The 115,343-nt window shown below is 72.2% G+C and carries 95 protein-coding genes, 1 tRNA gene, 2 pseudogenes and 1 riboswitch (1 of these 99 only partly in view); of the genes and pseudogenes, 78 read left to right on the plus strand and 20 right to left on the minus strand.

The window, feature by feature from the left end; all coding sequences use genetic code 11:
- The first annotated feature begins 133 nt into the window (after nucleotides 1-133).
- The 11 genes from ACIB24_RS17620 (at nucleotide 134) to aroB (ending at nucleotide 11,804) form a co-directional block, all read left to right on the plus strand.
- Entirely contained in the window at nucleotides 134-1,441 is a 1,308-nt protein-coding gene (locus tag ACIB24_RS17620) for a hypothetical protein (RefSeq protein ID WP_398283049.1), read from the plus strand.
- A 2-nt stretch (nucleotides 1,442-1,443) separates the two neighbouring features.
- Nucleotides 1,444-2,076 carry a type II secretion system protein J gene (locus ACIB24_RS17625; RefSeq protein WP_398283051.1) on the plus strand — a complete coding sequence of 211 codons (633 nt, stop codon included), beginning with the start codon at nucleotides 1,444-1,446 and terminating at the stop codon, nucleotides 2,074-2,076.
- Nucleotides 2,077-2,147: 71 nt separating this feature from the next.
- Nucleotides 2,148-3,944 (plus strand): hypothetical protein, encoded by a 1,797-nt coding sequence (locus tag ACIB24_RS17630; RefSeq protein WP_398283053.1) that lies wholly within the window; start codon nucleotides 2,148-2,150, stop codon nucleotides 3,942-3,944.
- 22 nt (nucleotides 3,945-3,966) lie between these two features.
- Nucleotides 3,967-5,280, plus strand: a complete 1,314-nt coding sequence (locus tag ACIB24_RS17635; protein ID WP_398283055.1) for a carboxypeptidase regulatory-like domain-containing protein — start codon at nucleotides 3,967-3,969, stop codon at nucleotides 5,278-5,280.
- A gap of 49 nt (nucleotides 5,281-5,329) precedes the next feature.
- The gene (locus tag ACIB24_RS17640; protein WP_398283604.1) at nucleotides 5,330-6,094 is read left to right on the plus strand and encodes a prepilin peptidase; all 765 of its coding nucleotides are present in this window, start codon (nucleotides 5,330-5,332) and stop codon (nucleotides 6,092-6,094) included.
- A gap of 214 nt (nucleotides 6,095-6,308) precedes the next feature.
- Nucleotides 6,309-7,358 (plus strand): type IV pilus assembly protein PilM, encoded by a 1,050-nt coding sequence (gene pilM, locus ACIB24_RS17645; RefSeq protein WP_398283057.1) that lies wholly within the window; start codon nucleotides 6,309-6,311, stop codon nucleotides 7,356-7,358.
- A 2-nt stretch (nucleotides 7,359-7,360) separates the two neighbouring features.
- A complete protein-coding gene (locus ACIB24_RS17650; RefSeq protein WP_398283058.1) occupies nucleotides 7,361-8,215 on the plus strand; it encodes a PilN domain-containing protein in 855 nt (284 codons plus the stop codon).
- A 1-nt stretch (nucleotide 8,216) separates the two neighbouring features.
- A complete protein-coding gene (locus ACIB24_RS17655; RefSeq protein WP_398283060.1) occupies nucleotides 8,217-8,906 on the plus strand; it encodes a type 4a pilus biogenesis protein PilO in 690 nt (229 codons plus the stop codon).
- Nucleotides 8,907-8,951: 45 nt separating this feature from the next.
- Nucleotides 8,952-10,172: a chorismate synthase gene (aroC, locus tag ACIB24_RS17660; protein ID WP_398283062.1), complete on the plus strand. Its 1,221-nt coding sequence runs from the start codon at nucleotides 8,952-8,954 to the stop codon at nucleotides 10,170-10,172.
- 10 nt (nucleotides 10,173-10,182) lie between these two features.
- Nucleotides 10,183-10,710 carry a shikimate kinase gene (locus ACIB24_RS17665; RefSeq protein ID WP_398283064.1) on the plus strand — a complete coding sequence of 176 codons (528 nt, stop codon included), beginning with the start codon at nucleotides 10,183-10,185 and terminating at the stop codon, nucleotides 10,708-10,710.
- Entirely contained in the window at nucleotides 10,707-11,804 is a 1,098-nt protein-coding gene (gene aroB, locus ACIB24_RS17670) for a 3-dehydroquinate synthase (protein WP_398283066.1), read from the plus strand. Before ACIB24_RS17665 ends, aroB begins: the two co-directional genes overlap by 4 nt.
- Nucleotides 11,805-11,901: 97 nt before the next feature.
- Here aroB and ACIB24_RS17675 read toward each other — a convergent pair whose 3' ends face one another.
- The gene (locus ACIB24_RS17675; RefSeq protein WP_398283068.1) at nucleotides 11,902-12,870 is read right to left on the minus strand and encodes an alpha/beta fold hydrolase; all 969 of its coding nucleotides are present in this window, start codon (nucleotides 12,868-12,870) and stop codon (nucleotides 11,902-11,904) included.
- 240 nt (nucleotides 12,871-13,110) lie between these two features.
- Here ACIB24_RS17675 and efp point away from each other — a divergent pair, with 240 nt between their 5' ends.
- Together efp and nusB are read left to right on the plus strand one after the other, a co-directional pair.
- A complete protein-coding gene (gene efp, locus ACIB24_RS17680; RefSeq protein ID WP_398283070.1) occupies nucleotides 13,111-13,674 on the plus strand; it encodes an elongation factor P in 564 nt (187 codons plus the stop codon).
- The gene (gene nusB / locus ACIB24_RS17685) at nucleotides 13,675-14,091 is read left to right on the plus strand and encodes a transcription antitermination factor NusB (RefSeq protein ID WP_398283072.1); all 417 of its coding nucleotides are present in this window, start codon (nucleotides 13,675-13,677) and stop codon (nucleotides 14,089-14,091) included.
- 77 nt (nucleotides 14,092-14,168) lie between these two features.
- Here the strand turns inward: nusB and bldD are convergent, their stop codons facing one another.
- Nucleotides 14,169-14,666 carry a transcriptional regulator BldD gene (gene bldD / locus ACIB24_RS17690; protein ID WP_398283074.1) on the minus strand — a complete coding sequence of 166 codons (498 nt, stop codon included), beginning with the start codon at nucleotides 14,664-14,666 and terminating at the stop codon, nucleotides 14,169-14,171.
- A 201-nt stretch (nucleotides 14,667-14,867) separates the two neighbouring features.
- Here bldD and pyrR point away from each other — a divergent pair, with 201 nt between their 5' ends.
- From pyrR to ACIB24_RS17755, 13 genes are all read left to right on the plus strand, one after another.
- On the plus strand, nucleotides 14,868-15,458 hold the full coding sequence (gene pyrR, locus ACIB24_RS17695) for a bifunctional pyr operon transcriptional regulator/uracil phosphoribosyltransferase PyrR (RefSeq protein WP_398283076.1): 591 nt from the start codon (nucleotides 14,868-14,870) through the stop codon (nucleotides 15,456-15,458).
- Nucleotides 15,455-16,435, plus strand: a complete 981-nt coding sequence (locus tag ACIB24_RS17700; protein ID WP_398283078.1) for an aspartate carbamoyltransferase catalytic subunit — start codon at nucleotides 15,455-15,457, stop codon at nucleotides 16,433-16,435. The genes pyrR and ACIB24_RS17700 overlap by 4 nt, the downstream gene beginning before the upstream one ends.
- A complete protein-coding gene (locus ACIB24_RS17705) occupies nucleotides 16,432-17,745 on the plus strand; it encodes a dihydroorotase (protein WP_398283080.1) in 1,314 nt (437 codons plus the stop codon). Before ACIB24_RS17700 ends, ACIB24_RS17705 begins: the two co-directional genes overlap by 4 nt.
- Nucleotides 17,742-18,884: a glutamine-hydrolyzing carbamoyl-phosphate synthase small subunit gene (gene carA, locus ACIB24_RS17710; RefSeq protein WP_398283082.1), complete on the plus strand. Its 1,143-nt coding sequence runs from the start codon at nucleotides 17,742-17,744 to the stop codon at nucleotides 18,882-18,884. The genes ACIB24_RS17705 and carA overlap by 4 nt, the downstream gene beginning before the upstream one ends.
- Entirely contained in the window at nucleotides 18,881-22,216 is a 3,336-nt protein-coding gene (gene carB, locus ACIB24_RS17715) for a carbamoyl-phosphate synthase large subunit (RefSeq protein WP_449619058.1), read from the plus strand. Before carA ends, carB begins: the two co-directional genes overlap by 4 nt.
- Entirely contained in the window at nucleotides 22,213-23,052 is an 840-nt protein-coding gene (gene pyrF / locus ACIB24_RS17720) for an orotidine-5'-phosphate decarboxylase (RefSeq protein WP_398283084.1), read from the plus strand. Before carB ends, pyrF begins: the two co-directional genes overlap by 4 nt.
- Before the next feature lie 269 nt (nucleotides 23,053-23,321).
- On the plus strand, nucleotides 23,322-24,824 hold the full coding sequence (locus ACIB24_RS17725; protein ID WP_398283086.1) for an HNH endonuclease signature motif containing protein: 1,503 nt from the start codon (nucleotides 23,322-23,324) through the stop codon (nucleotides 24,822-24,824).
- A gap of 158 nt (nucleotides 24,825-24,982) precedes the next feature.
- Nucleotides 24,983-25,297, plus strand: coding sequence for an integration host factor, actinobacterial type (gene mihF, locus ACIB24_RS17730; protein ID WP_398283088.1), 315 nt, complete (start codon nucleotides 24,983-24,985; stop codon nucleotides 25,295-25,297).
- 56 nt (nucleotides 25,298-25,353) lie between these two features.
- Entirely contained in the window at nucleotides 25,354-25,977 is a 624-nt protein-coding gene (gene gmk / locus ACIB24_RS17735) for a guanylate kinase (protein ID WP_398283090.1), read from the plus strand.
- 37 nt (nucleotides 25,978-26,014) lie between these two features.
- Complete coding sequence (rpoZ, locus tag ACIB24_RS17740; protein ID WP_398283092.1) at nucleotides 26,015-26,275, plus strand: DNA-directed RNA polymerase subunit omega; 261 nt, start codon at nucleotides 26,015-26,017, stop codon at nucleotides 26,273-26,275.
- Nucleotides 26,276-26,307: 32 nt separating this feature from the next.
- A complete protein-coding gene (gene coaBC / locus ACIB24_RS17745) occupies nucleotides 26,308-27,573 on the plus strand; it encodes a bifunctional phosphopantothenoylcysteine decarboxylase/phosphopantothenate--cysteine ligase CoaBC (protein ID WP_398283608.1) in 1,266 nt (421 codons plus the stop codon).
- A 112-nt stretch (nucleotides 27,574-27,685) separates the two neighbouring features.
- Entirely contained in the window at nucleotides 27,686-28,885 is a 1,200-nt protein-coding gene (gene metK, locus ACIB24_RS17750; RefSeq protein WP_398283094.1) for a methionine adenosyltransferase, read from the plus strand.
- A gap of 91 nt (nucleotides 28,886-28,976) precedes the next feature.
- Nucleotides 28,977-31,001, plus strand: a complete 2,025-nt coding sequence (locus ACIB24_RS17755; RefSeq protein ID WP_398283096.1) for a primosomal protein N' family DNA-binding protein — start codon at nucleotides 28,977-28,979, stop codon at nucleotides 30,999-31,001.
- Here ACIB24_RS17755 and ACIB24_RS17760 read toward each other — a convergent pair.
- From ACIB24_RS17760 to ACIB24_RS17780, 5 genes are all read right to left on the minus strand, one after another.
- Nucleotides 30,967-34,635 (minus strand): hypothetical protein, encoded by a 3,669-nt coding sequence (locus ACIB24_RS17760; protein ID WP_398283098.1) that lies wholly within the window; start codon nucleotides 34,633-34,635, stop codon nucleotides 30,967-30,969. The genes ACIB24_RS17755 and ACIB24_RS17760 overlap by 35 nt on opposite strands.
- Before the next feature lie 50 nt (nucleotides 34,636-34,685).
- Nucleotides 34,686-35,585, minus strand: a complete 900-nt coding sequence (locus tag ACIB24_RS17765) for an ABC transporter permease (protein WP_398283099.1) — start codon at nucleotides 35,583-35,585, stop codon at nucleotides 34,686-34,688.
- Entirely contained in the window at nucleotides 35,585-36,421 is an 837-nt protein-coding gene (locus ACIB24_RS17770) for an ABC transporter permease (RefSeq protein ID WP_398283101.1), read from the minus strand. Before ACIB24_RS17770 ends, ACIB24_RS17765 begins: the two co-directional genes overlap by 1 nt.
- On the minus strand, nucleotides 36,421-37,158 hold the full coding sequence (locus tag ACIB24_RS17775; protein WP_398283610.1) for an ABC transporter ATP-binding protein: 738 nt from the start codon (nucleotides 37,156-37,158) through the stop codon (nucleotides 36,421-36,423). Before ACIB24_RS17775 ends, ACIB24_RS17770 begins: the two co-directional genes overlap by 1 nt.
- A 141-nt stretch (nucleotides 37,159-37,299) precedes the next feature.
- On the minus strand, nucleotides 37,300-38,397 hold the full coding sequence (locus tag ACIB24_RS17780) for an ABC transporter substrate-binding protein (RefSeq protein ID WP_398283103.1): 1,098 nt from the start codon (nucleotides 38,395-38,397) through the stop codon (nucleotides 37,300-37,302).
- Nucleotides 38,398-38,553: 156 nt separating this feature from the next.
- Here ACIB24_RS17780 and fmt point away from each other — a divergent pair, with 156 nt between their 5' ends.
- From fmt to ACIB24_RS17825, 9 genes are all read left to right on the plus strand, one after another.
- A complete protein-coding gene (gene fmt / locus ACIB24_RS17785) occupies nucleotides 38,554-39,489 on the plus strand; it encodes a methionyl-tRNA formyltransferase (RefSeq protein ID WP_398283105.1) in 936 nt (311 codons plus the stop codon).
- On the plus strand, nucleotides 39,486-40,940 hold the full coding sequence (locus ACIB24_RS17790; protein WP_398283107.1) for an RsmB/NOP family class I SAM-dependent RNA methyltransferase: 1,455 nt from the start codon (nucleotides 39,486-39,488) through the stop codon (nucleotides 40,938-40,940). Before fmt ends, ACIB24_RS17790 begins: the two co-directional genes overlap by 4 nt.
- A gap of 8 nt (nucleotides 40,941-40,948) precedes the next feature.
- The gene (rpe, locus tag ACIB24_RS17795) at nucleotides 40,949-41,614 is read left to right on the plus strand and encodes a ribulose-phosphate 3-epimerase (protein WP_398283109.1); all 666 of its coding nucleotides are present in this window, start codon (nucleotides 40,949-40,951) and stop codon (nucleotides 41,612-41,614) included.
- A 100-nt stretch (nucleotides 41,615-41,714) separates the two neighbouring features.
- A riboswitch (FMN riboswitch) is annotated at nucleotides 41,715-41,845 on the plus strand.
- A 102-nt stretch (nucleotides 41,846-41,947) separates the two neighbouring features.
- The gene (locus ACIB24_RS17800) at nucleotides 41,948-42,568 is read left to right on the plus strand and encodes a riboflavin synthase (RefSeq protein WP_398283111.1); all 621 of its coding nucleotides are present in this window, start codon (nucleotides 41,948-41,950) and stop codon (nucleotides 42,566-42,568) included.
- A 128-nt stretch (nucleotides 42,569-42,696) separates the two neighbouring features.
- The gene (gene ribB, locus ACIB24_RS17805; protein WP_398283612.1) at nucleotides 42,697-44,001 is read left to right on the plus strand and encodes a 3,4-dihydroxy-2-butanone-4-phosphate synthase; all 1,305 of its coding nucleotides are present in this window, start codon (nucleotides 42,697-42,699) and stop codon (nucleotides 43,999-44,001) included.
- Nucleotides 43,998-44,498, plus strand: a complete 501-nt coding sequence (gene ribH, locus ACIB24_RS17810; RefSeq protein WP_398283113.1) for a 6,7-dimethyl-8-ribityllumazine synthase — start codon at nucleotides 43,998-44,000, stop codon at nucleotides 44,496-44,498. The genes ribB and ribH overlap by 4 nt, the downstream gene beginning before the upstream one ends.
- Before the next feature lie 72 nt (nucleotides 44,499-44,570).
- On the plus strand, nucleotides 44,571-44,834 hold the full coding sequence (locus tag ACIB24_RS17815) for a phosphoribosyl-ATP diphosphatase (protein WP_398283115.1): 264 nt from the start codon (nucleotides 44,571-44,573) through the stop codon (nucleotides 44,832-44,834).
- 86 nt (nucleotides 44,835-44,920) lie between these two features.
- Nucleotides 44,921-45,769 (plus strand): ATP phosphoribosyltransferase, encoded by an 849-nt coding sequence (hisG, locus tag ACIB24_RS17820; protein WP_398283117.1) that lies wholly within the window; start codon nucleotides 44,921-44,923, stop codon nucleotides 45,767-45,769.
- Between the two features lie 10 nt (nucleotides 45,770-45,779).
- The gene (locus tag ACIB24_RS17825; protein ID WP_398283119.1) at nucleotides 45,780-46,223 is read left to right on the plus strand and encodes a PH domain-containing protein; all 444 of its coding nucleotides are present in this window, start codon (nucleotides 45,780-45,782) and stop codon (nucleotides 46,221-46,223) included.
- Nucleotides 46,224-46,269: 46 nt separating this feature from the next.
- On the opposite strand, the gene ACIB24_RS17830 is transcribed toward ACIB24_RS17825, so the two are convergent.
- The 3 genes from ACIB24_RS17830 to ACIB24_RS17840 are packed head-to-tail and all read right to left on the minus strand — an operon-like array spanning nucleotide 46,270 to nucleotide 48,210.
- Entirely contained in the window at nucleotides 46,270-47,049 is a 780-nt protein-coding gene (locus ACIB24_RS17830) for a DsbA family protein (RefSeq protein WP_398283121.1), read from the minus strand.
- Complete coding sequence (locus tag ACIB24_RS17835) at nucleotides 47,046-47,585, minus strand: MauE/DoxX family redox-associated membrane protein (protein ID WP_398283124.1); 540 nt, start codon at nucleotides 47,583-47,585, stop codon at nucleotides 47,046-47,048. Before ACIB24_RS17835 ends, ACIB24_RS17830 begins: the two co-directional genes overlap by 4 nt.
- A gap of 31 nt (nucleotides 47,586-47,616) precedes the next feature.
- Nucleotides 47,617-48,210 carry a uridine kinase gene (locus tag ACIB24_RS17840; protein ID WP_398283126.1) on the minus strand — a complete coding sequence of 198 codons (594 nt, stop codon included), beginning with the start codon at nucleotides 48,208-48,210 and terminating at the stop codon, nucleotides 47,617-47,619.
- Between the two features lie 25 nt (nucleotides 48,211-48,235).
- On the opposite strand from ACIB24_RS17840, the gene hisF reads away from it, so the two are divergent.
- Nucleotides 48,236-49,006, plus strand: a complete 771-nt coding sequence (gene hisF, locus ACIB24_RS17845; protein WP_398283128.1) for an imidazole glycerol phosphate synthase subunit HisF — start codon at nucleotides 48,236-48,238, stop codon at nucleotides 49,004-49,006.
- Nucleotides 49,007-49,023: 17 nt separating this feature from the next.
- Here the strand turns inward: hisF and ACIB24_RS17850 are convergent, their stop codons facing one another.
- Nucleotides 49,024-49,662, minus strand: a complete 639-nt coding sequence (locus tag ACIB24_RS17850; protein WP_398283130.1) for a TIGR03085 family metal-binding protein — start codon at nucleotides 49,660-49,662, stop codon at nucleotides 49,024-49,026.
- Between the two features lie 95 nt (nucleotides 49,663-49,757).
- On the opposite strand from ACIB24_RS17850, the gene ACIB24_RS17855 reads away from it, so the two are divergent.
- Together ACIB24_RS17855 and ACIB24_RS17860 are read left to right on the plus strand one after the other, a co-directional pair.
- On the plus strand, nucleotides 49,758-51,632 hold the full coding sequence (locus ACIB24_RS17855) for an ABC transporter ATP-binding protein (protein WP_449619061.1): 1,875 nt from the start codon (nucleotides 49,758-49,760) through the stop codon (nucleotides 51,630-51,632).
- Nucleotides 51,629-53,446 (plus strand): ABC transporter ATP-binding protein, encoded by a 1,818-nt coding sequence (locus ACIB24_RS17860; protein ID WP_398283135.1) that lies wholly within the window; start codon nucleotides 51,629-51,631, stop codon nucleotides 53,444-53,446. The genes ACIB24_RS17855 and ACIB24_RS17860 overlap by 4 nt, the downstream gene beginning before the upstream one ends.
- Nucleotides 53,447-53,468: 22 nt before the next feature.
- Here ACIB24_RS17860 and ACIB24_RS17865 read toward each other — a convergent pair whose 3' ends face one another.
- Nucleotides 53,469-54,908, minus strand: a complete 1,440-nt coding sequence (locus ACIB24_RS17865; RefSeq protein ID WP_398283137.1) for a hypothetical protein — start codon at nucleotides 54,906-54,908, stop codon at nucleotides 53,469-53,471.
- Nucleotides 54,909-55,034: 126 nt separating this feature from the next.
- Here ACIB24_RS17865 and hisI point away from each other — a divergent pair, with 126 nt between their 5' ends.
- From hisI to pyk, 17 genes are all read left to right on the plus strand, one after another.
- Nucleotides 55,035-55,430, plus strand: coding sequence for a phosphoribosyl-AMP cyclohydrolase (gene hisI, locus ACIB24_RS17870; protein ID WP_398283139.1), 396 nt, complete (start codon nucleotides 55,035-55,037; stop codon nucleotides 55,428-55,430).
- Nucleotides 55,427-56,971 carry an anthranilate synthase component I gene (locus ACIB24_RS17875; RefSeq protein ID WP_398283141.1) on the plus strand — a complete coding sequence of 515 codons (1,545 nt, stop codon included), beginning with the start codon at nucleotides 55,427-55,429 and terminating at the stop codon, nucleotides 56,969-56,971. The genes hisI and ACIB24_RS17875 overlap by 4 nt, the downstream gene beginning before the upstream one ends.
- Nucleotides 56,968-57,507: a Trp biosynthesis-associated membrane protein gene (locus tag ACIB24_RS17880; protein ID WP_398283143.1), complete on the plus strand. Its 540-nt coding sequence runs from the start codon at nucleotides 56,968-56,970 to the stop codon at nucleotides 57,505-57,507. Before ACIB24_RS17875 ends, ACIB24_RS17880 begins: the two co-directional genes overlap by 4 nt.
- 58 nt (nucleotides 57,508-57,565) lie before the next feature.
- On the plus strand, nucleotides 57,566-57,823 hold the full coding sequence (locus ACIB24_RS17885; RefSeq protein WP_398283145.1) for an HGxxPAAW family protein: 258 nt from the start codon (nucleotides 57,566-57,568) through the stop codon (nucleotides 57,821-57,823).
- 12 nt (nucleotides 57,824-57,835) lie between these two features.
- Nucleotides 57,836-58,405: a CD225/dispanin family protein gene (locus tag ACIB24_RS17890; protein WP_398283147.1), complete on the plus strand. Its 570-nt coding sequence runs from the start codon at nucleotides 57,836-57,838 to the stop codon at nucleotides 58,403-58,405.
- The gene (locus tag ACIB24_RS17895; RefSeq protein WP_398283149.1) at nucleotides 58,374-58,817 is read left to right on the plus strand and encodes a DUF2752 domain-containing protein; all 444 of its coding nucleotides are present in this window, start codon (nucleotides 58,374-58,376) and stop codon (nucleotides 58,815-58,817) included. Before ACIB24_RS17890 ends, ACIB24_RS17895 begins: the two co-directional genes overlap by 32 nt.
- A 97-nt stretch (nucleotides 58,818-58,914) precedes the next feature.
- Entirely contained in the window at nucleotides 58,915-59,745 is an 831-nt protein-coding gene (gene trpC, locus ACIB24_RS17900; RefSeq protein ID WP_398283151.1) for an indole-3-glycerol phosphate synthase TrpC, read from the plus strand.
- Nucleotides 59,742-61,043, plus strand: a complete 1,302-nt coding sequence (trpB, locus tag ACIB24_RS17905; RefSeq protein ID WP_398283153.1) for a tryptophan synthase subunit beta — start codon at nucleotides 59,742-59,744, stop codon at nucleotides 61,041-61,043. The genes trpC and trpB overlap by 4 nt, the downstream gene beginning before the upstream one ends.
- A gap of 54 nt (nucleotides 61,044-61,097) precedes the next feature.
- Complete coding sequence (locus ACIB24_RS17910; RefSeq protein ID WP_398283155.1) at nucleotides 61,098-62,141, plus strand: iron-siderophore ABC transporter substrate-binding protein; 1,044 nt, start codon at nucleotides 61,098-61,100, stop codon at nucleotides 62,139-62,141.
- Nucleotides 62,142-62,148: 7 nt separating this feature from the next.
- Nucleotides 62,149-63,219 carry a FecCD family ABC transporter permease gene (locus ACIB24_RS17915; protein WP_398283157.1) on the plus strand — a complete coding sequence of 357 codons (1,071 nt, stop codon included), beginning with the start codon at nucleotides 62,149-62,151 and terminating at the stop codon, nucleotides 63,217-63,219.
- A 14-nt stretch (nucleotides 63,220-63,233) separates the two neighbouring features.
- The gene (locus tag ACIB24_RS17920) at nucleotides 63,234-64,268 is read left to right on the plus strand and encodes a FecCD family ABC transporter permease (protein WP_398283159.1); all 1,035 of its coding nucleotides are present in this window, start codon (nucleotides 63,234-63,236) and stop codon (nucleotides 64,266-64,268) included.
- The gene (locus tag ACIB24_RS17925) at nucleotides 64,265-65,077 is read left to right on the plus strand and encodes an ABC transporter ATP-binding protein (RefSeq protein ID WP_398283161.1); all 813 of its coding nucleotides are present in this window, start codon (nucleotides 64,265-64,267) and stop codon (nucleotides 65,075-65,077) included. Before ACIB24_RS17920 ends, ACIB24_RS17925 begins: the two co-directional genes overlap by 4 nt.
- 19 nt (nucleotides 65,078-65,096) lie before the next feature.
- On the plus strand, nucleotides 65,097-65,891 hold the full coding sequence (trpA, locus tag ACIB24_RS17930) for a tryptophan synthase subunit alpha (RefSeq protein ID WP_398283163.1): 795 nt from the start codon (nucleotides 65,097-65,099) through the stop codon (nucleotides 65,889-65,891).
- Nucleotides 65,888-66,886: a prolipoprotein diacylglyceryl transferase gene (lgt, locus tag ACIB24_RS17935; RefSeq protein WP_398283165.1), complete on the plus strand. Its 999-nt coding sequence runs from the start codon at nucleotides 65,888-65,890 to the stop codon at nucleotides 66,884-66,886. Before trpA ends, lgt begins: the two co-directional genes overlap by 4 nt.
- Nucleotides 66,887-67,098: 212 nt before the next feature.
- Entirely contained in the window at nucleotides 67,099-71,688 is a 4,590-nt protein-coding gene (gltB, locus tag ACIB24_RS17940; RefSeq protein ID WP_398283167.1) for a glutamate synthase large subunit, read from the plus strand.
- Complete coding sequence (locus ACIB24_RS17945; protein ID WP_398283169.1) at nucleotides 71,688-73,145, plus strand: glutamate synthase subunit beta; 1,458 nt, start codon at nucleotides 71,688-71,690, stop codon at nucleotides 73,143-73,145. The genes gltB and ACIB24_RS17945 overlap by 1 nt, the downstream gene beginning before the upstream one ends.
- A 144-nt stretch (nucleotides 73,146-73,289) precedes the next feature.
- A complete protein-coding gene (gene pyk / locus ACIB24_RS17950) occupies nucleotides 73,290-74,735 on the plus strand; it encodes a pyruvate kinase (RefSeq protein WP_398283171.1) in 1,446 nt (481 codons plus the stop codon).
- A gap of 14 nt (nucleotides 74,736-74,749) precedes the next feature.
- Here the strand turns inward: pyk and ACIB24_RS17955 are convergent.
- Nucleotides 74,750-74,836 (minus strand) — tRNA-Leu (locus tag ACIB24_RS17955).
- Between the two features lie 84 nt (nucleotides 74,837-74,920).
- Between ACIB24_RS17955 and ACIB24_RS17960 the strand changes: the two genes are divergently transcribed.
- The 7 genes from ACIB24_RS17960 (at nucleotide 74,921) to ACIB24_RS17990 (ending at nucleotide 82,112) form a co-directional block, all read left to right on the plus strand.
- Entirely contained in the window at nucleotides 74,921-75,607 is a 687-nt protein-coding gene (locus ACIB24_RS17960; RefSeq protein WP_398283173.1) for an ANTAR domain-containing response regulator, read from the plus strand.
- Between the two features lie 268 nt (nucleotides 75,608-75,875).
- Nucleotides 75,876-77,141 carry a branched-chain amino acid ABC transporter substrate-binding protein gene (locus ACIB24_RS17965; protein ID WP_398283175.1) on the plus strand — a complete coding sequence of 422 codons (1,266 nt, stop codon included), beginning with the start codon at nucleotides 75,876-75,878 and terminating at the stop codon, nucleotides 77,139-77,141.
- A 116-nt stretch (nucleotides 77,142-77,257) separates the two neighbouring features.
- The gene (locus tag ACIB24_RS17970; RefSeq protein WP_398283178.1) at nucleotides 77,258-78,310 is read left to right on the plus strand and encodes a branched-chain amino acid ABC transporter permease; all 1,053 of its coding nucleotides are present in this window, start codon (nucleotides 77,258-77,260) and stop codon (nucleotides 78,308-78,310) included.
- Nucleotide 78,311: 1 nt separating this feature from the next.
- The gene (locus ACIB24_RS17975) at nucleotides 78,312-79,589 is read left to right on the plus strand and encodes a branched-chain amino acid ABC transporter permease (protein ID WP_398283180.1); all 1,278 of its coding nucleotides are present in this window, start codon (nucleotides 78,312-78,314) and stop codon (nucleotides 79,587-79,589) included.
- On the plus strand, nucleotides 79,586-80,422 hold the full coding sequence (locus ACIB24_RS17980) for an ABC transporter ATP-binding protein (protein WP_398283182.1): 837 nt from the start codon (nucleotides 79,586-79,588) through the stop codon (nucleotides 80,420-80,422). The genes ACIB24_RS17975 and ACIB24_RS17980 overlap by 4 nt, the downstream gene beginning before the upstream one ends.
- Before the next feature lie 47 nt (nucleotides 80,423-80,469).
- Nucleotides 80,470-81,174 (plus strand): ABC transporter ATP-binding protein, encoded by a 705-nt coding sequence (locus ACIB24_RS17985; RefSeq protein ID WP_398283614.1) that lies wholly within the window; start codon nucleotides 80,470-80,472, stop codon nucleotides 81,172-81,174.
- 329 nt (nucleotides 81,175-81,503) lie between these two features.
- Nucleotides 81,504-82,112, plus strand: coding sequence for a GNAT family N-acetyltransferase (locus ACIB24_RS17990; RefSeq protein WP_398283184.1), 609 nt, complete (start codon nucleotides 81,504-81,506; stop codon nucleotides 82,110-82,112).
- 11 nt (nucleotides 82,113-82,123) lie between these two features.
- On the opposite strand, the gene ACIB24_RS17995 is transcribed toward ACIB24_RS17990, so the two are convergent.
- Complete coding sequence (locus ACIB24_RS17995) at nucleotides 82,124-82,537, minus strand: PaaI family thioesterase (protein WP_398283186.1); 414 nt, start codon at nucleotides 82,535-82,537, stop codon at nucleotides 82,124-82,126.
- Here ACIB24_RS17995 and polA point away from each other — a divergent pair.
- From polA to ACIB24_RS18010, 3 genes are all read left to right on the plus strand, one after another.
- Nucleotides 82,536-85,271 carry a DNA polymerase I gene (gene polA / locus ACIB24_RS18000; RefSeq protein ID WP_398283188.1) on the plus strand — a complete coding sequence of 912 codons (2,736 nt, stop codon included), beginning with the start codon at nucleotides 82,536-82,538 and terminating at the stop codon, nucleotides 85,269-85,271. The genes ACIB24_RS17995 and polA overlap by 2 nt on opposite strands.
- Nucleotides 85,250-87,124 carry a hypothetical protein gene (locus ACIB24_RS18005; protein WP_398283190.1) on the plus strand — a complete coding sequence of 625 codons (1,875 nt, stop codon included), beginning with the start codon at nucleotides 85,250-85,252 and terminating at the stop codon, nucleotides 87,122-87,124. The genes polA and ACIB24_RS18005 overlap by 22 nt, the downstream gene beginning before the upstream one ends.
- Nucleotides 87,125-87,224: 100 nt before the next feature.
- Nucleotides 87,225-87,419, plus strand: a complete 195-nt coding sequence (locus ACIB24_RS18010; protein ID WP_398283192.1) for a hypothetical protein — start codon at nucleotides 87,225-87,227, stop codon at nucleotides 87,417-87,419.
- Between the two features lie 94 nt (nucleotides 87,420-87,513).
- On the opposite strand, the gene ACIB24_RS18015 is transcribed toward ACIB24_RS18010, so the two are convergent.
- Nucleotides 87,514-88,830, minus strand: a complete 1,317-nt coding sequence (locus ACIB24_RS18015) for a glycosyltransferase family 4 protein (RefSeq protein ID WP_398283194.1) — start codon at nucleotides 88,828-88,830, stop codon at nucleotides 87,514-87,516.
- Nucleotides 88,831-88,983: 153 nt separating this feature from the next.
- Between ACIB24_RS18015 and ACIB24_RS18020 the strand changes: the two genes are divergently transcribed.
- Both ACIB24_RS18020 and ACIB24_RS18025 read left to right on the plus strand, forming a co-directional pair.
- Nucleotides 88,984-89,763 carry a class I SAM-dependent methyltransferase gene (locus tag ACIB24_RS18020; protein ID WP_398283196.1) on the plus strand — a complete coding sequence of 260 codons (780 nt, stop codon included), beginning with the start codon at nucleotides 88,984-88,986 and terminating at the stop codon, nucleotides 89,761-89,763.
- Nucleotides 89,764-89,781: 18 nt separating this feature from the next.
- On the plus strand, nucleotides 89,782-94,116 hold the full coding sequence (locus ACIB24_RS18025; RefSeq protein WP_398283198.1) for an alpha-(1->3)-arabinofuranosyltransferase domain-containing protein: 4,335 nt from the start codon (nucleotides 89,782-89,784) through the stop codon (nucleotides 94,114-94,116).
- 1,180 nt (nucleotides 94,117-95,296) lie between these two features.
- On the opposite strand, the pseudogene ACIB24_RS18030 reads toward ACIB24_RS18025, so the two are convergent.
- Nucleotides 95,297-95,839, minus strand: a pseudogene (locus ACIB24_RS18030) (acyltransferase family protein); the annotation flags it as partial.
- Nucleotides 95,836-97,992 (minus strand): hypothetical protein, encoded by a 2,157-nt coding sequence (locus tag ACIB24_RS18035; protein ID WP_398283200.1) that lies wholly within the window; start codon nucleotides 97,990-97,992, stop codon nucleotides 95,836-95,838. The gene ACIB24_RS18035 and the pseudogene ACIB24_RS18030, both read right to left, overlap by 4 nt.
- 195 nt (nucleotides 97,993-98,187) lie before the next feature.
- On the opposite strand from ACIB24_RS18035, the gene ACIB24_RS18040 reads away from it, so the two are divergent.
- On the plus strand, nucleotides 98,188-99,234 hold the full coding sequence (locus ACIB24_RS18040; RefSeq protein WP_398283202.1) for a DUF3068 domain-containing protein: 1,047 nt from the start codon (nucleotides 98,188-98,190) through the stop codon (nucleotides 99,232-99,234).
- Here the strand turns inward: ACIB24_RS18040 and ACIB24_RS18045 are convergent.
- Entirely contained in the window at nucleotides 99,231-100,073 is an 843-nt protein-coding gene (locus tag ACIB24_RS18045; protein WP_398283616.1) for a class I SAM-dependent methyltransferase, read from the minus strand. The genes ACIB24_RS18040 and ACIB24_RS18045 overlap by 4 nt on opposite strands.
- Nucleotides 100,074-100,319: 246 nt before the next feature.
- Between ACIB24_RS18045 and rpsA the strand changes: the two genes are divergently transcribed.
- Both rpsA and ACIB24_RS18055 read left to right on the plus strand, forming a co-directional pair.
- Nucleotides 100,320-101,783: a 30S ribosomal protein S1 gene (gene rpsA / locus ACIB24_RS18050; protein WP_398283204.1), complete on the plus strand. Its 1,464-nt coding sequence runs from the start codon at nucleotides 100,320-100,322 to the stop codon at nucleotides 101,781-101,783.
- 173 nt (nucleotides 101,784-101,956) lie between these two features.
- A complete protein-coding gene (locus tag ACIB24_RS18055) occupies nucleotides 101,957-103,531 on the plus strand; it encodes a sugar transferase (RefSeq protein ID WP_398283205.1) in 1,575 nt (524 codons plus the stop codon).
- Here ACIB24_RS18055 and ACIB24_RS18060 read toward each other — a convergent pair.
- On the minus strand, nucleotides 103,497-104,831 hold the full coding sequence (locus ACIB24_RS18060) for a class I adenylate-forming enzyme family protein (protein ID WP_398283207.1): 1,335 nt from the start codon (nucleotides 104,829-104,831) through the stop codon (nucleotides 103,497-103,499). The two genes, ACIB24_RS18055 and ACIB24_RS18060, sit on opposite strands and share 35 nt — an antisense overlap.
- Nucleotides 104,832-104,850: 19 nt before the next feature.
- Between ACIB24_RS18060 and coaE the strand changes: the two are divergent.
- From coaE to ACIB24_RS18095, 7 genes and pseudogenes are all read left to right on the plus strand, one after another.
- Nucleotides 104,851-105,438: pseudogene (gene coaE, locus ACIB24_RS18065) on the plus strand (dephospho-CoA kinase); the annotation flags it as partial.
- A gap of 50 nt (nucleotides 105,439-105,488) precedes the next feature.
- Nucleotides 105,489-105,989 (plus strand): hypothetical protein, encoded by a 501-nt coding sequence (locus tag ACIB24_RS18070; protein WP_398283209.1) that lies wholly within the window; start codon nucleotides 105,489-105,491, stop codon nucleotides 105,987-105,989.
- A gap of 46 nt (nucleotides 105,990-106,035) precedes the next feature.
- Nucleotides 106,036-108,135, plus strand: coding sequence for an excinuclease ABC subunit UvrB (gene uvrB / locus ACIB24_RS18075; RefSeq protein ID WP_398283211.1), 2,100 nt, complete (start codon nucleotides 106,036-106,038; stop codon nucleotides 108,133-108,135).
- A 136-nt stretch (nucleotides 108,136-108,271) separates the two neighbouring features.
- Nucleotides 108,272-109,642, plus strand: a complete 1,371-nt coding sequence (locus ACIB24_RS18080) for a glycosyltransferase (protein ID WP_398283618.1) — start codon at nucleotides 108,272-108,274, stop codon at nucleotides 109,640-109,642.
- A complete protein-coding gene (locus tag ACIB24_RS18085; protein ID WP_398283213.1) occupies nucleotides 109,639-111,027 on the plus strand; it encodes a glycosyltransferase in 1,389 nt (462 codons plus the stop codon). Before ACIB24_RS18080 ends, ACIB24_RS18085 begins: the two co-directional genes overlap by 4 nt.
- An 89-nt stretch (nucleotides 111,028-111,116) precedes the next feature.
- Nucleotides 111,117-111,770, plus strand: coding sequence for an arsenate reductase/protein-tyrosine-phosphatase family protein (locus tag ACIB24_RS18090; protein ID WP_398283215.1), 654 nt, complete (start codon nucleotides 111,117-111,119; stop codon nucleotides 111,768-111,770).
- A 116-nt stretch (nucleotides 111,771-111,886) separates the two neighbouring features.
- Nucleotides 111,887-113,221: a hypothetical protein gene (locus tag ACIB24_RS18095; RefSeq protein WP_398283217.1), complete on the plus strand. Its 1,335-nt coding sequence runs from the start codon at nucleotides 111,887-111,889 to the stop codon at nucleotides 113,219-113,221.
- Nucleotides 113,222-113,397: 176 nt separating this feature from the next.
- Here ACIB24_RS18095 and ACIB24_RS18100 read toward each other — a convergent pair whose 3' ends face one another.
- Complete coding sequence (locus tag ACIB24_RS18100; RefSeq protein WP_398283219.1) at nucleotides 113,398-114,072, minus strand: MBL fold metallo-hydrolase; 675 nt, start codon at nucleotides 114,070-114,072, stop codon at nucleotides 113,398-113,400.
- 124 nt (nucleotides 114,073-114,196) lie between these two features.
- On the opposite strand from ACIB24_RS18100, the gene uvrA reads away from it, so the two are divergent.
- On the plus strand, nucleotides 114,197-115,343 hold the beginning of the coding sequence (gene uvrA, locus ACIB24_RS18105) for an excinuclease ABC subunit UvrA (protein WP_398283221.1). It continues 1,865 nt past the right edge of the window; the window shows 1,147 of its 3,012 coding nt (coding positions 1-1,147); its start codon is at nucleotides 114,197-114,199; the stop codon falls past the right edge of the window.

A 115,343-nucleotide genomic window follows, 5' to 3' on the forward strand; every position in this document is an offset into this window, starting at 1 on the left:
CCCCGCCCCCCGCGGGGCTCGCCCCGGGGCCCCCCCCCGCTTTTTTATACCCCCCCCCCGATTTCTTGGGGGGGGGGGGCGGGCGGGGGGGCCCCCCCCCGGCCGCCACCGCCCCGTCGACAGAGGGACCGCCATGACACGACTGCGTACCTGGTTCAGCCGGGGGGACGAGAGTGGGTTCACCATTCTCGAAGTGGTCATGGCCATGACGATCTTCGCCGTCATGGTGCCGGCCACCATGTCCGTGGTCGCCAAGACCACGTCGGGCGTCACGGACAACCGCTCGCGTGTCGTCGCGGCCAGCCTCGTGGCCAGCCAGATCGAACAGGTCCGGACCCTGACGGCCGACAACATCTCCGCGTCGTCCACGACGCGGACGATCGGCAGCGTCACCTACACGGTCGCCCAGACCGTGACCACGGCCAGCGCCAACGGCAGCACTATCTCCTGCAGCACCACCGCGTCGCAGGTGCCCGTGCTCTACAAGCTGGTCACCGTCAAGGCGACCTGGCCGAACATGGGCAGTATCCAGCCCGTCCGGGCCGACACCCTGGTCCAGGCCACCACCGCCGGCAAGGGTGCGCTGTCGGTCAGCGTGACCAACTCCAGCGGTGGCGCCGTGGCCAGCCTCCCGGTGACCCTCAGCAACGGGCAGACCGGGACCACCGACGCCAACGGCTGCGTCATCTTCACGAACATCACCCCCGGCTCGTACACCGCGACGCTGAACAGCGCCGGGTACGTCGGGCAGAACGGCCTGCAGTCGGTGACCAGCCCGTCGGCCACCGTCACCGCGCAGACCATCACCAAGATCTCGATGACCTACGACATCGCGATGAGCCTCGCGATGAACTACGTGGCCGCCGACGGCAGCACCGCCCTGACCAGCGCCGAGCTGGCCGAGATCCCGAGCGAGTTCCGCTCCGGGCAGGTGACCAGCACGAACAAGACGGTGAGCGTGTCCCTGCCGGGCTCGGCCAGCAACCTGTACCCGGCCGTCTACACGGTCAAGAGCGGCACCGGCAACGCCTGCACCATGGCCACCAAGGACATGACCAGCGGCAGTCCCACGTCGCAGTCGGTCAACATCCCCACCCGGACCGTCGGCCTGACCAACCTGACCACGTTCTCCGCGATCGGCCAGATCAAGGCCTATTACCAGAGCGCCACCGTGGGCTCCGGGGTGACCTGCCCGACCAACACCTCGGTCGACATCGGGAGCGTCTTCTCGATCTTCGGTGACCACAGCGCGCAGCTGCCGCTGGGGGAGTGGAAGCTCCAGTTCCCCTGGAACCCGGTCGGTTTCATCCCGATCCCGGGTCTGACGGTGTTCTGCATCAACGTGAACCTGACCCTGAACTCGCTCGTCGACATCCTGGTCGACGTCGGCGTGATCATCTCCAGCGTCATCGGCGGCCTGCTGACCGGCGGGGGGTGCTGAGCATGTTCAGGGCGATCCGGCGCCGGCGCGCCGTCGACGACCGCGGGATGACGCTGGTCGAGCTCATGGTCGCGATGTCCATCACCTCGGTGCTGGCGATCGCGGTGACGGCCCTCTTCCTCGGGCTGATGCGCTCCACCAGCTTCCTCAACGGCACGATGGACAGCACCGCCGAGGCGCGGGTCGCGGCCGAGGCGATCAGCCGGGTCCTGCGGGTCGCGGCCCCCGACGGCGCGACCGCCGCGATCACCGTGGCCAAGTCGGACACGATCACGTTCACCGCCAGCCTCGACCGCAGCAACTACACGAGCACCACCCCGATCACGGCGCTGACCACGGTCACGTTCGCGTACAGCAACGGCTGCCTGAACCGGACCCAGACCGTCTCCGGGGTCACGCAGACCGCGTGCGTCATGCGCACCACCACGGCCCCGGTGTTCAGCTACTACACCAGCGGCAGCTCGACCACGCCGCTCACGGTGCCGGCGTACGGGCTGGACGACGCCACGCGGCGCAGCGTGAAGAGCATCGAGGTGACCCTCACGGGTTCCAAGACCAACAGCAGCGGCCGGTCGGCGATCGCCACGGTCAGCGACCGCGTGGTCCTCACCAACTGCCAGTTGGCGAGCTGCTGATGGACGGGCACAAGAACTCAGGGAGGTTCACGGTGGGGCGGCTGCGGGCTCGGCACGTTCCGGGTGAGGACATGGACGCCGGCTTCGCGATGATGCTCGTCCTCATCTCGATGTCGGTGCTGATGCTCTTCATGACGGTCAGCCTGGCGGCCGTGATCCAGAACAGCGTCCCGTCGCGGGCCGACCAGGACTCCAAGGCCGCCGTGGCCGCCGCCCAGGGCGGGATCGAGGAGTACCTGGGGCGGCTGCAGAACGACTCCGAGTACTGGCGGCGGAACAACGTCGACTCCACCAACTCCGCGTTCGACACGGCCGGCACGTACCTGCCGGGCAACACGAGCGGGGCCAAGTACTCGTACCGGGTGCTGAACAGCATCTCCGACATCGACGCCGGTAACCCGATCCAGCTGGAGGTCACGGGGATCAGCAGCCCCAGCGCCACCGGCAAGGTCGTGAAGCGGGTGCTACGCGCCCAGCTGCAGAAGACCGGTACGTCCGGCGCGTGGACCCCCCAGTACGCGTACTTCAGCGACTACGAGGTCGGCGACCCGAGCCAGTTCGCCTCCGCGAACAGCAAGTGCGGCAACTACTACTACGGCACGGTGGCCGGGACGGCGTCCAGCTCGGGCCGCAACAGCGTGGCGAGCAACGCCACCGCGTGCCCCGAGATCCCGTGGCTGACCGGTGACGCCGTGACCGGGCAGATCGTCAGCAACGACCCGCTGTACATCCCGGGCAACCCGACCTTCAGCGTGAAGCCGAAGTCGGCCTGGGCCGGGGCCTCCAGCAAGTGGTACTGGGGGTCCGGTACGCCGAGCCAGACGTCGCAGACCGGGACCGTGGTCAGCAACCTGCCCTCGGACAACACCTATCTGCTCAAGGACGTCAACCCGCGCCCGGACGGCGGCGACCCGGGCCCGGGCTGCCTCTACAAGGGCGCCACGAAGATCACGTTCAGCGGGACGTCGTTCACCGTCTACAGCCCGGGGACCACGACCACCACCACCGGCTGCTTCAACGCGACGAACGCGAGTGCGGCGCAGACGTTCACGAGCATTCCGCCGGTGATCTACGTGCAGTCGTCGACCAACACGTCGTGCGGGTCGTTGGGCTACCCGGCCAGCAACGAGTACGTCAGCCCCACCGGGTACTACACGGACGCCACGGGCGGCGTGCAGTACACCCCGAGCTACGCCTGCACCCGCGGCACGGCCTACGTCTCGGGCACGGTCAACGGCAACGTCACCGTCGGCACCGAGAACGACATCGTGGTCGGTGGCGACCTGACCACCGCCAACACCACGACCAACATGGTGGGCCTCAACGCCGGTCAGGACGTCTGGGTCTACCACCCGCTGAAGGCGAACACGACGACCAGCACCGTCGGCCCGACCACGCAGACCGGCGTCAGCTCCTGCACCACGGGCACGTCGACGACGGGCAACACCACCACGACGATCACCTGCAGCTCGCAGTACTGCACCTCGTGGTTCATCTTCTGCCTGGCCTACGGCTACGACAAGACGACCACGACGGTCACCACCTCCTCGTCCTACGCCAACCTCCTGACGACGCCGGTGACGACCATCCAGGCGTCGATCCTGACCGGCAGCGGCAGCTTCCTGGTGCAGAACTTCAACCGCGGCGCCGCGATCAGCACCACGACGACGAACCGGTTGGCCGTGACCGGATCCATCTCGCAGAAGTGGCGCGGCCCGATCTCCACGATCTCGAGCACCGGCGCGACCATCAGCACCGGCTACCTGGCGAACTACACCCTGGACAGCCGGCTGCCCAACCAGGTCCCGCCGTACTTCATCGACCCGGGACTGGCGACCTGGTCGCTGACCCGACTCACGGACGGATAGGGCGATGCGCGAAAGGCATGGAGTGCGAGCGTTTCTCAGGAAGAGAAGGCTGTCGGCGGGGCGTCCGGGCACGGGTGACGACGGCGGGTTCGGGATCATCGAGGTCGTCGTCGCGATGGTGCTGTTCGCGATCATGGTCCCGGCCACGGTCTCGGTGATGGCGAGCACCACGGGCGGGGTGACCGACAACCGCTCCCGCGTGGTCGCCGCGAGCCTGGCCTCGAGCCAGATCGAGATGGCCCGCAGCCAGGCGGCCTCGGTGGCCTCGGAGACCACCACCCGCGTGGTCGGCAAGGTGACCTACACGATCGCGCAGACCGTGACGACGTCCACGGCCTCCGCCACGCTGGTGACCTGCTCCTCGGCGACCCTGCCGGCCGTCTACAAGCTGGTCACCGTCAACGTCACCTGGCCCAGCATGGGCAGCGTCCGGCCGGTCCGCTCGGACACGGTGGTGCGCGGGACGGCGTCCGGCACCGGGGGCCTGGCGGTGACCATCATCGACTCGTCCGGCAACCCCGTCCCGAACCTGCCCGTCCAGCTCAGCAACGGCAACGTGCTGACGACGGACAGCAACGGCTGTGTCATCTTCACGAACCTGCCGCCGGGCACGTACACGGTCGTCCTCGACCAGGCCGGCTACGTCGGCGGCGACGGCAGCCAGCACACCACCAGCGACCCGGTGAACGTCACCAAGGACACCGTCTCGACGGTTTCGATGGGCTACGACCAGGGCGTGTCCCTGGCCATCAAGTACGTCGACAACTCGGGGCAGACGCTGTCCAAGGCGGACGACGACCAGCTCCCTCTCGAGCTCAAGACGGCCACGGTCTCGGGCACCAAGGGGTCGAAGACCGTCAGCATCCCGGGCAGCGTGACGGGCCTGTACCCGGCCACCTACACGGTGACGTCGGGCAAGTGCACCCTCGGGTCCAAGGACATGAGCAGCGGGGTGCCGACCTCGCAGACGCTGCAGATCCCGACGGCCGGGGTGCAGGTCGCGGGCATCACCACGATCAAGGGCATCGGTGCCGTCACGGCCGTCTACAAGGGGCCCGCCACGGGTTCCGGGGACTTCAGCTGCACGGTCGGCACGACGTTCAAGATCGGGTACATGTTCTCGCTGATCGGCGACAACAAGGCGTACCTGCCGCTGGGCAAGTGGGTCATCATGGTGCCCTGGAACGAGCTGGGCGTGATCCTGTCCATCCCGGGGCTGACCGACATGTGCGTCACGGCCAACCTGACGTCCGCCTCGACCGGGTACACGTTCATCGACGTCGATGCCCAGATCACCAAGATGTTGAGTGGTCTGTTCACCGGCGGCAGCTGCTGATGCCACTAGCCTGACCGACGTGACCCTGGTGCTCGTAGCCGCGTGCGGCGTGCTCGGCCTGCTCATCGGGTCGTTTCTCAACGTCGTGATAGTCCGGGTACCGCAAGGACTTTCGGTGGTCCGACCGGGCAGCACGTGCGTCTGTGGTGAACCCGTGGCGCCCCGGGACAACGTCCCCGTCCTGTCCTGGCTGCTGCTGCGCGGCCGGGCCCGGTGCTGCGGGGCGCCGATCGGCGTGCGCTACCCGGTGATCGAGGCGTTCACCGCGGTGTCGTTCGCGGCCGTCGCCGGGTGGGTGGCGGGCCCGGGTGACGTCACGCTCTGGGTGCTGCCGGCCCTGCTGTACCTGGTCGCGGTGTGCATCGCGCTGGCCGCGATCGACCTCGAGCACTACCGGCTGCCGGATGCGCTCACGCTGCCCTCCTACGGCGTCGGGCTGGTGCTGCTCGTCCTGCCCTCCGTCGCGGACGACCAGCTGTCCGCCCTGCTGCGCGCGCTGGCCTGCGGCGCCGGCTTCTGGCTCTGCTACTTCCTGCTCTGGTTCCTGTACCCGCAGGGGATGGGCTTCGGCGACGTGAAGTTCTCCGGTGTCCTCGGCCTCTACCTGGGCTGGTTCGGCGTGGGGCAGGCCTTCGTCGGCTGGATGGCGGGCTTCGTCCTCGGCGGGGTGCTGGGCATCACCCTGATGGCGCTCGGGCTGGCCACCCGCAAGAGCCAGATCCCGTTCGGCCCGTACATGATCGCCGGCGCCTGGGTCGGCCTCGTCGTGGGTGGGCCCGTCGCGGACTGGTACCTGCGCTCGATGGGTCTCTGATCGAGGCCTCCGCTCGGCCCGCAGCTCGGCCCGCAGCTCGGCCCTGAACCACCCTTAGCCCGTTCGAGGGAACTCGCCCGGCCAGCGGCCCCGGGGCCGGGGCGAATCGTAAAGCCACCTTCCACGCCGCCCGATCCTGCCTTTGGGTGACATCCGCCTGGCAACCGATCGGCGGCCGGGCCTCACCCACGGACGAACAGGGAGGCCGCACAAGATGGCACGACGCACGGCGATCGGCCTGGACATCGGGACATCGGTGGTCCGGGCCGCGGAGCTGTCGTTCAGCCGGTCAGGGACGACGCTGGAGCGGTTCGGCCAGGTCGTGCTGCCGGACGGCGCGGTGCGAGACGGCGAGGTCGTCGACCCCGACCGGGTCGCGGAGGCTCTGAAGCACCTCTGGGCGGCCACCGGGTTCGGCGGCAAGAAGGTGATGATCGGCGTCGCCAACCAGCGGGTCGTCGTCCGGCGCCTGGAGCTGCCCTGGATGGAGCGGGCCGAGCTGCGCGAGAGCCTGGCCTTCCAGGTGCAGGACGTGCTGCCCTTCGACGTCGAGCAGTCGGTCACCGACTTCTTCCCGATGGAGGAGTTCTTCGACCCCTCCGGGGCGCGGATGCTGCGCGGCCTGCTGGTCGCCGCCGACCGCGACTCCGTCCTGAACAGCGTCCGCTGCGTCGAGGCCGCCGGCCTGCACGTCGAGAGCGTCGACCTGTCGTCCTTCGCGGTGCTGCGCTCGATGGGCCGCCAGACCGACCTCACGGTGGGCACCGAAGCCCTGGTGGACGTCGGCGCCCGCGTGACCAACGTCGTCGTGCACAGCGCGGGCGTACCCCACTTCGTCCGCATCCTCCTGATGGGCGGCCAGGACGTGACCGACGCCGTCTCCGAGAGCCTGGGCGTTCCGCAGGACACCGCGGAGGCCATGAAGCAGGAGCTGGCCCGGCTGCAGAACGGCGCCGAGTCCGCGACCATCGAGGACTCGGTCGCCCAGAGTTCGCAGGACTTCGTCGACGAGGTCCGCGGCTCCCTCGACTACTACGCCGCCTCGAACGCCGGGCCGATGATCGAACGGATCGTCCTCTCCGGCGGCGGTTCCCAGCTGGCCGGTCTCGTCGACCGGTTGAGCGCGGCGCTCGGCCGCCCGGTGGTGCTCGGCGACCCGCTGAGCCCGCTGCACGTCGGCCGGACCGGGCTCGAGGAGAGCCAGCTGGAGTTCATCAAGCCGCTGGCCGCCGTGCCGGTCGGCCTGGCCCTGGGAGCGATCTGATGATGGACCAGCTGCAGGCCCCCGCCGACCTCGACACGGCCGCCCCCGGCGTCCCGGCGCCCGACGGCGCCCTCGAGGGTGTCGCGTCGTCGCCCCTGCCGATCTCGTCCATGGCCAGGGTCGACCTGCTGCCGCTGGAGATCGTCGCCACCCGCCGGTTCGGCCGGACGCGGCGGATGGTGATCGGCACGCTGGCCGGCATCCTCGTCCTCGCCGCGGCCGGGACCCTGTGGAGCCGGTCGGCCGTGTCGGACGCCCAGTCGGACCTCGACACCGCCAACGCCCAGAAGCAGGCCGCGATCTCGGCGCAGAACAAGTACGCCGACGTGCCGAAGCTGGAGGCCCAACTGTCGGCCGCCTACGACGCGCGCTCCGCGGCCCTCTCGCAGGACGTGCTCTGGTACCGCTACGTCAACGACATGCAGGGGTCGCTGCCCTCGGGCGTGACGCTCACCCTCGTGAACGCCACGCTCAGCCAGGGCACGGACTCCGCGGGCTCCTCCGGGTCCTCGGGGTCCGCGGACTCCGGGTCCGAGTCGTCGTCCTCGTCCTCCTCGTCGTCCTCGGGTTCGGACGGTTCGAGCGGCTCCTCGTCGACGACCACCACCAGCGCCGGCGTCCTGGGCACCTCGGGGATCGGGTCGCTGCAGGTCGGAGGCCTCGCGACGTCCTACTCGGCGGTCGCCGACTTCCTGAACGCGATGGCGACCGTGACCGGGGTCTCCGACGTCACGCTGGTCAGCGCGACAGCGGCCGGCACCGGCGACGCGGCCACGGCCGGGTCGGTGAGCTTCACGACCACCGCGGTGATCAACGCGGAGGCCCTCTCGCACCGCTTCGACAAGGAGGCCAGCTGAGATGCTGAAGACCCGTACCCAGCGGTGGTGGGCGGCCACGGCCGTCGCCGGCGTGCTGATCCTGGCCGCCACCTGGTTCCTGCTCGTCGACCCGAGCCGGACGAAGGCGTCGGACCTGCGGATGCAGGCGGAGGCCGCCCAGAACGACGTCCAGGTGCAGCAGACCAAGGTGGCGCAGCTGAAGTCCCAGTTCGCGGACCTGGCCAAGAAGAAGGCGCAGCTGAGCACCATCCGCAGCCAGATGCCGTCGTCGGCCCAGATGCCCCAGCTGGTCAAGGACGTCTCGGGCTACGCCTCCTCCTCGGGGGTGCAGCTGCTCGGCCTGACCCCGGGCACCCCGACGGTGTCCACGGCGACCGGCGGGACGGCGGCCTCCGCGTCGACCTCCCAGCCGGTGCTCGTCGAGATCCCGCTGTCGCTGCAGACCAACGGGGACTTCTTCGAGTCCTCGCTGTTCCTGAAGTCGCTTCAGACGACCATGACCCGGTCGTTCTTCGTCAGCGGCATCCAGCTGGCGGCCGGAGCGAGTTCCGGGTCCGGCACGCCGGACCCGACGGCGGCCGACACGGCGGACCCCACCGCGACGAACATCTCGATGACGCTGACGGGCAAGGTCTACGTGCTCCTGGACGGGACGACGACCCTGGCCGACGTCAAGAAGGAGACCAGCAAGCTCGCCCAGTCCTCCTGACGGCCACCTGCCGGACCGGGCGCCCGTGCGTGCAAGGATTGGGGCATGGTGCGTTGGCTGACGGCGGGTGAGTCGCACGGTCCGCTGCTGGTCGGAGTCCTGGAGGGCCTGCCGGCCGGGGTGTCCGTGACGTCGGACGACCTGCGGGCGGCGCTGGCCCGCCGCCGGCTGGGCTACGGCCGGGGCGCCCGGATGAAGTTCGAGCAGGACGAGGTCCGCGTGGTCGGCGGCGTCCGGCACGGGCGGACCATGGGCGGCCCGGTGGCCGTGGAGATCGGCAACACCGAGTGGCCCAAGTGGGAGACGGTGATGTCGGCCGACCCGGTCGACCCCTCGCTCCTGAAGGACACGGGCCGCAACGGCGCCCTGACCCGGCCCCGCCCGGGCCACGCCGACCTGGTCGGCATGCAGAAGTACGCCCTGACCGAGGCCCGTCCGGTGCTGGAGCGGGCCTCGGCGCGCGAGACCGCGGCCCGGGTCGCCCTCGGTGCGGTAGCGGCGAAGTACCTCGAGCAGGTGGCGGGCATCGAGCTGGTCAGCCACACCGTGCAGATCGGCCCGGTCGCGACGCCCGACGACGTCCCGCTGCCGCACCCGCACGACGTCCAGGCGCTGGACGCCGACCCGCTGCGCTGCTTCGACCCGGAGACGTCGGCGGCGATGGTGGCCGAGGTCGACCAGTGCCACAAGGACGGCGACACGCTCGGCGGAGTGGTCGAGGTCCTGGCCTACGGCGTCCCGCCCGGGCTGGGCAGTCACGTGCACTGGGACCGCCGGCTCGACTCGCGGCTGGCCGGGGCCCTGATGGGCATCCAGGCGATCAAGGGTGTCGAGGTCGGCGACGGTTTCCGCACCGCCGCCCGCCGGGGGTCTGTCGCACACGACGAGATCGAGTTCGGTGACGAGCCGGGGCAGGGGCGCGTGCTGCGGCGCCGCACGGGCCGGGCCGGCGGCACCGAGGGCGGGATGAGCACGGGCGACGTGCTGCGGGTGCGCGCGGCGATGAAGCCGATCGCGACGGTGCCGCAGGCGCTCGACACCGTGGACGTGGCCACCGGCGAGACGGCGGTCGCGAACCACCAGCGCTCCGACGTCTGCGCGGTGCCGGCCGCCGGGGTCGTGGCGGAGGCGATGGTTGCGCTGGTCCTGGCCGAGGCCGTGAGCGAGAAGTTCGGGGGTGACTCGGTGGCCGAGACCCGTCGCAACGTGGAGGGCTACCTGGCCGCGATCCCCGAGTCGATGCGTACCCGGATCGAGCAGCCGTGAGCGATCAGCCGTGAGCCCGTCCGTGGTGATCATCGGCCCCCCGGGAGCCGGGAAGTCCACCGTGGCGCGGGTTCTCGCGCAGCGACTCGGCCAGCAGGTGCGCGACACCGACGCCGACGTCGAGGCGGCGCAGGGGCGCACGATCAGCGAGATCTTCGTGGACGACGGCGAACCGGCCTTCCGCGAGCTCGAGCACGCGGCCGTCGTGCGAGCCCTCGAGGAGCACGACGGCGTGCTGGCGCTGGGTGGGGGAGCCGTCCTCGACCCGCGCACCCAGGAGGCGCTGCGCGGGCACACGGTCGTCTTCCTCGACGTCCGGATCACCGACGCCGCCGCCCGCATCGGCCTCAACCGCGACCGGCCGCTGCTGATCGGCAACCCCCGCGCGCAGTGGACGATCATGATGGACGCCCGTCGCCCGGTGTACACCGAGGTGGCCACCGTCCGGGTGGCCACCGACGGGCTCGGCGTCGAGGAGGTCGCGGACGCGGTGCAGGCGGCGCTGGCGGAGCTGACTGAGCAGGAGGCGACCTCATGAGCACGGGGACGACGGCGACCACGGTGCCGGTGGGGCGGGACGGCGAACCCGGCCGGTACGACGTCCTCATCGGTTCGGGGCTGCTCGGCCTGCTGCCGCAGGCCCTGGGTGGCGGCGTCCGCCGGGTCTTCCTGGTCCATCCGCGGGCCCTGCGCTCCACCGCCCACGATCTGCGGGACGCGTTGCAGGAGCACGGTTTCCGACCCCTGACCGCCGAGGTGCCGGACGCCGAGGGCGCCAAGACCGTCGAGGTCCTGGCCGGCTGCTGGGGTGAGCTGGGCCGGGCCGGGTTCACCCGCAGCGACGCGATCGTCGGGCTCGGTGGGGGAGCGGTCACCGACCTCGCCGGGTTCGTCGCGGCCACCTGGCTGCGCGGGGTGCCCGTCGTCCAGGTGCCGACGACCCTGCTCGGCATGGTCGACGCGGCCGTCGGCGGCAAGACCGGCATCAACACCGCCGAGGGCAAGAACCTGGTCGGCGCCTTCCACCCCCCGCGGGCCGTGCTGTGCGACCTGGCCGCGCTGCGCACCCTGCCGTCGGCCGACCTGCGGGCCGGGATGGCCGAGGTGGTCAAGGCCGGGTTCATCGCCGACGAGGCGATCCTCGACCTGTTCGAGGCCGACCCGGCCGCCGCGCTCGACGTCGACGGCCCGCAGCTGCGCGAGCTGGTCGAGCGCAGTGTCGCGGTGAAGGCCCGCGTCGTCACCGACGACCTCCGCGAGGCCGGGCTGCGGGAGATCCTCAACTTCGGCCACACCTTCGGCCACGCCGTCGAGCAGGTCGAGCACTTCGGCTGGCGGCACGGCGAGGCGGTCGCGGTGGGCATGGTCTACGCGGCCGAGCTGGGCCGGTTGGCCGGGCGCACGCCGCCCGAGCTGGTGGCCCGGGTCCGCTCCGTCGTCGGGCACCTCGGTCTGCCCAGCACCTACCGGGGCGACCGGTGGCCGGCGCTCCTGGCCGCGATGGGCCGGGACAAGAAGAACCGGGGCGACACGGTGCGGTTCGTCGTCCTGGACGGCGTCGGCCGGGTCAGCCGTCTCGAGGGCCCGACGCCCGAGCAACTGGAAGAGGCCTACACCCTGGTCACCCTTTAGGCGGTGATCATGCAGAAACCTCGCGCCCAGCATGCAGAAACCTCGCGCCCCAGCCTGGGGGCGCGAGGTTTCTGCATGATCACCGCGAGGTGAGTGCTCAGCCGCCCGAGTAGGGCGTCGAGGTCTTGCAGATCGCGAAGTTGCCCAGCGGGGCCAGCGCGACCAGGGCCCGCGAGGCCACGTTCTGGCTGTAGGACATGCCCAGGTGCTCGGCCAGCTCCAGCGGGCACTGCTTGTTGACGTCGATGTTGGTCACCGAGGTCGTCGAGCCGGGCTGCTTGGTCAGGAAGGCGTTCGTGTACGGGGTGACGACCTGGTCGCCCTCGGTCTCGATGGACCAGTACTTCACCGTGTCGCCCTTGCAGACGTTGTAGAGCGCCGTCGTGCCGGGGCAGGCGTCGATGGCCTTCTGGAAGTCCGAGCCGATGGTCTGGTCGATCGCGGCCGGCTGGACGTTCGAGAGCGGGTCGGTGATGCCGATCGCCTTGCCCAGCTTGGCCAGACCCGACAGCGTGGTGCCGTTGTTCGAGGCGGCCAGCCCGACGAACTTGTTCACCTTGCTCATGCCGCCCAGCTTCTTGATGTAGTAGCGGGGCATCATGCCGCCCTGGGAGTGGCCCACGACGTCGACCTTCGTGGCGCCCGTCGACGCCAGCACCTTGTTCACGTAGGTGCCGAACTCACCGGCGCTGTTGGCGATGGACTTCCAGCCCCACATGGTGTCGCCGGGGTTGCCGCCGTAGTTGAACGTGTAGACGCAGAAGCCCTCGTTCTTGAAGTACGGCGACAGCGCCTGGAAGTTGTCCGACTGCTGCTCCCAGGTGCCGTGCACCAGGATCAGCGGGAGCTTGTCGGGGCTGTTCTTCCAGTTGCAGGTCGACTTGTGGCCGTCCGAGACGTTCTCGGCGCCGGGCGGCGGGGTGGCCGATGTGGGCAGGTGGGACACGAACTGGCTGCCCCAGTCCCACACGATGAAGTAGTAGGCGTTCGCGGGTACGGCCGTCCCGATCAGGGCGGCCCCGGCGGCGATGAGCGCCCCGGTGGTCAGGGCCAGGCGTCGGCGCATGGCGGATCTCCTCGTTCGTCAGGGTGGGGTCAGGGGAGACCGACGAACGGGACGAACGACGCCGGTCAGGGATGAGAGTGAAACTCGGGAACTATTCACCGGCATCGGTCGAACGGCCGGTTCCGGATTGCCGCCCGATGTGTTTCGACGACCGGTGGTCCGAGCCGCCTCCCGGCTCTCGGTAGCATGAGCGCAGACTTCTACCGGCCCCAACGGACTCGACAAGAGAGACAACGCGACGTGGCGACGACGAACGACCTGAAGAACGGCATCGTGCTGAACATCGACGGCCAGCTGTGGTCCGTGGTGGAGTTCCAGCACGTCAAGCCCGGCAAGGGCGGCGCGTTCGTCCGGACCAAGCTGAAGAGCGTGCTCTCCGGCAAGGTCGTCGACCGCACGTTCAACGCCGGCACCAAGGTCGAGACCGCCAACGTCGACAAGCGGGACATGCAGTACCTGTACAAGGACGGCAGCGACTTCGTGTTCATGGACACCAAGACCTACGACCAGCTGCCCGTCCCCGAGGCCACTGTGGGTGACGCCGCCAGTTACCTCCTGGAGAACATGGAGGCCGTCGTCGCCACTCACGATGGGTCACCGTTGTACATCGAGCTGCCCGCCTCGGTGGTCCTCGAGATCACCTACACCGAGCCCGGTCTGCAGGGTGACCGGTCCACCGGCGGCACCAAGCCGGCCACGGTCGAGACCGGCGCCACGATCCAGGTCCCGCTGTTCGTCGAGACCGGCACCAAGGTCAAGGTCGACACCCGCAGCGGCGACTACCTGGGTCGGGTCAACGACTGAATGGGTGCCCGCAGCAAGGCCCGCAAGCGCGCCCTCGACGTCCTGTTCGAGGCCGACCAGCGCGGGCTGGAGCCCCTGGTCCTGGTGAAGGAACGCCTGGCCGAGCCCGTGGCCGAGCGCGTCCCGCTGCCCGAGTACGCCGTGACGCTGGTCGAAGGCGTGGTCGAGCGGCGGGAGCGGATCGATGAGCTGCTCTCGACCTACTCGCAGGGCTGGACCCTGGACCGCATGCCGGCGGTCGACCGGGCCGTGCTGCGGCTCGGGGCGTGGGAGATGCTCTTCAACGACGACGTGCCCGACGCGGTCGCCATCGACGAGGCCGTCGAGCTGGTGCGGACGCTGTCCACGGACGACTCGCCCGGGTTCGTCAACGGCCTGCTGGCCCGCCTGCTCGAGGTGAAGGAACCCCGTTCGTGATCATGGAAGAAAGCGGCGCACCCGGGTGACGGGCACGCAACCGCCCCCGCTTTCTTCCATGATCACGAAGTGGAGAGTCAGTCCTCCGCGGCGACGGCCCGGCGGGCGTCCGCGTTGAGGACCCCCCAGGTGATCAGCTGCTCCGCCAGCACGGCCGGCGGGACGTCGTAGATCACCGCGAGGGTGCGCAGGTCGTCGGTGCGGATGGAGAGCACCTTGCCGTTGTAGTCCCCCCGCTGCCCCTGGATGGTGGCCGCGTAGCGGGCCAGTGGGCCGGCCTTCTCGGCCGGCACCGACTGCAGGCGCTCGAGGTCGAGCACCAGCTTCGGCGGCGGCTCGCTACTGCCCGTGGGGGCGGCGTCCGGCAGGAGCGCCTGGACGGGGACGCCGTAGAAGTCGGCGAGCTCGGCGAGACGCTGGACCGTGACCGCACGGTCGCCGCGCTCGTACGAGCCGACGACCACTGCCTTCCAGCGGCCCTCGGACTTTTCCTCCACGCCGTGGAGGGACAGACCCTGTTGGGTCCGGATGCCGCGGAGGCGGGATCCCAGAGCGCGGGCGTAATCAGATGCCATGACGACGATGGTCACGGAGAGTTACAGGCTTCGTCAAGCACAATGCCGAAAATAGTCCCCTGAAGTCGCCACTCGGCGTAGGCGCCGCACCCGGGAGGCTCACCCCCGGTCACCGGCTGGTAGTGTCGAACCGATCGTGAACGACCTACGGACCATCCTTTAACGACCCGTCCCGTGAGGCGGGAAAGGGAGGTGCGGCGGGTGCCCCCTGCCCAGCCCCAGCCTGTCGAGCTGGCGACCGTTCTCGAGGCCCCGGAGATCTCCCGGGCCCTCACCCGAATGGCCCACGAGATCATCGAGCGCAACAAGGGCGCCGACGGCCTCGTCCTCCTCGGCATCCCGACCCGCGGCGTGCACCTGGCCCGCCGGCTGGCCGCGCGGATCGCCGAGTTCGAGAACCTGGGCGAGGGCGCCGTCCCGGTCGGCTCCCTCGACGTCACCATGTACCGGGACGACCTGCACCGGAACCCGGTCCGGGCCCCGGCCGCCACCGAACTGCCGCCCGGCGGCATCGACGAGCGGACCGTCGTCCTGGTGGACGACGTCCTCTACTCGGGCCGGACCATCCGGGCCGCCCTCGACGCCCTCTCCGACCTGGGCCGGCCCAACGCCGTCCGGCTGGCCGTACTGGTCGACCGGGGGCACCGGGAGCTGCCGATCCGGGCCGACTACGTGGGCAAGAACCTCCCGACGTCGCAGTCGGAGCGGGTCCGGGTCCGGCTGCACGAGTCCGACGACTCCGAGGGCGTCTTCATCAGCAAGGGTCTCGACTCATCAGGAGGGCCACTGTGAGGCACCTGCTCTCGGCCGACGACCTGGACCGGGCCGCCGCGATCGAGGTGCTCGACGTCGCCGACCAGATGGCGGCCACCCAGCGCCGGGAGATCAAGAAGCTGCCGACCCTGCGCGGGCGGACCGTGGTCAACCTCTTCTTCGAGGACTCGACCCGCACCCGGATCTCCTTCGAGGCCGCGGCCAAGCGGCTGTCGGCCGACGTGATCAACTTCTCCGCCAAGGGCTCCAGCGTGTCCAAGGGGGAGAGCCTGAAGGACACGGCGCTCACCCTGGAGGCGATGGGCGCCGACGCGGTCGTCGTCCGGCACCCAGTCTCGGGCGCCCCGCACCGGCTGGCCCACGCCGGCTGGATCGGCGGGGCCGTGGTGAACGCCGGCGACGGCACCCACGAGCACCCCACCCAGGCCCTGCTCGACGCCTTCACCCTGCGCCGCCACCTGGTCCCTGACATCCACGGGATCGGGCAGGACCTGGCCGGCCGACGGGTGGCGATCGTCGGCGACGTCCTGCACTCCCGGGTGGCCCGCTCGAACGTCCGGCTGCTGCACACCCTGGGGGCGGACGTCGTCCTGGTCGCCCCGCCGACCCTGCTGCCGGTGGGTGTCGAGACGTGGCCGTGCGCGACGTCCTACGACCTGGACGCCGTGGTCCGCGGCGAGCACGGCGACCTGGACGCCGTCATGATGCTGCGGGTCCAGCGCGAACGGATGACCGCCGCCTACTTCCCGAGCGCGCGCGAGTACTCGCGCCGCTACGGCCTCGACGGGGCCCGGCTGGCCAAGCTGCCCGACCATGCGCTGGTGATGCACCCCGGGCCGATGAACCGTGGCCTGGAGATCTCGGCCGAGGCCGCCGACAGCACCCGCTCGACGGTCGTGGAACAGGTGGCCAACGGCGTCGCCGTCCGGATGGCCGTGCTCTACCTGTTGCTGGCCGGCAAGACCGAAACGACTGCTGGAGGGACCCTTTCGTGACCAGCTACCTGATCCGCGGCGCCGCGCCGCTGGGCGGGGACGCCCGGGACATCCTCGTCGTGGACGGCGTGGTCGCCGAGCTCGGCACGGGGTTGGACTCGGGCGACGCGCGGGTGGTGGACGCCGCCGGGCTGGTTGCGCTGCCCGGCCTCGTCGACCTGCACACGCACCTGCGCGAACCCGGGCGTGAGGACGCCGAGACGGTCGCCTCGGGGTCACGGTCGGCGGCCCGCGGCGGCTGGACCTGTGTGCACGCGATGGCCAACACCGATCCGGTGGCCGACACCGCGGGCGTCGTCGAGCAAGTCTGGCGACTGGGCCGCGCCGTCGGGCTGGTCGACGTCCGCCCGGTCGGCGCGGTCACCGTCGGGCTGGCCGGGGAGCGCCTGGCCGAGCTCGGCGCGATGGCCGACTCCCCGGCCGGGGTGCGGGTCTTCAGCGACGACGGGAAGTGCGTGCACGACGCCGTGCTGATGCGCCGGGCGCTCGAGTACGTCAAGGCCTTCGACGGCGTCGTCGCCCAGCACGCGCAGGAACCGCGGCTGACCGAGGGCGCGCAGATGCACGAGGGCGTCGTCTCGGCCGAGCTCGGGATGACCGGCTGGCCGGCCGTCGCCGAGGAGTCGATCATCGCGCGGGACGTGCTGCTGGCCGGGCACGTCGGCTCGCGCCTGCACGTCTGCCACGTGTCCACCGCCGGCTCGGTCGAGATCGTGCGGTGGGCCAAGTCGCGCGGGATCGCCGTGACCGCCGAGGTCACTCCCCACCACCTGCTGCTGACCGACGAGAACGCCCGCAGCTACGACCCGGTCTTCAAGGTCAACCCGCCCCTGCGCACCGCCGACGACGTGTCGGCGCTGCGCCAGGCGCTGGCGGACGGCACGATCGACATCGTCGCCACCGACCACGCGCCGCACCCGGTGGAGGACAAGGACTGCGAGTGGGGGGCCGCCGCGATGGGGATGACGGGGCTGGAGACCGCGCTGGCCGTCGTCCAGGAGGCGATGGTCGAGACCGGGCTGCTCGACTGGGCCGGCGTCGCCGAGCGGATGTCGGCCGCGCCCGCCAGGATCGGGCGGGTCGCCGGGCAGGGCCGCCCGATCGCCGTCGGCGAACCGGCCCACCTGACCCTGGTCGACCCGGCCGCCCGGTACGAGTGCGACCCGGCGGCGATGGCCACCCAGGGGCGCAACTCGCCGCTGCGCGGCCGCGAGCTGCACGGCGCGGTGGTGCACACGTTCTTCGCCGGCCGGGCGACGGTGCTCGACGGGCAGTTGCAGGACGGGGAGCTACAGGAGGTTCTCGTATGAGTTCGGCAGACATCCCCGCGGTCCTGGTCCTCGAGGACGGTTCGGTCTGGCGCGGCCAGGCCTACGGCGCCCTCGGGACGACGGTCGGCGAGGCCGTCTTCAACACCGGCATGACCGGTTACCAGGAGACGCTGACCGACCCGTCCTACTACGGCCAGGTCGTCGTGATGACGGCCCCGCACATCGGCAACACCGGGGTGAACGACGAGGACGGTGAGTCCCGCCGGATCTGGGTGTCCGGGTACGTCGTCCGCGACCCCGCCCGGCGCCCCTCCAACTGGCGCTCGCGGCGCGGGCTCGGCGAGGAGCTGGCCGCCCAGGAGGTCGTCGGCATCAGCCACGTCGACACCCGCTCGATCACCCGGCACCTGCGCGAGCGGGGGGCCATGCGGGTCGGGATCTTCTCCGGTGGGCAGGCGCTCGTCCGGCCGGTCGAGGAGCTGGTCGAGGAGGTTCGCCGGTCGCCGCAGATGGCCGGTGCCCAACTGGCCGAGGAGGTCAGCACCGGGGAGGCGTACGTCGTCCCGGCGCAGGGCGAGAAGCGGTTCACGGTCGCCTCGATCGACCTCGGGATCAAATCGATGACCCCCCACCGGATGGCCCAGCGGGGCATCGAGTCGCACGTGCTGCCCGCGACGGCCTCGATCGACGACGTCCTCGCGGTGAGCCCGGACGGCGTCTTCCTGTCGAACGGCCCGGGGGACCCGGCCACCGCCGACGCTCAGGTGGCGCTGGTGCGCGAGGTGCTCGCCCGCCGGGTGCCGCTGTTCGGCATCTGCTTCGGCAACCAGGTGCTGGGCCGCGCGCTCGGGTTCGGCACGTACAAGCTGGGTTACGGCCACCGGGGCATCAACCAGCCGGTGCTCGACCGGCGTACCGGCAAGGTCGAGGTGACGGCCCACAACCACGGGTTCGCCGTGGACGCGCCGCTGGAGGGCTCGGTCCAGGCCCCCGCCGGGGCCGAGTTCGGGCTCGTCGAGGTCAGCCACGTCTGCCTGAACGACCAGGTGGTCGAGGGGCTGAACTGTCTCGACCTGCCGGCCTTCTCGGTCCAGTACCACCCGGAGGCGGCGGCCGGACCGCACGACGCCGCCTACCTGTTCGACCGGTTCGTCGAGGTTATGGAGAACGGCAAGTGAAGCGGGACGACATCCAGTCGGTCATGGTGATCGGCTCCGGGCCGATCGTCATCGGGCAGGCCTGCGAGTTCGACTACTCCGGCACCCAGGCGTGCCGGGTGCTGCGCGCCGAGGGGCTGCGCGTCGTCCTGGTGAACTCGAACCCGGCCACGATCATGACCGACCCCGAGTTCGCCGACGCGACGTACGTCGAGCCGATCACCCCCGAGGTGGTCGAGGCGATCATCGCCAAGGAGCGCCCGGACGCGCTGCTGGCCACCCTGGGCGGGCAGACCGCGCTGAACACGGCGATGTCCCTGCACGCGGCCGGCGTGCTGGAGAAGTACGGCGTCGAGCTGATCGGCGCCAACGTCGCCGCCATCGAGGCGGGCGAGGACCGGCAGCTGTTCAAGGGCGTCGTCGAACGGGTGTCGCAGAAGTACGGGCTGGACGCGAGTGTGGCCCGCTCGGTGATCTGCCACTCCATGGACGACTGCCTGAAGGCGACCGAGGGGCTCGGCTACCCGGTCGTGATCCGGCCGTCCTTCACCATGGGCGGCCTGGGCTCGGGCATCGCCTACGACGAGGCCGACCTGCGCCGGATCGCCGGGGACGGGCTGCACTACTCGCCGACCACCGAGGTCCTCCTCGAGGAGTCGATCATCGGGTGGAAGGAGTACGAGCTCGAGCTGATGCGCGACCGCAACGACAACGTCGTGGTGGTCTGCTCGATCGAGAACCTCGACCCGATGGGCGTGCACACCGGCGACTCGATCACGGTGGCGCCCGCGCTGACCCTGACCGACCGCGAGTACCAGAACCTGCGCGACATCGGCATCGGCGTGATCCGCGAGGTCGGTGTCGACACCGGCGGCTGCAACATCCAGTTCGCGGTGAACCCGGCCGACGGGCGCGTCGTCGTGATCGAGATGAACCCGCGCGTGTCCCGCTCGTCCGCCCTGGCCTCCAAGGCGACCGGGTTCCCGATCGCCAAGATCGCGGCCCGGCTGGCGGTCGGCTACACCCTCGACGAGATCCCCAACGACATCACCGAGAAGACCCCGGCGTCGTTCGAGCCGACGCTCGACTACATCGTCGTGAAGGTGCCCCGGTTCGCCTTCGAGAAGTTCCCGGCGGCCGATCCGACGCTGACCACGACCATGAAGTCGGTCGGTGAGGCCATGGCGATCGGCCGGTGCTTCACCGAGGCGTTGCAGAAGGCTCTCCGCTCCCTGGAGAAGAAGGGCTCGACGTTCCACTGGGACGGCGCCGCACCCGCGGGTGCCGAGCTCGCCGTGCTGCTGGAGTCGGTGAAGCGGCCCACCGAGGACCGACTGCTCAACGTGCAGCAGGCCATTCGCGGCGGCGCGACGCCCGAGCAGCTGTTCGAGGCCACGAAGATCGACCCCTGGTTCCTCGACCAGCTGTTCCTCCTCGAGGAGGTGGCGACCGCCGTCCGGGAGGCCGATCAGCTCACCCCCGAACTGCTGCGCGAGGCCAAGCGGCACGGCTTCTCGGACGTCCAGCTGGCCGCCCTGCGCGGGCTCGGCTCGAGCCCGACGGGGGAGGACGTGATCCGTGGCGTGCGGCACGCGCTCGGGGTCCGGCCCGTGTTCAAGACCGTCGACACGTGCGCGGCCGAGTTCGCGGCCTCGACGCCCTACCACTACTCGTCGTACGACGAGGAGACCGAGGTCGTGCCGTCCGACGCCCGCAAGGTCGTGATCCTGGGGTCGGGTCCGAACCGGATCGGGCAGGGCGTCGAGTTCGACTACTCCTGTGTCCATGCGTCTTTCGCGCTACGTGACGCCGGGTACGAGACGATCATGGTCAACTGCAACCCCGAGACGGTGTCGACCGACTACGACACCTCCGACCGGCTGTACTTCGAACCGCTCACGCTCGAGGACGTGCTCGAGATCGTGCACGCCGAACAGGCCGCCGGTGAGCTGGTCGGCGTCATCGTTCAACTGGGCGGGCAGACGCCGCTGGGGCTCGCGGCGCGGCTGAAGGCCAACGGGGTGCCGATCGTCGGCACGTCGCCCGAGGCGATCCACCTGGCCGAGCACCGCGGTGCCTTCGGGGTCGTCCTGGCCGACGCTGGGCTGCCCGCGCCCAAGCACGGGACGGCGGTCAGCTTCGGTGAGGCGCGGCGGATCGCCGACGAGATCGGTTACCCCGTGCTGGCCCGGCCCTCGTACGTGCTCGGCGGGCGCGGCATGGAGATCGTCTACGACGAGGCGCAGCTGGCCGACTACCTGTCCCGCTCGACCGAGATCGGGCCCGATCGGCCGGTTCTCATCGACCGGTTCCTGGACGACGCGATCGAGATCGACGTCGACGCCCTGTTCGACGGCGAGGAGATGTACCTCGGCGGGATCATGGAGCACATCGAGGAGGCCGGTATCCACTCCGGCGACTCCTCGTGCGTGCTGCCGCCCGTGACGCTCGGCGCGGGGGAGCTGGAGCGGATCCGGACGTCGACCGAGGCGATCGCCCGCGGGGTCGGGGTGCGCGGGCTGCTGAACGTCCAGTTCGCTCTCGCCGCAGGCGTTCTCTACGTCCTGGAGGCCAACCCCCGGGCGTCGCGGACCGCACCGTTCGTGTCCAAGGCGACCGCCGTGCCGCTGGCCAAGGCGTGCGCCCGGATCATGCTCGGGGCCACCGTCGCGCAGCTGCGCGCCGAGGGGCTGCTGCCGGCCGACGGCGACGGCGGGCGGATGCCGCTCGAGGCGCCGGTGTCGGTCAAGGAGGCCGTGCTGCCCTTCAAGCGGTTCCGGACGCCGCAGGGTTCGGTGGTCGACTCGCTGCTCGGACCCGAGATGCGGTCCACCGGTGAGGTGATGGGCATCGACGCCGACTTCCCGCACGCCTTCGCCAAGTCGCAGGCCGCCGCCTACGGCGGGTTGCCCGACGCGGGGCGGGTCTTCGTCTCCGTGGCCGACGGGGACAAGCGCTCGATCGTGTTCCCGGTGCAGCGGCTGACCCAGCTCGGGTTCGAGATCCTGGCCACCGAGGGAACGGCAGAGGTATTGCGCCGCAACGGGATCGGGTCGACGGTGGTGCGCAAGCTCGGCGCCGGCCAGGGGCCGGACGGCGAACCGACAATCGTCGACCGGATCGCCGCCGGCGAGATCGACATGGTGGTCAACACGCCGTCCGGGCCCGCCGCCCGGGCCGACGGCTACGAGATCCGCGCGGCCACCACGGCGGTCGACCGGCCGATGATCACCACCGTGCAGCAGTTCGCCGCGGCGGTCCAGGCGATCGAGGCGGCCCGCAACGAGGAGGTCAAGGTGGCGTCGTTGCAGGAGCACGCGGCCACCCTGCGGGCCCTGCGGGGCGAGGCGTGAGCCTCACGTTCGGGGCGCGCCTGAGCGAGCTCACGGCGTCCCGGGGGCCGCTGTGCGTGGGCATCGACCCGCACCCGGGCCTGCTGGCCGCGTGGGGCCTGCCGGACGACGTGAGCGGGCTGGAGCGGTTCGCCCTGACCTGCGTCGAGGCCCTGGCCGGCTCGGTCGCGGTGGTGAAGCCGCAGGCGGCGTTCTTCGAGCGGTTCGGTTCTCGTGGGATCGCCGTGCTGGAAAGGGTTCTCGCGGATCTGAGATCCGGCGGTGCCCTGTCGGTCGTCGACGCCAAGCGCGGGGACATCGGCTCGACGATGGCCGCCTACGCCGACGCCTATGCGGGGGAGGGCTCGCCCCTGGCCGGGGACGCCGTGACCGCCTCCCCGTTCCTCGGGTTCGGGTCGCTGAGCCCCCTGCTCGACCTGGCCGCGAAGACCGGGCGCGGGGTGTTCGTGTTGGCCCTGACGTCCAATCCCGAGGGCGGGTCGGTGCAGCTCGCCCGCGGGGCGGACGGGCGCACGGTGGGCCAGGCGGTGGTGGACGACGTCGCGGCCCGCAACGCCGGTGCCGCGCCGCTCGGGTCGGTCGGCGTGGTGATCGGGGCCACCGTCACCGGCGAGGCCCGCTCCGTGGACCTGGGCGCGCTCAACGGCCCGATCCTGGCGCCCGGGATCGGCGCCCAGGGTGCGACCGCCGCCGACCTGCGCGAGGTGTTCGGCGCCGCCCTGCCGCACGTGCTGCCCAACAGCAGCCGTGAGGTCCTGGCCGCGGGCCCCGACGTCCGGGCCCTGCGCGATGCGGCCCTGCGCACGGTCGACTCGGTGCGCGCGGTCCTGGCCTGAGCCCGACGTCAGGTCGCCGATGGCCTGGTCGAGAATGCTCACCCCGAGGTCGATCTCGTCCTCGGTCGTGCGCCCGGCGCTGTAGGTGGCGCCGGCGGCGGCCGCCGTCATGCCGTGCCCCGAGCGGGCGAAGGAGCCCCGCCGACTCCCACAGCTGCGCGTCGTCCATGCGACGACGGGACGGACGCGGACGGTTCCGCGGAACCGCGACTGTCGGACCCCGGGGTTAGGTTCGAACAAATGTTCGCCGATCGCGCGGGGGCGTGGCCATGCACCAGTTGAGTCAGCAGGAGAACCGGCCGGGCCGGGTCGTCGTCACGGCGTCGCCGGAGCAGGTGCCCATCGCCGAGGTGGAGACGCAGCTGTGCACGTTGGCGGGGCAGATCGCGGCCGCCACGGCCCGGTTCCTCGAACTGCTGGCCGAGTTCGACCGGCGCCGGGGGTGGCAACTGCCGGGGGTCGTCTCGTGCGTCCACTGGCTGACGTGGCGTTGCGCGCTGGACGAGCGCACGGCTCGGGAGTACCTGCGGGTCGCCCGGGCCGTGCACGGCGACGGTGGGGAGCCGGTCCTGCCGAGCGTGCGGGAGAACTTCGCCGCTGGTCGACTCTCGTACTCGAAGGTCCGGGCCATCACCCGCGTGGCCACGCCATTGAGCGAGGGGGAGCTGGTCGACGCCGCCCTGCACTCGACGGCCGCCCAGGTCGAGCGGCTCGCCCGCGGCCTGCGGAAGGTCGCCGTCCTCGACCGTGACGTCGCCCAGGGAAGGGCCGGCGAGGCGGCGGTCATCGGGAACCCCGGCGTGCGCGTCCCGGCGCCGCGGGAGTCGGGCCCGTCGCTGCAGTGGCGGTGGAACGACGAGGGCGAGCTGGTGGTGTGGGGCCGCCTCGACGCGGCCGGCGGAGCGGCGTTCCTGGCCGCGACCGCGCGGGCCCAGGCCGAGCTGCTGCACGTCGCGGGCGACGGTTCCGCGGAACCGTCACCGCCCGCGGCGTCGGTCTCCGAGCTGACCGGAAGAGCCCCGGCCGACCTCGCCCCGGCCGTCGTCGCGATGGCCGAGACCGTGCTCGCCGCACCGGAGGCCCCGCGCTTCGCGCCGGCCGCGCAGGTCGTCGTCCTGGCCCCTCTGGACGAGCTCCGGACCGCACTCACCGACCGCGAGGTGCGTCAGGAACCGATGGTCGGCGGCGACCGACCGGCGTCGCCGTCCGCGCTGCCCCGGCCCACGCCTGACCCGGCCCGGTTCTGCGACGGGCCGCCCGTCGGACCTGCGCTCCTGCGGCAGCTGATCGACGACGGCGCGCTGCGGACGGCGGTGCTGGCCGGCGACGGCCGGACGCTGGATCTGGGCCGCTCCCGTCGGCGTCCGACGTCGCGACAACTGGCGGTGCTCTGGACCCGGGACGGCGGATGCCGGGCTCCGGGGTGCCGACGGGACCGCTTCCTGCACGCCCACCACGTGGTCCACTGGGGGCGCGGCGGGGGGACGACCGTGGACAACCTCGTCCTGCTCTGCGGCGAGCATCACAGGCTGCTGCACGAAGGTGCCTTCACGATCCTGGCGCAGGGACGGCAACGGTTCGCCTTCGCATGGCCGGACGGCACGGCCTGGGAACCGGCGCCACCCCTGAGCGGGGACCTGGCCGATGTTCCCCGGCAGTACGCGCACGTCGGCAGTGACGCGGTGACCGGTCGCTGGGACGGTGCCCCGCTCAGCGAGGCCGCGGTCGCGGATTTCCTGGCGCGCTGGTATGACGACCGGCAGATGTGGTGAAGCACGTGTCTACGAGCCGACTTCACGGGACCCCGCGTTGCTGGACCGTACGCAGAGTCGCTAGGTTCGCCATCGGGGAGTGCAGCTCATGGGATCTTCCATGCGGCTCGCCCCGCAACCACCGTTGAGAGCAGCACGAGTTGACCGAGGTGACCGAAGTGGCTCTGCCCCCCCTGACCCCCGAGCAGCGCGCCGCCGCCCTGCAGAAGGCGGCCGAAGCTCGGCGGGCCCGCGCCGAGATCAAGAACAAGCTCAAGTACTCCCAGGGTTCCCTCGGCGATGTCATCAAGGAGGGTCAGGACAACGAGGTGATCGGCAAGATGAAGGTCTCCGCGCTCCTGGAGGCCCTCCCGGGCGTCGGCAAGGTCCGGGCCCGGCAGATCATGGAGGAGATCGGCATCTCCGAGTCCCGCCGCGTGCGGGGCCTCGGGTCCAACCAGATCGCCGCCCTGGTCGACCGGTTCGCCCGCTGAGCCTGGTCCGACGAGACAACCGCTGAGCCGAGGCAATGGTCGGAGAGGGGGTTCCCGTGCCGTCGCAGGGCACCCCTCGTGAGCACGGTCGGGTCGCTGGCACCAGCAGCCGCCTGACCGTGCTCGCCGGTCCGACCGCCGTCGGCAAGGGCACCGTCGCCGCCGACATCCGCACCCGGTACCCCCAGGTCTGGCTCTCCGTCTCGGCCACCACCCGCAGTCCCCGGCCCGGTGAGGTCGAGGGCGTGCACTACCACTTCGTCGACGAGGCCGAGTTCGACCGCATGGTCGAGGCCGGTGAGCTCCTGGAGTGGGCTCAGGTCCACGGCCGGCACCGCTACGGCACGCCGCGCGGGCCCGTCGAACAGGCCCTGCGCGAGGGCCGCCCCGCCCTGCTGGAGATCGACCTCCAGGGGGCCCGGCAGGTCCGGCAGAACATGCCGGGCGCGTTCTTCGTGTTCCTCAAGCCGCCGAGCATCGAGGAACTGGTCCGCCGGCTCGTCGGCCGCGGCACCGAGGACAGCGAGGAGCGGGCCCGCCGGCTGCGCACCGCCGAGGTCGAAATGGCCGCCGAGTCCGAGTTCGACGTGTCCATCGTGAACGTCGATGTGCACCAGGCGACCGATGAGCTCGTATCATGGATGGGTGTGCCGTCACCGGCACCCGTCGGCGAGAGCTGACGAAACCGAAGAAACACCACAATCGTCTGGAGTTCTGTTGCCCGGAACCGTCGCCCAGCCCGAGGGGATCACCAACCCCCCGATCGACGACCTGCTCTCGACCGTCGACTCGAAGTACGCCCTGGTGATCTTCGCCTCGAAGCGCGCCCGGCAGATCAACGCCTACTACTCGCAGCTCGGTGAGGGCCTGCTCGAGTACGTCGGCCCGCTCGTGGAGACCCACGTGCAGGAGAAGCCGCTGTCCGTCGCCATGCGCGAGATCAACGAGGGCCTCCTCGTCGCCCAGCCGACCGAGTAGTACCCGGTAGCGGGCCTGCCGTGACGCAGCGGCTGAACGTCGTCCTCGGGGTCGGCGGGGGGATCGCCGCCTACAAGGCGGCCCTCCTGCTGCGCCTGTTCACCGAGGCCGGGCACGACGTGCACGTCGTGCCGACCGACTCCGCGCTGCGGTTCGTCGGGGCTCCGACGTGGGAGGCCCTCTCCGGTCACCCGGTGAGCACCACGGTGTGGGACGACGTCCCGCGGGTCCCGCACGTGCTGCTCGGCAAGCACGCCGACCTCGTGGTCGTCGCGCCGGCGACGGCCGACCTGCTGGCCCGGGCTGCCGCCGGGTTGGCGTCGGACCTGCTCGGCAACGTACTGCTCACGGCCACCTGTCCGGTGCTGCTGGCCCCGGCCATGCACACCGAGATGTGGCAGAACCTCGCCACCGTCGCCAACGTCGCCACCCTGCGGGCCCGGGGCCTGCACGTGCTCGACCCGGCGAGCGGGCGGCTGACGGGCACCGACACGGGCCCGGGCCGGCTGCCCGAACCCGAGGAGATCTACGCCGCTGCCCTGGATCTCGTCGCCCCGGTCGTAGCGAGCGAGCCGTCGACGGCCCAGGATCTGGCCGGACGACGGGTGCTGGTCACCGCGGGCGGCACCCGTGAGCCGTTGGACCCGGTGCGATACCTGGGGAACCGGTCGAGCGGGCGGCAGGGCGTCGCGCTCGCCGAGGCCGCCGCCGCACGCGGGGCGCGCGTCACGCTGGTCGCCGGGGCGGTCGAGGTCCCCCTGCCCGAGTCGGTGACCGTGGTCAGGGTGGAGTCCGCGCTGCAGATGCGGGACGCCGTCCTCGCCGCCGCCCCCGAGCACGACGTCGTCGTGATGGCCGCCGCCGTCGCCGACTTCCGGCCCGCCGCGGTCGCCGACCACAAGATCAAGAAGACCGAGGGCAGTGACGAGGCCCCCGTCGTCCGTCTGGTCCGCAACCCCGACATCCTCGTCGAGGTCGTCGAGAACCGCGGTGCGGGCCGCGCGCCCGCGGGTCAGGTCGTCGTCGGGTTCGCCGCCGAGACCGGCGACGCCGACTCCTCCGTGCTCGACCACGCCCGGGCCAAGCTGGCCCGTAAGGGCTGCGACCTGCTGGTCGTGAACGACGTGTCCGCGGGCAAGGTGTTCGGTCGCGACGACACGGAGGTCGTCCTGCTGCGTGCGGACCGTGCGGACCGTGCGGACTCGGTGGGGGTGGCCGTCCCGGCGGGTTCCAAGACCAAGGTCGCGGAGGCGATCTGGGACGAGGTCGTCGCCCTGATTCACGAATTGTCGACCTGATCGGTAGAGTTACCCGCAGTCAACGGATCGAACCGGGCAGCGCGCCGCCCGGAGCAATGGTTAGAGTGGCCGCGACCTGAGCCGATTCCCGAGCAGTACCCGTAGGAGCGCCGTGTCCGACCGTCTGTTCACCTCCGAGTCCGTCACCGAGGGCCACCCGGACAAGATCTGCGACCAGATCAGCGACTCCATCCTGGACGCCCTGCTCACCGCCGACCCGACGAGCCGGGTCGCGGTCGAGACGATGGTGACGACGGGTCTCGTGCACGTCGCCGGTGAGGTGACGACCGCGGGGTACGTCGACATCCCGCAGCTGGTCCGCAAGACCATCCTCGACATCGGCTACGACTCCTCGACCAAGGGCTTCGACGGCAACTCGTGCGGGGTCGAGATCTCGATCGGTGCGCAGTCGCCCGACATCGCGCAGGGTGTCGACACCGCCTACGAGGCGCGGGTCGAGGGCGACGAGGACCCGCTCGACGCGCAGGGTGCCGGTGACCAGGGCCTGATGTTCGGCTACGCGAACGACGACACCCCCGAGCTGCTGCCGCTGCCCATCTGGCTGGCCCACCGGCTGGCCGAGCGGCTGACCGAGGTCCGCAAGTCGGGCGAGGTGCCCTACCTGCGCCCGGACGGCAAGACCCAGGTGACCATCGCGTACGACGGTGACCGCGCGGTCCGGCTCGACACCGTCGTCGTGTCGTCGCAGCACGCCGCCGACATCTCGCTGGAGAACCTGCTCCAGCCCGACGTCGCAGACCACGTCATCAAGCCGGTCCTCGACCGGGTCGCCGACCTGATCGACGTCAGCGACTTCCGGCTGCTGGTGAACCCGACCGGCCGCTTCGAGATCGGCGGCCCGATGGGCGACGCCGGCCTGACCGGCCGCAAGATCATCGTCGACACCTACGGCGGGTTCGCCCGGCACGGTGGCGGCGCCTTCTCCGGTAAGGACCCGTCGAAGGTCGACCGCTCCGCCGCCTACGCGATGCGCTGGGTGGCCAAGAACGTCGTCGCGGCCGGTCTGGCCAAGCGGTGCGAGGTGCAGGTCGCGTACGCGATCGGCAAGGCGCACCCGGTCGGCCTGTACGTCGAGACGTTCGGCACCGAGACCGTCGCGCCGGAGAAGATCACCGCCGCGATCAAGGAGGTCTTCGACCTCCGCCCGGCCGCCATCATCCGCGACCTCGACCTGCTGCGCCCGATCTACAAGCAGACCGCCGCCTACGGCCATTTCGGCCGGGAGATCGCGGAGCTGACCTGGGAGCGCACCGACCGCGTCGACGCCCTGAAGTCGGCCGTCGGCGCCTGATCAGTTCTCTCACGAAGCCCCGCCGGGAGTTGTCCACAGCTCCTGAGTGGGGCTTCGTGCTGCGTCGGACCGGCCATCTAGCCTGGGCCGCATGACCGACGGGCAGCTGGAGCTGCTGCGCACCGCCACGCGCGGGCGCAAGCCGAAGCCGCCCGAGGGGCTGGCCGAGGAGCTGCCGGTCGCGCGGGTGCTGGTCGACGTCCCGCTGCCGCACCTGGACCGGCCGTTCGACTACGCGGTGCCCGCGTCGATGGCCGACGGCGCGCAGCCCGGGGCCCGGGTCCGGGTGCGGTTCGCCGGCCAGGAGGTGGACGGGTTCGTTCTCGAGCGGGCCGCGCAGAGCGAGCACGACGGCCGGCTGGCCCGGCTCGGCCGGCTGGTCTCGCCCGAGCGCGTGCTCACGCCCGCGGTGGCGGCGCTGGCCCGCGCGGTCGCCGACCGGTACGCGGGGACGCTGATCGACGTGACGCGGCTCGCGGTACCCCCGCGTCACGCACGGGTCGAGAAGGAGCCGGTGCCGGACGCCGACCCTCTGCCACCCCTCGCGCCGGGCGAGAGCACGCACTGGGGGCGGTACCCCGCGGGGCCCGCGTTGCTGCACCGGATCGCGGAGGGCGACCCGGTCCGTGCGGTGTGGACGGCGATGCCCGGGGCCGGGCACTGGACGGCGGCGGTCGCCGAGGCGATGGCCGCGGCCGTGGCGGCGGGCCGGGGTGCGCTGGCCGTGGTTCCGGATGCGCGCGACGTCGCGGCCCTGGATGCCGCACTGACCGCCCGGTGGGGGAGCGGCCGGCACGTCGCGCTCACCGCCGACCTCGGCCCGGCGGCCCGCTACCGGGCCTTCCTGAAACTGGCCCGAGGCCACGTACAGGCCGTGATCGGCACGCGCGCAACGGCTTTCGCGCCCGTGCGAGACCTGGGGCTGGTGCTGATCTGGGACGACGGCGACGACTCGCACGCCGAACCCCGCTCGCCCTACCCGCACGCCCGGGAGGTGCTGGCCCTGCGCTCCCAGCTCGAGGGGGCGGCGCTGATCTGCGGTTCCTGGTCGCGCACGGCCGAGGCGCAGGCCTGGGTCGACGCCGGCTGGGCCCGCCCGGTACAGGCCGACCGGAGCACGGTGCGCGCGGCCTGGCCGCACGTGACGGTGGCCGGGACGGAGCCGGGCGGGGCCGACGACCCGTCCGCGCGCGGCCGGCTACCCGCGGCCGTGTGGCGGGCGGTCCGGGCCGGTCTCGCGGAAGGGCCCGTCCTGGTGCAGGTCCCGCGGGCGGGGTACGTCCCGACGCTCGCCTGCCAGCAGTGCCGGACGCCGGCCCGCTGCGCCCACTGCCACGGCCCCCTCGGGGCGGGGCTCACCACCCGCGACGCCCCGGCCTGCCGCTGGTGCGGCCGCGACGCGACGGGCTGGGCCTGCCCCGCATGCGGCGGGCGCCGGGTCCGGGCGGTCACCGTCGGGGTGCACCGCACGGCGGAGGAGCTGGGGCGTGGCTTCCCCGGCGTCCCCGTCGTGGTGCCGGCCCCCGGCCAGCCCGCCCCCGACGTCCCGCAGCAGGCCCTGGTGGTGAGCACTCCCGGCCTGGAACCCGCGCCGCCGGGCGCCGGGTACGCGGCGGCCGCGCTGCTCGACGCCCACCAACTGCTGGAGCGGCTCGACCTGCGGGCCGCCGAGGACGCCCTGCGGCGCTGGCTGGCCGCCGCCGCCCTGGTCAGGCCGCGCGACCAGGGGGGCCGGGTGGTGATCGCGGCGGACCCGCAGTCGCCGCCCGTCCAGGCCCTCGTCCGGCTCGACCCGGCCTGGCATGCGGCCCGGGACCTGGCCGAACGCGCCGAGCTCGGCTTCCCGCCCGCGGCCGCGATGGTGTCGCTGACCGGGCCGGGCGCGGCGGTGCAGGGGTTCGCCGACCTGGCCCGCCTCCCCGAGGGCGCCGACCGGCTCGGCCCCATTCCGCTGGAGGACGCCCAGGGGCCCACGGGCGACGTCCGGCTGCTCCTGCGCGCCGCGCGGGCCGACCGCGCCGCGCTGGCCCGGGCCGTCGCGCAGGCGGCGTCGGTGCGCAGCGCCCGGCGCGAGGTGGCCGTCAGGGTGCAGGTCGACCCGGACCGGATCGGCTGACCCCGTCCGAGGCGGGGTCGGGGTTGGAGGCGGGGTCGGGTTTGGAGGCGGGGTCGGGTTCGGAGGCGGGGTCGGGTTCGGAGGCCGGCTCGGGCAGGGTGAGCGTCCGGTCCGTCGGGGCGGGCCGCGGCTCGGGGCGGGTGAGCAACTGGATGCTCACGTGGGCCTTGGCCGCCTGCCGCGCGCCGAGGTCGGCCAGGGTCGCCTGCGCGTAGGCCCGGGTCAGCACCCGCCGGGCCGAAGCCTCCACCCGCTCGAGGGCCTCGTCGGTGAACTGGTCGGCCTCGGCGTCGGGAAGGACCACCATGAAACGGCTTTCGGCGATCCGGCCGTCGGCCACCTCGGTGTGCAGGTAGACGATCTGCAACTCGGCGGCCTGGCGCGGGGTACCCGTGATGTCGCCGAAGCCGCGGGCCAGCTCGGCCGTCAGCTCCGAGAGCAGGCGGGGCCGGTCGCTGTAGCGGGTGTGCACCCGCAGCAGCACGCCGTCCGCGGCGAACTCGCCGAGCTGCGTTGTGGCCAGGTGCTCGTCGACCAGCAGTTGCCCGTCCACCGGCGTCGGCTCGCGGGCCACGGTGGGGGCCGCCGGGTCCGGGTGCCGGCCGAGCATGAAGACGAGCGCCGCGCCGTGCAGCCGGGCCGTGGTGAGGCCCGCGAGCAGGACGTCGGGGTGCTCGTTCTCGAACACCTGCAGCAGCTTCTCCTCGACGTCGGTGTGGACGTAGTCGTAGGCGGCCAGGCTGACCCAGCCCGGGTCGTCGTCCTCACGCTCCGGGAGCCCGTCGCCGACCGTGCGCGTCACGTCGAGGTCCACCGGGCGGATGGTGACGGTCGTCGCGGCGTGCTGGGTGCCGAGGAACCGCCGGGGCGGGGTCTGGGTCGACATGTCGACGAGCAGGTCGAAGCCGCGGTGCATCGCCGGGCCGACCCCGGTCGAGATGCCCGACAGCAGGTCACCGACGCGGACGATCTCGTCGGCGCGGACCCCGATCCGGATCCGCGCCCAGCGCCGGGTCGGGTCGCCGCCGCGGGGCGCGGGGGCGGGCATCTGCACGTCGAGCAGGAACATCTGGAGCTGCACGACGACGTCGAGGAGGGTGCGGACCGGGTGACCGGCCAGCGGCAGGAACACGTCGGCCGGGAACCCGAGGTGCACGTCGACCGTGCTGATCGGGGTCTCGTTGACGATCAGGCGGTCCACGTCGAGGTAGACCGGGCGGATGTCCTCGCCCAGCTGCTCGCGGGCCGGTTCCTCCCGGAAGACCATGAAGGTGAGCGAGCTGTTGGCCGTGCCGGCCCGCAGCACGGCCAGGATGTTGGCGGCCAGGTGCTCGGCCGGGTCGTCACCGCTGGGGTCGCCCTGGCCGGGGTCGATGGTGGCGGGGGCGCCGGGGGTGAGGCCGTCCGGGGCGGCGCCGGAGCCGTTGGTCGCGTCGACCCGGGCGGCCAGCGTCGAGCGGGCGGTCTCGACCCGGTTCCTGAACTCCTGTCGCCAGCGGGCCAGCCCACGCTCGACGACGGGGGCGGGGCTCAGCTGGTCGATGCCGGTGATCAGGTCGCCGATCCCGGCCCCGGTCTGGGGGATGACGTAGGCGTGCGCGGTGGCGCCGAGGACGAGCGCACCGGCCGTCGTGCTGCGCCACCAGGCGGAGTGCACGACGTCCGTGCGGCCGTAGTCGAGCAGCGCCCCGGTGCGCAGCGTGAGCGTGGGCTCGGTGTCGTGCCGCCAGGGCCGGCCGGTCAGGGCGGGCAGGAACATCACGACCAGCAGCACCGACTGGACGGCGAGCGCGACGAGCGACGTCCACGCCGGCACGTCCCGGAAGGCCAGCAGGATGCCCAGGACGACGGTCGGCAGGACGGACAGCACCACCATCCAGGAGCCCGACGAGACGATCAGCCCGCGCAGCGACGACTTGTCCGGGCTGGAGATGCGTGAGGCCTGGATGGCCGCGAACAGGGTGAGCACGCTGGCCAGGACCTGGGCGTCGCCGTGGTCGGAGTCGGTGCCCAGCCAGCGACCGGCCAGCACGAGCGTGCCGAGCAGGACGACGCTCAGGAACGCGGCCAGGCGGGCGGCCCGCAGCGGGGCCGAGGCGTCCGCCTTCAGGTAGAGGTGCACCCGGGCCCGGCGGGCGGTGGCCCGCACGGACCGGTTCTCCACCGCCGGGAGCCGGACGTGCGCGCGGTGCGGGCTGACGGTGCCGCTGCTGGCGGTGCGCCGGTACACCGGTCGGGACCCGGGGGTGATGCCGACCGCCTGCCGGTACTCCCGCGCGGCGGCGGCCGCCGCGGTCGCCACGTCGTGGTGGGGGCCGAACTCGAGCTTGCGCACCCGGTCGAGCGCCTGGCGGAAGGTGGCCAGGGCGGCGGGCATCCCGTCCGGGCCGATCTCGTGCATGACGGTGTCCTCGCCGGTGCGCACGCCGGAGGCGTAGTGGCGGTAGGTGTCCCGGGCCGCCTCCATCCGGTTCAGCGTGAGGTCGACCAGGCACCGGGCCACGGGTTCGGACAGCGGGTCCGGCGGCGACAGCTGTCGGCTCAGCTCCTCGAGGTCGGCCAGTGCTGGGGGTTGCAGGACCTCGATCTCGCCGGACACGGAGGAGCTGCTGCGGCCGGGGGCGAAGGAGAGTCCCGAGGGCAGGTCGACGATGACCGTGTTCTCGGCGTCCGTGGTGGGCAGCAGCAGGTCGATGTTCAGGCGGGCGCGCGGGCCGTACGGGCGGCGGCGGCGCTCGCGGGCCAACGGCCGCCCGACGACGTCCACCGAGAAGACCGCGGACGTCGTCTGCGGGTCCTCACCGACGACCACCAGCATGGACGGCGCCCGCAGGGCGTCCACGATCTGCGCCGCCCGCTGCAGCAGGACGACGTTGCGGTCGGGGGCGCCGTGCGAGCCGGCGTCCGACCCCGCCTCGATGCCGTGCACGAACTGCAGCAGCGCCGAGCGGGCCTGCTGGATCCGCGTCTCGCGGTAGCCGGCCTCCACCTCGTTGGCGACGAACCCGTCGGTCGCCAGCGGCGCCGGGTCGGGGTCGGGGTCGCGCAGCACGCGGAAGAGGGCGGCGCTGAACAGGAGTCGCTGCTCCCGGCGCAGGTGGGTGGGGAACAGCTGCGGGTCCCGGACCATGACCGGCGCCATGTTCATGATGATCTCGGCGAGGGCCGCCGCGGCCCACCGGCGCGCCTCGGACTGCGGCACCGACGGCAGGATCGTGCCGCCCGCGTCGCGGACGGCAGGCAGCGGGGCCAGGCGGTCGCGGTCGGCCGCGGGGTCGTCCTGCGCGTCGGCGGACGGCGGGGGCAGCAGCGCCAGCGGCAGCCAGAGCCGCTCGGTCCGGTTGTGGAACGCCTCGTGCGAGATCCGGCCCAGGTCGACGTGGATCCGCAGCCGGGTGTCGAAGGAGTCGGCGGCCTGGAGGGTCACGATCTCCCGGGTGGCGCGGATCCACTCGTCGTTGGCGCCGAGGTAGAGCAGCTCACGGCCGAGCCGGGAGTCCTCGTCGAACTGGATCTCCTGGGAGGCGAACTCGTCCATCCCGACCTGGGCCAGCGCGCGCCGGACCAGCCGCGCCATCCGGGTGGGCATCGTCGCCGGCGCCCGCGTACCGGGCGGCTCCCCGTGAGGCCACATCGCTCGAGCATAGGGGGACGAATGCCCTCCGTGACGCTCCTTGACGGGGCCTAGTGCGCTTCGGGGGCGGGGCCGTAGCGGGCGAGGACGAACGCCTCGAACAGGCCGACGATCGTGTACAGCACGATCGACGTGCCGGTCAGCACCGCGATGTTGGCCCACACGTCGGCGTACTTGAAGCTCGGGATGTCGGTGATGATCTGCCCGCCCGTGCCTTGCCCGGTGGCCAGCCACTCGGCGACCAGGGCGCCGATGAGGGCCCCGGGCACCGAGATCCGCGCGGCCGCGAAGATCGACGGCAGGGCGGTCGGGAAGGCCACCTTGCGCAGCGCCGTCCAGTTGCTGCCGCCGTACGCGACGACCAGGTCGCGCGTCTGCGGAGCCACCGAACGCAACCCGAACACGATGGTGACCAGGGCCGGGAAGAAGACGACGATGCCCGCGATCACGGCCACCCCCCACAGGCCGCGGCCGAAGATCAGCACGATGATCGGGGTCATCGCGACCAGCGGCACGGACCGCAGCAGCATGGCGATCGGCATGAACGCCTGCTCGACGCTGCGGTAGAGCACGAACAGGATCGCCACCACCACGGCCGCGGCCATCCCGCCGACGAACCCGTAGGCGGCGTCCTTCAGGGTGATGCCCAGTGCGGACAGCACCGACGAGCGGTTGTCGGCCGCGGCCTCGACCGTGAACAGGTACTCGTACACGGCTTTCGGGCTCTTGCCGAGCAGCGGGTTGATGTCGAACGCCTTGAGGAAGAGGGCCCAGGCCCCGACCGCCACGACGCCGGAGACGACGAGCGGCGAGAACGCCCGCCAGCTACCGATGGCCCATACCCGCAGGGCCGAACGGGTCGGCCCGCCGTCGGGCAGCGGCGGCTGGGCGATGGCGTCCTCCTCGTGGGCGAACGCTGCCATCGAGCCGGCCGTGGTGTTGTCGCTCATCAGGCGCCTCCCGCCGAACCGGACGACCAGGGGGTGACGAAGCGGGCGATGACCGCGAAGACCGCGTAGCCCAGGCCCGCCAGGCCGCCGGTCACGAAGGCCAGCGCCCAGGTGCGCTCGACCAGGAAGTGCTGCTGGGCGACGGTCAGGGCGACGCCGAGCCCGTTGTCGATGCCGCCCAGGTATTCGCCGATGATCGCGCCCAGCATCGCGGCCGGTGCCGCGATCTTCAGCGCGGACAGGATGGCGGGCAGCGCGGCGATCGCGCGGACCTTCACCAGCTGCTGCCAGCGGCCTCCGCCGTACGCCTCGATCAGGTTCAGGCTCGTCTTGTCGGCCGCCTTCAAGCCGAGCAGCGAGCCGATCAGCGTGGTGAAGAAGACGGAGATCGCGGCCAGGAAGATGGTCGGGGTCCGGCCGCCGAAGATGACCAGGATGATCGGCCCGATGGCGGTCAGCGGCATGCAGTAGCTGATCACGGCCAGCTGGGTGGCGACCGGTTCGAGGGGCGGCAGCAGCAGCACGAGCACGGCCACGGCGAGCGCGGCCACGTTGCCCCACAGGAAGCCCTTGCCGGCGCCCGCCAGCGTGATCGAGGCGTTGGACCAGTAGAAGTCCCACCCGTCCTCGGGGAACTGGGCGACCACCTCCCACGGGGTGGGGACGGCCTTCGTGGAGCGCAGCAGCGTGTCGGCCAGCAACCACCACAGGGCGATCAGCCCGACGGTGCCGAGCAGGCCGCCCAGCCACTGCGGACGTTCGCGGGGCTCCCGCGCCGCGGCCGCAGCGGCCGGGGCGTCGGGGGCCTGGGGGGCCTCGGGCGCCGAGACCGCCATCAGTGCCCACCCATGGCGGCGCCGCCCTTGCCGAACAGCAGGTCGGACAGCTGGTCGTGGTAGGCGTGGAACTCCGGAGTCCGCTGCATCTCCGGCACCCGGGGGCGGGGCAGGTCGATGTCGACGACCTCGACGATCCGGCCCGGGCGCGGGCTCATCACCGCGACGGTGTCGGACAGGAAGATCGCCTCGCTGATGCCGTGGGTGACCATCAGCGTGGTGGCGGGCTTCTCGGTCCAGATCCGCAGCAGCTCGAGGTTCAGGCGCTGCCGGGTCATGTCGTCGAGGGCCCCGAACGGCTCGTCGAGCAGCAGCACCGAGGGTTTGACGACGAGCGAGCGGGCGATCGAGACGCGCTGCCGCATCCCGCCGGACAGCTGGGCCGGCTTGGCCTTCTCGAAGCCCTTCAATCCGACGAGCTCGATCAGCTCCTCGATGAAGCCCGGATCCGGCTTGATGCCCGAGATCTCGAGCGGCAGGCGGATGTTCGACGTCACCGACCGCCAGGGCAGCAGGGCGCTGTCCTGGAAGGCGATCCCGAGCTCGTGGTGCCGGCGCAGTTCCAGCGGTGTCTCGCCGTTGACGAGAGCGACGCCACCGGTGGGCTTCTCGAGCCCGGCCAGGATGCGCAGGATGGTGGACTTGCCGCACCCCGAAGGACCGAGCAGGGACAGGAACGATCCCTGCCCGGTCTTCAGGTTGGCGTCGTGCAACGCGGTCACCGAGCGGCGACCCATCGTGAAGGTCTTGTTCAGACCCTGAAGGTCGATCCCCGTCCCGAGAATCCTTCCGTGGGCGTCGAGTTCAGGCGCTTCCGAGGTTTCGGAGGTCACGATGGCTCCCTGTCGGTGACGTTGCGGAACGTGCGGGCGGGAGGATCAGCCGATGAGCGTCTTGTCGGCCTCGTAGATCTCCTTGAGGAGGCTGAGGTCGAACAGCTTGTCGGCGGTGATGGTCTGACCCGAGCGGCCCAGTGCCTCGATGTTGGAGGCGACCAGCTCGTCGGTCATCGTGAAGAGACCGTTGGCCTTGGTGTCGTCGGTCTGGATCAGCTTGGCCTGTGCCTCGGCCTCCTTCTGCTGCTCCGCCAGGTCGAGCTTCTGGTCCTTGCCGTACTTGTTCACGGCCAGGTCGGCGGTCTTGGCCGGGTCGGCCAGCGCGTCCTTCCAGCCCTTGATCTCGGCGGTCAGGTACGCCTTGAGCTTCTCCCGGTTGTCGTCGATCTCCGACTGCAGCACGGTGAAGGTCTCGGCCACCAGGGGCAGGCCGTTGTCGGCGAAGCTGAGCGTCTCGTTCTTGAAGCCGCTCTCGGCCAGGGTGATGGGCTCGTTGGTCAGGTAGGCGGTGAAGCCGTCGACCTCGCCGGTCGTGAGCACCGTGGGGTCGAACTGCACCGGGACGATCTTCAGCTTCGACTTGTCGATGCCGTTGGCCTTCAGGAAGCCCTCGAAGATCGAGGTGTTGGCGGCCTGCACGCCGATCTTCTTGCCGATCATGTCCTGCGGCGTCTTGATCGGGCTCTTGGCCGGCGACACGATGCAGAACGGGTTCTTCTGGAAGGTCGCACCGATGATCTTCAGCGTGGCGCCCTCGGCGATCGCGGCGGCCGTGGTGGGCGGTGCGGAGAGACCGACCAGGGCCTTGCCGCTCTGCACGGCGCCCTCGGCCGACGTCGGGCCGGCGATCAGGTTGACGCTGGAGAAGCCCCCCGCCTTGTAGTAGCCGTTCTCGATCGCGAAGTACTCGCCGCCGAACTCGATGTTCTTGATCCAGGACAGCTGCACGGACAGGTCGCCGTAGTCGGCGGCACCGCCCGAGGCGCTCGGGCTGGAGTCGGAGTCGGACCCGCACGCGGCCAGCAGGGGCGCGCCGAGCGCGGCGACCGCGCCGGCCTGGAGGAGACGGCGGCGGCCCAGCTGCGCGCCCGCGGGGACGACGAGGCCGGACGGCGTGCGGGAGCTACGGAAGGCGGACATCTTGCTCCGATCGGTACGCGGAGAGGCTGGTCGCAGGCGCGATCGCCCCAGGGACGGCCGACGATAGGTAGGACCAGTTGCCTGCAGATTTCGGCGTGTTCCGAGGTGGTTACCTACTGGGCTCGAGACGGCAACGCCGCTCCGTAGGATGGGGCCATGCGCCTCGTCGTCGCCGGGACCCCCGAGGTCGCGCTCCCCTCGCTGGCCGCGCTGGCCGCCTCATCGCACGAGATCGCCGCCGTGGTGACGCGCCCGGACGCCGCGGCCGGGCGCGGCCGGAAGGCGCAGCGTTCGCCGGTGGGCCTGTGGGCCGACGAGGCGGGCATCCCGGTCCTGCAGCCCGCGCGGCCGTCCGAACCCGAGTTCCTCGCCGCGCTCGCCGACCTGGCCCCCGACTGCTGCCCGGTGATCGCCTACGGCGCGCTGGTCCCGCAGGTCGCGCTCGACGTCCCGAAGCACGGCTGGGTGAACCTGCACTTCTCGCTGCTGCCCGCCTGGCGCGGGGCGGCACCGGTCCAGCACGCCCTGATCGCGGGCGACGCGATGACCGGCGCCAGCACGTTCCGGCTCGAGACCGGCCTCGACACCGGGCCCGTCTTCGGCGTGATGACCGAGGTGGTGCGCCCGCGCGACACCGCCGGTGACCTGCTCGGCCGCCTCGCCGAGGGCGGCGCGCACCTGCTGGTCGCCACGCTCGACGGCATCGAGTCCGGCGAGATCGAGGCCCGCCCGCAGCCCGACGAGGGCGTCAGCCTGGCCCCCAAGATCACCGTCGCCGACGCGGAGGTCGACTGGTCGCAGTCCTCCGACGCGATCGACCGGCGGGTCCGGGGCTGCACCCCGAACCCCGGGGCCTGGACGACGTTGCGCGGCGAGCGCCTGGGCCTCGGCCCGGTGCTCCCGGTCCGGAAGGACGAGGGCGCGGATGACGTCCGCCCGGGACAGCTGCTGGTCACCAAGCGTTCGGTGCGGGTCGGCACCGCCTACGGGTTGGTCGAGCTCGGCGAGGTGAAGCCGGCCGGGAAGCGGCTGATGGCCGCCGCGGACTGGGCGCGTGGTGTGAGAATCGAAGCAGGAGAGACTTTTTCGTGACGCAGGCACGGCAGAAGCGACCCAACCCGCCCCGGGGTGGGGGACGGGCCGGGGCCGCGGCCCGGGTCACCGGGGCGCGGGAGGTGGCGTACGAGGTGATCACCGCCGTCCGGGAACGCGACGCCTACGCGAACCTGCTGCTGCCGACCGCGATCCGGCGGGCCCGCCTGTCGGCGCGCGACGCCGCCCTGGCCACCGAGCTGACCTACGGCACCCTCCGTGGGCAGGGCCGCTACGACGCCGTCATCGCCGCGTGCATAGACCGGCCGCTCGACGACGTCGACCCGGGCCTGCTCGACGCCCTGCGGATGGGCGCCCACCAGGTGCTGGCGACCCGGATCGGCGCTCATGCGGCGGTCTCGACGAGCGTCGACCTGGTCCGGCTGCACGCCGGCCAGGGGTCGGCCCGGTTCGCCAACGCCGTCCTGCGCCGGGTGGCCGAGAAGGACCTCGACACCTGGTTGGGCGAGGTCGCCCCCGACGCGGTGAGCGACCCCGACGGCCACCTGGCCGTCGTCCACTCGCACCCCGCCTGGGTCGTCCGGGCGCTGCGCGACGCGCTCGTGACCCACGGGCGCCCGGCCGCCGAGCTGCCCGACCTGCTGGCCGCCGACAACGACCGGCCGACGGTCAGCGCCGTCGCGCTGCCCGGGCTCAGCACCCCCGAGGAACTGCGCGCCGAGGGGGGCGCCGGCCCGGGGCGGTGGTCGCCCTACGCCGTGACCGTGCACGGTTCACCCGAGGGGTTGCCCGCCATCGGCGCCGGTCGGGCCCGGGTGCAGGACGAGGGCAGCCAGGTGGTCACGCTCGCGCTGACCGCGGCCGCCGTCGAGGGCGACGACACGGGAGCGTGGCTCGACCTGTGCGCAGGGCCCGGCGGCAAGGCCGCGCTCCTGGGCGCCGTGCTCGCGCAGGAGCAGCCGGACGGCGAACTCGTCGCCGTCGAGTCGCAGCCCCACCGGGCCGGGCTGGTCGAGCAGGCGCTCGCCGCCGTCCCGGTCACCCATGAGGTGCTCACCGCCGACGGACGCCAGATCCCCGACAGCGACAAGGACTGCTACGACCGGGTGCTCGTCGACGCGCCGTGCTCCGGCCTGGGGGCGCTGCGGCGCCGGCCGGAGGCACGGTGGCGGCGCAGCCCGGGTGACCTGCCCGGGCTCACCGGACTGCAACGGGACCTGCTGGACGCGGGGCTCGACGCGGTCCGGCCCGGGGGAGTGCTGGCCTACGTGACCTGCTCGCCGCACCCCGCGGAGACGGCGGTCGTGGTGGCGGACGTCCTCAGGAAGCGGGCGGACGTCGTCCAGCTCGATGCTCGTGAAGCAGTCGCTACGGCGACCGGACGGCCGGTCGCCGAGCTCGACCTCGGCGCCGGCCCCGCCGTCCAGCTGTGGCCGCACCGGCACGGCACGGACGCGATGTACCTGGCCCTCCTGCGGAAGGGTGGTTGATTTAGCGCGTGGGTATCCAGATCTCGCCGAGCATCCTGTCCGCCGACTTCGCCCGGCTCGACGCCGAGCTCGGCCGCATCGCGACGGCCGACTGGGCGCACGTCGACGTGATGGACAACCACTTCGTCCCGAACCTGACCCTCGGCCTGCCGGTGGTCGAGGCGCTGGCCAAGGTCTCGCCGGTGCCCATCGACTGCCACCTCATGATCGAGGACCCGGACCGATGGGCCCCGGCCTACGCGGAGGCCGGGGCGCAGAGCGTCACCTTCCACCTGGAGGCGGCGGCCGCACCCGTGCGGCTGGCCCGCGAGCTGCGCACCCGCGGCGCCCGGGCCGGGGTGGCGCTGAAACCGGCGACGCCGGTCTCAGCCGTCGCGGACGTGCTGACCGAGGTCGACATGCTGCTCGTGATGACCGTGGAGCCCGGATTCGGCGGCCAGGCCTTCCTCGACGTGTGCCTGCCCAAGATCCGGCAGGCCCGCGAGGCGGTCCGGTCCTCCGGCCTGGACGTGTGGGTGCAGGTGGACGGCGGGGTGTCGGCCACCACGATCGAGCGCTGCGCCGAGGCCGGGGCCGACGTGTTCGTGGCCGGGTCGGCTGTTTACGGCGCGCCGGACGCCGCCGCGGAGATCACCCGCCTGCGGGAACTGGCGAGCGCTGCTGCGCACGGGTGATCGCACGGGTCAGGCGCGCGATGAGGCGTGGGTCTCATTTCCCCACCCTTGGCGGGAATGGGCCCCGGTGTGACACTGTTACCGGCAAGTGAAACAAGCAATGCGTGCTCCGGGGTCGGTGTAATTCCGAACCGGCGGTTACAGTCCGCGACCCGATCGCAGCCAGCGACCGGTTGACCTGGTGGAATTCCAGGACCGACGGTGAAAGTCCGGATGGGAGGCAGCACGCGGCGGCTTGAGGAGAGGTCTCTCCCTCGGGTCGTCCCGCACCGGTGTGTCCGGTGCGTCCCGTTACCCCGGAGCCCGCTCACGGAGCGAGGCAGGAGGGGTCGGATGTTCACCGGCATCGTCGAGGAGCTGGGCCAGGTCGTGGCCCGCGACGGCGACAGCGAGTCCGCGCGAGTCACGGTTCGAGGGCCCCTGGTCACCTCGGACGCCTTCCTCGGCGCGTCGATCGCGGTGAACGGCTGTTGCCTGACGGTCGTCACGCTCGACGGCGACACCTTTACGGCCGACGTGATGGCCGAGACCCTGCGCCGCACCTCCCTGGCCGACACCGAGCCGGGCGCGACGGTGAACCTCGAGCGGCCGGTGCAGGCCGGCGGCCGCCTCGGCGGGCACGTCGTCCAGGGGCACGTGGACGGCGTGGCCACGGTCGTCGAGCGCGTCCCGGGCGAGAACTGGGAGCTGGTGCGGGTCTCCGTACCGGCCGACCTGGCCCGCTACGTCGTGGCCAAGGGTTCGATCACCCTCGACGGGGTGTCGCTGACCGTCGCCGAGCTGGTCGACGCCCCCGACGGCACCGCGCTCGTCACCGTCTCGCTGATCCCCGAGACCCTCACCCGCACCACCCTCGGCCGGCGCCGCGTCGGCGACATCCTCAACGTGGAGGTCGACGTGCTCGCGAAGTACGTGGAACGCATGCAGACGAAGGTTCTGGAGGCCGCGCTGTGATCGGGCAGGACGCCATCGCCGCCGGGCTGAGTTCCGTGCTCGGCAGCTCCCTCGGCTTCGACGACGACGAGACCGACGGGACCCCGGCGCTCGACGAGACGACCCGGGAGCAGGGCGGCGTCGTCCGCCTGGACACCGTGGAGGCCGCGATCGAGGCGATGCGCCGCGGCCTGCCGGTGCTGGTCGTGGACGACGCCGACCGGGAGAACGAGGGCGACGTCATCCTCGCCGCCGAGCACGCCACCCCCGAATGGGTCGGCTGGACCGTGCGGCACACGTCGGGGATGCTCTGCGCCCCCATGTACGACGACCGGGCCGACGCGCTCGACCTGCCGCACATGGTCGAGCGCAACGAGGACTCGATGCGCACCGCGTACACGGTCTCCGTCGACGCCCGCCACGGCGTGCACACCGGGATCTCCGCGCAGGACCGCTCGACCACGCTGAAGCTGCTCGCCGCCGCCGAGGCCGGCCCCGGCGACTTCACCCGCCCCGGGCACGTCTTCCCGCTGCGCGCCCGCGCCGGCGGCGTGCTCGAACGCCGCGGCCACACGGAGGCGGCCGTCGACCTGTGCGTGCTCGCCGGGCTGGCCCCCGTCGGGGTGCTGGCCGAGGTCGTGGACGACGACGGCCCCACCACCCGCCTGCCCGGCCTGCGTGAGCTCGCGGACGAGCACGGGCTGCCGCTGATCAGCATCGCCGACCTGGCCGCCTACCGGTTGGCGCACGAGGCGCCGGCCGGAGCCCGGCCCGCCCCCGTCGTCCCGGCCCCCGTCGTCCCGGCCCCCGCCGTCCCGGCCCCCGCCGTCCGGGAACCTCAGCCCGTCGGCCGGGTCGAGCGAGTGACCGAGAGCCGCCTGCCCACGCAGCACGGCGAGTTCCGCGCCATCGCCTACCGCGACACGGTGACCGGCCACGAGCACGTGGCGCTGGTGTCGGGCCACCCGGCCGCGCACGGAGCCCTGGTCCGCGTGCACTCGGAGTGCCTGACCGGCGACGCCTTCGGATCGCTGCGCTGCGACTGCGGCCCGCAGCTGGACGCGGCGCTGGACCAGATCGCGGTCGAGGGCGGGGCCGTCGTCTACCTGCGCGGCCACGAGGGCCGGGGGATCGGCCTGCTGGCCAAGCTGACCGCCTACGCCCTGCAGGACACCGGTCTCGACACCGTGGCCGCCAACACGGTGCAGGGCCTGCCCGTCGACGCCCGCGAGTACGGCGCGGCGGCGGCGATCCTGACCGACCTGGGGCTGGACGACGTCCGGCTGCTGACCAACAACCCGGCCAAGGTGTCCGGGCTGGCCGAGCACGGCGTCACCGCCACTCGCGTCGGCATCGAGGTGGGCCGCACGCCCGAGAACGCGGCCTACCTGGCCACCAAGCGTGACCTGATGGGTCACCAGCTCGCACCGAATCTGGAGGGGATGACGCGATGAGCGGCGCAGGAGCACCCGAGGTCCAGGTCGTCGACGGCACCGGCCTGCGGGTCGGGGTCGTCGCCGCGACGTGGCACGCCGAGGTCATGGGCGGGTTGAAGGACGGCGTGTCCCGGGCCCTGTCGGCCTGCGGTGTCACCGACGTGACCCTGCTCGAGGTACCGGGCAGCTTCGAGCTCCCGGTCGCCGCCGCCCGGATGGCGGCCGCCGGGTACGACGCCGTCGTGGCGCTGGGCGTCGTGGTGCGGGGCGGGACGCCGCACTTCGACTACGTGTGCGCGGGCGCCACCCAGGGGCTGGTCGAGGTGTCGGTGCGGACCGGCGTCCCGGTCGGGTTCGGCCTGCTGACCTGCGACACCGTCGAGCAGGCCCTCGACCGGGCGGGCCTGCCCGGCTCCAGCGAGGACAAGGGGTTCGAGGCGGCCGCCGCGGCCGTGGCGACCGCCGGGGCCCTGCATCACCTGCCGACGCACACGCCGGCGGCCCTGATCGGGTGAATCCGGTGCCATCGGGTGACCCTGAAGTCACCCGGTCATCGTCCCTCCTGCGAGGTCGATAACCTCTACCCCGTGAAGACCTTCGAGGCGCTGTTCGCCGAGCTCAGCGAGAAGGCGACCAGCCGTCCCGCGGGGTCGGGCACGGTCGCCGAGCTGGACGCCGGCGTGCACGCCATCGGCAAGAAGGTGGTCGAGGAGGCCGCCGAGGTCTGGATGGCCGCCGAGCACGAGTCCGACGAGCGCACGGCCGAGGAGATCTCGCAGCTGCTGTACCACCTGCAGGTGCTGATGATCGCCCGCGGGCTGCGGCTGGACGACGTCTACGCGCATCTGTAGGGCCGAGGTGACGCCGGCGCGTCACCCGGCCCCGCGCGTAGAGAACGGCAACGTCCCCAGCCACACGCCCTGAAGGGAAAACCAGAATGTTGCGCGTCGCCGTCCCGAACAAGGGATCGCTGAGCGAGTCCGCCGCCGCCATGCTCCGCGAGGCGGGCTACCGGCAGCGCTCCGACGGGGGCCGGGAGCTGATGCTCGCCGACCCCGCCAACGACATCGAGTTCTTCTTCCTGCGCCCCCGCGACATCGCCGTCTACATCGGCACGGGCACCCTCGACCTCGGGATCACCGGCCGCGACCTGCTGCTGGACTCCGAGGCCCCGGCCGACGAGGTCGTCTCGCTCGGTTTCGGCGGGTCCACCTTCCGGTTCGCCGCCCCGCCGTCGGCGGTCACCGAGTTCGGCCAGATCGCGGGCCGCCGGGTGGCCACCAGCTATCCGGGCCTGGTCCGGCAGTACCTGGCCGACCGCGGCGTGGACGCCGAGGTGGTGCGCCTCGACGGGGCCGTCGAGACCGCCGTCAACCTGGGCGTGGCCGACGTGATCGCCGACGTCGTCGAGACCGGGACGACGCTGCGCGCGGCCGGTCTCGCGGTGTTCGGCGAGCCGATCCTCGAGTCGGAGGCCGTGCTCGTGCGGCGCCGTGGAGCCGACCCCGACCCGGCGGTCGACGTCCTGGTCCGGCGGCTGCAGGGTGTGCTCGTGGCCCGGCAGTACGTGCTGATGGACTACGACGTGCGCGTCGAGACCGTCGAGCAGGCCTGCGCGATCACGCCCGGCCTGGAGTCGCCGACGGTGTCGCCGCTGCACGACAAGGGCTGGGTGGCCATCCGCGCGATGGTGCCGCGCTCCCGCACGAACCAGGTGATGGACGACCTGTACGACCTCGGCGCCCGGGGCATCCTGGTCACCAGCATCCACGCCTGCCGACTCTGAGGAGTCATCCGTGTCGCCCGACCTGACCGCGCTCCACGCCCCCTTCCACGGGCGGCGCTCGCAGCGGGTCGCCTACGGGGTGGCGGCGGCACAGGCCGTCGTCCTGCTGGCCGCGATGACCGGGCTGGGCGAGGGGCTGACGTGGTTGGACCGGGCCGGATTCGTCCTGGTGGCCGGTGCGGTCGCCTGGTTCCTGTCCCGGCTGGGCGGGGTGGCGGCCTGGCCGAGCCAGGAGGGGATCGTCGTCCGGAACATCTTCGTGACCACGCGGCTGACCTGGGAGCAGGTGGAGAAGGTCAACTTCGGCGGCGGCGACCCGTGGGTCACGCTCGACCTGGTCGGCACCGCCGGGGAGGACCGGCTCGCGGTGATGGCCATCCAGCGCGCGGACGGCGTGTGGGGCCGGGCCGAGGCCAACCGCCTGGCCACCCTGGTGGCCCTGCACCGACGTTGAACCCGATGGTCCGGGTCCCCGGCCGGTGCAGGGCACGTTCAGGGGGTCACTTCGCGGCGGCCGCCGCGGCGTCCACCGCCTGCTTCACGGTCGCCGCGTCGAAACCGTTCAGCTTGGTGCCGTTGACCAGCAGCGTCGGGGTGCCGCTGATCCCGGCCTTCGACGAGTCCTCGGTGGCCTTGGCGACCCACGCCTCGTAGGTCTTGTTCTTCAGGGCGGTCGCCACGGCGTCCTCGTCGGCGCCGGCCTCACCGGCCAGCTTGGCGAGCTCGGCGTCGGACAACCCCGCCGAACCCTCCTCGGGCTGGTTCTCGAACAGCAGCTCGTGGAACTTGGGGAACGCCGTCGGGCTCGAGTTCTCCACCGCCGCCGCCGCATTCAGCGCTCGCGTGGAGTACTTGGTGGTCGAGCTGCCGTCCAGGAAGGCGATCGGCCGGTACTCGACCTTCAGCGTCCCGTCCTTGACCCAGGCGTTGATCTGGGCGCGGTTGGTCCTCTCGAACTGGCCGCAGTACGGACACATGAAGTCCTCGTACGCGACCAGCGTGACCTTGGCGTCCGCGTTCCCGACCACGAACGAGTTGCCCGACCCGATGTTGGCCGGAGGCGCGGCCGACGCGGCGGTGGTGTCGCGCTGCGCGTTCTGCACGATCACGAAGACACCGATCAGGACGGCCAGAACGGCCAGGACGGCCACGGACACGTACAGGGTGCGTTGCTGAGCCCGCTTGCGGGCGGCCTCGGCGCGCAGCTTGGCGGCCTTCTGCTCGCGGGACAGCTGCACACGCTGCTTCTTGGTCAGGTTCTGACCGGTCGGGCTGCTCATCGGGTCGTCGTCTTCCTCGGGGTGGGTTCGTCGTCGGGTAGTTCGTCGTCGTCCAGTTCGTCGAGCGGGACGTTCAGGCCGAGGGCGCCGTCCAGGGACAGCCGCGTCATCGGGCGCCGGACCAGCCACGCGCAGGCCAGGACGATGACCGTGTTCAGCACCAGTTCCCGCACGTAGCCGGGCACGGGGTTCGCCGACGGCCCGCTGTTGCCGAAGCAGCCGCACTCGATCTGCAGGCCGCGGGCCCACGCGCTGGACACCCCGACGATGAACATCACGCTCATCAGGGCTGTGACCGGGGCGGCCACCCGGACCAGCAGACCGGCCAGCAGCAGGAAGGCCAGGGCCAGTTCGACCGCGGGCAACGCCGTCCCGAACGCGGGGACGAACGCTTCGGGCAGCAGCCGGTAGTTGCGCACCGATCGGATCGTGGCGTCCAGGTCGGTGATCTTGGTCCAGCCGGACACGGCGAACACGCCGCCGACCACCAATCGGGCCAGTGTCCCGACCCAAGGGCTGTCCGCCCAGCGCCTCATCGCGATCTCCCCTTCCTGCGCCCGCCGAACGCTAGGAACCGTGGCTGGGAAAATCCTCGGAACTCTCCGTAGAGACCATGAGGTCGGCACGCTCACGCGTGCGATCGGCGGCATGGAATTCAGCCTCCTGCTGCGCCCAGCGGTGCCAGTAGGGCCGGTAGACCTCTCCGTCGCGGACCATGGCCCTGCGGTACCGCTCTGCCGGCGGTGCCTCCACCCACACCAGGGCCGCCAGGTAGGGGCTGCAGACCCGGGCGCCGCTGCCGACGCCGTCCAGCAGCAGGACGTCGACCGCGGGCACCGCCACCCGTCCGGCGTAACGCTCGGCGGCCCAGTCGTAGCGCCGGTACCCGGCCGGTTCGCCCGCGGCCAGCGGCTCCAGCAGCCATCGGGTGATGAGCGGCGGGGTGGCCTCAAGACCGTTCCACCCGGGGTACACGTCGTCCAGGTGGACGACGGCGACCGACGTCCCGGGGGCGGCCGCCTCGAGAAGGGCCGGGACGGCGTCCACCAGCGAGCTCTTCCCGGCGCCGCTGGGGCCGTCCACGGCGACCACGCGGGTCCGCCCGGCGCTCGGGGCGACCGAGAGGGCCAGTTCCAGCACCGCAGCCGCGTGATCAGGCATCAGCACCGCACATTACGCTGGCGGGGTGTCGGTCGCGGTCCGTGTCATCCCCTGTCTGGACGTGGACGCCGGGCGCGTCGTCAAGGGCGTCAACTTCGAGGGCCTGCGCGACGCGGGCGACCCGGTCGAGCTGGCCCGCCGCTACGACGCGGAGGGCGCCGACGAGCTGACCTTCCTCGACGTGACGGCCTCCTCGGGCAACCGGGAGACCATGTACGACGTGGTGGCCCGCACCGCCGAGCAGGTGTTCATCCCCCTCACCGTGGGCGGGGGCGTGCGCACGCCTGCCGACGTCGACCGGCTGTTGCGCGCGGGCGCCGACAAGGTGGGGGTCAACACCGCGGCCATCGCCCGGCCGGAGCTGATCTCGGAGGTCGCGCACCGGTTCGGGGCCCAGGTGCTGGTGCTGTCCGTGGACGCGCGCCGCTGCCCGCCCGGGACGACGACCGCCTCCGGGTTCGAGGTCACCACCCACGGCGGGCGCACCGGAACCGGCATCGACGCCGTCGAGTGGGCGGCCCGCGGCGCCGAGCTGGGGGCCGGGGAGATCCTGCTCAACTCGATGGACGCCGACGGCACCAAGGCCGGGTTCGACCTGGAGATGCTCGCGGCCGTGCGGTCACGGGTCGCGGTGCCGCTGGTGGCCAGCGGCGGGGCCGGGGCCGTCGAGCACTTCCCGCCGGCCATCGAGACGGGCGCGGACGCCGTGCTGGCGGCCAGCGTGTTCCACTTCGGTGAGCTGACGGTCGGCCAGGTCAAGGACGCGATCCGGGCGACGGGCGCCCCCGTGCGTTAGCGGCGCCAGAAGCCCTCCTAAAGACCGAGTTTCATCGAATGCAGGCGTTCTTGACCGGCTTCCGGACCGTCGAGCTCGACGTCCGCGGCGCCGCGCCGGCCGTAGGTGAAGAGCAGCAGCTCGAGGGGCTCGCCGCGCATCACCACGCCGCCCTCACCCTTGCCGATCGTCCTCGACTTGCCCGCCGACGCCCACTCGAGCGTCACCGGGAAACCGGCCCGGCGCAGGAAGAACCGCCCGGCGCCGACCGCGGTCGCCCAGACCCGGCGATTCAGGTCGTCCGGCAGCTCCCGCGGTTCCCAGTCCCCGCTGCCGCGCCGCACGTCCTCGTGGTGGACGAGGAACTCGGCGAGGTTCAGGTTGGCGTCGATCTTGGGCAGGTTCGACCAGCCGAGCAGGGGCGGCCCCGAGCGGAACTTGGCCACGGTCTTCTCGAAGTCGTGGCCGCGCGCGTAGCGGTGGGTCTCGCGGTCCATCCAGCCGGACAGCGGCGGGATGACGTTGCCGGCCGCCACGTCGGGGCGCCACTCGCGGGTCACCAGGTGCGCGGCCATCACCGAGACGGTCCAGCCGGTGCAGAGCGTGGGACTGTCGGGCCCGGCTGACAGCATGGCGTCGGCGAGGTTGCTGCGCTCGAGGGCGGAATGCGTCGGCATCGGAGCACCTTGTCATACGCGGCGGTCGAACCGCCCCCAGGACGAAGGAGACACGGGTGCCCGAACCGACCCACGCCGGGACGCTCCGGCGCGGAATGCGCGTCGTCGCGAAGGGCGCCCTGCAGGAGAAACCGGTGTTCGTGGCCGCCGTGGTGGGCAGCGCGGCCTACGGCGTCGGGACGGCGGCCGGTGGCTGGCTGCTCGGTCACGTGGTCGAGACGGTGCTCACGCCGGCGTTCGCGGCCGGGCACATCGCCACCGGGGAGCTCCTGCGCGCGGCCGGGCTGATCGCCCTGGTCGCGGTGGTCACGGCGGCCGGCGTGGCCAGCCGGCGGGTGGCGGCCGGGGTGACGATGTTCCGGCTGCAGGCCCGCTACCGGCGGGCACTGACCCGCCAGTTCCTGCGGCTGCCGTTGCAGTGGCACCACCGCCACCCGGCCGGCCAGCTGCTGTCCATCTCCAACGCCGACGTCGAGGCCACCTGGCAGATCTTCGCGCCGCTGCCGATGGCCCTGGGCGTCGTGGTGATGCTGGTGGTCGCCGTCGTCGCGATGTTCGCGGCCGACCCGGTGCTGGCGCTGATCGGCCTGCTCGTCCTGCCGTTGATCGTGCTGGCCAACGCCTGGTACCAGCGGCACATGTCCCCGGCGGTGATGCACGCGCAGGCGCTGCGGGCCGAGGTGTCCGACGTCGCGCACGAGAGCTTCGAGGCCGCGACCGTCGTCAAGACGCTGGGCCGGGAGACGGCCGAGACCGAGCGGTTCGGCGCCGCCGCCCGGCAGCTGCGGGACGCGAACGTCCGGGTCGGCCGGCTGCGCTCGCAGTTCGACCCGCTGATGGAGGCGCTGCCCACGGTCGGCACCCTGCTGGTGCTCGCCGTCGGGGCCTGGCGGGTGTCCCGGGGGGCCGCGCAGATCGGTGACCTGGTGCAGGTGGCCTACCTGCTCCAGCTGGTGGCCTTCCCGCTGCGGGCCACCGGCTGGGTGCTCGGCGAGCTGCCGCGCACGGCGGTCGGCTGGGAGCGGATGTCGATCGTGCTGGACGCCGGGGCCCGCGACGCACGATCTGAGGGGCCTGAGGGGCCCGAGGGGCCCGACGGGGATGAGCCGATGACGTACGGCGACGTGGCGCCGGCCGGGGCGGGCGCCGTCGGGCTGCGGGCCGACGGCGTGCACTACGCCTACTCGGGACCGGACGGCGAACGGTTCCCGGTGCTGCACGACGTGACCTTCGAGGTGCCGGCGGGGCGCACGGTGGCGATCGTCGGGCCGACGGGCTCGGGCAAGTCCACGCTGAGCTCGCTGCTCGTGCGGCTGGTCGACCCGGCCGACGGGCGGATCCTGCTCGACGGCGTCGACCTGCGGGCCCTGCGCGCGGGCGGGGTGGCCGAGGCCGCCGCCTACGTGCCCCAGTCGACGTTCGTGTTCGCGGACACCATCCGGGACAACGTCCGGCTCGGCGACCCGGCGCTCGACGACGACCGCGTCTGGCAGGCCCTCGACGTCGCCCGGGCGGCCCGGTTCGTCCGCGCGCTGCCCGACGGACTGGACACCGTGGTGGGGGAGCGCGGGGCCACGCTGTCGGGCGGGCAACGCCAACGGCTCGTCCTGGCCCGGGCCCTGGTCCGCTCGCCGCGCCTGCTGGTGCTGGACGACGCCACCTCGGCCATCGACCCCCGGGTGGAGGCCGAGATCCTGGCCGGGTTGCGCCCCTCCGGCGACGGGCAGGGAGCCGAGGACGCCCCACCGGTGACGGTTCTCGTGGTCGCCTACCGGCGGGCCACGATCGCACTGGCCGACGAGGTGGTCTACGTCGAGGGCGGCCGCGTGCTGGACCGGGGGACGCACGACGAGCTACTCGAGCGCAGCGACGGTTACCGGAAGCTGGTCACGGCCTACGACTCCCAGGACGACGCGGACGACGCGGACGACTCGTCCGATCTCGAGGGTGAGCTGGAGGGAGCCCGATGAGCGCCACCGACACCACCGGCACCGGCACCGGCTCAGGGACCGGCCTGGGCTCCGGCGCCGAGCGCGGGCTGCTCGACGTCCTGCGCCAGGGGTTCCGGCTGTCCCCGGAGTTCGTCCAGGGCCTGGGCTGGACCGTGGGTCTCGCCCTGCTGGCCACCTGCGGCCGCGTCCTCGTGCCGATCACCGTGCAGCAGACGCTCGACCGCGGGGTGACGCCGGAGCAGACCCGCCCCGGCCTGGTCCTCGTCCTGGTCCTCGTCGCGCTGGCCGGCTTGGTGGTCACGGGCGTCGCCTCGTACTTCAGCAACGTCCGCCTCTTCCGGGCCACCGAGTCGGGCCTGGCCACCCTGCGCACGACGGCCTTCCGGCACGTGCACGACCTGTCGGTGCTCACTCAGAACACGGAGCGCCGGGGCGCGCTCGTCTCGCGGGTGACCAGCGACGTCGACACCATCTCGACGTTCGTCCAGTGGGGCGGTCTGCTGCTGGTGCTCTCCACCGGGCAGCTGCTCGTGGCGACCGTGCTGATGGCCGTCTACTCCTGGCAGCTGACGCTGCTCGTCTGGGCCGCGTTCCTGCCGCTGTTCCTCGTCATCCCCCGCCTGCAGAAGCGGGTGTCGCTCGCCTACGGCCTGGTCCGTCGCCGGGTCGGCGAGACGCTCGGGGCGGTGGCGGAGTCGGTGGTGGGCGCCGACACGATCAGGGCCTACGGCGTCCAGGACCGCACCCAGAGCCGCATCGACGAGGCGATCGACGCCCAGCGCTCGGCGGCCACGCGGGCCCAGTTCCTGGTGGCGTTCTCGACCACGGCGGGGGCCCTGACGTCCGGTCTGGTGGTGGCGGCCGTCGTCCTGGTCGGCACCCTCGTCGGCGTCGACGGCGACCTGACGCTGGGCCGGCTGGTCGCCGTCCTGTTCCTGCTCCAGCTGTTCACGACGCCCGTGCAGATGGGCACCGAGGTGCTCAACGAGCTGCAGAACGCGGCCGCCGGGTGGCGGCGGATCCTCGGCGTGATGGACACCCCGGCCGAGGTGACCGAACCCGAGACCGGAGCCGTCGAGCTGCCCCGCGGGCCCGTGACCGTGCGGTTCGAGGAGGTCGGCTACGCCTACCCCGGCGGCGCGCCGGTGCTGACCGACGTGACGCTCGACCTGCCGTCCGGGTCGCGCGTCGCCGTGGTCGGCGAGACCGGTTCCGGCAAGACCACGCTCGCGAAACTGTTGACCCGCCTGATGGATCCGACGCAGGGGCGGGTGCTGCTCGACGGGGTCGACCTGCGCCGGGTGGCGACCCGCAGCCTGCGCGAGCGGGTCGTGATGGTGCCGCAGGAGGGCTTCCTGTTCGACCTCGACCTGGCCGCCAACGTCGCGTGGGCGCGGGACGGGGCGGGCGAGGACGACGTCCGCCGGGTCCTCGCGCAGCTCGGCCTGCTCGGCTGGGCCGAGTCGCTCGCCCACGGGCTGCACACCGCGGTCGGCCCGCGCGGTGAGTCGCTGTCGGCGGGGGAGCGGCAACTGGTGGCGCTGGCCCGCGCCGCCCTGGCCGACCCCGACCTGCTCGTCCTGGACGAGGCGACCTCCGCCGTCGACCCCGCCACCGAGGTCGCGCTGCAGCGCGCGCTCGACGGGGTCACCCGAGGTCGGACGTCGGTCACGATCGCGCACCGGCTCAGCACCGCCGAGGCGGCCGACCTGGTCGTGGTGGTGGACGCCGGGCGGGTCGTGGACGCCGGGTCGCACCGCGAGCTGCTCGGGCGCAGCGAGATCTACCAGGGGCTGCACGCGTCCTGGACGGCGCACACCGCGGCGGTCTGAACCCTCAGGTGGCGTCCGGGTCTCAGCGGCCCCGGCGGCGGGCCGTGAACTTCGCCTTGAGGTAGCGCCGCCGCACGCCGCGGGCCACCCGGGCCCGGACCACGGTGAGCAGTTCACCGGTCGTCAGCCGGCCGATGGGGGTCGAGTCCCGGACGGCCCGGCCGTGGGTCCGGACCTCGGTGCGCGAGGCGTCGCCCTCGCCGTCGGCCGCGCCGGCCCCGAGCCCGTCGGTCTCGGACGGTTCGACCTGCTCGGTTTCGAACCACGACTCACCCCGGGTCGAACGGGCCACCGCACCCAGCAGGGCCTCGACGGCCACCGTGACCGGCACGGTCTCGACGTCCACGGCGGGCCGGGCGGGCGCCGGGGGCGCGGCGAGCAGCTCGAGGTCGCCGATCACCCGCGCCCCGCTGGCCCGGATCGCCTCGACGTACCGCCCGCCCAGCTCCGCGGCCCGGTCGAGCGCCCACTGCGGCGTGCGTAGGGCGGTCTCGGCGTCGGGCGGGGTGCCGTTGCGCACGGCCCGGGCGATCGCCCCGTAGCGGACCAGGTGGGCGTAGTCGTCCCACGGCATCGCCGAGCTGCGCAGCACGACGTTGATCTGCCGGAAGAGTTCGCTCTCGGCCGCGGTCATCGACCGGTTCTCGAGACCCTCGCGGGTCGCGCCGCCTTCCCGCAGCAGCCCGTCCGGGAGGGCCATGAGGTGCGCGAACGAGCGGTAGATCAGCTCCCGGTCCGTGGGGTCCAGCACCATCACGACCGTGCGGTCGGCGCCGACGGCGCCGGCCCAGCGGGACACGACCGCGCCGTGGTCGTGCCGGCGCCAGAACGAGGGCGTCACGTCCTTGCGCGGCGGGTCGTCGAGGACGGCGTGCAGCCACTCCTCGTACGGCAGCTGGTGCCCGCTCTTCAGGTACTGCTGCCAGGCCGACGGCAGGATCCTGGCCAGCGGCCGGAGGGTGACCACCACGTGCGGGTCGTACCCGGCCAGGTCCGCGACCACCTGCTTCACCTGCTTGGGCCGGGCCTCGCAGAAGTACTCGCTGGAGACGAACTGCCGCAGCGCCCCCGGCCGGGCGGGCCCGTTCTCGGCGAGCTGGTCGAGCAGTCCCTGCCAGTGGTGCGCCCCGTACGGCTTGCGTCCGGCGCCGCCGTAGCCGACCAGCGACCCGACGGCCGACAGGGCACCCCGGGCCTGCTGGAGCGGGGTGCCCGGCATCCTCATGCCGAGTTCGGCGAGCCGTCCGGGGCTCTGCTGGGCCAGGGTGCCGAAGGCGTTCTGGATGGCCGTGGTCCCGGTCTTGGGGACGCCGATGTGCAGCAGCAGGGCGCCCTCGGGAACAGGGGGAACAGGGGGAACAGGGGAGTCGCCCTGAGTGTCCCCGACGGCGTCGGCAGGAATACGCGGTTCCACCAGCAGTTCAAGCCCTTCGGTCTTCACCCCGCGTACGTTCTCGGTCACGGTGAATTACTACCGCACAATCGCCGCGTGTGCCTGGGTATGGATTGTGGGCCTACTGTGAGCGCCCCGCCAACCGGCGGTACGCCTACGGCGTGCGGCCCCGCCCGCAGTGCGAGAATCCTCGACGTGCCCAACGAGACGACGCCCGGTGCCGGTTCCCCGGCTGATTCCCCGCTGCCCGCCGACCTGGCCGCGGCGCTGAAGCGGACCGCCGACGGCCTGGTCTGCGCCGTCGTCCAGCAGTACGACACCCGCGAGGTGCTGATGGTCGGCTGGATGGACGACGAGGCCCTGCACCGGACGTTGACCGGTGGCCGGGCCACCTACTGGAGCCGCAGCCGGCAGGAGTACTGGCGCAAGGGCGACACCAGCGGTCACGTGCAGCACGTGAAGGCGGTCGCGCTCGACTGCGACGGCGACGCGCTCCTGCTGCAGGTGGACCAGGTCGGCGCCGCCTGCCACACCGGCGACCGGACCTGCTTCGACGCGCACCCCCTGCCCCTGACGGAGGGCGCCGCGTGAGCGAGCCGACGCCCGACCTGGCCCCCGGCGCCACCTGGCCCGGCGTCGACGACTTCCGGGTGCTGGCCAAGGATCGCCGGGTGGTCCCGGTCGTGCGCCGGTTCCTGGCCGACGCCGAGACGCCGGTCGGGGTGTACCGCAAGCTGGCCGGCGACCGGCCCGGCACGTTTCTGCTCGAGTCGGCCGAGCACGGCGGCGTGTGGTCCCGCTGGAGCATCGTGGGGGCCGCCAGCCGGGCCACCCTCACGGCCCGCGACGGGCAGGCGCACTGGATCGGCGACCCGCCCGTCGGCGTCCCGACCGGCGGCGACCCGCTGGCCGCGCTGCGCGACACGGTGGCCGCCCTGCGCACCCCGCACCTGCCGGGCCTGCCCCCGCTGACCGGCGGCATGGTCGGCTACCTGGGTTGGGACGCCGTGCGCCGGTGGGAACGACTGCCCGACCGGACCGAGGACGAGCTCCAGGTACCCGAGCTGGCGATGAGCCTGGCCACGGACCTGGCCGTGCTCGACCACGCCGACGGCTCGCTCCTCCTGATCGCCAACGCCGTCAACTACGACGACACCGACGAGCGCGTCGACGAGGCGTGGGCCGACGCCGTGGCCCGGCTCGACCGGATGACCGCGGCGCTGGCCGAACCCGCGCCCAGCTCGGTGGCCGTCCACGACCGGGCCGACGCGCCGCCGCGCCCGCGGCAGCGCACCGCGCAGGCCGACTACCTGGACGCCGTGCGCGCGGGCCAGGTGGCCATCGTCGACGGCGAGGTCTTCCAGGTGGTCCTGTCGCAACGCTTCGACCTCGACTGCACCGCCGAGGCGCTCGACGTGTACCGGGTGCTGCGAGCCTCGAACCCGAGCCCCTACATGTACCTGTACCGCACCGAGGACGGCACCGGCCGGCCGCTGGCCGTCGTCGGCTCCTCACCCGAGGCGCTGGTGAAGGTCACCGGCGGGCGGGCGATCACGCACCCCATCGCCGGCACCCGGCCGCGCGGGGCCACGGCCGCGGAGGACTCCGACCTCGGGGACGAGCTGCTGGCCGACGAGAAGGAACGGGCCGAGCACCTGATGCTGGTCGACCTGGCCCGCAACGACCTGGGCCGGGTGTGCCGGGCGGGCTCCGTGGAGGTCGTGGACTTCATGGAGATCGAGCGCTACAGCCACGTCATGCACCTGGTCTCCACGGTCGAGGGCGACCTCGCCCCGGGCCGCACCGCGTACGACGTCCTGCAGGCCACGTTCCCGGCGGGCACGCTGTCGGGGGCCCCCAAGCCCCGGGCGATGGAGCTGATCGAGGAGCTGGAACCGGTCCGGCGCGGGCTGTACGGCGGCGTGGTCGGCTACCTCGACTTCGCGGGCGACATGGACATGGCCATCGCGATCCGGACCGCGCTGCTGCGCGACGGCGTCGCCCACGTCCAGGCCGGGGCCGGGATCGTCGCGGACTCGGTCCCCGAACGCGAGGACGAGGAGTGCCGCAACAAGGCGGCCGCCGTCCTGCGGGCCGTGCAGGCCGCGAACACGCTGCGACCCGCCCGATGACCCGTTCGCGGGCCCTCACCGTCGCGCTCGGCCTGCTGGGCGGCCTCCTGGCCCTCGCGGCCGTGAACCGTACCTGGGTGACGGAACGGGTGGCCGGGCTGCCGGACGCCGCGGCCACGCAGGTCAGCGGCGACTCGGCCGCCCCCTCGGTGCCCGCGCTCGCGCTGGTCGCCCTCGCCGCGGTCGTCGTGCTCGGGACGGCGGGCCGCGCCGGCCGGTACATCGCCGCCGCCCTGCTGGTGGTCGCCGGCGTGGGCATCCCGGCGGCGGTCCTGCAGGCGCGAGGGGACGCCGCCGGACCGGTCTCCGCGTGGGCGTGGGTGACCGCCGCGGCGGGGGTCCCGCTCCTGGTGGCGGGGGTGGCGGCGTTCGCGCTGGCCGGGCGCTGGCCACGACCGACCCGGCGGTACGAGCGCACCGGCGGTCCCGCGGAACCGCCGTCCCGGGCCGACCGTTCGGCAGATCGTTCGGCAGACCGTTCCGCCCCGGAGAGCGATGCGTGGGCCAGCCTCTCGCGGGGCGAGGACCCGACGTGATCGCCGCCCTGGCAGAATGCCTGTGCTCGTGACGACCGTGACTCTGGGGAGAGACCCGATGGCCAAGACGACCGACCAGCCCGTGGTGGACCCGGCGCGGGTGCTGCCCCACGACCCGTACGGGCACGGTCACTCCATCGCCGCGTGGGCGGCCGTCACGATCGTCATGGTCGGCTTCGGCGTGGCGAGCATCGGCTTCGTGATCCCGAACGTGCCGCTGGCCATCGTCGGTGGCGTGATCGCGCTGGCCGGCGGGCCGATCGGCAAGATCCTGGGCGCCATGGGCCTGGGCTCGTCGCACGGCTCCACCCGCTGAGACCGGGCCCCCGTGAGCGACCAGCCGAACGACCCGAACGGTCAGCCCCCGTACGGTTCGCAGCCGCCCTACGGCTCGCAGCCGGAGCCGCAGCAGCCGCCGGCGTACGGCCAGCCCGACCCGAACCAGCCGACCTACGGGCAGCCGCCGGCGTACGGCCAGCCCGCGCAGCCCGAGTACGGGCAGCCCCAGTACGGGCAACCCCAGTACGGCCAGCCGGGCTACGGGCAGCCGGGCTACGGGCAGCCGGGGCAGTACGGCCAGCCCGGCTACCCCTACGGCGGGAACCCTTACGCCGCAGCGGGTCCGACGCCGCCGAACTACCTGGTCTGGTCGATCATCCTGACCGTCCTCGGCTTCCTGTGCTGCCTCCTGCCGGCCATCCCGGGGGTCGTCGGCATCGTCTACGGCGCCCAGGTCAGCTCGAAGTGGAACGTCGGTGACGTGGCCGGTGCGCAGGACGCGTCGTCCAAGGCCCGGCTCTGGACGATCATCGGCGCCGTGACCACCGCGGTGTTCTTCGTCGGGCTGTTCCTGCTGGGCCTGCTCGGTGCCTTCGCCGACAGCGGCTCGACCTTCTGAGCCGGCCCCACCGCTCACCCGCTACCTGCCGGTCGCGGGGCTCACGGCCGTCGTCGCCGGGGCGGTGGCCACGCTGGCCGTCGTCGACCCCCATCAGGCGGGCCACTACCCGACGTGCCCCTTCCTGGCGCTGACCGGCTGGTACTGCCCGGGCTGCGGGTCGCTACGGGCCGTGCACGACCTGACCCGCGGCGACCTGACCGGCGCGCTGGGGATGAACCCGCTGTTCGTCGTCCTGCTGCCCGTGCTCCTGGGTCTGTACCTCAACTGGTGGCGGCGCCTGGTGACCGGCCGCTACGGCCCGGGGCACCCGCCGTCCGTGCCCGGGTGGGTCCCGGTGGCCGTCCCCGTGCTCGTGCTGGCCTTCTGGGTGCTGCGCAACCTCCCCTTCGGGGCCGTACTGGCCCCCTGACCTGCTGTTTCGGCGGTCGGGGGCTTAGGGGCGTCAGGAGCACCCCTGACGGGTGGGTACGATCGTGGCGGCCATCCGGTAGCCGAGGGAGTGTCGTGTGACAGTGCTCGAGGACATCCTCGACGGGGTTCGTGAGGACCTCGCCGAGCGACAGAGCCGTACCTCCCTGGAGGCGCTGCAGGAGCAGGCGCAGGGCCGGCGCGAAGCCCTCGCCGCCGAGTCGGTGCTGCGCGACGGCGACACGGTCAAGATCATCGCCGAGGTGAAGCGGTCCAGCCCGAGCAAGGGCGCGTTGGCCGTCATCGCCGATCCGGCGGGCCTGGCCTCGGAGTACGAGTCGGGCGGGGCCAGCGTGATCAGCGTGCTGACCGAGCAGCGCCGCTTCGGGGGCAGCCTCGAGGACCTGGCCGCGGTCCGGCAGGCGGTGGACGTGCCGATCCTGCGCAAGGACTTCGTGGTCTCCAGCTACCAGGTCTGGGAGGCCCGGGCGCACGGTGCGGACGTCGTCCTGCTGATCGTGGCGGCCCTGGAGCAGGAGGCCCTGGTCTCCCTCACCGAACGGGTTCACTCCCTCGGGATGACCGCCCTCGTCGAGGTGCACGACGCCGAGGAACTGTCCCGAGCCGTCGACGCCGGGGCCCGCGTGATCGGCGTCAACACGCGCAACCTGCACACGCTCGAGGTCAGGCGCGAGGTGTTCGCCGAGCTGGCCCCGAAGATCCCGAGCGGGATCGTGCGGATCGCCGAGTCCGGCGTCCGCGGCCCGCACGACGTCTTCGACTACGCGCGGTCCGGGGCGCACGCCGTCCTGGTCGGTGAGAGCCTCGTGATCGGCAAGGACCCGCGCAGTGCGGTCGCCGACCTGGTCGCGGCCGGTTCGCACCCGGCGCTGCGGGCGGGGCAGCCGGCCCGGGAGCCGCGCGAATGACCGACACGACGCACGACACGACGCCCGACACGACGCCCGCCTCCCTGCGCGACGCCTACGGTCCCTACTTCGGCCGGTTCGGCGGCCGGTTCGTGCCGGAGGCCCTCGTCGCGGCCCTCGAGGAGCTGGAGCGCGAGTACCGGGCGGCCCAGGCCGACCCGGCCTTCCAGGCCGAGCTCGACGAACTGCACCGCACCTACACGGGGCGGCCGAGCATCCTCACCGAGGCGCCGCGGTTCGCGGAACACGCCGGCGGGGCGCGCATCCTGCTGAAGCGGGAAGACCTGAACCACACGGGTTCTCACAAGATCAACAACGTGCTGGGCCAGGCCCTGCTGACGAAGCGGATGGGCAAGCCGCGGATCATCGCCGAGACCGGCGCCGGCCAGCACGGCGTGGCCAGCGCGACCGCCGCGGCCCTGCTCGGCCTCGAGTGCGTCGTCTACATGGGCGAGGAGGACACCCGCCGGCAGGCGCTGAACGTGGCCCGGATGCGCCTGCTGGGTGCCGAGGTGGTCCCGGTGAGTTCGGGTTCGCGGACGCTCAAGGACGCGATGAACGAGGCGATGCGCGACTGGGTGACCAACGTCGACCGCACCCACTACCTGATCGGCACGGTCGCCGGGCCGCACCCGTTCCCGAGCATGGTCCGCGACTTCCACCGGGTGATCGGCGACGAGGCCCGGGCCCAGGTGCTGGACCTGGTCGGCCGACTGCCCGACCTGGTCTGCGCGTGCGTCGGCGGAGGCTCGAACGCGATCGGCATCTTCGACGCCTTCCTCGACGACGCCGGGGTGGAGCTACTGGGTCTCGAGGCCGGTGGGGACGGCGTGAGCACCGGTCGGCACGCGGCCTCCATCACCGGGGGTGACCCGGGCGTGCTGCACGGCAGCCGCACCTTCGTGCTGCAGGACGAGGACGGGCAGACCATCGAGAGCCACTCCATCTCGGCGGGCCTCGACTACCCGGGCGTCGGCCCCGAGCACTCGTGGCTGCACGAGATCGGCCGGGCCCGGTACGAGCCGGTGACCGACGCCGAGGCGATGGATGCGTTCCGGCTGCTGTGCCGCACCGAGGGCATCATCCCGGCGATCGAGAGTGCGCACGCGCTGGCCGGAGCCCTCCGGGAGGGCAAGCGCCTGGGCGAGGGCGGCGTGGTGCTGGTCAGCCTCTCGGGCCGCGGCGACAAGGACGTCGACACGGCGGCCCGCTGGTTCGGCCTGATCGACGGGGTGGACCTGGTGGTCTCCGAGGCTGAGCGGGTCGTGGCCGCCGACGAGGAGAAGTCCGGAAGTTGACGTATCGCTGAATGCTCCGGTTAGGTATGCCTCACCTAACCCCAAGGAGCATCCATGCGTTCTGCACGCCTGCTCGTCCTCTCCGCCACGCTGGCGGCCGTCGCGCTCCTGTCGACGGCCTGCGGCAGCGGTTCCGAGGGCGGCGACACCGGTACCGACGGCGCCTCGAGCGCCGCCTCCTTCCCCGTGACGATCAAGCACGTCTACGGCGAGACGACGATCGAGAAGAAGCCCGAGCGCGTCGCCACCGTCGCGTGGGCCAACCACGAGGTGCCGCTCGCGCTCGGCGTCGTCCCGGTCGGCATGGCCAAGGCCACGTGGGGCGACGACGACGGCAACGGCGTCCTGCCCTGGGTCCAGGAGAAACTGACGGCGCTGGGCGCCCGGACGCCGGTGCTCTTCGACGAGACCGACGGCATCGACTTCGAGGCCGTCGCGGACACCCGGCCCGACGTCATCCTCGCCACGTACTCCGGGATCACCCAGGAGGACTACGACAAGCTGAGCAAGATCGCGCCGACCGTCGCCTACCCCAAGGTCGCCTGGGGCACCACGTACCAGGAGATGATCCGGATCAGCAGCCAGGCGCTGGGCCTGCAGGCCGAGGGTGACGCGCTGGTGGCCGACCTCGAGAAGCAGGTCTCCGACTCGTTCGCCAAGTACCCGCAGCTGGCGGGCAAGAAGATGGCCTTCACCTACATCGACCCGAAGAAGATGAGCGAGATCGGCTACTACACCTCGCTCGACACCCGTCCCGGCTTCCTGGCCTCGACCGGCATGCAGCACGCGAAGGTCGTCGCCGACGGCTCGGCCGGTACGACGGAGTTCTACAAGACGATCAGCTCCGAGAAGGCCGACGAGTTCGACGACGTCGACGTGTTCATCACCTACGGCGACGCGCAGGGCAACGGCGTCAAGGCGATCCAGGCCGACCCGTTGATCGGGAAGATCCCGGCGGTCAGGAGCGGCGCAGTGGCGGTCTTCGCCGACTCCACGCCGCTGGCCGCCTCGGCCAACCCGTCGCCGCTGTCCATCCCCTGGGGCATCGACGACTACTTCGCCCTGATCGCGGCGGCCGCCGACAAGGGCAAGGCCTGATCTCCAGGTGAGCACGATCACCGCACTGCGGGGCGCTGTCCTGACCGGACGGCGCCCCGCCGTCGCGGCCCGCGCCGGCTGGGTGGCGCTGTTCGCCGTCCTGCTCGGCCTGGCCGTGCTGGCCTCGGTGGCCCTCGGCACGCGGGTGGTCGGCTGGGATGCCGTGCAGGACGGCGTCGCGCACGCTCTCGGGTGGCGCACGGGTGCCTCGGCGGCGGACGCGGTCGAGGCCGCGGCGGTCGAGAAGCGCGTACCGCGAACGCTTCTCGCGATGCTGGTCGGGGCCGCGCTCGGGCTGTCGGGGGCGGTGATGCAGGGCGTCACGCGCAACCCCCTGGCCGACCCCGGCCTGCTCGGCGTGACGACCGGTGCGTCGCTGGCCGTCGTCGCCTCGATCGCCTACCTGGGGGTGAGCTCGGCGGCCGTCCAGACCTGGATCGCGATCGGGGGCGCCGCCGGTTCGGCCGCCTTCGTCTACGCGGTCGGCTCGCTCGGCCGGGGCGGGGCCACCCCGCTCAAGCTGGCGCTGGCCGGTTCGGCCACCTCGGCCGCTTTCGTCTCCCTGATCAGCGTCGTCATGCTGCCCCGCCAGGACCTGGTGAACCAGTTCCGGTTCTGGCAGATCGGCGGCGTCGGCGGCGCCACCTTCGAGCGCATCGGGCCGATCCTCCCGTTCCTCGCCGTGGGGCTGCTGTTCAGCCTGTCCACCGCCCGGGGCCTGAACTCCCTGGCCCTGGGCGACGACCTGGCCGCCGGGCTGGGCGAGCGCACCGGACGCACCCGGTCCGTGGCCTTCGTCGGGTCGGTCGTGCTGTGCGGTGCGGCCACCGCGATGGCCGGTCCGATCGCCTTCGTCGGACTGCTCGTCCCGCACTCGGTCCGCCTGTTGATCGGTGTCGACCACCGGTGGCTGCTGCCCGCGTCGGCGCTCGTGGGCGCCGTCCTGCTGACCGTGGCCGACGTCGTCGGGCGGGTCATCGCCCGCCCGGAGGAGATCGACGTGGGCGTGGTGACCGCGTTCATCGGGGCGCCGCTGTTCATCTGGATCGTGCGGCGGCAGCGGGTGAGGTCGCTGTGACCGTCCTGGAGTCTGTGTCCGTCGACAGGGCCGCCGTGGCCCGGGCCCGCGCCCGGCGGGCGCTGCGCCGCCACGCCCGGGTGGCGCTGCTCGCCGTCCTCGTGCTGGTCCTGTTCGCGGTCAGCCTGATGGTCGGCCGGACGTTCTACGGCCCGGTGGACGTCGTCCGCGTGGTCCTCGGCGAGACCGTGCCGGGGGCGTCGTTCACCGTGGGGGAGCTGCGCCTGCCGCGCACGGTCCTGGGCCTGCTGGTGGGGGCGGCGCTCGGGCTGTCCGGCGTGACCTTCCAGACGATGCTGCGCAACGCGCTGGCCTCGCCCGACATCATCGGCATCTCGTCGGGGGCCAGCGCCGCCGCCGTGGTGGGCCTGGTCCTGCTGGACTGGAGCGCCTCGGTGACCTCGGTCGTGGCGATCGTCAGTGCGCTGGTCACCACGGTCCTGATCTACGGGCTGTCGTGGTCGCGGGGCGGGGCGGCCGACAGCCGGATGATCCTGATCGGGATCGGCTTCGCAGCCATGCTGCACAGCGTCATCTCGTACGTGATCCTGCAGGCCGCGGCCTGGGACGTGCAGCTCGTGATGCGGTGGCTGACCGGCAGCCTGAACTCGGCCGACTGGGCCCGGGTCGCGCCGCTCGCGGTGGCCTTCGTGCTGATCGCGCCCCTGCTGATCGCCCAGGCGGGTCGCCTGGCGCTGATGCAGCACGGCCAGGACTCGGCGACCGCGCTCGGCGTCCCGGTGGAGCGCACCCGGCTGCTGGCGGTGGTGGCCGCCGTCGCCCTGCTGGCCTTCGCCACCGCGGCCGCCGGGCCGGTCGCGTTCGTGGCCTTCCTGGCCGGCCCGATCGCGGCCCGGGTGGTCGGCGGCGGTGGATCGATGATGGTCCCGGCCATGCTGGTCGGTGCGCTGCTGGTGCTCGGCGGCGACCTGGTCGGACAGTACGCGCTCGCCAACCGGTACCCCGTCGGCGTGGTCACCGGCGCGTTCGGCGCCCCCTACCTGATCTACCTGCTGGTGCGCACCAACCGGGCCGGAGGCTCCCTGTGACGCAAGACCACACGCTCGACGTCGAGGGCGTGACCCTCGGCTACGGCGATCGGACCGTCGTGACGGACCTGGACCTGCGCGTCCCGCCGGGACGGATCACGGCCGTCGTCGGGGCCAACGCATGCGGGAAATCGACTATGCTGCGGGCGATGTCGCGCCTGCTGGCGCCGCAGTCCGGGCGGGTGCTGCTGGACGGCAAGGAGCTGCACCGGCTACCGACCAAGGACGTGGCCCGCACCCTGGGGCTGCTGCCGCAGACCCCGATCGCCCCCGAGGGCATCGTGGTCGCCGACCTGGTCTCCCGGGGCCGGCACCCGCACCAGCGGATGCTGACCCGGTGGAGCGCCCAGGACGACGCCGCGGTGGCCGCGGCGCTGAACGCGACCGACACCGCCGAGCTGGCCGACCGGGTCGTCGACGAGCTGTCCGGCGGGCAGCGCCAGCGGGTCTGGATCGCGATGGCCCTGGCCCAGGAGACCGACCTGCTCCTGCTGGACGAGCCCACCACCTACCTGGACGTCAGCCACCAGGTCGAGGTGCTGGACCTGCTCACCGACCTGAACGCCGAGCGCGGCACGACGGTCGTGATGGTGCTGCACGACCTGAACCTGGCCGCGCGCTACGCCGACCACCTCGTCGCCGTCCGCCGGGGCCGGCTGCACGTGGCCGGGCCGCCCGCCGAGGTGCTCACGGCCGAGGTGGTCGAGGAGGTGTTCGGGATGCGCAGCCACGTCATGCCCGACCCGGTCTCGGGCACGCCGATCGTGCTGCCCATCGGCCGCCATCATGCGGGTCAGCTCGCCGGTTGACGACCACTAGGATCGCCGGGTGAGCGTAGAAGAGACCCTCCGGAGGGCGCGGACCGAGGGGCGCGCGGCGCTGGTCGGGTACCTGCCCGTCGGGTACCCCGACCACGCCGGATCGCTGGAGGCCCTGCGCGCGATGGTCGAGGGCGGCGTCGACATCGTGGAGATCGGCGTCCCGTACTCCGATCCGCTGATGGACGGCCCGGTCATCCAGCACGCGGTCGAGGCGGCCCTGCGGGGCGGAGCCCGCCCCCGGCACGCGCTCGACGCCGCGACGGTGGTGGCCCAGGCCGGGGCCGCCGCCCTCGTGATGACCTACTGGAACCCCGTCGACCGGTACGGCGTCGAGCGGTGGGCGGCCGACCTGGCCGCCGCGGGCGGGTCGGGCCTGATCACCCCCGACCTGATCCCCGACGAGGCCGCCGAGTGGCTCGCGGCCAGCGACGAGCACGACCTGGACCGGGTGTTCCTGGTCGCTCCGAGCTCGACGCAGGAGCGCCTGGTCGCCACCACCCGGGCGTGCCGGGGTTTCGTCTACGCCGCCTCGACGATGGGCGTCACCGGGGTCCGGGCCAGCGTGGGCGGTGCCGCGGCCGAGCTGGTCGCGCGCACCCGGGCCGTCACCGACGTGCCGGTGTGCGTCGGTCTCGGGGTCTCGACGGCCGACCAGGCCGCCGAGGTGGCCGGCTTCGCCGACGGGGTGATCGTGGGCTCGGCGTTCGTGCGGGCCCTGGACTCGGGTGGGGTGGACGGCGTCCGCCGGCTCGCCGAGGATCTCGCCGCCGGCGTGCGGCGCGGGCAGGAGACCCGGGTATGACGACGGTGCTGGCGACGATTCCCAGCCCCTCCCAAGGGGTTTGGCACCTCGGGCCGTTCCCGGTCCGGGCTTACGCGTTCTGCATCCTGCTGGGGATCGCGGTCGCGGTGTGGCTGTCCCGCAAGCGCTGGGCGGCCCGCGGCGGCGACCCGACGCTGGTCCTCGACGTCGCGACCTACGCCGTCCCGCTGGGCGTGATCGGCGGCCGGATCTACCACGTGATCACCTCGCCCGAGGCGTACTTCGGCGCGGACGGCGACCCGGTCAAGGCGTTCTACATCTGGGAGGGCGGGCTCGGCATCTGGGGCGCCGTCGTCCTGGGCGGGGTCGGCGCGTGGATCGCGGTGCGCCGGGCCGGCATGAAGCTGCCGCCGTTCGCCGACGCCATCGCCCCGGGCATCGTCCTGGCCCAGGCCATCGGCCGGTTCGGCAACTGGTTCAACAACGAGCTGTACGGGAAGGCGACGGACCTGCCCTGGGGGTTGCAGATCCATGTCTGGGACCAGGCCGCCGGCCGGGCCGTCGTCGACGGCAGCGGGAACCCCGTGGTGCTGGGCACGTTCCACCCGACGTTCCTGTACGAGGCGCTGTGGGACGTCGGCGTGGCGGTCCTGCTGATCCTGATCGACCGGCGTTGGAAGCTGGGTCACGGCCGGGTCTTCGCGAGCTACTGCCTGCTGTACGTGCTGGGGCGCGGCTGGATCGAGGCCCTGCGGATCGACCCGGCCGAACACTTCCTGGGTCTGCGCCTGAACGTCTGGACGTCGATCGTGGTCGGCCTCGGGGCGGTCCTGTATCTGGTGATTTCCGCCCGGTTGCGCCCGGGACGGGAGACCGAGATCCGACGTACAGTGGAGGCTGACGGGGAGGCCGAAGGGGAACCTGATGCCACCGCCACCGGCGCGGACGTGCATACTCCCGCCAAGGAGCCTGCCGACCTGACGGAGGCGGTTCCGGCCGCCGACAAGGACGTCGGCACGAACAGCGCCGAATAACCGGTTGAAATCCACGTTTCGCCGAGGTTTCCTCCTGTCGTACCCACCAGTTACAGTGACGTTCTCCACCACGAGGGCCAGCGGCGTCCCACGTCGGACGCAGCACCGTTCCGTTCCGTAACCGCCGGTTCGCCTCGATGTGGCGCACGGTCGGGCGCGGCCAGTTTTCTTTGAGCCGGCTCCCTGAGCCCAGCGACCACGAGGTGTGCCCCATGGTCTCGTCGCAGTACCCGCCGCCGCTGAACCGGCGGTTCTCCGCCCTGCCCGAGGCGCAGGGGCTGTACGACCCGGCGCACGAGCACGACGCCTGCGGCGTCGCGTTCGTGGCCACCATGCGTGGTGAGCCCGGGCACGACATCGTCGACATGGCGCTGACCGCCCTGCGCAACCTCGACCACCGCGGCGCCGTCGGCGCCGAGGTCGACACCGGCGACGGCGCGGGCATCATCACCCAGGTCCCCGACGCCTTCCTGCGCGCCGTGATGGCCGAGGAGCACGACGTCCACCTGCCCCCGGCCGGCAGCTACGCCGTCGGCACCGCCTTCCTCCCGCAGGACGACGCTGAACGCGCCGTCGCCGAGCGGCGGATCGCCGAGATCGCCGACGAGGAGGGCCTGTCCGTCCTCGCCTGGCGCGACGTCCCGGTCACGAACGGCCTGGTCGGCAAGTCGGCCAGCGACTGCCAGCCGGTCTTCCGGCAGCTGTTCGTCGCCTCCCGCCCGGGCCGGGTCGTCGGCATGGCGCTGGAGCGGCGGGCCTTCTGCCTGCGCAAGCGGGCCGAGCGCGAGGTCAACGTCTACTTCCCGTCGCTGTCCTGTCGCACCCTCGTCTACAAGGGCATGCTCACCACGGGGCAGCTCGAGCCGTTCTTCCCCGACCTGTCCGACCGCCGGTTCGCCACCGAGCTGGCCATCGTGCACTCCCGGTTCTCCACCAACACGTTCCCGTCGTGGCCGTTGTCGCACCCGTTCCGGATGATGGCCCACAACGGGGAGATCAACACGGTCAAGGGCAACCGGAACTGGATGCGGGCCCGGGAGAGCATGCTCGCGACCGAGCTGATCCCCGGCGACCTCAGCCGGCTCTACCCGATCTGCACGCCCGACGCGAGCGACACGGCGACCTTCGACGAGGTGCTGGAGCTGCTGCACCTCGGCGGGCGTTCGCTGCCCCACGCCGTCCTGATGATGATCCCGGAGGCCTGGGAGAACCACGACGAGATGGACCCGGCCCGGCGGGCCTTCTACGAGTTCCACTCGATGTTCATGGAGCCCTGGGACGGCCCGGCCGCCGTCTGCTTCACCGACGGGACGCTGATCGGCGCGGTCCTCGACCGCAACGGCCTGCGCCCCGGCCGGTACTGGGTCACGGACGACGGGCTCGTCGTCCTGGCCTCGGAGGCCGGAGTCCTCGACCTCGACCCGGCCACCGTCGTCAAGAAGGGCCGGCTGCAGCCCGGCCGGATGTTCCTGGTCGACACCGACCACGGCCGCATCGTCGACGACGAGGAGATCAAGACCGCCCTCGCGGGCGAGTACCCCTACGACGAGTGGCTGCACGCGGGCCGTATCCACCTCGAGGACCTGCCCGAGCGCGAGCACATCGTGCACACGCACAAGTCGGTCACCCGGCGGCAGCAGACCTTCGGCTACACCGAGGAGGAGCTCAAGCTCCTCGTGGCGCCGATGGCCCGCACCGGGGCCGAGCCGCTGGGGTCGATGGGCACCGACACCCCGGTGGCGGTCCTGTCGAAGCGGCCGCGCCTGCTGTTCGACTACTTCACCCAGCTGTTCGCGCAGGTGACCAACCCGCCACTGGACGCCATCCGCGAGGAACTGGTCACCGCGATGGCCACCTCGATCGGCCCGGAGCGCAACGTGCTGTCGGCGTCGCCGGCGCACTGCCGCAAGCTGGTGCTGCCGTGGCCGGTGCTCGACAACGACGAGCTGGCCAAGATCGTGCACGTCAACGCCGACGGCGACCTGCCCGGGTACACCACGGGCACGATCAAGGGCCTGTACCGCGTGGACGGCGGGGGCGAGGCGCTCGTCGAGCGGCTCACCGAGATCTGCGCCGAGGTCTCGCAGATGATCGCCGAGGGGGCGCGGTTCGTCGTCCTGTCCGACCGCGACTCGGACGCCGCGCTGGCCCCGATCCCCTCGCTGCTGCTGACCAGCACCGTGCACCACCACCTGATCCGGGAGAAGACCCGCAGCCAGGTCGGCCTGATCGTCGAGGCCGGGGACGTGCGCGAGGTGCACCACACGGCGTTGCTGATCGGCTACGGCGCCGCCGCGGTGAACCCGTACCTGGCGATGGAGTCCGCGGAGGACCTGGTCCGGCGCGGGGTCATCGAGGGCGTCACGCCCGAGAAGGCGGTCGCCAACGTCATCAAGGCGCTCGGCAAGGGTGTGCTGAAGGTGATGTCCAAGATGGGCATCTCGACCGTCGCCTCCTACCGGGGGGCCCAGGTGTTCGAGGCGATCGGGCTCGGTCCGGAGCTGGTCGACACCTACTTCACCGGGACGACCTCCCAGCTGGGTGGCGTCGGGATCGACGTGATCGCCGCCGAGACCGCGATGCGGCACGCGCTGGCCTACCCGGCCGACGGCCTGCAGCCCGCGCACCGGCGGCTGCCGACCGGCGGCGAGTACCAGTGGCGGCGCGAGGGCGAGGAGCACCTCTTCGACCCGGAGACCGTCTTCCGGCTGCAGCACTCCACCCGCAACCGGCGCTACGACATCTTCAAGCAGTACACGAACCGCGTGGACCAGCAGTCCGAGCGGCTGATGACGCTGCGCGGCCTGTTCCGCTTCCGCACCGGTGAGCTGGCGCAGCGACCCCCGGTGCCGCTCGAGGAGGTCGAGCCGGTCTCGGAGATCGTGAAGCGGTTCTCGACCGGTGCGATGTCCTACGGGTCGATCTCGCTCGAGGCGCACCAGACGCTGGCCATCGCCATGAACCGGATCGGCGGCAAGTCGAACACCGGCGAGGGCGGGGAGGACGTCGAGCGCTTGCTCGACCCGGAACGCCGGTCGTCGATCAAGCAGGTCGCCTCGGGCCGGTTCGGCGTGACGTCGATGTACCTGACGCACTCCGACGACATCCAGATCAAGATGGCGCAGGGGGCCAAGCCGGGGGAGGGCGGCCAGCTGCCCGGCCCGAAGGTCTACCCGTGGGTCGCGCGGACCCGGCACTCGACGCCCGGCGTCGGCCTGATCTCGCCGCCGCCGCACCACGACATCTACTCCATCGAGGACCTGGCCCAGCTCATCCACGACCTGAAGAACTCCAACCCGTCGGCCCGCGTGCACGTGAAGCTCGTCGCCGAGGTCGGGGTGGGCACGGTCGCGGCCGGGGTGAGCAAGGCGCACGCGGACGTCGTCCTGATCTCCGGTCACGACGGCGGCACCGGCGCCAGCCCGCTCACCTCGCTCAAGCACGCGGGCGCGCCCTGGGAGCTCGGCCTCGCCGAGACCCAGCAGACGCTGCTGCTGAACGGGCTGCGCGACCGCATCGTCGTGCAGGCCGACGGGCAGATGAAGACCGGGCGGGACGTCGTCATCGCGGCCCTGCTGGGCGCCGAGGAGTTCGGTTTCGCGACCGCTCCGCTGGTGGTCAGCGGCTGCATCATGATGCGCGTCTGCCACCTCGACACGTGTCCGGTCGGCGTCGCCACCCAGAACCCCGAGCTGCGCTCGCGCTACAGCGGCAAGCCCGAGTTCGTGGAGACCTTCTTCGAGTACATCGCCGAGGAGGTCCGCGAGATCCTGGCCTCGCTCGGGTTCCGTACCCTCGAGGAGGCCATCGGCGAGGTCGGCTCGCTCGACACGACCCAGGCCGTCGAGCACTGGAAGGCGGCCGGCCTGGACATCGCGCCGATCCTGGCCGAGCCCAGCGCGCCGTACAGCCCGGCCCGCCGGCAGGTCACCGTGCAGGACCACGGCCTGGAGAAGGCCCTGGACCACACGCTGATCGAGATCGCGGCGGACGCCCTCGAGCGGGGCGAGCCGGTGCGCGGCGAGGTCGCGGTGCGCAACGTCAACCGGACCGTCGGCACCATGCTCGGTCACGAGCTGACCAAGCGGTGGGGCGAGAACGGCCTGCCCGAGGGCACGATCGACCTGACGCTGAACGGGTCGGCGGGCCAGTCCTTCGGGGCGTTCCTGCCGCGCGGCATCACGCTGCGGCTGCTGGGTGACGCCAACGACTACGTCGGGAAGGGCCTGTCGGGCGGGCGGGTCGTCGTGCGGCCGCAGCGGGTCGCGGGGTTCGCGGCCGAGCAGAACATCATCGCCGGCAACGTCATCGCCTACGGCGCGACGTCCGGGGAGATCTTCCTGCGCGGCCAGGTCGGCGAGCGGTTCTGCGTGCGGAACTCGGGCGCGACCGCGGTCGTCGAGGGCGTGGGCGACCACGGCTGCGAGTACATGACCGGCGGCACCGTCGTGATCCTCGGCCGGACCGGGCGCAACTTCGCGGCCGGGATGTCGGGCGGAACGGCGTACGTGCTCGACCTGCGCAAGGGGCGGGTCAACGCCGAACTGGCGGGTGACCTGCTGCCGTTGGACGACACGGACGCGGAGGTGCTGCGCGGGCTGCTGCAGAAGCACCGCGACGAGACGGAGTCGGCCGTGGCCGGGAAGCTGCTGGCCGACTGGCCCGCGGCCGCCGCCCGGTTCACGAAGGTGCTGCCCGGTGCGTACGCCCGCGTGGTCGCGGTGCGGGCGCAGGCCGAGGCGGAAGGGCTCGACCTGGACGGCGACGAGGTGTGGTCGCGAATCATGGAGGCTTCGAAGTAATGGCAGACCCCAGAGGCTTTCTGAAGACGCGTGAGCGCGAGCTCCCCCCGCGCCGTCCGGTGCCGATCCGGCTGATGGACTGGCGCGAGGTCTACGACCCGACCAGCGGTGAGACCCTGCAGCGCCAGGCCGGGCGGTGCATGGACTGCGGTATCCCGTTCTGTCACAACGGTTGCCCGCTCGGGAACCTGATCCCGGAGTGGAACGACCTGACCTGGCGCGGCGACTGGCGCGAGGCGATCGAGCGGCTGCACGCCACCAACAACTTCCCGGAGTTCACCGGGAAGCTGTGCCCGGCGCCGTGCGAGACGGCCTGCGTGCTGGGCATCAACCAGCCCGCCGTGACGATCAAGCAGGTCGAGGCCACGATCATCGAGCAGGCCTTCGAGAACGGCTGGGTCACGCCCCTGCCGCCCGAGCGCCTGACCGGCAAGACGGTCGCCGTGATCGGTTCGGGCCCGGCGGGACTCGCGACCGCGCAGCAGCTGACCCGGGCCGGCCACACGGTCGCGGTGTACGAGCGGGCCGACAAGATCGGCGGCCTGCTGCGCTACGGCATCCCCGAGTTCAAGATGGAGAAGAAGCACCTCGACCGGCGCCTGGCCCAGATGGAGGCCGAGGGCACCCGGATGCGTCCGGGGGTCGACGTCGGGGTCGACGTGACGGGCCAGCAGCTGCGCGACCGGTACGACGCCATCGTGCTGGCCGTGGGCGCCACCGCCCCGCGCGATCTGCCGATGCCCGGCCGCGAGCTGGGCGGCATCCTCCAGGCGATGGAGTTCCTGCCGCCGGCCAACCGGGTCGCCGTGGGGGAGACCGTCGAGGGCCAGGTCGTGGCCACCGACAAGGACGTCGTCATCATCGGCGGCGGCGACACCGGCGCCGACTGCCTGGGCACGTCGCTGCGGCACGGCGCCCGGTCCGTCACGCAGCTGGAGATCATGCCGCGCCCCACCGAGGAGCGGCCTTCGGGTCAGCCCTGGCCGACCTACCCGATGTTGTACCGGGTCTCGTCCGCGCACGAGGAGGGCGGCGAGCGGGTCTACGCGGTCAGCACGCAGGAGTTCCTCGGCGACGAGGACGGCAACGTCCGGGCCCTGCGGCTGGTCGAGGTCGAGTTCGCCGACGGCCGGTTCACGCCGGTCGAGGGCAGCGAGCGGGAGATCCCGGCCCAGCTGGTGCTGCTGGCCATGGGCTTCACCGGCCCGGAACAGGGTTCGCTCGTCGAGCAGCTCGGCGTCGAGCTGGACGGGCGCGGCAACGTGGTCCGCGACGACAGCTACATGTCGACGGTGCCGGGCGTGTTCGTGGCCGGGGACGCAGGGCGTGGCCAGTCGCTGATCGTCTGGGCGATCGCCGAGGGCCGGTCCGCGGCCGCCGGGGTCGACGCCTGGTTGTCGGGTTCGACGACCCTCCCGCGGCCCATCCCGCCGACCGCGAGGCCCGTCGTCGTCTAGCCGGTCGTGATCATGCAGAAACGTCCGCGCCGATCCGGCATGGCCCTTCGGGTCGCGTCGCAGGGCGTGGACGTTTCTGCATGATCACGACCCGTAAGTGGTCCGGACAGGTTGGTGTCATCGCGCAGGGTTAAAGTCGACTACATGCGTCGAGCCAAGATCGTCTGCACGATGGGGCCTTCCACGCAGGGCCGGCTGGTCGAGTTCGTCTCCGCGGGTATGGACGTCGCCCGGATGAACCTCAGCCACGGGTCCTACGCGGACCACGAGAAGATGTACGCCGAGATCCGCGAGGCCTCGGACTCGACGGGGCGCGCGGTCGGCGTGCTCGTCGACCTGCAGGGGCCGAAGATCCGGCTCGGCCGGTTCGCCGAGGGCCCGGTCGACCTGGCCACCGGGGCGACCTTCACGATCACCACGGACGACGTCCCGGGTGACGTGAACCGTTGCTCCACCACCTATTCGGGGCTCGCCCGGGACGCGTCGGTGGGCGACGTGATCCTGGTCGACGACGGCAAGGTCGGTCTGGTCGTCACCGAGGTCCGCGGGAACGACGTGGTCACCGAGGTGACCGTGGGTGGCACCGTCTCGAACAACAAGGGCCTGAACCTGCCGGGCGTCATGTTCAGCGTGCCCGCGCTGTCGGAGAAGGACGAGGCCGACCTGCGCTGGGCCCTGAAGCTGGGCGCCGACATGATCGCGCTGTCGTTCGTCCGGCAGGCCTCCGACATCGAGGACGTCCGGCGGATCATGGCCGAGGTCGGCCGCAAGCTCCCGATCATCGCCAAGATCGAGAAGCCGCAGGCCATCGACAATCTCGAGGAGATCACCCGGGCCGCCGACGCGATCATGGTGGCCCGCGGTGACCTGGGCGTGGAGCTGCCGCTGGAGGACGTCCCGATCGTCCAGAAGCAGGCGGTCTCGCTGGCCCGGCGCCTGGCCAAGCCGGTCATCGTGGCCACCCAGGTGCTGGAATCGATGATCTCGCTGCCCCGCCCGACCCGGGCCGAGGCGTCGGACTGCGCGAACGCCGTCCTGGACGGCGCCGACGCGATCATGCTGTCCGGGGAGACGAGCGTGGGCTCCTACGCCCTCGAGGCCGTCCAGACCATGGCCCGGATCATCACCAGCACCGAGGACCACGGCCTGGAGCGGATCCCGCCGCTGGGCACGGCCCCCTCCACGACCGGCGGCGCCATCACCCTGGCCGCGGCCACCACGGGGTCGCTGCTCAAGGTGAAGTACCTGGTCACCTTCACCCAGTCCGGCGACTCGGCCCGCCGGCTGTCGCGGCTGCGCTCGGAGATCCCGCTGCTGGCCTTCACCCCCGACCCGGCCGTGCGCTCGCAGCTGGCCCTCGTCTGGGGGGTGGAGACGTTCACGACCGAGATGGTCGAGCACACCGACGAGATGGTGATGCAGGTCGACCGGACGCTGCTCGACGTGGGCCGCTGCCAGGAGGGCGACCTCGTGGTCATCGCGGCCGGGTCACCGCCCGGGTTGCCGGGGTCGCTCAACGCGATGCGCGTGCACCGGATGGGTGACGCCGTCTCGGGCCGGGCGCCGGCCTACCGCCGGCAGAACTCCTGACCTCCTGCGAGGAATGGTGCCGGGTGGGGGACTTGAACCCCCATGCCCTTTCGAGCGGCGCATTTTGAGTGCGCTGTGTCTGCCGATTCCACCAACCCGGCGTGGATGCCGCGACCGGATGTGAGCCTAACGGCAATTGGCCCCGGTCCGCGCACCGCGGGACCTCGCCGACTACTCTGAGTGTCATGACCACTGGTGAGTCCCCTTCGGACCTGGCGGACGAGGGCGCCGTTCTCGAGCCCACCGCCGACGCCGTCCCCACGGCCGACGTGACGGCGGAACCGGCGGCCGCCCCGGCCGGCCGGACCGTGCTGGTGGCCGAGGACGAGGCCTTGATCCGGCTCGACATCGTCGAGATGCTCCGCGAGTCCGGCTACACGGTGCTGGCCGAGGCCACCAACGGCGAGGAGGCGGTGAAGCTCGCCGAGGAGCACCGCCCTGACATCGTCGTCATGGACATCAAGATGCCGGTCCTCGACGGCATCTCGGCGGCCGAACGGATCGTCGGCGCAAAGATCGCCCCGGTGGTGCTGCTGACCGCGTTCTCCCAGCGTGAGCTGGTCGAACGGGCCTCCGAGGCCGGCGCGATGGCCTACGTCGTGAAGCCGTTCACGTCGGCCGACCTGGTGCCGGCCCTCGAGATCGCCCTGTCCCGCAACGCCCAGCTGAAGGCCCTCGAGGACGAGGTTGCCGACCTCGCCGAGCGGTTCGAGACGCGCAAGCTGGTCGACCGGGCCAAGGGCCTGCTGCAGGCCAAGTACGGGCTGACCGAGCCCGAGGCCTTCCGGTGGATCCAGAAGACCTCGATGGACAAGCGACTGACGATGAAGGACGTCGCCTCCGCCGTGATCGCCTCCGCCAACGAGGCCTGAGGCACGCCGGGTTAAGAGTTCGACGGTGCCCGTCCCCTGGACCGGGGGGCGGGCACCGCTTTCGTAACGCAGCGGAAACGACAACGTTGCCCGGTCAGAGGGCATATCCCCGGCACCTGCGGCGACACCGGAAATCTTCTAGGAAATCGTTGTCAAGCCTTGACCTTTCACCGCTCCGAGCCTGTTCTGCGCGCAACGCTGCGGTGGTAGCTTCACCGGCCAATAGCGCCCGCACAGTCGGTGCGGCGCGTAGGCGAAGAGGTAGGACATGGTGAAGCCGGTACGTGCGCTCGCCGTCGTCGTGGTCGCGACGCTCGCGGTCGCGGCCTGCGGGGGCGGTTCGAGCAGTGAGGGTGGCGACGGCAGCAAGACGCTCGTCATCTCGACCGACCTGCCGATGCAGGGGTCCAACAAGGACGCGTCGCAGTCCACCGTCGACGCGATCAAGCTCTACCTCGAGCAGCAGGGCAACAAGGCTGGCGACTACACCATCCAGCTGAAGCAGTACGACGACTCCACGGCCGCCACCGGCGCCTGGGACCCGGCGACCTGCTCGAAGAACGGCACCGACCACGTGGCCAACACCAACGAGGTGGCGGTCATGGGCACGCTGAACTCGGGTTGCGCCAAGCTGATCGTGCCGACCCTGAACCAGGACCCGGACGGCCCGATGCTCATGGTGTCGCACGCCAACACCAACGTCGGTCTGACCCAGAAGTACGACCCGGGCGAGCCCGAGAAGTACTTCCCGTCGGGTGAGCGTTCCTTCGCCCGCGTGGTCACCACCGACGACACCCAGGGTCTGGCCGACGCCCAGTTCGCGGCCGAGACGCTGAAGACCAAGTCGGTCTACGTCCTCAACGACAACCAGACCTACGGTCAGGGCGTCGCCAAGACCTTCGCCACCGCGGCCCAGGCGGCGGGCATCAAGGTCATCGCCAACGAGGCGATCGACCCCAAGGCCGCCAACTACACCGCGCTGATGCAGAAGATCAAGTCCTCGGGTGCGGACCTGATCTTCATGGGTGGCGTGTACGACGCCGGTAACGGCGGTCAGGTCATCAAGGACAAGGTCTCCGTCCTCGGCAAGAACGACGGCAAGGTCAAGTTCATGGCCCCCGACGGCTGGACTGGCTACACCGACTTCCTGAAGCAGCCCGAGTCGGAGGGTGTCTACCTCTCCTTCGCCGGCCTCGCCAGCGACGTGCTGCTGAAGACCCCGGGCGCGGGCCAGAAGTTCCTGGAGGCCTACAAGGCGAAGTACGGCGCCGACCCGGTCGGCTCGTACCCGCTGTACGGCGTGGCGGCGGTCCAGGTCATCCTGGCCGCCATCGCCAAGTCGGACGGCACCCGCAAGGGTGTCCGGGACGCGGTGTTCGAGGGTGACGGGATCACGATCCCCGCCGCCGAGTCCGTCCTGGGCAAGGACATCAAGATCGACCCGGCCACCGGTGACACCAACAACAAGGACATCTCCATCGAGCTCGTCAAGAGTGGCAAGGAGACGTTCCTGAAGGCCCAGGCCGTCAGCTGACGACCTGCTGAACGACGGACGGCGGGGGCCGGGCTTCGATTCCGGCCCCCGCCGTCCTGCAACTCGCGGAAAGTCGTGGGCTCCAACAATTCTGCGGCAAGGAAGGCACCCAGCAGATGGCACAGGCAACGGTCGAGGAAGTCGAGGCCACACCGCCTCGGCGGGCGGGCGACATCGTCGTCCCCGTCATCGGGTTCGCACTCCTGGGGCTGGCCGCCCTGTGGCTGATCGTCGAGTTCGTCGGCCAGCCGTCGCAGTTCACCGAGTACACGCTGGCGGGGCTGAACAACGGGGCGCTCTACGCCCTGATCGCCCTGGGCTACACGCTCGTCTACGGCATCATCGAGCTGATCAACTTCTCCCACGGTGACCTGTTCATGCTGTCCACCGTGGTCAGCGGCATCGTCGCCGTCACCCTCCTCGGCGCCGCTTCGACCATCTCCGTGGGCTCGATCGTCGCGGTGTTCGTCGCGCTGGTGGTCGCCATGTTCGCGGCCGCGGCCGTCAACACCACCGCCGAACGGGTCGCCTACCGGCGGCTGCGCCGGGCCCCGAAGCTCGCCCCGCTGATCACGGCGGTCGGCCTGAGCTTCATCTACCAGTGGCTCGGACAGCAGTCCTGGATGAGTGGTTCGGCTCCCAAGAACTGGCCGAGCCTGCTGCGCAACCGTTCCTTCGAGGTCGGAAACGTGACGGTGCCCTGGGGCACCGTCATCGTCATCGCGGTCACCATCCCGCTGCTGCTCGGGCTGACCTACATCGTCCAGAGCACCCGCCAGGGCAAGGCCATGCGGGCCACCGCGCAGGACCAGGACGCCGCCCGCCTGATGGGCATCGACGTGGACCGCACGATCGCCTTCACCTTCGCTCTCGGTGGCGCCATGGCCGGGGCGGCCGGCCTGCTGTGGCTGGAGTCGGTGGCGACCACGCGCTACGACGCGGGTTTCAAGCTCGGCCTGATCGCCTTCACCGCGGCGGTTCTGGGCGGCATCGGCAACCTGAACGGCGCCGTGCTGGGCGGGTTCCTGATCGGCCTGATCGAAGCCTGGAACGACGGTCTCGGCCTGGGGCCGAACTGGTCGAACAGCGTCGTGTTCACGATCCTCATCGCGCTGATGGTGTTCCGGCCCGAAGGCATCCTCGGCAACGCGACGACGGAGAAGGTGTGACGTGACGACCACTACGGACACCACCAACGGCAACGGTCCCGGCAGCGGCAGCGGCAGCGGCAGCGGCAACGGGGCCTCGTCCGCCGGCCCGGTCGGCTGGCTGCGGGAGCGGGCCTGGCCGATCGGGTTCCTGATCGCCGCGCTGCTGATCTTCTCGCTGTATCAGTGGGTCGTGCCTAACTCCTCGCCGGAGTTCAAGGACTTCATCCGCGGCTGGTTCAACCAGGCCGCCATCAACGAGTGCATCATCTGGGTCATCTTCGCCCTCGGCCTGAACATCGTGGTCGGGTATGCGGGCCTGCTCGACCTCGGATACGTGGCCTTCTGGGCGCTGGGCGGCTACTTCGCAGGTTGGGTGATGTCGCCGTTCTTCAACCAGGTCAAGATCAACTTCCTGGGCAACCCCTGGCCCGGGCAGGAACGCGGCATCCACCTCAGCTTCTGGTTGGTGCTGCCGCTGGCCGGCCTGTTCTGCGCTCTGTGGGGCGTACTGATCGGCGCCCCGACCCTGCGGCTCAAGGGCGACTACCTGGCCATCGTGACCCTCGGGTTCGGCGAGATCATCCCGCAGATCTTCATGAACGCCGAGGACATCAAGGGCTTCAACCTGAGCAACGGGGTCAAGGGCATCAGCCCGGTCGACCGGATCACCCTCGGGCCGCTGTCGAACATCCCGAACGTCCCCGAGCAGCTGGGCCCCTTCAACCTGAACGCCAAGTTCGTGATCTTCTGCCTGTTGGCCGCCTTCTGCATGTTCGTCTCGCTGCGGATCCGCGAGGGGCGGCTGGGCCGGGCCTGGCTGGCCATCCGCGAGGACGAACTGGCGGCCAGCATGATGGGCGTCCCGCTGATGCGGACCAAGCTCGCCGCCTACGCGGTCGGGGCGTCCGCCGGCGGGATCGGGGGCGTGGCCTATGCCGAGCACGTCAACGGCGTCCTGCCCGACACCTTCAAGTTCTCCGCCTCCATCACCCTGTTGGCAATGGTCGTGCTGGGCGGGATGGGCAACGTCTGGGGTGTCACCCTCGGGGCCGTGCTGATCGCCTGGATCAACAACACGGGTCTGGCCCAGTTCGGTGACACCGTCAACAGCACGCTCGGGACGAACATCAACTTCCCGGCCCAGAACTTCCTGCTCTTCGGGTTGATCCTGGTGCTGATGATGCTGTTCCGGCGCGAAGGCCTGCTGCCCGAGGCCCGCACGAGGCAGGTGCTCCAGGAACCGGAGCGTGGTGAGGTCGAAGCGGTCGGGGCCGACCTGGAAGGAGACCCGGTATGACCGTCGAGGAGACCGCGGCACCGGCGGGCGCGCCGTTGTCGGACGTCAACCGCATCAGCGCGGAACGCATCACGATCCGGTTCGGCGGGCTGACCGCCGTCGACGACGTGTCGTTCACCGTCCCGGACAAGTCGGTGGTCAGCCTGATCGGCCCCAACGGGGCGGGCAAGACCACGTTCTTCAACGTCCTCACCGGGTTGTACCGCCCGACGCTGGGCCGGGTCTTCCTGGACGGCAAGGACGTCACCGCGCTGCCCCCGCACCGGATCGCGCAGGTCGGGCTGGCCCGGACGTTCCAGAACATCCGGCTGTTCAACCTCATGACGGCCGAGGAGAACGTCATGGTGGCGATGCACTCGCACATGAAGTCCGGCATCGTCGGCACCGTGCTGCGCACCCCCCGGCAGCGCCGTGAGGAGCGCGAGGGCAAGGAGTTCGCCCGCGAACTGCTCGACTACGTCGGCATCGGCAAGACCCGTGACGAGTACGCGCGCAACCTCTCCTACGGCGACCAGCGCCGGCTCGAGGTTGCGCGGGCTCTCGCGCTGCGGCCGAAGGTCCTGCTGCTGGACGAGCCGACGGCGGGCATGAACCCGCAGGAGTCGGCCCAGTTCGTGCAGTTCGTCCGCAAGGTGCGCACCGACTACGACGTCTCGGTCCTGCTGATCGAGCACGACATGAGCGTCGTCATGGAGGTCAGTGAGCGGATCACGGTGCTCGACCGGGGAACGAAGATCGCCGAGGGTCTGCCCCAGGAGATCCGCGAGAACGAGCAGGTCATCGAGGCGTACCTGGGTAAGACCGGGACCGAGGGATACGGGGTGGACCTGTGACCACGTCGACCGAGGGCAAGCCGGCCGCCCGCAAGACCGGTGAGGACCTGCTCGTCGTCGAGGACCTGCACGTCAGTTACGGCGCGATCGCCGCGGTCAAGGGCATCTCGCTCAAGGTCAAGCCAGGGGAGATCGTCGCGCTGGTCGGCTCCAACGGGGCCGGCAAGTCGACGACCCTGCGCACCATCTCCGGCCTGATCCGGCCGAAGTCGGGCAGCGTCGTGTTCGAGGGCAAGAACCTGGTCGGCGTGCCCGGCCACAAGGTCGTCGGTGCGGGCATCACGCAGTCACCCGAGGGCCGGCGGATCTTCCCGAAGATGACAGTCCACGAGAACCTCGAGCTGGGCGCCTTCCTGCGCAACGACAAGGCGGAGATCGAGGCCGACCTCGATCGCGTGCTCGAGCTCTTCCCACGGCTCAAGGAACGCATCAGCCAGAAGGCGGGCACCATGTCCGGCGGTGAGCAGCAGATGCTCGCGGTCGGCCGGGCCCTGATGGGGCGGCCGCACCTGCTGCTGCTCGACGAGCCGTCGATGGGCCTCGCCCCGGTGCTGGTCGACCTGATCTTCGACACGATCCGGACGATCCGGGACCAGGGCACGACGGTCATGGTCGTCGAGCAGAACGCCCTCGCGGCGCTGCGGATCGGCGACTACGCCTACGTCCTGGAGACCGGGCAGGTGAAGACCGAGGGCCTGGCCCGCGACCTGCTCAACGACCCCGAGGTGATCAACGCCTACCTCGGCGGCTGACCCCAGGTCGTGATCAAGGAATTCGTTCCACGGCCCCGGAGCGGAAGCTCCGGGGCCGTCGTCCCTGCCGTGCAATGAATTCCTTGATCACGACCACAGTGAGGCCACGACCACGGTGCGTAGGCAGGGGTGTTGTCGAGGCGGGAATCCACCGCCGAAGGCATCGGTAGAGGTTCGATCAGATGACGTTTTCCGTCGTCTGTCCCGCTACGGCCCGGATCGGCCGTAGCATTCCGAGAGTCGTTCCGGGGGGACCCGGGACGGCGGGTCGAGAAGAGAGTTCGGCACCGTCCGACGGGGAGTCCGACAGGAGGTTGACCGTGTCCCGCGTGGCGATCGAGGTACTCACCGCCGGCCCGGACGAACTCGCCGACGTCCTACGGCTGTGGTCCGACGCGCGCGACGAGATGGTCCGCCTCGGCCGCGCCACCGCCCCCGTCGAGCAGATCGCCCCCCGCTTGGAGCAGGGCATCCGGGACGGCCGGCTGGAGGTCCTCCTGGCTCGTCGGGAGGGGCGTGCCGTCGGCTTCGTCGTCCTGCGCGAGACGCCGCTGAGCTTCCTGCTGGAACCGTCCCTGTCGATCGACGAGCTGTTCGTCGCCCATGAGCACCGCCGCCACGGGGTGGCCCGCGCGATCCTCACCCACGTCGCCAGCCGGGCCGAGGCCAGCGGGGCCGACCAGATCGTCTCGAGCGTGAACCCGTTGGCCCGCGAGACGCACCGCTTCTTCGCCCGCCTGGGCTTCGCCCCGCTGACCGTACGCCGGGCCGTCGCGCCCGCCGTCCTGCGCCGTCGGCTGTGCGGTGACGCGCCCCGTGGGGCGCTGGAGGACCTGCTCTCGCGGCGACGGTCGATGCGGGCCCGAGGGCGCCGCCGTCCGCTGGGGGTCGAGGAGTACCCGGCCGGCGGCCCCGACGCGGCGGCCGGCTGGGGCTGAAAAAAGCTCTCCTAGGAGCGCATCTCGCGCAGGGTGCAGGTGATCCGGGCGGTGCACACCGCTCGGCCCTGTTCGTCGGTGATGGACACCTGGTAGGTCGCCACGCTGCCCCCGAGGTGCACGGGCGTCGCCGTCCCGGTGACGGTCCCCGACGTGACGCCCCGGTGGTGCGTGGCGTTGATGTCGACCCCCATCGCGATCTTTCCCATCGTCATCGCGTGCAGCGCCGCACCGGTCGAGCCCAGGCTCTCGGCGAGGACGCAGGAGGCGCCGCCGTGCAGCAGGCCGTAGGGCTGGGTGTTGCCCTCGACCGGCATCGTCGCCACGACCTTCTCGGCCGAGGCCTCCAGGATCTGCACGCCCATCGTCCGGTTCAACGCGCCCAACGGGTCGGAGGTACCGGGAAACAGCTGGTTGTCGGACATGGGTCATAGGGTGGCACCCGTGAGCGAGAGCGTTGCACCCGGCCGTCCGAGACTGCTCCTGATCGACGGTCACTCGATGGCCTACCGGGCGTTCTTCGCGCTGCCGGTCGAGAACTTCTCCACGACGACGGGGCAGACGACCAACGCGGTCTACGGCTTCACCTCGATGCTCATCAACATGCTGCGCGACGAGGCGCCCGACCACGTCTGCGTCGCGTTCGACGTGTCCCGCCAGACCTTCCGCACCGAGACGTACGCCGAGTACAAGGGCAACCGCAGCTCCTCACCGGCCGAGTTCTCCGGGCAGGTCTCGCTCATCAAGGAGGTCCTTGCGGCCCTGCGCATCCCGACCGTGGAGGTGCCCGGCTACGAGGCCGACGACATCATCGCCACCCTGTCGACGCAGGCCGGTCGCGAGGAGTTCGATGTTCTGATCTGTTCCGGCGACCGTGACTGCCTGCAGCTGGTCACCGAGAACGTCACCGTGCTCTACCCGCGCAAGGGCGTCTCCGACATGGCCCGGATGACGCCGGAGGCGGTGCTGGAGAAGTACGGCGTGCCGCCCGAGCGGTACCCCGACCTGGCCGCGCTGGTCGGGGAGACGAGCGACAACCTCCCGGGCATCCCGGGGGTCGGCCCGAAGACGGCCGCCAAGTGGATCGGCATGTACGGCGACCTCGACGGGGTGATCGGCGCGGCCGGCGAGGTGAAGGGCAAGGCCGGTGAGAACCTGCGCGCCCACCTCGACCAGGTGATCGTGAACCGCCGCGTCAACGGGCTGGTCCGCGACCTGGAGCTGCCCCTGACCCCGCAGCAGCTGCGGCTGCCGGGCTGGGACCGCGAGGAGGTGCACAAGCTGTTCGACGGCCTCGAGTTCCGGGTGCTGCGCGAGCGGCTGTTCGAGACGTTGAAGAGCCCCGAGCCCGAGGCCGAGGGCGGGTTCGAGCTCACCGGGGAACGGTTGGGCGAGGGCACCGTCGGGCCGTGGCTCGAGGCCCACGCCACGGGCGTCGTCGGGCTGCACCTGCTGGGTGGCTGGCGGGCGGGGCGGGGCGACGCCCGGGCCTTGGCGGTCGCCACGCCGGAGGCCTCCGAGGGAGATGGTGAGGGGGCGGCGGGCGCGGCGGCGTTCATGGACCTTGAGACGGTCGCCCCGGGCGACCTCGCGGCCCTCTCCGCCTGGCTCGCGGACCCGTTGCGGCACAAGGTGTTCCACGACGCCAAGGGGCCGCTCGGCGCCCTGGCCCAGCGCGGCCTGCCGGTCGCGGGCGTGCTCGGTGACACGGCCCTGGCCGCCTACCTGTGCCGGCCCGACCAGCGCAGCTACGACCTGGGCGACCTCACCCTCCGCCACCTGGGCCGTGAGCTGAAGGTGGAGGCGGAGGACGACGGCCAGCTGACGCTCGACGTCTCGGAGGGCCCCGACGAGGCCGAGGTGGCGATGGTGCACGCGCGCGCCGTCATCGACCTGTGGCAGTCGCTGCAGCCGGAGCTGCACGAGCGCAACGCGGCCGACCTGCTCACCACGCTCGAGCTGCCGCTGGTGCCGGTGCTGCAGGAGATGGAGGAGGTCGGCATCGCCGTCGACACCGACGCGCTGTCCGACCTCGAGGCGCACTTCGCCGCCGCCGTCTCGGACGCCGCGAAGGAGGCGTTCGCCGTCATCGGCACGGAGATCAACCTCGGGTCGCCGAAGCAGCTGCAGACCGTGCTGTTCGACCAGCTCGGCATGCCGAAGACCAAACGCACCAAGACCGGGTACACGACGGACGCCGACGCGCTGGCCGAGCTGTACGGCAAGACGGAGCACCCGTTCCTGCTCCACCTGTTGCGCCACCGCGACGCGTCGCGGTTGCGCCAGACCGTCGAGGGCCTGCTGAAGTCCGTGGCGGACGACGGGCGCATCCACACCACCTACCAGCAGACGATCGCCGCGACCGGCCGGTTGAGCAGCACCGACCCGAACCTGCAGAACATCCCGATCCGCACCGAGGAGGGGCGGCGCATCCGCGAGACGTTCGTGGTCGGGCCGGCCGGCGAGTGCCTGCTGACCGCCGACTACTCGCAGATCGAGATGCGGATCATGGCCCACCTGTCGGGTGACGAGGGTCTGATCGAGGCGTTCCGCTCCGGCGAGGACCTGCACCGGTTCGTCGGCTCACGGGTCTTCGGCGTGGAACCGGCCGACGTCACGGCCGAGATGCGCTCGAAGATCAAGGCGATGTCGTACGGGCTGGCCTACGGACTGTCGGCGTACGGGCTGTCGCGGCAGCTGACCATCACCCCGAGCGAGGCGCAGGGCCTGATGGACGACTACTTCGACCGCTTCGGCGGGGTGCGCGACTTCCTGCGCGGCGTCGTCGACGAGGCCCGCCGCACCGGTTACACGCAGACCATCCTCGGTCGGCGGCGGTACCTGCCCGACCTGACCAGCGACAACCGGCAGCGCCGCGAGGCCGCCGAGCGGATGGCCCTGAACGCGCCGATCCAGGGCTCGGCGGCCGACATCATCAAGGTCGCGATGCTCGACGTCGACCGTGCGCTGCGCGACCGGGAGCTGAAGTCGCGGTTGCTGCTCCAGGTGCACGACGAGCTGGTGTTCGAGGTGGCGCCGGGGGAGCGGGCCGTGGTCGAGGAGCTGACGGTGCAGGCGATGAGCGGTGCGGCGGAGCTGACCGTGCCGCTGGACGTCTCCGTCGGCGTCGGCCGCTCGTGGCACGAGGCCGCGCACTGAACGAGTTCCGGAACGAGGCCGTGACCGAGGCGGCGTCCGGCCCGCGGCGGCGCACGGTCCGGACGGCGGTCCCCCTGCTCTTCTCGCTCGCCGTCGCCGCCGTGGTGCTGGGCCCGATGCTGGCTCCCGGCTACCCGTTGCGCGTCGACCTGGTGTCCGTGCCGCGGCCGGTGCTGGGCCTGGACCAGCTCGGGCTGGGGGACCGGCTGCCCCGCGCCGTTCCGTTGGACTCGGTCGTGGCCCTGCTGGCCACGGTCTGGCCGGACGCCTGGCTCACCCAGGCCGCCGCGCTGCTCACCCTGACGCTGGCCGGCTGGGGCGCGGCCCGGCTGGTCGCCCTGACCCGCGGCGACGGCCTCGCCGGGCTGCCCGCCCAGCTGGTCGCCGCCGCCGTGGCCATCTGGAACCCGTTCGTGATGGAGCAGCTGGCCATCGGGCACGTCCCGCACCTCGTCGCGTACGCGGCCCTGCCCTGGATCGTGCTCGGGGCGGTGCGCGGGCGCTGGGCCGGGGCGGTGTTCGCCGCCGGGCTGGGCTCGGTCACCCCGGGCGGGGGCGTGCTGTGCCTGCTGGTCGTCGTCCTGACCGCCGCGGCGGGGGCCGGGACGCGCCGGGCACGGGCCGCGGCGGTCACGGCCACCGTCGTCCTGCAGCTGCCCTGGTTGGTCGCCTCGCTCGTGCATCCCGGCCTGGCCGCGGGTGGGGAGGAGACCGCGGGGCTGACCGACTTCTCGGTGGTCGCGGAGAGCGGGCTCGGCCGGGTGGTCGACGTCCTCGGGCTGGGCGGGATGTGGAACCAGGCGGTCGTACCCGACTCGCGGGCCACGATTCTCGGGCCGGCCGGAACGGTCCTCCTGCTGGGGCTCGCGCTGTCCGGCGCCCTCGCGCTGTGGCGGGCCGGCGGCTGGCCGCGGCGGTGGACGACGGTGGTCGGGCTGGGCGCCGCCGTGGGCTACCTGGTGGCACTCCTGCCGGTCCTGCCGGGCGGTACCGCGCTGCTGCGGGGGCTGGTGGAACTCGTGCCCGGCGCCGGGTTGCTGCGCGACGGGCACCGGTGGTTGGCCGCGCCCGCTCTGCTGATCGCCGTCCTGGCCGGGCACGGGACGGCGGGCCTGGCCACCGCGGTCGGCCTGCGGGGACGGGCGGCCGGCGGGACGGAGGCCGACCTGGCCGGAACGGTGACGCGCTGGGCCACGGCCGGGCTGGCGGGCGCGCTGCTGTTCGCGACGATGCCGGACCTGGCCTACGGCCTCGGTGGCCGGTTGCGCGCCGCGCACTACCCGGCCGAGTGGCAGGTCGTCCGCGAACACCTCGACCGGCAGCCCGACGACGCCCGGCTCCTGGTCGTCCCGTTCCAGCCGTTCCGGCAGTTCCCGTGGACCGGACCGACCCAGGTGCTCGACCCGGCCCCCCGGGTCCTGCCGCGCCGGACGATCGTCTCCGACGCGCTGACCGTCGACGGCACCCGCCTGCCCGCCGAGGGCGAGGCCGCCCGGGCCGTCCAGCGGCTCCTGGCCGAGACGGCGCAGAGCACACCGGAGGAGACCGCGCAGGCGTGGGGCCTGCTGTTGCGCCGACTCGACGTCGGGTGGGTGCTGGTGGAGCGGCAGACGCCGGGCGTCGTCCCGCCCGTGCCCGCCGGTTTCGCGTACGTCCTGAGTACGCCGACGCTCGCCCTGCTCCGGACGACCGGCCCGATGCCGAACGCTCCCGCCGTCGCGACGTGGCGGGTGGTGGCCGTGGTCGGCGCCCACGGGCTGGCCGGGGTCACACTGGTGACGGCGGCCGGCCTGGCGCTCGGTCGCCGACGCCGTCACTACGCAGCGCAACGATCACTCACTGTTAGCATTTGACACCGCTTAAGGGCGATATTACGTGTGTGGTGGCCCCCATTCCGGTCACCGACTGCTAACGTTGCTACCGGCCAGTCGGACAGGTATTGCAGGAGGCACGATGAAGGGCCGTCGCGAGCGCGGCGCCATCGGGATGGCGGTCATCGCCCCCATCGCGGCAGCGATCATCGGTGGTGGAGTGGCGATCCTGGGTGCGACCCAGATCGTGAACCTGGCCCCCTCGAACTCCGACCCGGGCCCGGCCGCCCAGAACCTGACGCCGACCGACGTCCAGTACGGCGAGACGGCCAAGTAGCAGCCCCAGACCTCACGAAGCCCCGCGACCCTCCAGGGTCGCGGGGCTTCGTCGTGGTGGGTGAACCGGGCCTTGGCGGGTGCGACGGGCGCACCTACTCCGACTCGGTGCGGGCCTCCTGCTCGGCGGCCGCCTCCAGGGTCGTGAGGTCCACCAGGGTGCCGTCGGCGTGGCGCGACGGGTCCCGGAGATCGACGACGATGCTGCCGTCGTCCCGCCGATGCATCCGGACGCCGTCGGTGACCCGCTGGTTCGGCGCGGCCGTCGGGTCCACCACGCTGGTCGGGGGCAGCCCGGCGGCGGCCCGCCGCAGCAGCAGGTGCATGGAGGTGGACGCCGTCCGCCAGCTGAAGTGGCCGCCGTGGGCCCGGGCGGCGTCCCCCAGGGCCTCGCGGTGGGCCCGGTCGCGCAGCAGGGCGCGGGTGGCCTCGACGAGCCCGTCGAGGTCGTCGACGAGGAGGCCGGTCCGGCCGTGGCTGATCGACTCGGCGAGCCCGCCCGCGCTGGCGTAGGCGATGGCCGGGACGCCGTGGGCGCCCGCCTCGACGACCATCAGGCCCCACCCCTCCTTGACCGAGGGGGCGAGCATCAGCCAGGAGCGGGCCAGCAGCTCCTCCTTGGTCGTCTCGTCGACGAACCCGGTGAAGTGCACGTCGTCGGCCACCCCGAGCCGGGCGGCCTCGGCCTCGAGCTCCTCGCGCCACCAGCCGTCGCCGATCACCCGCAGGTTCAGCCCGGGGAACTCGTCGCGCAGCACGGCCAGCACCTGCAGGGCGTGCTCGACCCGCTTGTGCGGGACCAGCCGGCCGAGCACGACCAGGCTCGGGTCGACATCCCGCGGCACGCCGAAACCGGCCGGTACGGGCCGGGTCCCGTTGTGGACGACGGCGATCGCGGGCTCGGCGACGCCCAGCCCGACCAGTTCCTGGCGGGTCACGTCGGAGACGGCGACGTACTGGCAGCCGCGGTGCACCCGCGGCGACAGCCGGGACTCCAGGGCCCAACCGACAGCGGCCATCGCCCGCCCGAACACGACGCCCCACTGCTCGCGGTGCACGTGGTGGACGAGGACGACGACGGGCCGCCCGGCCACCAGCCGGGCGAAGAACGGGATGCCGTTGTGGACGTCGATGACGACGTCGGGCCCCTTCCCACGCAGCCGTTGGCCGAGCAGCCGGAGCAGGGCCGCCGGGTACACGCTCCAGCGGCCACCGGCATGCCGGAACAGGATCCCGTCGCGCCGCAGCCGCCGCGGGACGCCCGGGTGCTTGGAGCAGAGCACCTCGACCCGGCAGCCGTCCGCGACCAGGTCGGCCGCGATGCGCTCGATGTACCGCTCGGACCCGCCGCCCTCGGGATGCGTGGTGTCGCGCCAGTTGAGTACTGCGACCCTGAGCGGGCGAGTCTGCACGTACTCCTCCTTCTGCGGCCTCGACATCTGCGGCAGCGACGATCGAGCACATCCTTGTGCCGTAAGCTCCCGCCGATGTCCGGCATGACGCGAGGTGACGAACGTTACGGCGCCCTCGGTACGCTCCGCTACCTACAGGTAGCTTTTTAGCCCATGTCGGCTACCCGACCGTCACCCGACGCGACCGACGGCCCCGCGCTCCCGCCCATGGGGTCGCTGGCCCGTAGCGTTGCGTTGTTCCAGGCCTTCCGGGTCGAGCAGACCGACCCCGACCGCTTCTACTCGCTGCTGGCCGCCGACACGGTGCGGGAGATCGGCCGGTACGGGCCCCTGGCGGGCCGTTCCATCGTGGACGTCGGGGGCGGACCGGGATATTTCGCCGACGCCTTCCGGGCGGCGGGCGCTCGCTACGCGGGGATCGACCCCGACGTCGGCGAGCTGAGCCTGCGCGGCGACACGCCGGAGGGCTTCCTGCGGGCCTCAGGACTCCAGCTGCCCCTGGCCGACGGCCGGCTCGACCTGTGCATCTCGAGCAACGTCCTCGAGCACGTGCCGGACCCGCGACGGATGGCCTCGGAGATGGTCCGGGTGGTGCGCCCGGGCGGATTGGTCTGGCTGTCCTGGACGACGTGGCTGTCGCCCTGGGGCGGGCACGAGACGGCGCCGTGGCACTTCCTGGGCGGCCGGTACGCCGCCGACCGGTTCGCGGCGAAGCACGGGCGACGCCCCAAGAACGACTTCGGCCGGTCGCTGTTCAACTGCTCGGCCGAGGAGATGGTGCGCTGGGCCAAGGCCACGCAGCGGGCCGGGACGGCGTCCGTCCTCGACATCCGCCCGCGGTACCACCCGGCCTGGGCGAAGTGGATGGCCCGGGTGCCGGGGTTGCGCGAGACGTTCTGCTGGAACGTCGTCATCGTGCTGCGCAAGACGTGAGCCACCGGTGAACCGCCCATGAGCCCCTCCGCGCAGCCCTCGACGCAGCCCCTGACGCAGCGCCAGCGACTGCACCTGCTCGCGGTCAGCGTCGCCCTGACGGCGCTCGCGTTCGTCCAGGCACCGGGCCAGATCGCCCCGGACACCAAGGCCGACCTGAGCATCGACCCGCTGGGCTTCCTGCTGCGCGCGGGCCACCTGTGGGAGCCGCTGGGCGACTCCGGTCAGCTGCAGAACCAGGCCTACGGCTACTTCCTGCCGATGGGCCCGTTCTACGTCGCCGGCCACCTGCTCGGCTTCCCGGCCTGGATGGTGCAGCGGGCCTGGTGGGCCGTCGTCCTGCTGGTCGCGTTCCACGGCCTGTACCGGCTGTGCCGGCGGCTCGACATCGGCACCCACCCGATCCAGATCATCGCGGCGCTGACGTTCGCCCTCAGCCCGCGCATGATCACCGAGGTCGGGCCGGTCAGCATCGAGGCCTGGCCGATGGCCATGGCGCCCTGGGTGCTCGCCCCGCTGGTGAAGGTGCGCCGCGGCGGGGAGGTCACGGCCGCGGCCCGGTCGGGCCTGATGATCGCGCTGTGCGGCGGGGTCAACGCGGTGGCCGTGGGCGCCGTCCTGCCCCTGCCGGTCTGGTGGTTGATGACCCGCGAGAAGGGGCCCGTACGCCGCTCGCTGGCCCGCTGGTGGTCCCTGGCCGCCGTCCTGGCCACCTTCTGGTGGGTGGGGCCGCTCCTGCTGCTCGGCCGCTACAGCCCACCGTTCCTCGACTGGGTGGAGAGCTCCGCCGTCAGCACCTCGAAGGGCAGCCTGACCGGTGCCTTCCGGGGGACGACGCAGTGGGTGGCCTGGCTGGCCGTCCCGGAACCGTTGTGGCGCTCGGGTTTCGCGGTCATCACCTCGCCCGGCGGCGTCCTGCTGACCTGGGTGCTGCTGGTCATCTCGCTGGTCGGGATGTTCCGCCCGGACACCCCGCACCGCCGGTTCCTGGTCGGCGGCTGCATCGGCGGCCTGGCGCTGCTCACCCTCGGGCACACCGGCCCCTTCACGGCCCCGTGGTCGGCGGCCGTCCAGACGTTCCTCGACAACGGCGGCGCCCCGCTGCGCAACACCCACAAGTTCGACCTGGTGCTGCGCGTGCCGATGGCCCTGGCCCTGGCCCACGCGCTGAGCAAGGTGAACATCCCGGCCGTGCGGATCAGCGGGCTGCCGTCGATCCCGCGGGGGCCGCGGATCGCCCAGTTCATCGCCGTGTGCGCCCTCGTCGGGAGTGCGGCGCCCGCGCTGGCCGGTCAGCTGCCCGCGCAGGGCAGCTTCACCGGCGTCCCGAACTACTGGCGCCAGGCCGCGGCCTGGCTGGAGACGCACCAGGCCCAGGACGGCGGCCGCACCCTGATCGTGCCCGGGTCGTCCTTCGCCACGAGCATCTGGGGCGACCCGCACGACGAGCCGTTCCAGGCCCTGGCCCGGACCAGCTGGGCCACCCGTTCGAGCGTCCCGCTGTCGTCGGCAGGCAACATCCGGGTGCTCAACACGATCGAAGAGCAGCTCGAGACCGGCCGTGGCTCACCGGGTCTCGCCGAGTACCTGGCCCGCGCCGGGATCTCCCGGATCCTGCTGCGTTCGGACCTGCAGCGCTCGTTCACGCCCGGCTCGCCGCCGCTGCCGGTGACGGTGCGCTCGGCGCTCAAGGCCTCTCCGGGGCTGAAACCGGTGGCCCGGTTCGGTCCGCAGCTGCAGGGCACCCGGAACATCTTCCAGGTCGCGGACGACGGGCTCGACGTCGCGCAGTCGGCGATCGAGATCTGGGACGTGACGCCGTCCGCACGGCTCGCCGACGTCCTGCCCGCCTCGGGGGCGGTGAAGGTCCAGGGTGGCCCCGAGGCCCTCCTGGCGCTGGCCGACGCCGACCAGCTCGACGACCGGCCCGTCGTCCTCGAGGGTGACCCGCTGGCCCCCCAGCTGCAGGACGCCCCGCTGGTGGCCACCGACGGCGTGCAGCGGCGGGAGGCGAACTTCGCCCAGGTCCGGGACAACTACTCGTTGGTCATGACCGCGGACCAGCCGTACGTGAACAAGCGCAAGGTGCACGACTGGCTGCCGTTCGACACGACCGAGGTCACCGCCCGCTACAGCGGGATCTCGGGGGTCAGCACGTCGACCGAGGCCGGCACCACGACGGGCGGCTGGTACGCCCTGGACGGCGACAGCTCGACCGCCTGGACGAGCGGCCGGTTCGCGGTCGACCAGTGGATCTCCGTCACCTTCCCGGACCGGGTCGGCTTCACGCAGCCGTTGCAGGTCACCTTCAGCTCGACGGGTGCGCGCGTGTCCGCGGTCGAGGTGATCACCGACTCGGGGGCCGAGACCTCGACGCTCAACCCCGAGGGCGCCGGGACGGCGCAGTCGGTCCGCATCCCGGCGGGAGCGACGCGCACGCTCAAGCTCCGCATCGCCGGTGTGCCGGAGGGGGGCAACGACGAACTGCTGCCGGTGAGCCTCTCCGCCCTACGGCTCCCCGGGATCACGCCCACCCGGACCTACGTGATGCCCCGGACCACGGGCACCCCGTCGGTGATCTCGCTGCGCTCGGCCCGGGACGGCGTCGACGGCTGCATGTTCACCGACAACGACGCCCTCTGTTCGCCGAGACTCGTCCAGCAGAGCCAGGACTCGGACATCGACCGCACGGTCACGCTGCCCGCGACCGCCGACTACGCGGCCGTCGGCACGGCCCGGTTGAAGGCGACCGCGCAGCTCGACGACCTGCTCGTGCCGTCGCAGAACGCGATGACGGCCACCGCGTCGTCGCGGCGCACCCTGGAGCCGGCCGGCCGCCCGCAGGCCGCCGTCGACCGTGACCCGTCCACCGCCTGGATCGCCGGCATCAACGACCTCACCCCGACCCTGACCATCTCGTGGCCGGGGAAGCGAGTCGTCGACCGGTTGCGATGGCAGGTCAGCCCGGTCCTGGCGGCGTCGAAGCCGGCCAGCCTGGAGGTGCGGATCGGGAACCGGAGCACCACCGTCGAACCCGACGACGACGGCTGGATCAGCTTCCCGCGGGCCACCACCGACCGGATCACCCTGATCGTGCGGGGCGTGATCGGCCTGCAGTCCCTCGACCGGGTCTCCGGGTTCCCGGTGAACCTGCCCGTGGGGGCCAGCGAGATCGTCGTGCCGGGCTCGGCCGACACCACCCGGATCCCTCTGCCCGCCTACCGGACCGTGCAACTGTCCTGTGGTTCCGGCCCGGCCCTGGACGTCAACGGGCAGAGCATCCAGACCCGGCTGACCGGCACGACCGACCAGGTGCTGCGCCGCGCACCGATGACCGTGCGCCTGTGCAGTGCGATGCCGGCCCTGCGCGCGGGGGAGAACCGGATCGTCCTGCAGGAGAGCGACACCGTCACGCCCGAGTCGCTGACGATGGTCCCGGCCAGTACGGGTGCGCGCCTGCCGCAGACCACCGCCGCCCCCACGCCGGTGGTGGACGACCTGTCCCAGGAGCACCGCACCGTCCAGGTCACCCCCGGGTCCGGGGCCCAGATCCTCGTGGTGCACGAGAACTTCAACGCCGGCTGGCGGGCCGAGCTCAAGGGTCGGCAACTCGAGACCATCCGGCTCGACGGTTGGCAGCAGGGGTACGTCGTGCCCGCCGGGCAGGGCGGCACGGTCGACCTGCGGTTCACCCCGGGCCGCCCCTACCGGCTCATCCTGATCACCGGGATGCTGATGGTCGCCCTGCTGGCCGCGATGGCGTTCCCGCGCCGGCGTCGCCGCCCGGCCCCGGGTTCGCCCGACGGCCGGGCCGTGGCCGCCGTCCAGCCGCCCGGGGGTCGGGCCGCGGCGCGCCGGGCCCGCCGGGCGCTGAGCGTCACCCTCGAGGAGGCGCCCGGCCGGTTCACCGACGGTCTGCTCGCCGCGGGCGCCCTCGTCTTCATGACCGGGTTGTGGGGGGTCGGGGTCGCGCTCGGCACGCTCGTGCTGCTGCGCCGGTACCCGGTCCGCGCCCTCGTGATCGGGGTGGGCGGCGTGACCGGCCTGACGGCGGCCCTCAGCGCCCGGTCGGTGGAGACGGCCTTCCTGTCCCAGGTGGCGATCTTCGGGGCGCTCGTTCTGCTGGCGGTGCTGGTGCTCGTCCTGGACGACGGGGGCGCGGGCCCGCTGGCCCGCATCGGCTCGGTGGTCGGCCGGTTCGTCCCGGCCCGCCGCCCGAGGACCGTGCCTAGGGTGCGCCTGCTCCCCGGGGCCGGTCGGCGTACACCGGAACCCCCACCGACGGAGACGTCGGAGGAAGGCCTTCTGCCGCAGGATCCTCCGGGTGCGGAGCCGGATCCCGAAGGTCGATGACCAGCGGGATGGCCGACGTGTCCGCCAGGTCCTCGTCGGTCCACTGGTCGTCGGCGCCCCAGTCGCCACCCCACTCGTCGTGACCGTCCCGCGTCCTGCGGCGCAGGGCGCCCAGCGAGGGGCGCAACGACGGACGCAACGACGGGCGCAGCGCCTGGCCCAGCGCCGGCCGGCGCAGGCCGCCCAGGTCGAACCCGTTGCGGAACCGGCGCTGCAGGGGCGCCTCGACGTACTTCCACGACAGCGTTCCGACCGCCGCGCTCGCCGCCATCGTCAGCACCAGGGTGACCCAGAACCCGCCCGCGAAGACCTTCATCCGCAGCAGGTTGCGGATGGTCTCCATCAGCATCGGGTGGAACAGGAAGACGCCGAAGCTGACCCGGCCGAGCCAGGTGAAGAAGCGGTTGCCGGCCACGGCCCGCCAGCGTTGGGACTCCTCGCCGAGAACGGCGGGCAGCAGCAGCAGCGCCCCGATGACCATGAAGCAGATGTGCTTCGTCAGGTTCTCGCCCCGGGTCGCGGCCTCGAGGTCGTACGGCCCGGCCAGGCTCGTGGTCATCAGCCAGTACCCGCAGAACGCGATCGCCCAGCAGACGCCGGGCTGGGCGGCCAGGCTGCGCAGCCACGACGGCACGACGTGCGGGCGCTCCCGCATCCAGGCCAGGCCCATGCCGACGGCGAACCAGTCGAGGAAGGCCGGTAGCCACAGCAGCTGCTTGGCCGAGAAGGCCGGCTCGTGGATGAAGGCGGCCCGCCAGACGATCGCGATCACGATCATGGCCAGGAGGCCCAGGGCCACTCGACGATCCGAGGGCCCCTCGGACGGGGCCTCGGCGGGCAGGACGGAGACGACCGGCGCTCGCTCCGCTCGCTGGGTGGCCCGCCCGGACGGCGTGGGCGCGGCGCTGCGGGTCGTCGTGCGGTCCGTCGACGCGACCGCCAGGTCCACCCGGGCGCGGGCCGCCGGCGCGGCCGGGACCGCACGCCGGAGCCGGTGCCCCAGCGACTTCTCCCGGGCCTCCTGCTCACGCAGCTCACGCCGGCTCATCGGGCGCGGCGCGTCGAGCGGACGCTTGATCGGACCGGTCTCGACCAGCGGGGCCGGGGCGATCCGGCGCGGGGTGCCGGCCCCCGGGTCCGCGGCGACCGGGCGCGACCCCGGTGTGCGCCGCGGCCGGCCGAGGATCGCGTAGGCCAGCAGCGGGAGCACCGCGTAGAACGACACCTCGACCGCGAGGCTCCAGAGCTGGACCAGGCCGTCGAGCTGCTCGCCGAAGTCGTAGAAGTAGTTCTGCAGCTGGAAGGTGGTCGCCACCCAGACCCCGCCGGATGCCTCGCGGGCCTTGGCCAGGAGCAGGTAGTTGACGACGATCGCGACCAGCAGGGCCGGGTAGATGCGCACGAACCGGCGACGTAGGTAGCTGCCCACTGCGACCGGTGTGCGCCGGCCGTAGGCGGCCAGCAGGAAGGGCCGGAACAGCAGGAACCCGGACAGGAGGAAGAACAGCGCGACCCCGAAGTCGAGGCGTGCGAGCCACCCGGCCCAGGGCCCGTAGATGCCGGCGGCGGTCGTGAACCCGACGTGGGTCACCACGACCATCATCGCCGCGATGCCCCGGTACGCCTCGAGCACGGGCAGGTCGTGGTTGCCGAGCGCGCTCTCGGGCCCGGTCCGGGGGTCGTCCACCGGCGCGTCCACCGAGGCGTCCGTCGGCGCGCTCATCGGTAGGGCACCCAGACGGACAGGGACGTGACGCAGAAGTTGCCGCCACCCGAGAACCCGACCTTCACGGCGTGCACCGTCCGGCCGTAGTTCACGGCCACGTGCATCCGGTGCGCGCCGGCGGGCAGCTCGACGTCGCTGTAGCGCACGGGCGTGAGCTGCCGGCCCTGCGGGGTCTGCATGCTCACCTCCACCCGGCCTCCGGTGGCGGACAGGAAACCGACCTCGATCTGCGCACCCGCCTGGTACGGGACGTCCCGCGACAGGCGCAGCCACCGGGTGGTCCGCTGACCGCCGCGGATGCTGCCGACACATCCGGACGATTCGCTCATGCCCAGATTAGCCGTCAATGGGGTATCCAGGGCGCCCGTGTCGTTCACGGACCGGGACTGCCCGTCGGCGTCGTGGAAGCGGGCGTCGGGGCGGATCAGCAGCACCAGCGGCGCCGAACTCGGGAAGACCCGGCTCTGCGCGTCGGGCTGGATCGACCGCGGCAGCGGGGTGGCCAGGATGCGCGGGTAGGCCTCGGCGTCGCCGACGTAGCCGCGCATCGTCGACAGCCACCGGCCGGTCGGGTTGTCCCACCAGGCGATCCCGTAGGTGACCGTGCTGACGAGCGACCCGGCGAGCACCGCGGCGACCACCACGGCGAGGGTCAGCCCGCCGGTGCCGATCTCGCGCGGCCGCTCCGGGACGGCGGTCGCGGCCGTCCTCGGGGCGGGCGCCCCAGCCGTCCGGGTCGTCCAGGTCGTCCGCGTCGTCTGGCTCGTCTGGCTCGTCTGGCTCGTCAGGCCCGTCTGCGCCGCCGCCTCGGCCAGCCGGCGCTCGCGCCGGGTCATCGGCACGCCGGAGGCGAGTTCGGCCGGCGGGAGCGGGGTTTCGGCGGGGTGGTCGTACCGGACGGCGTCGCTCGCCTCGCCCGCCTCCGGTGCTTCGGATGCGTCGGCGGCCGGGAAGGCCGCGATCGAGGCGGCCAGGACCAGGTAGGGGACCAGCAGCACGGTCAGCAGGTCGGCCCGGCTGAACAGGACCCCCACGGCGTCGGTGCGGGCCACGGACGCGACGGCCGCCGCGGCCACCAGTACCAGCGCGAAGAAGCCGGCGGCGCGCGCCGTCCGGCCGGGGCCCCGGCGCACCGCGACCCCGAACCCCACCACGGCGACGGCCCAGAACAGCACGGTGAGCGTCGTCCCCGGCGACAGCACGACCGCGTAGGCCCGGGCGCCGTCCCAGCCGTAGGGCCCGCCGAGCAGCCCGGGCACGACCTGGTGCAGCAGGGCCCGGCCTACGGCACCGGCCACGTCGGCCGGGGCGTGCGGCGCGGCCGGCGTCCCCGCCGCGCCCGAGCGGGTCAGGTACAGGCCGAGGAACGCCGCCGCCGGTACGGCCGACGCGATCAGGCCGAGGAGGGCTCCCGGCCACCGGGAGCGGCCGGCCAGGACGGTCAGCTGGAGCGCGAGGAGCACGGCCGGCACGGCGATCCCGCTCACGTGGCAGGCGCAGGCCAGCAGGGTGGCCGCCGCCACCACGACCAGGCTGCGGGCCTGCCGCTGCAGCTGCCAGGCGGCGAACGCGTCGACCGCCCACAGGCCGGCGGCCGTGGCCGCGAGGACGGTGAGCGCGGGACGCTCCCAGACGGTCGCCGTGAGCAGGGCGGGCGTGAAGAGCATCACGGCCAACGGCACGGTGATCAGGAGGCGGGGCCCGACGAGGCGGCGCAGCAGCCGGTAGAAGGCGACCCCCAGGGCGACCCGGACGAACAGGGCCACGAACGTCGCCGGCCAGTGCTCGAGCGGGAACCGGGTGGCCTGCACCCAGTCCACGAGCCGCGGTACCGGGGCGAAGGGACCGTCGGCGGGGGAGAGCACGAAGGAGACGAACGACGTGTTCAGCGTGGCCGCCTGGGCGCGCAGGTCGTCCAGGTACAGCGAACCCCGGCCGACGAGCAGGGCGAGGACCGCGACCTGGGCCAGCAGGAGGGCCCCCGCGACGGCGTCCGTGCGGGTGAACGCCTCGCGGCGGCGCCGGACGACGGCGGCCAGCCAGCCGGGCAGCCCGAGGGTGAGGTCGGAGTCGGCCTCGTAGCGGTAGGGGTCGTCGACGTCGTCGATCAACCCGGGACGCCGCACGGCCACCCTGTCCACCTCCTGCACACTCTCAGTGTGCCGTGCGCCACCCCTCGGGCGCAGGTGTGACGCAAAGTGACGCCGAACGAGTGGCGACTACCTATGAATCGGCTGGTAATGTGCCGCGGGCCACATTACGTCGTGTAGTCAGTGCTGTGGCTGGTTCAGTGCACTTCCGTTGGCCCCGCCGCCCCCGACCCCGCCCTGGAGTTGTTGGTCCCCATGCGTAGGTTGATCGGTCTGGCCCTCATCGGGTTCGGTGTCTTCTGCGTCGCGTTCGCGATCGCGCTGCCCAACTTCGTGTACCCGCGGGTGGCCAAGGTGCCGGAGAACCCGCAGGAGAAGATCGTCGCGAAGGGCACGGGCCTCACGGTCCTGGTGCCGGCGCTGGTCGTGAAGGGCGGCAACGGCCTGCTCACGGACCAGACGGTCATCTCGACCCGGTACGTCCAGGGGCAGGTGCCGCCCAACGGCTCCAAGGTGCCCGACGGGCAGGCCTTCTACCGGCAGGCCTACAACGCCTTCGTCGACAACCCGAGCATCGACCCCGCGGACACGCTGCTCGAGGCCAACATCGAGGCGGCCTCGTTCGACGGCTTCACCGGTGAGGCGACGAACTGCTGCGGCGACTACGTCATCGAGGACCCGACCGACGACGTCGGAGAGTCCGTGAAGCACCGCGGCCTGGTGTTCAAGTTCCCGTTCAAGACGGAGCGCAAGAACTACGAGTGGTGGGACAGCACGATCAAGGCCACCGCGACCGCCCGCTACGACGGCACCGAGAAGATCAACGGGCTGGTCACCTACCGCTTCATCCAGGTGATCACCGACGAGGTCGTCGGCACCGAGGCGGTCCCGGGCGCGATGGTCGGCTCCGACGAGCAGAGCGTCAACGCCGACCGGATCTACGCCACCAAGCGCACCCTGTGGGTCGAGCCGAACACCGGCGCCGTGGTCAAGGGCGCGGAGGACGTGAACCAGCGCCTGTCCTACGAGGGCAAGTCGGCGCCGATCATCTACGGCCACCTCGAGTTCACGCCGGAGACCGTCCAGAACGAGGTCGACGAGTACAAGCCGCTGGCGTGGCGCCTGGCCTTCGTGACGACCTGGGGCCCGGTCGGCGGTTGGGTGGCCGGGCCGATCCTCGCGCTGATCGGCATCACGATCCTGTACTTCGGGCGCACCGAGTCCCGTGACTGGGACGAGTGGGACGACGACGACGAGGACGAGGACGACGAGGCGGACGACCGCAGTTTCGCCCGCTCCTAGTCCTCCAGCTCGTCCTCCCGGCGGCACACGAAGATCGCGGTGCCGGGGATGATCTCGCCCCGACGCGGGCTCCAGCCACCCCAGGTGCGCCGGAGCTCGGGCGGCCAGGTCGGCTCGACGAGGTCGACGAGCCGGAACCCGGCGGCGCTGAGCAGGCGCACCTGCTCGCCGAGCGTCCGGTGGTGCTCGGCGTAGGTGACGACGCCCCGGCGGTCGGTCTCCACGTAGGGCGTGGTGTCGAAGTAGGAGCGGGTGGCCTTCAGGCCGCGCGGGCCCGGGTCGTCGGGGAACGCCCACCGGATCGGGTGGGTGATCGCGAAGACCCACCGGCCGCCTGGGCGCAGCACCCGCGCGACCTCGGCGTAGATCCGGCCCGGGTCGGCCACGAAGGGCACGGCGCCGTACGCGGTGAAGGCCGCGTCGAGCGAGCCGTCCGCGAACGGCAGGATCCGGGCGTCGCACTGGATGAGGGGAACGGGCGCGCTCCCGGGCGGGGACTGGACCGAGCGCAGCATCCCCGCCGACAGGTCGGTGGCCACCACCTGCGCGCCCCGCCCGGCCAGCCAGCGCGAGCACTGCGCACCCCCCGCCCCCACCTCCAGGACGCGGAGCCCGCGGACGTCGCCGAGCAGGTGGGCGTCGTCCTCGCGCAGCCCCTCGGGGCACCAGACGAAGCCGTCCGGACCGCCCAGGTCGCCCCGATGCTCCTCCTGGTAGCCGACGGCGGATCCGTCCCACCAGGACCGGTTCGCCCGGACCGTCTCCTCGGCCCCGGCGGCGCGGTAACCGGCGTCGCCCAGGTCGCTCACCGTTCGCTCACGGGCCTGATGATCCCGCAGGTCGGCCCGCGTGTCCGCTCCGGTGCTGCTTTGACCCTCCCGAGGCGCGGTGGCTATCCTGTGACGAAGCGCATGCTGTGTGCGCGGACGTGTGTTTGTCTCTGATCCGACTGGCGCGGTACCCCGGCTCCTGGCCCGGGTGGTTTTCGCCACCGACTCGGGGCTACGGCCTGTGTTCGCGGCGTGTGCTGAACAACCTCATTTCAGCCCACCACGACGACCAGTCCACATCGGAGCCCCTACTTCATGACCACCACGACGGCCGAGAAGGCCCGCGTCACCCCTCAGGTCGCAGTCAACGACATCGGCAGCGAGGAAGAGCTCCTCGCCGCGATCGACGAGACCATCAAGCATTTCAACGACGGCGACATCGTCGAAGGCGTCATCGTCAAGGTCGACCGCGACGAGGTCCTGCTCGACATCGGGTACAAGACCGAGGGGGTCATCCCTTCTCGCGAGCTGTCCATCAAGCACGACGTCGACCCGGCTGAGGTCGTCAGCGTCGGCGATGAGATCGAGGCCCTGGTTCTCCAGAAGGAGGACAAGGAGGGCCGGCTGATCCTGTCGAAGAAGCGCGCCCAGTACGAGCGCGCCTGGGGCACGATCGAGAAGATCAAGGACGAGGACGGCATCGTCACCGGCACCGTCATCGAGGTCGTCAAGGGCGGCCTGATCCTCGACATCGGGCTGCGCGGCTTCCTGCCCGCCTCCCTGGTCGAGATGCGGCGCGTCCGCGACCTGCAGCCGTACGTCGGCAAGCAGATCGAGGCCAAGATCATCGAGCTGGACAAGAACCGCAACAACGTGGTCCTGTCCCGTCGCGCGTGGCTGGAGCAGACCCAGTCGGAGGTGCGCCAGACCTTCCTGCAGACCCTGCAGAAGGGCCAGGTCCGCTCCGGTGTGGTCTCCAGCATCGTCAACTTCGGTGCGTTCGTGGACCTCGGCGGCGTCGACGGTCTGGTGCACGTCTCCGAGCTGTCGTGGAAGCACATCGACCACCCGGGCGAGGTCGTCGAGGTCGGCCAGGAGGTCACGGTCGAGGTGCTCGACGTCGACATGGACCGCGAGCGCGTGTCCCTGTCGCTGAAGGCCACCCAGGAAGACCCGTGGCAGCAGTTCGCGCGCACCCACGCCATCGGCCAGGTCGTGCCGGGTAAGGTCACCAAGCTGGTGCCGTTCGGTGCGTTCGTCCGCGTCGACGAGGGCATCGAGGGCCTGGTCCACATCTCCGAGCTGGCCGAGCGTCACGTGGAGATCCCGGAGCAGGTCGTCCAGGTCGGCGACTCGATCTTCGTGAAGGTCATCGACATCGACCTCGAGCGGCGGCGCATCTCGCTGTCGCTGAAGCAGGCCAACGAGGCCGGGGCCGCGGCGGGCGACAACTTCGACCCGGCGCTGTACGGCATGGCGGCCGAGTACGACGAGGCCGGCAACTACAAGTACCCCGAGGGCTTCGACCCGGAGACCCAGGAGTGGCTCGAGGGCTTCGACAAGCAGCGCGAGGAGTGGGAGGCGCAGTACGCCGCCGCCCACGAGCGCTGGGAGCAGCACCGCAAGCAGATCGACGAGGCCAAGACGGCCGACGCCGAGGCTCGCGCCGAGGCCGGCGACGCTCCGGCGTCCTACAGCTCGGAGGCCCCGGCCGCCGAGGGGACGCTGGCGACCGACGAGGCCCTCGCCGCGCTGCGGGAGAAGCTCACCGGCGCCTGAGTAGTACGCGAAACCGGGGCCCCGCGGGAAGTGCATCCGCGGGGCCCCGGTTTCGCGTTTGTCGCCCTATGCCCCGCTTGTGGGGGTGAATGAGCCGTTCTGCGCGCGGATTTCACACCCATAAGCGGGGCACACCGGTGGAGAAGAGGGTGTGGCGCGCCGATGTAGACGACGTGGCAGACACTCTCCGCACCTCGGCCGACAGCGCGCCCGGGGTTCCGGCGCCCTCGCCCAGCCCGGACGGCGTGGCGTCCGGCCCGGGGGAGGAGGCCCGCACCCCGGGCCCGGACTACTCGCGCCCGGTCGAGCAGGTCCCCGTCGACAGCGCCCGCCGGACCCGCCGGACCGGCGTCCTCCTGGCCGGCGCCGACCTGGTGGCCGGCTGGGTCGCCGGGATCGTCACGCTGATCGCGGCCCCGAACCCGCCCGGGGCGGCCGAGTCCTGGCTGATGATCCTGGTCGCGGCGGCCGCCTGGCCGCTGCTGGCCGCCCGGGCCGGCGTCTACGACCAGCGGCACCGCGGACACGGCACGGCCGAGTTCCACCGCCTCTTCGTCTCGGCCGCCGTCGCTCTGGCCGCCGCCTCCACCGCGGCGCTCGCCGGGGCGGACCTGCCCGGCGCCCCCGGTCTGCTCAAGCAGTTCGCACTCACCGGGGTCCCCGTGGCCGCGGCGATCTCCCTGCTCGTGCACGTCGCGGGCCGGATCGGCCTGCGGCTGCTGTGGCGCCGGGGCCGGTTCCAGCACCGGACCATCGTCGTCGGCATGGAGCGGTCGGTCTCCGAACTGGTGCGCGCGGTACGCCGCGATCCCGGCTGCGGGCTGGTCGTCACGGGCGCCTGCCTGACCAAGGTCCGGCGTCAGGGGGCCCGCGGTGCCGAGGTGGAGGGCGTGACCGTGCTCGGTTCACCCGACGACCTGGTCGAGGCCGTCCGGCGCGCCGGGGCCGACACCGTGCTGGTGAGCGCGTTCTCGGAGCTGAGCCCCGAGCAGCTGCGCCGGGTCACCTGGGAGTTGGAGGGCAGCGGCGTGCAACTGCTCGTCGCGCCCCGCCTGACCGGGGTCGGCACGCCCCGGCTGCAGATCCGGACCATCGACTCCTCGCCCGTGGTGCACGTCGAGGAGCAGGCCTTCGACGGGCTGCGCGGGCTGGTCAAGGCCACGTTCGACGTCGTGGTGGCCGCCACCCTGCTTCTTCTCCTGAGCCTCGTGCTGCTGGTCTGCGCGGTCGCGGTCAAGTCTTCGTCGCCCGGGCCCGTGCTGTTCCGGCAGGAGCGGGTCGGCCGCGGCGGGGTCCGGTTCAAGATGACCAAGTTCCGCTCGATGTACACCGACGCCGAGGAGCGCCGGGCCGAGCTCGAGGCTCAGCGGGCCGCCGACGGCGCGTCCGGGCCGCTGTTCAAGATGGTCGACGATCCGCGGGTCACTCCCGTCGGGAAGTGGCTGCGCCGGTTCTCGCTCGACGAACTGCCCCAGCTGCTCGACGTTCTCACCCTGCGGATGTCGCTGGTCGGCCCGCGGCCGCCGCTGCCGCAGGAGGTCGAGCTGTACGAGGACGACGTGCGCCGGCGGCTGCGCGTGCGGCCCGGGATGACCGGGCTGTGGCAGGTCTCCGGGCGGTCGAACCTGTCCTGGGACGACGCCGTGCGGCTCGACCTGCGTTACGTCGAGAACTGGTCGCTGCTGGGCGATCTCGTCATCATGACCCGGACGGTCATGGCCGTCCTGGCCCGGGACGGCGCGTACTGAGTTCTCTGCGGAGGATCTTCCCCGTCGACGTCCGGGGCAGGTCGTCCAGGACGTGCACGCGCTTGGGGCGCCGGGCCGGTGGCAGGAGTTCCGCGCAGGCGTCCAGGACCTCCTGCTCGGTGACCGACCCGCGCACCGCCGCCTCGACCCGCTGACCCCAGCGGTCGTCGTCCACCCCGAACACCGCGACCTCCAGGACGCCGGGCAGCTCGCCGAGCACCCGCTCCACCTCGGCCGGATACACATTCACCCCGCCGGAGATGATCAGGTCCTCCCGGCGGCCGACGAGGTACAGGTAGCCGTCGTCGTCCAGGCGGCCGACGTCGCCCACGCTGAACTCGTCCCCGTGCCAGGCCCGGGCCGTCTTCTCCGGTGCGCCCCAGTACGTGAACCGCGCGAAAGGCGGTACCGCGCACCAGATCACGCCGTCGTCGTCCACGCGCAGCGTCCGCCCGGGCCGGGCCCGACCCACGGTGCCCGGGCGCTCGAGCCACTCCTCACCCGTGCAGGCCGTGAACTGGCCCTCGGTCGAACCGTAGAACTCCCGGACCCGCCCCGCCCCGATCGCCTCGATCAGCCAGCGCTTGACCGGCTCGGGGCAGGGGGCGCCGGCGTGGGCGATCCAGTCGAACCCGCTCGGCACCACGCCGGCCTCGCGCAGCCGGGCCAGCTGGGCGGGGGCCGTGAAGGTCGTGGTGGGCCGGAACGCGGCCGCGGCCGCGAACGAGTCGAGGTCGAACTTCCCGGCGCACAACACTTTTCCGCCGACCAGCAGGGTCGCGAGGGCGAACCGCAGCGGTGCCGAGTGGTAGAGCGGTGACATCACCAGGTGCACGTCGGCGGGGGTCATGCCCCACAGGTCCGACTCCTCGCGCCACAACGCCGCCCCGGCCTCGGGGGAGAGCACCCCGGAGGCGACGCCCTTGCGGCGGCCCGTCGTCCCGGACGTGTAGTGCATGGCCCGCCCCAGGGGCGGGCCGAGTTGCGGCACCCCGGGTGCGCGGACGGCGTCCGCCACCTCGTCCGGGTCGGTGAGGGTCCACGCCGGGGTGCAGTCGGCGACGATCTCGGCCAGCTCGCGCGCGGGCGTCGCCGCGTCCAGGACCACGGGCACGACGCCGGCCCGCAGCGCCCCCAGCACGGCGCTGATCAGGTCGGCCGCCGGGCCCGGCGCGTACGTGGGGACGGCGAGCAGCACCCGCTCGCCCCGGCCCACCCGGCGCGCGGCCAGGCTCACGGCGAACCCGCCGGCGCGGGCGTCGGCCTCGGCGGCCGTGAGCAGGACCGGTTCGGTGGACACGCGCCCTAGGATCGCAGCCGTGGTGCGCGTGGGACTGACCGGAGGCATCGGCGCGGGCAAGTCGACCGTGGCGCAGCGGTTCGCCGAGCTCGGGGCGACCGTGATCGACGCGGACAAGATCGCCCGGGAGGTGGTCGAACCGGGTACCCCGGGGCTCGCCGCGCTGGTCGAGGCGTTCGGCGACTCGATCCTGCTGCCCGACGGGTCGCTCGACCGTCCCGGCCTGGGGCGGGTGGTCTTCGGGGACGACGAGGCCCGGGCGAGACTGAACGGGATCATCCATCCGCTGATCGGGGCCCGCACCGCCGAACTGCTGGCCGATCTGCCCCCCGACGCGGTGTGGGTCCATGACGTCCCCCTGCTGGTCGAGGGCGGTCTGGCCCCGGCCTACCAGCTGGTGGTCGTCGTCCACGCGCCCGTCGAGGAACGGCTGCGCCGGCTCGTCGAGGACCGGGGGATGAGCGTCGAGGACGCGCAGGCCCGCATCGACGCCCAGGCCACCGACGAGCAGCGCCGCGCGGTCGCCGACGTCTGGATCGACAACTCCGGCACCCGTGAGGAGACGGTCGCGCAGGTCGACGCCTGCTGGCGGGACCGGGTCGAACCGCTGCGCGACACCGCGCAGTGATCGGGGGAGCGGTTCCGCGGAACCGCCTCGTGGTGATCACCGGCCAGGAGGGCGTCGGCAAGTCGACCGTGGTCAGGGCTCTGCTGAGGGCCCTGCCCGGCTCGGCGCAGATCGACGCCGAGGACGTGGGACAGGTGAATCCCTGGACCTATGACGAGGCCTTCCGGGCCCTGCACCGACGCAACGTCGCGGACCTGACCCGCAACTTCTGGCAGGCCGGGTACGGGACCGTCCTGGCGGCGAGCTTCGTGGACACCCACCCACAGCTGCGCGACTTCCTCGCGCTGCTCGGCGGGCAACCGGAGCTGATCGTCGTGCAGCTGTGCGCCTCGCGATCGGAACGCGACCGGCGGCGGACTCGTCGCGCCAAGCCCACCAGCCGGGCGGCGCGGCACGCGGCGGATGACGCCGTGCCCGAGGACCGGACCCTGGCGGCGCACGCTGACGAGTACGACTACCTGCGGGTGGACACCGACGGCCTGAGCGTCGAACGGGTCGTTGCGGTCGTTCTCGCGAGAATCGGCCGCTGAAGGCCACGGGAAGCATTCTGTCGGTGGGCGCGCTTAGTTTGGTGTCATGCGTCCAGTTACCGATCTCAAGCGCACGGTCGCTCCGTTCCGGGTGGAGTCGGAGTACCAGCCGAGCGGCGACCAGCCCGCCGCGATCGAGGAGCTGGCGAAGCGGGTCACGGCCGGCGAGCGGGATGTCGTCCTGCTGGGCGCCACGGGTACCGGTAAGTCGGCGACGACGGCCTGGCTGATCGAGAAGCTGCAGCGCCCGACGCTGGTGATGGCCCACAACAAGACGCTGGCGGCGCAGCTGGCCAACGAGTTCCGCGAGCTGCTGCCCCACAACGCGGTCGAGTACTTCGTCTCGTACTACGACTACTACCAGCCCGAGGCCTACGTCCCGCAGACGGACACCTACATCGAGAAGGACTCCTCGATCAACGAGGAGGTCGAGCGGCTGCGGCACTCGGCCACCAACTCGCTGCTGACCCGGCGCGACGTCGTGGTGGTCTCGACGGTGTCGTGCATCTACGGCCTGGGCACCCCGCAGGAGTACGTCGACCGCATGGTCAAGCTGAAGGTCGGCGACTCGATGGACCGGGACGACCTGCTGCGGCGGTTCGTGCAGATCCAGTACACGCGCAACGACCTGGCCTTCACCCGGGGCACCTTCCGGGTGCGCGGCGACACCGTGGAGATCATCCCGGTGTACGAGGAGCTGGCCATCCGGGTCGAGTTCTTCGGCGACGAGATCGACCGCATCTTCACGCTGCACCCGCTCACCGGCGAGGTGGTGCGCGAGGAGGAGGAGATGTACATCTTCCCGGCCACGCACTACGCGGTCGGCCCGGAGCGGATGGAGAAGGCGATCACGGGCATCGAGCTCGAGCTGGCCGACCGGCTGCACGAGCTGGAGCAGCAGGGCAAGCTGCTCGAGGCCCAGCGGCTGCGGATGAGGACGACCTACGACGTCGAGATGATGCGGCAGGTCGGGTCGTGCTCGGGCATCGAGAACTACTCGCGGCACATGGACGGGCGGGCGCCCGGCTCGGCGCCGAACTGCCTGCTCGACTACTTCCCCGACGACTTCCTGCTCGTCCTCGACGAGTCGCACGCCACGGTGCCGCAGATCGGCGGCATGTACGAGGGCGACATGTCCCGCAAGCGCACGCTGGTCGAGCACGGGTTCCGGCTGCCGAGCGCGATGGACAACCGGCCGCTGCGCTGGGAGGAGTTCACGGACCGCATCGGCCAGACCGTCTACCTGTCCGCGACGCCGGGCGACTACGAGCTGGGCCGCAGCAACGGCGTCGTCGAGCAGATCATCCGCCCGACCGGCTTGATCGACCCGAAGGTCGTGGTGAAGCCGACCCGCGGCCAGATCGACGACCTGATCGGCGAGATCCGCGAACGCACGGCCAAGAACGAGCGGGTCCTGGTCACGACGCTGACGAAGAAGATGGCCGAGGACCTGACGGACTACCTGCTCGAGCAGGGCGTCCAGGTCCGGTACCTGCACTCGGAGGTCGACACTCTGCGCCGGGTCGAGCTGCTGCGCGAGCTGCGCAAGGGCGACTACGACGTGCTGGTCGGCATCAACCTCCTGCGGGAAGGCCTCGACCTGCCCGAGGTGTCGCTGGTGAGCATCCTCGACGCCGACAAGGAGGGCTTCCTGCGCTCGGCGACCTCGCTGATCCAGACCATCGGCCGGGCCGCCCGCAACGTCAGCGGCGAGGTGCACATGTACGCCGACAAGATCACCCCGTCCATGGAGACGGCCATCGACGAGACCAACCGGCGGCGCGAGAAGCAGGTCGCCTACAACACGGCCAACGGCATCGACCCGACCCCACTGCGCAAGAAGATCCGCGACATCACCGACCTGCTGGCCCGCGAGGACGAGGACACGGCCGAACTCATCGGTGGCGGGGGTCGGCAGCGCAGCCGGGGGAAGGCCCCGGTGCCGGGGATGAGCAGTGCGGGCGGCGGCCTGCCGGCCTCCGCGGCGAACCTTCCGGCCACGGATCTCGCCGACCTCATCCAGCAGCTGACCGACCAGATGCACGGGGCCGCGACCGAGCTGCAGTTCGAGCTCGCGGCCCGCCTGCGCGACGAGATCCAGGAGCTCAAGAAGGAACTGCGGGGCATGCGCGTCGCCGGCGCCTGAGGCGGTTGGGCCTGGTGGGGCGTGCGGGGCGGGTGTTCCGACCGGTCACCGGAGGGACGCGCCCGAGACTCACGATGTGAGGTAGGTCACAGATCATCGGCGTGAACGGGCCGAGTACCCACGGCTCGTGATCGGCGTGGCCACCATCGCGCGGCGGCGTCACGCACCGCAGTCGCGGTCTGTCCCGGATGCGCGGTGCGCGACCGGATGGGTAGGCATCGTCCCGGCCCTCGAGCCGTCGCCCGGGATCACGCTCCGGGGGCCCGCCTGGGCCGGTTCCCACCTGCGCTCACCACCGGCTCGGAACACCTGCCTACTGTCGGTCGCGTCGGACGATCAGCAGGGCGGGAGGGTTTCGGTGGCCAGCAGCACCACGGGACAACCGTCCCGCGCCGGTCATCGGGGGGTCCTCGCGGGACTGCGGGTGGTCCTGGTCGGCGCCGACGCCAGCCCGCACGTCACGGGCTTCCCGGGTTTCAGCTCGGCCCTGGTCGCCCTGCTGCGAGCCCAGGACTGCGAGGTCGAGGAACTTCTGGCGGTGCCGCCCGCCCCGCGTCCCGCGGCCGACGGCGCGCCCCCGCCGTCCGCACCGCCGCCCGGCGCGCGTCCCGACCTGGTGATCGCCGTGACCCCGGGCCCCGGCGCCGCCGCAGCCGCGGCGGTGGCCGAGAAGCACGCCGCCCCCCTCCTCGTGGTCGGCCAGGGCAGCGACATCCCGCCCCGTCCCGGCGGCGGGGTGGGTGAACGCCTCGCGGCCCGGCTGGACGACGCCCTCGCCGCCCGGGCCGACCGGTGGGCGGTGACCGGGCACGCCGTCGCCGAACAGCTCGTCCTGCACGGGGTGGCGGCCGACCGGATCGACCGCATCCCCTACTGGAGCGACCCCGCCGCGCGAGCCGGCGACCCCGGCCAAGCCGCTCTGCGAGCCGAACTGGGTTGGCCCACAAAGGGTCTGGTCGTCGCCTGCCCAGTCGGGGCCGACCTCGGCAGCGTGTCCACGGTGCTGACGGCCTCGGCGCTGCTGGAGAAGCGGGGCGAGGGGGTGCGTCTGGTGCTGACCGGTAGTGGGGGGAGCCTGCGCCGGGTCCGTGACCGGGGGGACGTGGGTTCCGACGCCGTGCACGAGGTCGCCTCCGACCGCTACCTCGACGCACTGCGGGCCGCCGACCTCGTCCTGCTGCACCCGCCCGGGGCCGGTCGCACCGACGCGTCGCTGCCCGGCCGGGTGGCCGCCGCGCTCCTGGCCGGGCGCCCGATCGTCGCGGGGGTCGGTGACGGTCCCGCGCCCGTCGACCTCGCCGAGGTCGACGGTTGCTGCGTGTGGGTGGGCGCCGGCGGCCCGGAGCAGGTGGCGGAGGCGCTGGAGATGCTCGCCGACAGCGGTCACACCCGCGATCAGCTCGCGGCCGCGGCGCGCGAGTACGCGGCGGTGCGGCTCGACCCGCAGGCCGCCGCCGACGCACTCGAAGCGACGGTCTCGGCCACCCTCGCGCAGAGGTCACGGTGACTCCCGAGCCGCAGGCGGACCAGGGCCTGGAGCCGGCGGACGACGTCCGGGTCGAGCGACTCGAGGTCACCGGAACCCCTGTCGCGCCGGACCTCTCGCGCCTCCCGCGACCCCGGCGCCCGCTCGGCCGGCCGCTCGGCGGGGCCCGGATCCTGCTCGTCGCCCCGACGTACCCGGCCACCCGTCGTTCGTCGCGGGACGTCGCGGCCGCGCCGTACCAGGTGGCCGCCGCGCGCCGACTGGCCCAGGTGGCGGAGCGGGTCACGGTGCTCACCGCCGCCCGTCCCGGGGACCCGGCGCTGGGGGAGGCGCCCGGCGGTCGCCGGGTCGTCGGCGAGGACGGCGACGTCACGGTCGTCCGGCACCGGCTGGCCGTGCCGCGCCGCTTCGACGGTGCCGCACTGGCCCGCTACGAGTTCACCTTCGTGCGCCGGGTCGGGCGGTCGCCGGTTCTGGACGCCCCGGACGTCGTCGTGGGGGTGACCCCCACGGTCGGCGCGGCGGTCGCCGCCGCCCGCCTCGCCCGGCACTTCGACGCCCGGCTGCTGATCGTCGTCCAGGACGTGCTGTCCGCCGACCCGCGCAGCGGTGGTGCGGTGCGGGCGGTGCTGAACCGGGCCGAAGGGATCGCCCTGCGCGAGGCCGACGAGGTGGCGGTGGAGCACGCCTTCCTGCGGGCCGGCGTCCGTGCGCACGGGGTGGACGCCGACCGCATCCACGTGGTCGCCAACCCGCGCGCCTCGACGCCGCTGGAGCGTTCGGCGGCCCGGCACCGCCTGGGCTGGCCGGCCGCCGACCTGCTCGCGGTCCGCACCGGTCCGCTGATGTCGGAGCCGGCCGCCGGCACGCTGCTGCGCGCCGCGCGGCTGCTGGCGCACCGCGGCGGCCGGCCCCGACTGGTGCTGGTCGGCGAGGGACGCCGGCACGAGGGGCTGCGGGCCGCCGCCGAGGGCCTGTCCGGGGTCGGCTTCGTGACCCCGCCCGACAGCGCGACCTACCCGTACCTGCTGGCGGCGGCCGACGTCCTGGTCGTCACCGAACCGCCGGACCGCCCGGACCCGGCCGCGCTGGGTCGCCTGCTGGCCGGGTTGGCGGCCGGGCGGCCCGTGGTCGCCGCCCTGCACGCCGACGGGAAGGCGGCCGCCGAGGCCGCCCGCGCCGGGACCGCCGTCCGCGTGGTCGCCCCGGACGCCCCCGCCGCGCTCGCCGACGCCCTGGCCGATCTGGCGGACGACGCGTCCCGCGCAGCCATGGCCGCGACGGCCGAGGAGTTCGCCCGCGCCCGGCTGCACGGCCCGGCCGCGGGAGAGCGGCTGGAGCGCCTGGTGGAGTCGATGCTCTGGCGGGGCCGCAGCGACGCGAGCGACGGCGAGCACCCTGAGTGACCGCTATTTCACGCTAAGCCAGCGCTCGACGGTCGACCCGGGCTACGGTGGGACAACTACCGATCGTGTCTGTGAGGGAACTAGCAGTGATGACTGTCGACCTGACCGACGCAACGCCCCATGCCGACCATGCGGCCGAGGATGTCGAGGGCCCGTTCCGGATCGTGGTGGTCTCGGCCTTCGACGCGGCCCGCGGTCCCAGCCTGCAGCACGTGCTGCGCCGTCACCTGACCCTGGCCCGCAGCGAGAACGAGACCGTGGTCTCCAGTGCGGGCACGATCGCCTCCCCCGGCACCTGCATCGAACTCGAGACGGCGCGTGGGCTGCTCGAGCTCGGGATGGTGGAGGACGCTGAGCAACTGGAGCTGCACCGGGCCCACCGGCTCTCCGAAAGGCGTCTCGCGCAGGCCGATCTCGTGCTTGCCGTAGGGCGCGACGAGCGCCGCCGGGCGGTCGAGCTACGGCCCGCCGTGCGGCCGGTCGCCTTCACCGCCGTCGAGTTCGCCCGCCTGGTCAGCGCCCTGCCCGAACCGGCCGACGAGCCGCGCCGGCTGGTGCGCCAGGCCGCCGGCCTGCGGGCGGCCGTCCGCCCGGTCGACGCCGGCGAGGACGACCTGCCGCCCATGGTCGAGTCCGACCCGCGCGAGCACGAACGGGTCCTGCGCCGCATCGAGCACACGGCCGCCGACGTGGCGCGCGCACTGTCCCGGACGTTGATCGGGGCCGGCCCGCACTGGTCCTGAGGGACACGCTGACGATCAGTGAACGCGTGATCACTCTGTGACAGACTGGGCTCGTGGGAACCCGGACCGAGCCGCGACGACCGACCGATCCGAGAACGAGCCCGCGGACGGCGGGCATGAGGGTCCCGGCCCCACGAGAAGGGCTCCTCCTGCGCGACCGCGACGCGCTGCGCACCGCCGCCCCGCTGCGGGACCGCCGAGCCCTGCGCTCGCCCGTGGCCGGGTCGCCGCAGTGGGCCGATCCGTTCGTCGACACCGTGGAACGTCCGGCCGTCGATCACCTCGAAGTGATCATCGGGCCCGACAGTGCCCGGCCGGCGCGGGATTCCGTACGCCGCTCGCGGCGCTCGCAGGTCTTCCGGCACGCGGCCCGCGGCACGGCCCGGGCCCGTCGGTGGCTGGTGGCCGCCGTCCTGCTCGGCCTGGTCGTCGGGGGCGCGGGTGTCTATCGGGCCCGGCAGGTGAGCAACGACCTGGACGGCGCCCGCGCGTCCCACGCGGACGTCACCACCCGGCTGGTCCGGTACGAGTGGCCCGCCGCCGGAACGGCGCTCGCGGCGTTCGGGGACGACGCCCAGCGGGCTGCCGACCGCACGTCCGGGCCGCTGTGGTCGCTGGCCGAGCGGCTGCCCGGAGTGGGTGACGACGCGGCCGCCCAGCAGCGGGTCGCCACCGACCTGGCCGCCGTCACCCGCGCCGCCCGTCCGGTCGCCGAGGCTCTGCCCCAACTCACCGCTCTGGCCACGAGGACCGCCACCGGAGAGCCCGTCCCGAGCACCTCGCAGGTCGACACGGCTGCCCTGAGCGCGGTCGTCGCGGCCCTGCCCGGCCTGACCGCCGCGCTCGACGCGGCCTCGCGCGACCTGGCCGCGCTCCCGACGTCCGGGCTGCTGGTTCCGGTGGCCGCGACCGTCGCCGACGCCCGCGCGTCCCTCGACCTGACTCGGGCCGCCCTGCGCTCCACGAGCCCGACCCTCAGCGTGCTGCCCGCCCTGTTCGGCGCCTCCGGCCCGCGGACCTGGGTCGTCCTGCTCGAGCGGGGGACCGGTGACCGGGTCGGCGCCTACGGGGTGGTCCGGGCCGAGCGCGGCGCCCTCCAGGTGCAGTCGGTGCACCCCCGCGGTGCGAGCTGGCGGGCCGTGCACCGGGCCGTGCCGGCCCCCGACTACGTGCTGACCCTCGACCCGCAGGCCTTCGCCGTCCTCACCCAGGCCATGGGCCCGGTGACCGGCGGCCCCGCCGACCAGCTGCGGATCGCGCTGACCCGGCTCGCCTCGGGCGCGCTCGACTGGCCCGAACTGTTCCGCACCCTGCCCGCGCCGATCGCCCAGCAGCAGCTCACCCTGCACGCCGCGGACCCCGCCGAACAGGTGCGACTGGTCCGGGCCGGCGTGGCCGACAGCGTCGGAACCGGTGAGAGCGCCCGGGTAGCGGGCTATCTCACCCGCTGACCCGCTCTACCCCTCGAACTGTTCCGGGAAACCCGAATCTTGCCATTTCCTGTGTAAAACGACGCGAAGTCGACCGTGCACACCGGCTCGGTGTTCATGGACGCCTGCCAGGACGTGTCCGGCCAGTTCTGGACGCTGGCGCCTGCGGCCTGATCCCGTCGCGGGCCGGGCGTCGTCTACCAGCCGCGCGAGCGCCATTCGGCGAGGTGCGGGCGCTCCGCGCCGAGCGTCGTGTCCCGGCCGTGCCCCGGGTACACCCACGTCCCGTCGGGGTACACGCCGAAGAGGCGGGCCTCGACGTCGTCGATCAGCGACGTGAAGCGGGCGGCGTCCCCCTGCGTGTTGCCGACCCCACCCGGGAACAGGCTGTCCCCGGTGAAGGCGTGCACCGAACCGTCGGTGCTCCTCAGCACGTAGGCGATCGAGCCGGGGGTGTGGCCGCGCAGGTGGACGGCGGTGAGCGCGGTCTCGCCGAAGGTCACCGTGTCGCCGTGGGCGAGCCGGCGATCGACGGGGACGGGCAGGGCGTCGGCGTCGTCCGCGCCGGCCAGCGTGGTGGCGCCGGTCTTCGCGACGACGTCGGCCAGCGCGCGGACGTGGTCCCAGTGCTGATGCGTGGTCGCCACGGCTGCGAGACCGTCGCCTCCTGTCGCGGTGGACTCGGCGACCAGCGCGAGGAGGCGCGGGGCGTCGTCCGCAGCATCGATGAGCAGTTGCTCGCCGCTCTCCCGACACGTGATCAGGTAGCAGTTGTTGTCCATCTCGGAAACACTCGCCTTGTAGATCACCACGTCGGGCAGGACGCGGACGTCCGCCGGACCGCCGGGGGTCACGTCACCGGTGTAAGTCACAGGGCCACCCTGCCATCGACGGGAAGCGTGGGCGCGGGCGGGGCGTTGGTGACTCGCGGGACGACAGGGGCCAGGGACGGTCGCGAATCAGAGATTGTCGGAGGGGGCACCTACCATTACCGGAGTGACCGAGCTGACCGAGCCGAACCGGCTCAACGACCGTCTTGTCGTGCGCGGGGCCCGAGAGCACAACCTGAAGGACGTGTCGCTCGACCTGCCGCGTGACGCGCTGATCGTCTTCACCGGCCTGTCCGGGTCGGGCAAGTCGTCGCTGGCGTTCGACACGATCTTCGCGGAGGGGCAGCGGCGGTACGTGGAGTCGCTGTCGGCGTACGCGCGGCAGTTCCTCGGCCAGATGGACAAGCCCGACGTCGACTTCATCGAGGGCCTGTCGCCGGCGGTGTCGATCGACCAGAAGTCGACCTCGCGCAACCCGCGCTCGACGGTCGGCACGATCACCGAGGTCTACGACTACCTGCGCCTGCTCTGGGCGCGGGCCGGTACCCCGCACTGCCCGGTCTGCGGCGAGGCGATCCAGCGGCAGACGCCGCAGCAGATCGTCGACCGGTTGCTGGAGCTGCCGGAGGGCACCCGGTTCCAGGTGCTGGCCCCCGTCGTCCGGGCCCGCAAGGGTGAGTACGCCGACCTGTTCCGCGACCTGCAGCAGAAGGGTTTCGCGCGGGCCCGCGTGGACGGCGTGGTGGTGTCGCTGGCCGAGCCGCCGACGCTGGAGAAGAAGCTCAAGCACACCATCGACGTGGTGGTCGACCGGCTCAGCGCCAAGGCGTCGTCGAAGCAGCGGCTGACCGACTCCGTGGAGACCGCGCTCGGCCTGGCCAACGGGCTGGTCGTCGCCGAGTTCGTCGACGAGCCCGAGGGGTCGCCCGAGCGGGAGCGTCGGTTCAGCGAGAAGATGTCGTGCCCCAACGAGCACCCGATCGCCCTCGACGAGGTCGAGCCGCGGACCTTCTCGTTCAACGCGCCGTTCGGCGCCTGCCCCGAGTGCACCGGCATCGGCACGAAGCTCGAGGTCGACCCCGAGCTGATCGTCCCCGACGAGGAGCTGACTCTCGCCGAGGGCGCCATCCAGCCGTGGACGCAGGGGTCGGCCGAGTACTTCCTGCGCCTGATGAAGGCCCTCGGCCAGGACCTGGGCTTCACCGTCGACACGCCGTGGCGGGCGCTGCCCGCGCGGGCCAAGAACGCGCTGCTCGAGGGCCAGAACTACAAGGTCCACGTCAAGTTCAAGAACCGCTTCGGCCGGGAACGCT

Origin of the sequence: Spongisporangium articulatum (assembly GCF_044465595.1) — a bacterium.
GTDB classification, from domain to species: domain Bacteria; phylum Actinomycetota; class Actinomycetes; order Actinomycetales; family Kineosporiaceae; genus Spongisporangium; species Spongisporangium articulatum.

Excerpts from the sequence above, each read along its gene's own strand:
- ACIB24_RS17620 (WP_398283049.1), top strand. The coding sequence starts at position 134 with ATGACACGACTGCGTACCTGGTTCAGCCGGGGGGACGAGAGTGGGTTC.
- ACIB24_RS17625 (WP_398283051.1), top strand. The coding sequence starts at position 1,444 with ATGTTCAGGGCGATCCGGCGCCGGCGCGCCGTCGACGACCGCGGGATG.
- ACIB24_RS17630 (WP_398283053.1), top strand. The coding sequence starts at position 2,148 with ATGGACGCCGGCTTCGCGATGATGCTCGTCCTCATCTCGATGTCGGTG.
- pilM (WP_398283057.1), top strand. The coding sequence starts at position 6,309 with ATGGCACGACGCACGGCGATCGGCCTGGACATCGGGACATCGGTGGTC.
- ACIB24_RS17650 (WP_398283058.1), top strand. The coding sequence starts at position 7,361 with ATGGACCAGCTGCAGGCCCCCGCCGACCTCGACACGGCCGCCCCCGGC.
- ACIB24_RS17655 (WP_398283060.1), top strand. The coding sequence starts at position 8,217 with ATGCTGAAGACCCGTACCCAGCGGTGGTGGGCGGCCACGGCCGTCGCC.
- aroC (WP_398283062.1), top strand. The coding sequence starts at position 8,952 with ATGGTGCGTTGGCTGACGGCGGGTGAGTCGCACGGTCCGCTGCTGGTC.
- aroB (WP_398283066.1), top strand. The coding sequence starts at position 10,707 with ATGAGCACGGGGACGACGGCGACCACGGTGCCGGTGGGGCGGGACGGC.
- ACIB24_RS17675 (WP_398283068.1), bottom strand. The coding sequence starts at position 12,870 with ATGCGCCGACGCCTGGCCCTGACCACCGGGGCGCTCATCGCCGCCGGG.
- nusB (WP_398283072.1), top strand. The coding sequence starts at position 13,675 with ATGGGTGCCCGCAGCAAGGCCCGCAAGCGCGCCCTCGACGTCCTGTTC.
- bldD (WP_398283074.1), bottom strand. The coding sequence starts at position 14,666 with ATGGCATCTGATTACGCCCGCGCTCTGGGATCCCGCCTCCGCGGCATC.
- carA (WP_398283082.1), top strand. The coding sequence starts at position 17,742 with ATGAGTTCGGCAGACATCCCCGCGGTCCTGGTCCTCGAGGACGGTTCG.
- ACIB24_RS17725 (WP_398283086.1), top strand. The coding sequence starts at position 23,322 with ATGCACCAGTTGAGTCAGCAGGAGAACCGGCCGGGCCGGGTCGTCGTC.
- ACIB24_RS17755 (WP_398283096.1), top strand. The coding sequence starts at position 28,977 with ATGACCGACGGGCAGCTGGAGCTGCTGCGCACCGCCACGCGCGGGCGC.
- ACIB24_RS17760 (WP_398283098.1), bottom strand. The coding sequence starts at position 34,635 with ATGTGGCCTCACGGGGAGCCGCCCGGTACGCGGGCGCCGGCGACGATG.
- ACIB24_RS17765 (WP_398283099.1), bottom strand. The coding sequence starts at position 35,585 with ATGAGCGACAACACCACGGCCGGCTCGATGGCAGCGTTCGCCCACGAG.
- ACIB24_RS17770 (WP_398283101.1), bottom strand. The coding sequence starts at position 36,421 with ATGGCGGTCTCGGCGCCCGAGGCCCCCCAGGCCCCCGACGCCCCGGCC.
- ACIB24_RS17775 (WP_398283610.1), bottom strand. The coding sequence starts at position 37,158 with ATGGGTCGCCGCTCGGTGACCGCGTTGCACGACGCCAACCTGAAGACC.
- ACIB24_RS17780 (WP_398283103.1), bottom strand. The coding sequence starts at position 38,397 with ATGTCCGCCTTCCGTAGCTCCCGCACGCCGTCCGGCCTCGTCGTCCCC.
- fmt (WP_398283105.1), top strand. The coding sequence starts at position 38,554 with ATGCGCCTCGTCGTCGCCGGGACCCCCGAGGTCGCGCTCCCCTCGCTG.
- ACIB24_RS17800 (WP_398283111.1), top strand. The coding sequence starts at position 41,948 with ATGTTCACCGGCATCGTCGAGGAGCTGGGCCAGGTCGTGGCCCGCGAC.
- ribH (WP_398283113.1), top strand. The coding sequence starts at position 43,998 with ATGAGCGGCGCAGGAGCACCCGAGGTCCAGGTCGTCGACGGCACCGGC.
- hisG (WP_398283117.1), top strand. The coding sequence starts at position 44,921 with ATGTTGCGCGTCGCCGTCCCGAACAAGGGATCGCTGAGCGAGTCCGCC.
- ACIB24_RS17830 (WP_398283121.1), bottom strand. The coding sequence starts at position 47,049 with ATGAGCAGCCCGACCGGTCAGAACCTGACCAAGAAGCAGCGTGTGCAG.
- ACIB24_RS17835 (WP_398283124.1), bottom strand. The coding sequence starts at position 47,585 with ATGAGGCGCTGGGCGGACAGCCCTTGGGTCGGGACACTGGCCCGATTG.
- ACIB24_RS17840 (WP_398283126.1), bottom strand. The coding sequence starts at position 48,210 with ATGCCTGATCACGCGGCTGCGGTGCTGGAACTGGCCCTCTCGGTCGCC.
- ACIB24_RS17850 (WP_398283130.1), bottom strand. The coding sequence starts at position 49,662 with ATGCCGACGCATTCCGCCCTCGAGCGCAGCAACCTCGCCGACGCCATG.
- ACIB24_RS17855 (WP_449619061.1), top strand. The coding sequence starts at position 49,758 with ATGCGCGTCGTCGCGAAGGGCGCCCTGCAGGAGAAACCGGTGTTCGTG.
- ACIB24_RS17860 (WP_398283135.1), top strand. The coding sequence starts at position 51,629 with ATGAGCGCCACCGACACCACCGGCACCGGCACCGGCTCAGGGACCGGC.
- ACIB24_RS17880 (WP_398283143.1), top strand. The coding sequence starts at position 56,968 with ATGACCCGTTCGCGGGCCCTCACCGTCGCGCTCGGCCTGCTGGGCGGC.
- ACIB24_RS17885 (WP_398283145.1), top strand. The coding sequence starts at position 57,566 with ATGGCCAAGACGACCGACCAGCCCGTGGTGGACCCGGCGCGGGTGCTG.
- trpB (WP_398283153.1), top strand. The coding sequence starts at position 59,742 with ATGACCGACACGACGCACGACACGACGCCCGACACGACGCCCGCCTCC.
- ACIB24_RS17910 (WP_398283155.1), top strand. The coding sequence starts at position 61,098 with ATGCGTTCTGCACGCCTGCTCGTCCTCTCCGCCACGCTGGCGGCCGTC.
- lgt (WP_398283165.1), top strand. The coding sequence starts at position 65,888 with ATGACGACGGTGCTGGCGACGATTCCCAGCCCCTCCCAAGGGGTTTGG.
- gltB (WP_398283167.1), top strand. The coding sequence starts at position 67,099 with ATGGTCTCGTCGCAGTACCCGCCGCCGCTGAACCGGCGGTTCTCCGCC.
- ACIB24_RS17945 (WP_398283169.1), top strand. The coding sequence starts at position 71,688 with ATGGCAGACCCCAGAGGCTTTCTGAAGACGCGTGAGCGCGAGCTCCCC.
- pyk (WP_398283171.1), top strand. The coding sequence starts at position 73,290 with ATGCGTCGAGCCAAGATCGTCTGCACGATGGGGCCTTCCACGCAGGGC.
- ACIB24_RS17960 (WP_398283173.1), top strand. The coding sequence starts at position 74,921 with ATGACCACTGGTGAGTCCCCTTCGGACCTGGCGGACGAGGGCGCCGTT.
- ACIB24_RS17965 (WP_398283175.1), top strand. The coding sequence starts at position 75,876 with ATGGTGAAGCCGGTACGTGCGCTCGCCGTCGTCGTGGTCGCGACGCTC.
- ACIB24_RS17970 (WP_398283178.1), top strand. The coding sequence starts at position 77,258 with ATGGCACAGGCAACGGTCGAGGAAGTCGAGGCCACACCGCCTCGGCGG.
- ACIB24_RS17980 (WP_398283182.1), top strand. The coding sequence starts at position 79,586 with ATGACCGTCGAGGAGACCGCGGCACCGGCGGGCGCGCCGTTGTCGGAC.
- polA (WP_398283188.1), top strand. The coding sequence starts at position 82,536 with ATGGGTCATAGGGTGGCACCCGTGAGCGAGAGCGTTGCACCCGGCCGT.
- ACIB24_RS17995 (WP_398283186.1), bottom strand. The coding sequence starts at position 82,537 with ATGTCCGACAACCAGCTGTTTCCCGGTACCTCCGACCCGTTGGGCGCG.
- ACIB24_RS18010 (WP_398283192.1), top strand. The coding sequence starts at position 87,225 with ATGAAGGGCCGTCGCGAGCGCGGCGCCATCGGGATGGCGGTCATCGCC.
- ACIB24_RS18020 (WP_398283196.1), top strand. The coding sequence starts at position 88,984 with ATGTCGGCTACCCGACCGTCACCCGACGCGACCGACGGCCCCGCGCTC.
- ACIB24_RS18025 (WP_398283198.1), top strand. The coding sequence starts at position 89,782 with ATGAGCCCCTCCGCGCAGCCCTCGACGCAGCCCCTGACGCAGCGCCAG.
- ACIB24_RS18040 (WP_398283202.1), top strand. The coding sequence starts at position 98,188 with ATGCGTAGGTTGATCGGTCTGGCCCTCATCGGGTTCGGTGTCTTCTGC.
- rpsA (WP_398283204.1), top strand. The coding sequence starts at position 100,320 with ATGACCACCACGACGGCCGAGAAGGCCCGCGTCACCCCTCAGGTCGCA.
- uvrB (WP_398283211.1), top strand. The coding sequence starts at position 106,036 with ATGCGTCCAGTTACCGATCTCAAGCGCACGGTCGCTCCGTTCCGGGTG.
- ACIB24_RS18090 (WP_398283215.1), top strand. The coding sequence starts at position 111,117 with ATGACTGTCGACCTGACCGACGCAACGCCCCATGCCGACCATGCGGCC.
- ACIB24_RS18095 (WP_398283217.1), top strand. The coding sequence starts at position 111,887 with ATGAGGGTCCCGGCCCCACGAGAAGGGCTCCTCCTGCGCGACCGCGAC.